Annotated in this window: 104 protein-coding genes (1 of these 104 only partly in view); 52 read left to right on the top strand and 52 right to left on the bottom strand. The window is 61.6% G+C overall.

Annotated features, from left to right (window positions below; translation table 11 throughout):
- Together NAT23_RS08400 and gpmI are read right to left on the bottom strand one after the other, a co-directional pair.
- Positions 1-598, bottom strand: the 5' portion of a protein-coding gene (locus NAT23_RS08400; RefSeq protein ID WP_251927371.1) for a murein hydrolase activator EnvC family protein. Its footprint begins 527 nt before the window's first position; 598 of the gene's 1,125 nt are visible here — the first part of the coding sequence; it begins with the start codon at positions 596-598; its stop codon lies beyond the left edge, outside the window.
- A gap of 93 nt (positions 599-691) precedes the next feature.
- Positions 692-2,245 (bottom strand): 2,3-bisphosphoglycerate-independent phosphoglycerate mutase, encoded by a 1,554-nt coding sequence (gpmI, locus tag NAT23_RS08395; RefSeq protein ID WP_251927368.1) that lies wholly within the window; start codon positions 2,243-2,245, stop codon positions 692-694.
- Between the two features lie 180 nt (positions 2,246-2,425).
- Here gpmI and NAT23_RS08390 point away from each other — a divergent pair, with 180 nt between their 5' ends.
- From NAT23_RS08390 to NAT23_RS08345, 10 genes are all read left to right on the top strand, one after another.
- Positions 2,426-2,848 carry a rhodanese-like domain-containing protein gene (locus tag NAT23_RS08390; protein ID WP_251593374.1) on the top strand — a complete coding sequence of 141 codons (423 nt, stop codon included), beginning with the start codon at positions 2,426-2,428 and terminating at the stop codon, positions 2,846-2,848.
- 46 nt (positions 2,849-2,894) lie between these two features.
- A complete protein-coding gene (secB, locus tag NAT23_RS08385; RefSeq protein WP_251593372.1) occupies positions 2,895-3,362 on the top strand; it encodes a protein-export chaperone SecB in 468 nt (155 codons plus the stop codon).
- Between the two features lie 2 nt (positions 3,363-3,364).
- Complete coding sequence (locus tag NAT23_RS08380; protein WP_251927365.1) at positions 3,365-4,096, top strand: 16S rRNA (uracil(1498)-N(3))-methyltransferase; 732 nt, start codon at positions 3,365-3,367, stop codon at positions 4,094-4,096.
- A 158-nt stretch (positions 4,097-4,254) separates the two neighbouring features.
- The gene (gshB, locus tag NAT23_RS08375; protein WP_251927360.1) at positions 4,255-5,217 is read left to right on the top strand and encodes a glutathione synthase; all 963 of its coding nucleotides are present in this window, start codon (positions 4,255-4,257) and stop codon (positions 5,215-5,217) included.
- 93 nt (positions 5,218-5,310) lie between these two features.
- Positions 5,311-5,868, top strand: a complete 558-nt coding sequence (locus NAT23_RS08370; protein WP_251927357.1) for a YqgE/AlgH family protein — start codon at positions 5,311-5,313, stop codon at positions 5,866-5,868.
- 33 nt (positions 5,869-5,901) lie between these two features.
- Positions 5,902-6,360 carry a Holliday junction resolvase RuvX gene (ruvX, locus tag NAT23_RS08365; RefSeq protein ID WP_251927346.1) on the top strand — a complete coding sequence of 153 codons (459 nt, stop codon included), beginning with the start codon at positions 5,902-5,904 and terminating at the stop codon, positions 6,358-6,360.
- Positions 6,357-6,854, top strand: a complete 498-nt coding sequence (gene pyrR, locus NAT23_RS08360; RefSeq protein ID WP_251927344.1) for a bifunctional pyr operon transcriptional regulator/uracil phosphoribosyltransferase PyrR — start codon at positions 6,357-6,359, stop codon at positions 6,852-6,854. Before ruvX ends, pyrR begins: the two co-directional genes overlap by 4 nt.
- Position 6,855: 1 nt before the next feature.
- Complete coding sequence (locus tag NAT23_RS08355) at positions 6,856-7,848, top strand: aspartate carbamoyltransferase catalytic subunit (protein WP_251593362.1); 993 nt, start codon at positions 6,856-6,858, stop codon at positions 7,846-7,848.
- A gap of 162 nt (positions 7,849-8,010) precedes the next feature.
- Positions 8,011-8,862, top strand: a complete 852-nt coding sequence (locus tag NAT23_RS08350) for an SDR family oxidoreductase (protein WP_251927341.1) — start codon at positions 8,011-8,013, stop codon at positions 8,860-8,862.
- 562 nt (positions 8,863-9,424) lie between these two features.
- A complete protein-coding gene (locus tag NAT23_RS08345) occupies positions 9,425-10,804 on the top strand; it encodes a dihydroorotase (protein WP_251927338.1) in 1,380 nt (459 codons plus the stop codon).
- Position 10,805: 1 nt separating this feature from the next.
- Here the strand turns inward: NAT23_RS08345 and NAT23_RS08340 are convergent, their stop codons facing one another.
- Entirely contained in the window at positions 10,806-11,690 is an 885-nt protein-coding gene (locus NAT23_RS08340; protein WP_251927335.1) for an NAD(P)-dependent oxidoreductase, read from the bottom strand.
- Between the two features lie 291 nt (positions 11,691-11,981).
- Between NAT23_RS08340 and NAT23_RS08335 the strand changes: the two genes are divergently transcribed.
- Positions 11,982-13,562, top strand: a complete 1,581-nt coding sequence (locus NAT23_RS08335; protein ID WP_251927332.1) for a sodium:solute symporter family protein — start codon at positions 11,982-11,984, stop codon at positions 13,560-13,562.
- Positions 13,563-13,726: 164 nt separating this feature from the next.
- Positions 13,727-14,923: a 23S rRNA pseudouridine(2604) synthase RluF gene (rluF, locus tag NAT23_RS08330; RefSeq protein WP_251927329.1), complete on the top strand. Its 1,197-nt coding sequence runs from the start codon at positions 13,727-13,729 to the stop codon at positions 14,921-14,923.
- 102 nt (positions 14,924-15,025) lie between these two features.
- Here rluF and NAT23_RS08325 read toward each other — a convergent pair whose 3' ends face one another.
- Positions 15,026-15,925: a nuclease-related domain-containing protein gene (locus tag NAT23_RS08325; RefSeq protein ID WP_251927326.1), complete on the bottom strand. Its 900-nt coding sequence runs from the start codon at positions 15,923-15,925 to the stop codon at positions 15,026-15,028.
- 153 nt (positions 15,926-16,078) lie between these two features.
- Between NAT23_RS08325 and NAT23_RS08320 the strand changes: the two genes are divergently transcribed.
- A complete protein-coding gene (locus NAT23_RS08320; protein WP_251927323.1) occupies positions 16,079-16,918 on the top strand; it encodes an NAD-dependent protein deacetylase in 840 nt (279 codons plus the stop codon).
- Between the two features lie 8 nt (positions 16,919-16,926).
- Here NAT23_RS08320 and NAT23_RS08315 read toward each other — a convergent pair whose 3' ends face one another.
- A complete protein-coding gene (locus tag NAT23_RS08315; RefSeq protein ID WP_251927320.1) occupies positions 16,927-19,224 on the bottom strand; it encodes a glycoside hydrolase family 3 C-terminal domain-containing protein in 2,298 nt (765 codons plus the stop codon).
- Positions 19,225-19,274: 50 nt separating this feature from the next.
- Entirely contained in the window at positions 19,275-20,597 is a 1,323-nt protein-coding gene (locus NAT23_RS08310; RefSeq protein ID WP_251927319.1) for an MFS transporter, read from the bottom strand.
- A 150-nt stretch (positions 20,598-20,747) separates the two neighbouring features.
- Here NAT23_RS08310 and NAT23_RS08305 point away from each other — a divergent pair, with 150 nt between their 5' ends.
- A complete protein-coding gene (locus tag NAT23_RS08305; protein WP_251593350.1) occupies positions 20,748-21,752 on the top strand; it encodes a LacI family DNA-binding transcriptional regulator in 1,005 nt (334 codons plus the stop codon).
- Here the strand turns inward: NAT23_RS08305 and NAT23_RS08300 are convergent.
- On the bottom strand, positions 21,749-22,168 hold the full coding sequence (locus NAT23_RS08300) for a YbaY family lipoprotein (protein ID WP_251927317.1): 420 nt from the start codon (positions 22,166-22,168) through the stop codon (positions 21,749-21,751). The genes NAT23_RS08305 and NAT23_RS08300 overlap by 4 nt on opposite strands.
- 10 nt (positions 22,169-22,178) lie before the next feature.
- Positions 22,179-22,535, bottom strand: coding sequence for a translation initiation factor (locus NAT23_RS08295; protein WP_251927314.1), 357 nt, complete (start codon positions 22,533-22,535; stop codon positions 22,179-22,181).
- A 231-nt stretch (positions 22,536-22,766) separates the two neighbouring features.
- Here NAT23_RS08295 and NAT23_RS08290 point away from each other — a divergent pair, with 231 nt between their 5' ends.
- Complete coding sequence (locus NAT23_RS08290) at positions 22,767-23,435, top strand: hypothetical protein (RefSeq protein ID WP_251927311.1); 669 nt, start codon at positions 22,767-22,769, stop codon at positions 23,433-23,435.
- A 104-nt stretch (positions 23,436-23,539) separates the two neighbouring features.
- Here the strand turns inward: NAT23_RS08290 and NAT23_RS08285 are convergent, their stop codons facing one another.
- Positions 23,540-24,403 (bottom strand): isocitrate lyase/PEP mutase family protein, encoded by an 864-nt coding sequence (locus NAT23_RS08285; protein ID WP_251593346.1) that lies wholly within the window; start codon positions 24,401-24,403, stop codon positions 23,540-23,542.
- A gap of 223 nt (positions 24,404-24,626) precedes the next feature.
- Here NAT23_RS08285 and NAT23_RS08280 point away from each other — a divergent pair, with 223 nt between their 5' ends.
- A complete protein-coding gene (locus NAT23_RS08280; protein WP_251927308.1) occupies positions 24,627-25,748 on the top strand; it encodes a Gfo/Idh/MocA family protein in 1,122 nt (373 codons plus the stop codon).
- Between the two features lie 97 nt (positions 25,749-25,845).
- Here the strand turns inward: NAT23_RS08280 and NAT23_RS08275 are convergent, their stop codons facing one another.
- Both NAT23_RS08275 and NAT23_RS08270 read right to left on the bottom strand, forming a co-directional pair.
- Positions 25,846-26,697, bottom strand: coding sequence for a DMT family transporter (locus NAT23_RS08275; RefSeq protein ID WP_251593344.1), 852 nt, complete (start codon positions 26,695-26,697; stop codon positions 25,846-25,848).
- A gap of 116 nt (positions 26,698-26,813) precedes the next feature.
- Positions 26,814-28,457, bottom strand: coding sequence for a ribonuclease J (locus tag NAT23_RS08270; protein WP_251927305.1), 1,644 nt, complete (start codon positions 28,455-28,457; stop codon positions 26,814-26,816).
- A 451-nt stretch (positions 28,458-28,908) separates the two neighbouring features.
- Between NAT23_RS08270 and NAT23_RS08265 the strand changes: the two genes are divergently transcribed.
- From NAT23_RS08265 to NAT23_RS08255, 3 genes are read left to right on the top strand one after another with little or no spacing between them, the layout of a single operon-like run.
- On the top strand, positions 28,909-29,820 hold the full coding sequence (locus tag NAT23_RS08265; RefSeq protein ID WP_251927300.1) for a substrate-binding domain-containing protein: 912 nt from the start codon (positions 28,909-28,911) through the stop codon (positions 29,818-29,820).
- 56 nt (positions 29,821-29,876) lie between these two features.
- A complete protein-coding gene (locus tag NAT23_RS08260) occupies positions 29,877-31,412 on the top strand; it encodes a sugar ABC transporter ATP-binding protein (protein WP_251927297.1) in 1,536 nt (511 codons plus the stop codon).
- 23 nt (positions 31,413-31,435) lie between these two features.
- On the top strand, positions 31,436-32,473 hold the full coding sequence (locus NAT23_RS08255) for an ABC transporter permease (RefSeq protein WP_251927294.1): 1,038 nt from the start codon (positions 31,436-31,438) through the stop codon (positions 32,471-32,473).
- Between the two features lie 68 nt (positions 32,474-32,541).
- On the opposite strand, the gene NAT23_RS08250 is transcribed toward NAT23_RS08255, so the two are convergent.
- Entirely contained in the window at positions 32,542-33,762 is a 1,221-nt protein-coding gene (locus NAT23_RS08250) for an MFS transporter (RefSeq protein ID WP_251927291.1), read from the bottom strand.
- Positions 33,763-33,854: 92 nt separating this feature from the next.
- The gene (locus tag NAT23_RS08245) at positions 33,855-34,751 is read right to left on the bottom strand and encodes an EamA family transporter (protein WP_251927288.1); all 897 of its coding nucleotides are present in this window, start codon (positions 34,749-34,751) and stop codon (positions 33,855-33,857) included.
- Between the two features lie 91 nt (positions 34,752-34,842).
- On the opposite strand from NAT23_RS08245, the gene NAT23_RS08240 reads away from it, so the two are divergent.
- The 4 genes from NAT23_RS08240 to NAT23_RS08225 all read left to right on the top strand — a co-directional run bounded on the left by NAT23_RS08240 (position 34,843) and on the right by NAT23_RS08225 (position 37,549).
- Positions 34,843-35,355, top strand: coding sequence for a MarR family winged helix-turn-helix transcriptional regulator (locus NAT23_RS08240; RefSeq protein ID WP_251927286.1), 513 nt, complete (start codon positions 34,843-34,845; stop codon positions 35,353-35,355).
- Positions 35,356-35,434: 79 nt separating this feature from the next.
- A complete protein-coding gene (locus NAT23_RS08235; RefSeq protein WP_251927283.1) occupies positions 35,435-35,872 on the top strand; it encodes a MarR family winged helix-turn-helix transcriptional regulator in 438 nt (145 codons plus the stop codon).
- Complete coding sequence (locus tag NAT23_RS08230) at positions 35,869-36,642, top strand: siderophore-interacting protein (RefSeq protein ID WP_251927280.1); 774 nt, start codon at positions 35,869-35,871, stop codon at positions 36,640-36,642. The genes NAT23_RS08235 and NAT23_RS08230 overlap by 4 nt, the downstream gene beginning before the upstream one ends.
- A 145-nt stretch (positions 36,643-36,787) precedes the next feature.
- Positions 36,788-37,549, top strand: a complete 762-nt coding sequence (locus tag NAT23_RS08225; RefSeq protein WP_251927277.1) for an adenine nucleotide alpha hydrolase family protein — start codon at positions 36,788-36,790, stop codon at positions 37,547-37,549.
- A gap of 133 nt (positions 37,550-37,682) precedes the next feature.
- Here NAT23_RS08225 and NAT23_RS08220 read toward each other — a convergent pair whose 3' ends face one another.
- A complete protein-coding gene (locus NAT23_RS08220) occupies positions 37,683-38,360 on the bottom strand; it encodes a nucleoside/nucleotide kinase family protein (protein WP_251927274.1) in 678 nt (225 codons plus the stop codon).
- A 37-nt stretch (positions 38,361-38,397) separates the two neighbouring features.
- On the bottom strand, positions 38,398-39,231 hold the full coding sequence (ppsR, locus tag NAT23_RS08215; RefSeq protein WP_251927272.1) for a posphoenolpyruvate synthetase regulatory kinase/phosphorylase PpsR: 834 nt from the start codon (positions 39,229-39,231) through the stop codon (positions 38,398-38,400).
- Between the two features lie 213 nt (positions 39,232-39,444).
- On the opposite strand from ppsR, the gene ppsA reads away from it, so the two are divergent.
- Positions 39,445-41,817, top strand: coding sequence for a phosphoenolpyruvate synthase (ppsA, locus tag NAT23_RS08210; RefSeq protein ID WP_251927269.1), 2,373 nt, complete (start codon positions 39,445-39,447; stop codon positions 41,815-41,817).
- A 140-nt stretch (positions 41,818-41,957) separates the two neighbouring features.
- On the opposite strand, the gene purU is transcribed toward ppsA, so the two are convergent.
- Positions 41,958-42,833 carry a formyltetrahydrofolate deformylase gene (gene purU, locus NAT23_RS08205; protein ID WP_251927266.1) on the bottom strand — a complete coding sequence of 292 codons (876 nt, stop codon included), beginning with the start codon at positions 42,831-42,833 and terminating at the stop codon, positions 41,958-41,960.
- Positions 42,834-42,988: 155 nt separating this feature from the next.
- Here purU and NAT23_RS14760 point away from each other — a divergent pair, with 155 nt between their 5' ends.
- The 3 genes from NAT23_RS14760 to NAT23_RS08190 all read left to right on the top strand — a co-directional run bounded on the left by NAT23_RS14760 (position 42,989) and on the right by NAT23_RS08190 (position 45,388).
- Positions 42,989-43,831, top strand: a complete 843-nt coding sequence (locus tag NAT23_RS14760; RefSeq protein ID WP_286009984.1) for a M23 family metallopeptidase — start codon at positions 42,989-42,991, stop codon at positions 43,829-43,831.
- Positions 43,832-43,834: 3 nt separating this feature from the next.
- Complete coding sequence (locus tag NAT23_RS08195; RefSeq protein ID WP_251927264.1) at positions 43,835-44,668, top strand: helix-turn-helix transcriptional regulator; 834 nt, start codon at positions 43,835-43,837, stop codon at positions 44,666-44,668.
- A gap of 126 nt (positions 44,669-44,794) precedes the next feature.
- Positions 44,795-45,388 carry a LysE family translocator gene (locus NAT23_RS08190; protein ID WP_251927261.1) on the top strand — a complete coding sequence of 198 codons (594 nt, stop codon included), beginning with the start codon at positions 44,795-44,797 and terminating at the stop codon, positions 45,386-45,388.
- A gap of 54 nt (positions 45,389-45,442) precedes the next feature.
- Here the strand turns inward: NAT23_RS08190 and NAT23_RS08185 are convergent, their stop codons facing one another.
- The 3 genes from NAT23_RS08185 to NAT23_RS08175 form a co-directional block, all read right to left on the bottom strand.
- Positions 45,443-45,895, bottom strand: coding sequence for a universal stress protein (locus NAT23_RS08185; RefSeq protein ID WP_251927259.1), 453 nt, complete (start codon positions 45,893-45,895; stop codon positions 45,443-45,445).
- A 97-nt stretch (positions 45,896-45,992) separates the two neighbouring features.
- Positions 45,993-46,511 (bottom strand): carboxypeptidase-like regulatory domain-containing protein, encoded by a 519-nt coding sequence (locus tag NAT23_RS08180; protein WP_251927256.1) that lies wholly within the window; start codon positions 46,509-46,511, stop codon positions 45,993-45,995.
- A 79-nt stretch (positions 46,512-46,590) separates the two neighbouring features.
- A complete protein-coding gene (locus tag NAT23_RS08175) occupies positions 46,591-47,598 on the bottom strand; it encodes a DNA topoisomerase IB (RefSeq protein WP_251927253.1) in 1,008 nt (335 codons plus the stop codon).
- Positions 47,599-47,818: 220 nt separating this feature from the next.
- Between NAT23_RS08175 and NAT23_RS08170 the strand changes: the two genes are divergently transcribed.
- From NAT23_RS08170 to NAT23_RS08160, 3 genes are read left to right on the top strand one after another with little or no spacing between them, the layout of a single operon-like run.
- Positions 47,819-48,931: a hypothetical protein gene (locus tag NAT23_RS08170; RefSeq protein ID WP_251927250.1), complete on the top strand. Its 1,113-nt coding sequence runs from the start codon at positions 47,819-47,821 to the stop codon at positions 48,929-48,931.
- An 8-nt stretch (positions 48,932-48,939) separates the two neighbouring features.
- The gene (locus NAT23_RS08165) at positions 48,940-49,365 is read left to right on the top strand and encodes a hypothetical protein (RefSeq protein WP_251927248.1); all 426 of its coding nucleotides are present in this window, start codon (positions 48,940-48,942) and stop codon (positions 49,363-49,365) included.
- Complete coding sequence (locus NAT23_RS08160) at positions 49,362-50,921, top strand: sensor domain-containing diguanylate cyclase (protein ID WP_251927245.1); 1,560 nt, start codon at positions 49,362-49,364, stop codon at positions 50,919-50,921. The genes NAT23_RS08165 and NAT23_RS08160 overlap by 4 nt, the downstream gene beginning before the upstream one ends.
- 49 nt (positions 50,922-50,970) lie before the next feature.
- Here the strand turns inward: NAT23_RS08160 and NAT23_RS08155 are convergent, their stop codons facing one another.
- The 8 genes from NAT23_RS08155 to NAT23_RS08120 all read right to left on the bottom strand — a co-directional run bounded on the left by NAT23_RS08155 (position 50,971) and on the right by NAT23_RS08120 (position 57,900).
- The gene (locus tag NAT23_RS08155) at positions 50,971-51,312 is read right to left on the bottom strand and encodes an AzlD domain-containing protein (protein WP_251927234.1); all 342 of its coding nucleotides are present in this window, start codon (positions 51,310-51,312) and stop codon (positions 50,971-50,973) included.
- Positions 51,309-52,010, bottom strand: a complete 702-nt coding sequence (locus tag NAT23_RS08150; RefSeq protein ID WP_251927231.1) for an AzlC family ABC transporter permease — start codon at positions 52,008-52,010, stop codon at positions 51,309-51,311. The genes NAT23_RS08155 and NAT23_RS08150 overlap by 4 nt, the downstream gene beginning before the upstream one ends.
- Entirely contained in the window at positions 52,007-52,531 is a 525-nt protein-coding gene (locus NAT23_RS08145) for a helix-turn-helix domain-containing protein (RefSeq protein ID WP_251927229.1), read from the bottom strand. The genes NAT23_RS08150 and NAT23_RS08145 overlap by 4 nt, the downstream gene beginning before the upstream one ends.
- Before the next feature lie 220 nt (positions 52,532-52,751).
- A complete protein-coding gene (locus NAT23_RS08140; RefSeq protein WP_251927226.1) occupies positions 52,752-53,033 on the bottom strand; it encodes a hypothetical protein in 282 nt (93 codons plus the stop codon).
- 205 nt (positions 53,034-53,238) lie between these two features.
- Positions 53,239-55,833 (bottom strand): TRAP transporter permease, encoded by a 2,595-nt coding sequence (locus tag NAT23_RS08135; RefSeq protein WP_251927223.1) that lies wholly within the window; start codon positions 55,831-55,833, stop codon positions 53,239-53,241.
- Positions 55,834-55,935: 102 nt separating this feature from the next.
- A complete protein-coding gene (locus NAT23_RS08130; RefSeq protein WP_433962198.1) occupies positions 55,936-56,919 on the bottom strand; it encodes a TAXI family TRAP transporter solute-binding subunit in 984 nt (327 codons plus the stop codon).
- Positions 56,920-57,150: 231 nt separating this feature from the next.
- Positions 57,151-57,324 (bottom strand): hypothetical protein, encoded by a 174-nt coding sequence (locus NAT23_RS08125; RefSeq protein WP_251927220.1) that lies wholly within the window; start codon positions 57,322-57,324, stop codon positions 57,151-57,153.
- Between the two features lie 396 nt (positions 57,325-57,720).
- Entirely contained in the window at positions 57,721-57,900 is a 180-nt protein-coding gene (locus NAT23_RS08120) for a hypothetical protein (RefSeq protein ID WP_251927215.1), read from the bottom strand.
- Positions 57,901-58,027: 127 nt separating this feature from the next.
- Here NAT23_RS08120 and NAT23_RS08115 point away from each other — a divergent pair, with 127 nt between their 5' ends.
- Entirely contained in the window at positions 58,028-58,606 is a 579-nt protein-coding gene (locus tag NAT23_RS08115) for a DNA-3-methyladenine glycosylase I (RefSeq protein WP_251927213.1), read from the top strand.
- 128 nt (positions 58,607-58,734) lie between these two features.
- On the opposite strand, the gene NAT23_RS08110 is transcribed toward NAT23_RS08115, so the two are convergent.
- The gene (locus NAT23_RS08110; RefSeq protein ID WP_251927210.1) at positions 58,735-59,349 is read right to left on the bottom strand and encodes a cyclodeaminase/cyclohydrolase family protein; all 615 of its coding nucleotides are present in this window, start codon (positions 59,347-59,349) and stop codon (positions 58,735-58,737) included.
- A gap of 307 nt (positions 59,350-59,656) precedes the next feature.
- Between NAT23_RS08110 and NAT23_RS08105 the strand changes: the two genes are divergently transcribed.
- From NAT23_RS08105 to NAT23_RS08085, 5 genes are all read left to right on the top strand, one after another.
- Entirely contained in the window at positions 59,657-60,622 is a 966-nt protein-coding gene (locus NAT23_RS08105) for an alpha/beta hydrolase (protein WP_251927207.1), read from the top strand.
- 149 nt (positions 60,623-60,771) lie between these two features.
- Positions 60,772-61,794 (top strand): alpha/beta fold hydrolase, encoded by a 1,023-nt coding sequence (locus NAT23_RS08100; RefSeq protein ID WP_251927204.1) that lies wholly within the window; start codon positions 60,772-60,774, stop codon positions 61,792-61,794.
- Positions 61,795-61,981: 187 nt separating this feature from the next.
- Positions 61,982-63,223 carry a pyridoxal-phosphate-dependent aminotransferase family protein gene (locus NAT23_RS08095; RefSeq protein WP_251593304.1) on the top strand — a complete coding sequence of 414 codons (1,242 nt, stop codon included), beginning with the start codon at positions 61,982-61,984 and terminating at the stop codon, positions 63,221-63,223.
- The gene (locus NAT23_RS08090) at positions 63,216-64,433 is read left to right on the top strand and encodes an allantoate amidohydrolase (protein ID WP_251927201.1); all 1,218 of its coding nucleotides are present in this window, start codon (positions 63,216-63,218) and stop codon (positions 64,431-64,433) included. Before NAT23_RS08095 ends, NAT23_RS08090 begins: the two co-directional genes overlap by 8 nt.
- Positions 64,430-65,269 carry a MurR/RpiR family transcriptional regulator gene (locus NAT23_RS08085; RefSeq protein ID WP_251927198.1) on the top strand — a complete coding sequence of 280 codons (840 nt, stop codon included), beginning with the start codon at positions 64,430-64,432 and terminating at the stop codon, positions 65,267-65,269. Before NAT23_RS08090 ends, NAT23_RS08085 begins: the two co-directional genes overlap by 4 nt.
- 78 nt (positions 65,270-65,347) lie before the next feature.
- On the opposite strand, the gene puuE is transcribed toward NAT23_RS08085, so the two are convergent.
- Genes puuE through NAT23_RS08070 form a run of 3 tightly spaced genes read right to left on the bottom strand, consistent with a single transcriptional unit; the run spans position 65,348 to position 67,760 of the window.
- The gene (puuE, locus tag NAT23_RS08080) at positions 65,348-66,289 is read right to left on the bottom strand and encodes an allantoinase PuuE (protein ID WP_251593300.1); all 942 of its coding nucleotides are present in this window, start codon (positions 66,287-66,289) and stop codon (positions 65,348-65,350) included.
- The gene (locus NAT23_RS08075; RefSeq protein WP_251927195.1) at positions 66,286-67,041 is read right to left on the bottom strand and encodes an aspartate/glutamate racemase family protein; all 756 of its coding nucleotides are present in this window, start codon (positions 67,039-67,041) and stop codon (positions 66,286-66,288) included. Before NAT23_RS08075 ends, puuE begins: the two co-directional genes overlap by 4 nt.
- On the bottom strand, positions 67,038-67,760 hold the full coding sequence (locus tag NAT23_RS08070) for a GntR family transcriptional regulator (RefSeq protein ID WP_251927192.1): 723 nt from the start codon (positions 67,758-67,760) through the stop codon (positions 67,038-67,040). Before NAT23_RS08070 ends, NAT23_RS08075 begins: the two co-directional genes overlap by 4 nt.
- Before the next feature lie 419 nt (positions 67,761-68,179).
- Between NAT23_RS08070 and NAT23_RS08065 the strand changes: the two genes are divergently transcribed.
- Positions 68,180-69,640 carry an NCS1 family nucleobase:cation symporter-1 gene (locus tag NAT23_RS08065; protein ID WP_251927188.1) on the top strand — a complete coding sequence of 487 codons (1,461 nt, stop codon included), beginning with the start codon at positions 68,180-68,182 and terminating at the stop codon, positions 69,638-69,640.
- 95 nt (positions 69,641-69,735) lie between these two features.
- Here NAT23_RS08065 and NAT23_RS08060 read toward each other — a convergent pair whose 3' ends face one another.
- A complete protein-coding gene (locus NAT23_RS08060) occupies positions 69,736-71,202 on the bottom strand; it encodes a hypothetical protein (protein WP_251927186.1) in 1,467 nt (488 codons plus the stop codon).
- A 395-nt stretch (positions 71,203-71,597) separates the two neighbouring features.
- On the opposite strand from NAT23_RS08060, the gene hemB reads away from it, so the two are divergent.
- Entirely contained in the window at positions 71,598-72,572 is a 975-nt protein-coding gene (gene hemB, locus NAT23_RS08055) for a porphobilinogen synthase (RefSeq protein ID WP_251927182.1), read from the top strand.
- 88 nt (positions 72,573-72,660) lie between these two features.
- Here hemB and NAT23_RS08050 read toward each other — a convergent pair whose 3' ends face one another.
- Positions 72,661-73,935: an MFS transporter gene (locus NAT23_RS08050; RefSeq protein WP_251927180.1), complete on the bottom strand. Its 1,275-nt coding sequence runs from the start codon at positions 73,933-73,935 to the stop codon at positions 72,661-72,663.
- A 452-nt stretch (positions 73,936-74,387) separates the two neighbouring features.
- On the opposite strand from NAT23_RS08050, the gene NAT23_RS08045 reads away from it, so the two are divergent.
- The 7 genes from NAT23_RS08045 (at position 74,388) to NAT23_RS08015 (ending at position 81,590) form a co-directional block, all read left to right on the top strand.
- Positions 74,388-76,043: a methyl-accepting chemotaxis protein gene (locus NAT23_RS08045; protein WP_251927177.1), complete on the top strand. Its 1,656-nt coding sequence runs from the start codon at positions 74,388-74,390 to the stop codon at positions 76,041-76,043.
- A 176-nt stretch (positions 76,044-76,219) separates the two neighbouring features.
- The gene (locus NAT23_RS08040) at positions 76,220-76,438 is read left to right on the top strand and encodes a DUF2835 family protein (protein WP_251927174.1); all 219 of its coding nucleotides are present in this window, start codon (positions 76,220-76,222) and stop codon (positions 76,436-76,438) included.
- A 36-nt stretch (positions 76,439-76,474) separates the two neighbouring features.
- Positions 76,475-76,927: a hypothetical protein gene (locus tag NAT23_RS08035; protein ID WP_251927171.1), complete on the top strand. Its 453-nt coding sequence runs from the start codon at positions 76,475-76,477 to the stop codon at positions 76,925-76,927.
- Between the two features lie 142 nt (positions 76,928-77,069).
- Positions 77,070-79,268: an OsmC domain/YcaO domain-containing protein gene (locus NAT23_RS08030; RefSeq protein WP_251927168.1), complete on the top strand. Its 2,199-nt coding sequence runs from the start codon at positions 77,070-77,072 to the stop codon at positions 79,266-79,268.
- Between the two features lie 279 nt (positions 79,269-79,547).
- Positions 79,548-80,084: a hypothetical protein gene (locus tag NAT23_RS08025; RefSeq protein ID WP_251927165.1), complete on the top strand. Its 537-nt coding sequence runs from the start codon at positions 79,548-79,550 to the stop codon at positions 80,082-80,084.
- Positions 80,085-80,294: 210 nt separating this feature from the next.
- Positions 80,295-80,630: a hypothetical protein gene (locus NAT23_RS08020; RefSeq protein ID WP_251927162.1), complete on the top strand. Its 336-nt coding sequence runs from the start codon at positions 80,295-80,297 to the stop codon at positions 80,628-80,630.
- Between the two features lie 306 nt (positions 80,631-80,936).
- Complete coding sequence (locus NAT23_RS08015) at positions 80,937-81,590, top strand: DUF1826 domain-containing protein (protein WP_251927159.1); 654 nt, start codon at positions 80,937-80,939, stop codon at positions 81,588-81,590.
- 10 nt (positions 81,591-81,600) lie between these two features.
- Here the strand turns inward: NAT23_RS08015 and NAT23_RS08010 are convergent, their stop codons facing one another.
- The 4 genes from NAT23_RS08010 to zigA form a co-directional block, all read right to left on the bottom strand.
- On the bottom strand, positions 81,601-82,041 hold the full coding sequence (locus tag NAT23_RS08010) for a DUF2007 domain-containing protein (RefSeq protein ID WP_251927156.1): 441 nt from the start codon (positions 82,039-82,041) through the stop codon (positions 81,601-81,603).
- A 59-nt stretch (positions 82,042-82,100) separates the two neighbouring features.
- Complete coding sequence (locus NAT23_RS08005; RefSeq protein WP_251927153.1) at positions 82,101-83,321, bottom strand: MFS transporter; 1,221 nt, start codon at positions 83,319-83,321, stop codon at positions 82,101-82,103.
- Positions 83,322-83,424: 103 nt separating this feature from the next.
- Positions 83,425-84,360, bottom strand: coding sequence for a GTP cyclohydrolase FolE2 (folE2, locus tag NAT23_RS08000; protein WP_251927151.1), 936 nt, complete (start codon positions 84,358-84,360; stop codon positions 83,425-83,427).
- Positions 84,353-85,585 (bottom strand): zinc metallochaperone GTPase ZigA, encoded by a 1,233-nt coding sequence (zigA, locus tag NAT23_RS07995; RefSeq protein WP_251927586.1) that lies wholly within the window; start codon positions 85,583-85,585, stop codon positions 84,353-84,355. The genes folE2 and zigA overlap by 8 nt, the downstream gene beginning before the upstream one ends.
- Before the next feature lie 265 nt (positions 85,586-85,850).
- Between zigA and NAT23_RS07990 the strand changes: the two genes are divergently transcribed.
- Complete coding sequence (locus NAT23_RS07990; protein ID WP_251927149.1) at positions 85,851-86,984, top strand: alkene reductase; 1,134 nt, start codon at positions 85,851-85,853, stop codon at positions 86,982-86,984.
- 100 nt (positions 86,985-87,084) lie between these two features.
- On the opposite strand, the gene bglX is transcribed toward NAT23_RS07990, so the two are convergent.
- The gene (gene bglX / locus NAT23_RS07985) at positions 87,085-89,313 is read right to left on the bottom strand and encodes a beta-glucosidase BglX (RefSeq protein WP_251927147.1); all 2,229 of its coding nucleotides are present in this window, start codon (positions 89,311-89,313) and stop codon (positions 87,085-87,087) included.
- Between the two features lie 287 nt (positions 89,314-89,600).
- Here bglX and NAT23_RS07980 point away from each other — a divergent pair, with 287 nt between their 5' ends.
- The gene (locus NAT23_RS07980; protein ID WP_251927145.1) at positions 89,601-92,231 is read left to right on the top strand and encodes an ExeM/NucH family extracellular endonuclease; all 2,631 of its coding nucleotides are present in this window, start codon (positions 89,601-89,603) and stop codon (positions 92,229-92,231) included.
- Between the two features lie 255 nt (positions 92,232-92,486).
- Here the strand turns inward: NAT23_RS07980 and NAT23_RS07975 are convergent, their stop codons facing one another.
- Entirely contained in the window at positions 92,487-94,184 is a 1,698-nt protein-coding gene (locus tag NAT23_RS07975; RefSeq protein WP_251927142.1) for an alkaline phosphatase, read from the bottom strand.
- Positions 94,185-94,451: 267 nt separating this feature from the next.
- On the opposite strand from NAT23_RS07975, the gene NAT23_RS07970 reads away from it, so the two are divergent.
- Entirely contained in the window at positions 94,452-95,900 is a 1,449-nt protein-coding gene (locus NAT23_RS07970) for an esterase-like activity of phytase family protein (protein WP_251927138.1), read from the top strand.
- Between the two features lie 79 nt (positions 95,901-95,979).
- Here NAT23_RS07970 and NAT23_RS07965 read toward each other — a convergent pair whose 3' ends face one another.
- Positions 95,980-98,442 carry a 5'/3'-nucleotidase SurE gene (locus NAT23_RS07965; RefSeq protein ID WP_251927136.1) on the bottom strand — a complete coding sequence of 821 codons (2,463 nt, stop codon included), beginning with the start codon at positions 98,440-98,442 and terminating at the stop codon, positions 95,980-95,982.
- 262 nt (positions 98,443-98,704) lie between these two features.
- Here NAT23_RS07965 and NAT23_RS07960 point away from each other — a divergent pair, with 262 nt between their 5' ends.
- Entirely contained in the window at positions 98,705-100,102 is a 1,398-nt protein-coding gene (locus tag NAT23_RS07960) for an NAD(P)/FAD-dependent oxidoreductase (RefSeq protein WP_251927132.1), read from the top strand.
- 108 nt (positions 100,103-100,210) lie between these two features.
- Here NAT23_RS07960 and NAT23_RS07955 read toward each other — a convergent pair whose 3' ends face one another.
- The 6 genes from NAT23_RS07955 to NAT23_RS07930 all read right to left on the bottom strand — a co-directional run bounded on the left by NAT23_RS07955 (position 100,211) and on the right by NAT23_RS07930 (position 106,628).
- A complete protein-coding gene (locus tag NAT23_RS07955; RefSeq protein ID WP_251593234.1) occupies positions 100,211-100,966 on the bottom strand; it encodes an ABC transporter ATP-binding protein in 756 nt (251 codons plus the stop codon).
- Positions 100,960-102,042 (bottom strand): FecCD family ABC transporter permease, encoded by a 1,083-nt coding sequence (locus NAT23_RS07950; RefSeq protein ID WP_251927130.1) that lies wholly within the window; start codon positions 102,040-102,042, stop codon positions 100,960-100,962. Before NAT23_RS07950 ends, NAT23_RS07955 begins: the two co-directional genes overlap by 7 nt.
- Positions 102,039-103,169, bottom strand: a complete 1,131-nt coding sequence (locus tag NAT23_RS07945; RefSeq protein ID WP_251927128.1) for an ABC transporter substrate-binding protein — start codon at positions 103,167-103,169, stop codon at positions 102,039-102,041. The genes NAT23_RS07950 and NAT23_RS07945 overlap by 4 nt, the downstream gene beginning before the upstream one ends.
- Before the next feature lie 236 nt (positions 103,170-103,405).
- Positions 103,406-104,053, bottom strand: a complete 648-nt coding sequence (locus NAT23_RS07940) for a tellurite resistance TerB family protein (protein ID WP_251927126.1) — start codon at positions 104,051-104,053, stop codon at positions 103,406-103,408.
- A gap of 89 nt (positions 104,054-104,142) precedes the next feature.
- Positions 104,143-105,498: an MFS transporter gene (locus NAT23_RS07935; RefSeq protein ID WP_251927124.1), complete on the bottom strand. Its 1,356-nt coding sequence runs from the start codon at positions 105,496-105,498 to the stop codon at positions 104,143-104,145.
- Positions 105,499-105,644: 146 nt separating this feature from the next.
- Positions 105,645-106,628: an aldo/keto reductase gene (locus tag NAT23_RS07930; protein ID WP_251927122.1), complete on the bottom strand. Its 984-nt coding sequence runs from the start codon at positions 106,626-106,628 to the stop codon at positions 105,645-105,647.
- Positions 106,629-106,739: 111 nt separating this feature from the next.
- Here NAT23_RS07930 and NAT23_RS07925 point away from each other — a divergent pair, with 111 nt between their 5' ends.
- Positions 106,740-107,663 carry a LysR family transcriptional regulator gene (locus tag NAT23_RS07925; protein ID WP_251927120.1) on the top strand — a complete coding sequence of 308 codons (924 nt, stop codon included), beginning with the start codon at positions 106,740-106,742 and terminating at the stop codon, positions 107,661-107,663.
- A gap of 24 nt (positions 107,664-107,687) precedes the next feature.
- Here the strand turns inward: NAT23_RS07925 and NAT23_RS07920 are convergent, their stop codons facing one another.
- A complete protein-coding gene (locus tag NAT23_RS07920) occupies positions 107,688-108,452 on the bottom strand; it encodes a TraX family protein (RefSeq protein WP_251927118.1) in 765 nt (254 codons plus the stop codon).
- A gap of 278 nt (positions 108,453-108,730) precedes the next feature.
- Complete coding sequence (locus tag NAT23_RS07915) at positions 108,731-108,889, bottom strand: hypothetical protein (RefSeq protein ID WP_251593221.1); 159 nt, start codon at positions 108,887-108,889, stop codon at positions 108,731-108,733.
- A gap of 319 nt (positions 108,890-109,208) precedes the next feature.
- Between NAT23_RS07915 and NAT23_RS07910 the strand changes: the two genes are divergently transcribed.
- Complete coding sequence (locus NAT23_RS07910; RefSeq protein ID WP_251927115.1) at positions 109,209-109,727, top strand: cupin; 519 nt, start codon at positions 109,209-109,211, stop codon at positions 109,725-109,727.
- Between the two features lie 109 nt (positions 109,728-109,836).
- Here the strand turns inward: NAT23_RS07910 and NAT23_RS07905 are convergent, their stop codons facing one another.
- From NAT23_RS07905 to NAT23_RS07895, 3 genes are all read right to left on the bottom strand, one after another.
- The gene (locus tag NAT23_RS07905) at positions 109,837-110,784 is read right to left on the bottom strand and encodes a DUF3618 domain-containing protein (protein WP_251927112.1); all 948 of its coding nucleotides are present in this window, start codon (positions 110,782-110,784) and stop codon (positions 109,837-109,839) included.
- Positions 110,781-111,266, bottom strand: coding sequence for a phage holin family protein (locus tag NAT23_RS07900; protein WP_251927109.1), 486 nt, complete (start codon positions 111,264-111,266; stop codon positions 110,781-110,783). Before NAT23_RS07900 ends, NAT23_RS07905 begins: the two co-directional genes overlap by 4 nt.
- Before the next feature lie 69 nt (positions 111,267-111,335).
- Positions 111,336-111,779, bottom strand: a complete 444-nt coding sequence (locus NAT23_RS07895) for a hypothetical protein (RefSeq protein WP_251927106.1) — start codon at positions 111,777-111,779, stop codon at positions 111,336-111,338.
- Positions 111,780-112,075: 296 nt separating this feature from the next.
- Between NAT23_RS07895 and NAT23_RS07890 the strand changes: the two genes are divergently transcribed.
- Positions 112,076-113,686: an inorganic phosphate transporter gene (locus NAT23_RS07890; RefSeq protein WP_251927103.1), complete on the top strand. Its 1,611-nt coding sequence runs from the start codon at positions 112,076-112,078 to the stop codon at positions 113,684-113,686.
- 65 nt (positions 113,687-113,751) lie between these two features.
- Here the strand turns inward: NAT23_RS07890 and NAT23_RS07885 are convergent, their stop codons facing one another.
- Positions 113,752-114,120: a hypothetical protein gene (locus NAT23_RS07885; protein WP_251927100.1), complete on the bottom strand. Its 369-nt coding sequence runs from the start codon at positions 114,118-114,120 to the stop codon at positions 113,752-113,754.
- Between the last annotated feature and the right edge of the window lie 46 nt (positions 114,121-114,166).

The raw sequence follows: 114,166 nt of genomic DNA, 5'->3' as shown, positions 1-114,166 counted from the left end.
CGAGCGAGGCCAGTCGTTGCCTTTGCGAGCTGTAGGTCGCATTGAGGCGCTCGAGGGCGCTTGCGCGCGTGCTGCGCTGGGCCGTCAGCCGATCACGTTGCTGGGTCAGGGCCGCGAGATTCTGTTCGAGTTCGCTCTGTTGCTGCTTAAGTGCCCGAGTGTTGTTGGCCAGATCCTGGTTCAGCTGCGCAAGCGCGTCCAGGCGCTCGCGGCGGGCCTTGTTCAGCACGTTCAGGTAATGCTGAAAACGGGCGATGCGGGTCGGGTCACCCTGGTCGAGCAGGAGCTTGATCTGCGGGTCCTGGCCCAGCCGATAAAGTCCGGCCATCTGTTTGGCCAGGGCCGCCTGTTGGTCGGCACGGTCTTGTTCGAGTGTGGTCTTGCGCTCATTGAGCGCGTCAAGCGAGTGCTTGATGTCCTGCTGCTGATTGATGAGCGTATCGATCTTGCGATGGGTCGTTGAAAGCTTAACTTCCGCTGACTTGAGGGCAGATCTGGCCTCGCGCCGGGCGCTTGACGTGTCGTCGAGCTCGGAGCGCGTGGTTTGAATCGTCTGGTTGATGCGCTCAAGGTCCGCTTTCGAGACCTCCTCACCCAAAGCTCCCGGTATGAAACCGGGAGCCAGAGTCAGAAAGCACCCCAGGCATAGGGCCTTTCGCGCGTGATTGAAAAATGCACGCATGAGCTTGAATCAGTCCGGGGTCACCAGGGAGCGGCCGGTCATTTCGGACGGCGCCTCTTCACCGAGCAGCGTCAGAAGTGTCGGTGAAATATCGCAGAGGCTGCCATCGTCGCGGATGGTGTCTGCGCGCTCGCCGACGTAGATCAGCGGCACCAAAAACGTGGTGTGCGAGGTGTGCGGGTTGCCGGAGTTCGGGTCGACCATCATTTCACAGTTGCCGTGATCGGCGGTGACCAGACATTCGCCGCCGACCTCGTGCATGGCCTCGATCACGCGGCCAAGACAGGTGTCGACGGTCTCGACGGCCTTGACGGCGGCATTGAAGTCGCCGGTGTGGCCGACCATGTCGCCGTTGGCGTAGTTGCAGATGATCAGGTCAAAACGCTTGTCGCGGATCGCCTCGACGAGCTTGTCGGTAATGCCTTCGGCGCTCATTTCAGGCTTCTGGTCGTAGGTCTTAACGTCGCGTGGCGACGGCACCAGAATGCGTTCCTCACCCTCGAACTCGTTTTCCTCGCCGCCGGAGAAGAAAAAGGTGACGTGCGGGTACTTTTCGGTCTCGGCGATACGCAGCTGCTTGAGCCCGCGCGCGGCGGCGACTTCACCCAGTGTGTTCTTGAGATCGCTTGGCGGGAAGGCAATCGGTGCTTTGATGTCTTCGGCGTACTGGGTCATGGTCACGAAATTGACCTTGGGCGGTGTGCGCTCGAAGCCGTCGAACGACTCGCTCAGAAATGCGCGGCTCAGTTCGCGGGCGCGGTCTGAGCGGAAGTTGGCGAACAGCACCGTATCGCCATCATTGATGGTGATCGGCGCGCCCTCGGGCTGAATGCTGGTGGCCTCGACGAATTCGTCGGTCTCACCACGCTCATAGGCTGCATTCAAGGCATCCATCGCGCTCTTTGCCGTATGTCGGCCCTTGCCGTCGGCAACGACGCGGTAGGCGTCCTCGACCCGCTCCCAGCGGTTGTCTCGGTCCATGGCGTAGAACCGGCCGACTACCGAGGCGATCTGGCCGGTGCCAAGCTCGGTCAATGCCTTGTCGATCCGCTCGATCGAGTCGCCTGCGCTTTTCGGGGCAGTGTCACGACCGTCGGTGAATGCGTGCAGGTAGACCGACTTGGCGCCGCGGCTTTCGGCCAGTTTCAAAAGCGCAAGCACGTGGTCTTCATGGCTGTGCACGCCGCCCGGTGACAGAAGGCCCATGACGTGTACGGCCTTGCTGGCCTCGACCGCCTTGTCGATGGCGTCGGTCAGTACATCATTACGCTCGAGCTCACCGTCTTCGACGGCCTTGGTGATGCGCGTCAGTTCCTGATAGACGACGCGGCCGGCGCCCAGGTTCATGTGACCAACCTCGGAGTTGCCCATCTGCCCTTCAGGCAGTCCGACGAACCCGCCATCGGTGTGAATCAGCGTATGCGGATAGCGGGATTTCAGGTCATCCATGACCGGCGTGTTCGCGCTGTAGACGGCATTGTTTTCCGTAGCGTCGTTTTGACCGACGCCATCGAGAATGATCAACGCCACGGGACGTGGACGGGATGTCGCTTCCTTCGTCATGAAATCGCCTCAATTAGCTGGTTCGCGTAAGGTGCACTTTCAGGCATCATACCCCACGCCCACTACCACGTCAGCCGGACGTCAGACGGCGGCTTGTGTATACTGGGCGCGCTTTTTTCCGGAGGGCGGCGCGCGCGATCACGCCCTCCAGAGTCAGGATCTCCCAAGAGTGTAGGCCCAATGTTCGATCAATTTTTAGAGTTTGCCCAAAATCACCTCGTGCTGGTCAGCATCTTCGTGGTGCTGCTGCTGGCGTGGCTGGCCTTTGAAACCAAGCGCAACGCCGAAGGCGGTGTGACTTCCGGTGAAGCCACACGCATGATCAACCGCGATGAAGCCGTCGTGGTCGATATTCGCGAGCCCAAGGAATACAAGGCCGGCCACATTGCCGGTGCTGTCAATATCCCGGCCGGCAAGCTCGAAAAGCGCATGAACGAGCTTGAAAAACACAAGGACACGCCGGTGATCGTCGTGTGCAAGTCAGGCCAGACCGCAGGTCAGTCCATGACGACGCTCAAGGCCGCCGGTTTCTCGAAGGCCGCCAAGCTCAAGGGCGGCATGGCGCAGTGGCAGGCAGACGAACTGCCGGTCGTGCGTCGATAACCCATAACCGCATCGAGCGACTCGATTCATTTTCAAGGGGTATGTGATGTCAGAACAAAACGCCACCGAGCAGGGCCAGGACGACATTCAGTTCGCGCTTCAGCGCATCTACGTCAAGGACATCTCGTTCGAGGCGCCCAACTCGCCCTCGGTCTTCCAGCAGCAGTTCCAGCCGCGGGTCAAGCTGGATGTGGACAACGGCTACACCGCGGTCGGCGACGGCGTCTATGAAGTGACCGTCAAGATCACCGCCCAGGTCTACAACGGTGCGGAAGAAACCACGGCGTTTCTGGCGGAAGTCGAGCAGGCAGGGCTTTTCACCATTTCCGGTCTGCCGGACGCTCAGCTCGATCACACCCTGAACGCGTTCTGCCCGAACGTTTTGTTCCCTTATGCCCGTGAATGCATCGATAGCCTTGTCAATCGTGGCAGCTTCCCGGCGCTGATGCTGGCCCCGGTCAACTTCGATGCCATGTACGCTCAGAAACAACAGGCCGCCCAGGCGACCAACTGAGCATGAGCACCCGGCTTTATGTAGATCAGGCGCTGCCCCTCGGGCAGCGTCTTTCGTTACCGGAAGGGCCTGCGCGTCACCTGGCGACCGTATTGCGGGCGCGGGTCGATGAGTCGGTCCGGCTGTTTGACGGCCACGGCCGTGAGGTGGAGGCCAGGGTGACGGCCATCACCCGCAAGCAGGTCGAGGTCGAGATCGAACGTGAGTGCTCACCCATGCCAGAATCCCCGCTTGAAGTGCATCTTGGCCAGGCAATCTCCAAGGGTGATCGCATGGATTATGCGATTCAGAAGGCGGTCGAACTCGGTGTGAGTGAGATCACGCCGCTTTATACCGAGCGCGGCGATGTACGGCTCAAGGGGGAGCGGGCGGCCAAGAAGCTGGCCCACTGGCGAGGTGTGGCACTCAGTGCCTGCGAGCAGTGCGGGCGGGCACGCGTACCGACGCTTCACGAGCCGTGTGCACTCGAGGACTGGCTTTCGGCGCGCGAGGAGCCGCTGCGGCTGGTGCTCCACCCCGGCAAGCCTGGCTGGCAGGACCTGCCTGAGCCGCCTGAGGCGGTCTCGGTACTGATCGGCCCTGAGGGGGGCCTTGGCGAGGCGGAAGTCGAACGCGCTGGCCATCATGGCTTTCAGCCGCTGGGGCTTGGGCCCCGCGTGCTTCGAACCGAAACCGCGCCCGTGGTTGCGCTGACGCTTTTGCAGGCGCGCTACGGAGACCTGTATACATCCTGAATCGGTCGGCTCATTCAACGAGCTGCGACCTTTCTGCGACGGTGTTTGCACCGATCGGTCATGGTATCGCGTCAGACCATGTCGCATACTACGAGCATCAAGAGAAACGGGCCTGCGCCCGTTTTTTGCATGAATCGACAGGATATCGAGACCGCTCCATGGCTGAACGTGCATTGAATATCGGCATCGTGATGGATCCGATCGCTGACATCGCCTACAAGAAAGACACTTCCCTTGCCCTGCTCTGGGCGGCCCGCAAGCGTGGCTGGAACCTCTACTACATGGAGCAGAAACACCTGTTTCTGAACCAGGGCGTGGCCATGGCCACCATGGCGCCGCTCGACGTGTTCGAGGACGCTAACCACTGGTTCGAACTTGGCGAGTTCGAAGCGCGCCCCCTAGCCGAGCTTGATGTGGTTCTGATGCGAAAGGACCCGCCGGTCGACCACGAGTTCATCAACGCAACGCACCTGCTTGGCTTTGCCGAGCGCGAGGGCGTATTGGTGGTCAACCCGACTCAGGCGCTTTTGACCTGCAACGAAAAGCTCTTCGCTCAGCAGTTTACGCAGTGCCTGGTGCCGACCGTGGTGGCCTGTGAGGATCACGTGCTGCGCGCATTTCACGCAGAACAGGGCGACACCATCTTCAAGCCGCTGGATGGCATGGGCGGCTCGGGAATTTTCCACGTCGGCCCCGAAGGGCGCAATCTGGGCGCAGTGATCGAGCAGCTGACCCTTCGCGGCCAGCGCCAGATCATGGCTCAGCGCTACATCCCGGAAATTTCCCAGGGCGATACCCGCATCCTGCTGGTGGACGGCGAGCCGGTGCCCTATGGGCTTGCACGCATTCCAAGCGCGGGTGAAGTGCGAGGCAATCTGGCGGCCGGTGGCCGGGGGGTTGCCCGCGAACTGACCGACCGTGACTACTGGCTGGTCGAGCAGGTCAAACCCGTCATCAAGTCGCTTGGCCTGATGTTTGTCGGGCTCGATGTCATCGGTGATTACATCACTGAAATCAACGTCACCAGCCCGACCTGCGTGCGGGAAATCGATGCCCAGAAAGGCACCGACATTCCAGCGCTTCTGATGGACGCCATCGAGCGCCGCCTCCAGCAGGCCTGAGCACATCCCGAATCAAGTGTTACACTGCTACGCATTCATTTACAGACGGCCGCTTCCTGGCGGCCGTCGCTGCGAACGATGTACGGGAGGCTCATGAACGGCTTGCAAGATCACTTTTTGCTGGCAATGCCTCACCTCGATGATGGCCACTTTGCCGGTACGATCAGCTACCTCTGCGACCACGACGACAAGGGCACGCTGGGTCTGATCATCAACCAACCGCTCGCGCTGACCCTCGCTGGGCTGCTCGAGCAGCTTGAGATCGATGGGTCCCATTCCCGTCACAAGGATGAAACGGTGCTCTATGGCGGCCCGGTCCACAAGGACCGAGGCTTTATTCTCCATCGCGGTCAGGCCGCCGATTGGGATTCGAGCCTGCAGGTCACGCCAGACATCGCACTTACCACCTCGATGGACATTCTTCACGCCCTGGCCGACAACCACGGCCCGGACGAGATGCTGATCTGTCTTGGCTGTGCGGGCTGGGAGTCCGATCAACTGGCCAAGGAGCTCAAGGACAACACCTGGCTCACGGTCGAGGCGACGGCTGAAATTCTCTTTAATACCCCGCCCGAGGCGCGTCTGGACAGTGCTGCGCGCCATCTGGGCGTTGACCTGCATCTTTTGTCGCGTGAGGCCGGCCATGGCTGATCCGATGCGACATGCGGCCGGGCGTTGTCGGCCATGAGCGCCGGGCAGCGGCTGGTACTCGCGTTCGATTTCGGCTCACGGCGCATCGGCGTGGCGGTCGGGCAGGAAATGCTTGGCACCACCACGGCGCTCGAGCCCCTGACGGCGCGTGACGGTATTCCAGACTGGAACGTGGTCACGCGTCTGATCGAGGAGTGGCAGCCGGATCTGTTCGTGGTGGGTCTGCCGCTCAATATGGATGACAGCGAGTCGGAAATGAGCCTCAGGGCGCGAAAGTTCGCCAAGCGGCTTTACGGTCGCTACGGCAAGCCGTTTGAAATGGTCGATGAGCGCGGCACGACCCGCGAGGCCAAGGCCATTGCCCACGAGCGTGGACACAAGGGCAATTACCGCGAGCACGGCGTGGATGGGCTGGCGGCCCAGCTGATTCTGGCCGGTTTTTTCCAGCGCGACGACGTGATCGGCGCACTGCTTTCGGAGATCGAACGATGACCCTACCTTCCGTACCGGCGCTCCTGGACCGTTTGGCGGCCGCCACCCGCGCTCACCTTGATGAGGCGCCAACGCCCCCGACTCTGGTTGGTCTTCATACCGGAGGTGTCTGGGTCGCTCAGGCGCTGGCCGAGCGGCTCGGGCTCGATGGGCCGATCGGCACGCTGGACATCGGTTTCTGGCGCGATGATTTCGACCGTCAGGGCCTGCCGGCTACGCGTCGAAGTACGGAGCTGCCGTTTGAGATCGAGGGCGCTCACGTGCTCTTGATCGATGATGTCGTGATGTCTGGACGGACCATTCGAGCGGCCATGAACGAGCTCTTCGATTTCGGGCGGCCTGAGCGCATCACGCTTGCCGCACTGATTGACCTGCCCGGACGCGAGCTTCCGATTCAGCCCGATCTGGTCGGCGAGCGGTTGACCCTGCCAATGGGGCAGCGGGTCAAGCTCAACGGCCCCGACCCTTTGTCCCTTTCGCTCAAGGAGTCCTGACATGCAGATTCTTCCGCCGGCCACCCCCGAGGACGTGCAGCTCACCCGCGATGGGCGCCTGCGCCATTTCCTCGACATCAAGGGGCTTTCAAAGTCGCTTCTGACCGAGATTCTCGATACGGCCGACAACTTTCGCGGCATCGGTGACGCTCAGGTCAAGAAGGTGCCGCTTTTGCGTGGGCGCACGGTGGTCAATCTGTTTTTCGAAAACTCGACCCGCACACGGGCCACGTTTGAGCTGGCGGCCAAGCGCCTCTCGGCAGATGTTCTGAACCTCGACATCAGCGCCTCCTCCGCGTCCAAGGGCGAAACCCTGCGCGACACCCTGTTCAATCTGGAGGCGATGCAGGCCGATGCCTTTGTTGTGCGCCACAGCGACTCGGGGGCAGCGCACTTTATTGCAAGCCAAGTCACACCGAACGTTGCGATCATCAACGCAGGCGATGGCCGCCACGCGCACCCGACCCAGGCGATGCTCGACATGCTGACGATCCGGCGCCACAAGGGCGCGTTCGAAGCACTCAAGGTCGCCATTGTCGGAGACATTCTCCATTCGCGGGTCGCGCGCTCCCAGATTCACGCGCTCAAAACGCTTGGCGCCGGTGAAGTGCGAGTGGTTGCGCCGAATACACTGCTTCCGACCGACATCGAGTCCATGGGCGCACGGGTCTTTACCGACCTCAAAAAGGGCCTTGAGGACGTCGATGTGGTGATCATGCTGCGCCTTCAAAAAGAGCGTATGGATGGGGCACTGCTGCCCTCTGAAAGCGAGTATTACCGCTACTACGGCCTGACCCGCGAGACGCTTTCCTACGCGCACCCAGAGGCCGTCGTCATGCATCCGGGGCCGATCAACCGCGGCGTCGAAATCGAATCGAGTGTGGCCGATGGCCCGCGTTCGCTGATTCTCGATCAGGTCACCAACGGCATCGCGGTGCGCATGGCGGTGATGTCGATGGCGGTCAGCGGACAGACCCAGCAAAACGCCGCCTGAGCCGAACCCCCCTTTTCCATCCTCCCTTTCGAACACTCCCTTTAATCATGATCGGCGTCGCCTTCAGGCGGCGCCGATCGGTCTCCTTGCATGCGCGGCGTGAGTGTCTACGGTCACATAAGGGAATACGCCCTTATCCGCTGCGCAAAAGGAGTTTGCCGCATGTCCGATCAACACTTTCCCGAGCAGGATCAGTCTCAACCCGGGCACGAGCACAAGATGACGCCGGAACCCGAGTACATTCGAGACGACTACGAAGGCTCAAAAAAGCTCAAGGGCAAGAAGGCTCTGATTACCGGCGGCGACAGTGGCATTGGCCGCGCGGTGGCCGTGCACTTTGCCCGTGAAGGCGCTGACGTCGCGATCTCGTATCTCTGTGAAGACGCCGACGCCGAAGAGACCCGCAAACTGGTCGAGGCCGAAGGACGCCAGTTCGTGGCGTTTAAAGGGGATCTTGGTGAGGCAGCGTTCTGTCATTCGCTGGTCGAGGAAAGCGTCAAGGCCCTCGGCGGGTTAAACGTTCTGGTCAATAACGCGGCCGAGCAGCACGATGTCGAGGGGTTGGAGGCGCTGTCGGAAGAGCAGATTCGCCGCACCTTCGATACCAACATTCTGAGCCAGTTTTATGTCGTCAAGGCGGCTCTGGCGCATCTGGGGGACGGTGACAGCATCATTTCCTCCTCGTCGATCAACGCCTTCAAGGGCAACGATACCCTGATCGATTACTCCACCACCAAGGGCGCCATTCAGGCGTTCATGCGCTCGATGGCAATCAATCTGGTGGGGCGTGGCATTCGCTTCAATGCGGTTGCCCCTGGCCCGGTGTGGACGCCGTTGATCCCGGCAACCATGGATGAGGAGAAAGTGGCGCAGTTCGGCGGTCAGGTGCCGATGAACCGCGCCGGACAACCCTCAGAAATGGGGCCGGCCTACGTCTACCTCGCCTGTAAGGACAGCAGCTACATGACCGGTCAAACCCTTCATTTGAATGGCGGGGTCGTGGTCAATACCTGATCGCTCCCGCCTTCCTGCGTCACTGAAAGCGCGCCTTCGAGCGCGCTTTTTTTCGGTTGACTCCCCTTGAGGATGTGTCACCGTTAATGCTTTTTTCTCTGAATTTTTTCGATTTTAAGCCATTTTTCCGTCCATATTTGTTTATTGAGAGCGTTACGGGCGCCAGGCGTCATGTTGAATCGTTGCTTGCGTATGTGCCTTGGATAGCCTGTGCGACGTGGGTGATACGTGCGCCGTATTGGGGTTTGTACGGCATCGCCTGCATGGGGGGCTTTTAATCGCGGCTTTCTGCGTTTGAAGGGCGCGGCTGCAGATGTATGTGTGAAAGCGCTCAAAGCAGCGGGGCGATTTAATGGCCGCACTGACGCAAAATTCATTTAATTAGAAGCGTCTCACGTTATTTCTGCTGCCAGTATTTTCTCGATTTAGCACGTTTAGTTAATTAGCTTGGTATCTATATTTCTGTGATACGGTTTTATGTAATAAGTTACGTAATAAGATCGAACGTATTACGCCGCCCGTCTTCATGCGTCTTTCCCATGCGGTAAAAGGCGGGCAGGACATGCGTTTTTTACCCCTGACAAAGGGCGCTATACTCTGGCGCGACGCTCATTTCCCGAACGAGGCCTTCATGTCGCGCATCCCGTTTACTGCTGCTGAACTTGCCGAACGCTATACCCTGCATGGGGCGCATGTACTGGATACGGCGCAAGGGCTCAATGGGGTCTACGACGTGCACGTGGAGCGCGGGCGCATCAAGGCGCTTGGCAAGGCACCGGTGGGGTTTACACCGGAGCAGAGCTGGTCACTGGAAGGGTGTCTGATAACGCCTGGCCTGATCGATCTTGGGCCGCATCTGCGTGAGCCGGGGCCGAGCTACAAGGGCTCGCTTGCCTCGGAGGCTCGTGCAGGGCTTTCGGGGGGCTATACCACGCTGTGCCCGAGGCCGGACACCGCCCCTATTCTCGATAACGCGCCGCAGATTCAAACGCTACTTACCAAGGCCCGAGCGCTCGAGGGGCCACACATTCTGCCGCTCGGGGCGCTGACCAAGGGGCTTGAGGGTGAGCTTCTTTCCAACATGGCCGGCCTCAAGGCCGCCGGATGTGCGGCATTGACCAACGGTCGCGCGCCAATTACGGACACCCGGGTCGCGCTTCGCTGTCTTGATTACGCCGCGACCTTTGATATTCCCGTGCACATTCAACCAGAAGACGCCGCGCTCGCAGCCGGTGGCTGCGCGCACGATGGCGCGGTGGCAGCTCGGCTCGGACTCAGTGGTATCCCCGCGGCGGCCGAGACCATCGCGCTTGCCCAGTGGCTGGTGTTGGTCGAGCAGACCGGCGTTCGCGCGCACTTTTCAAGGCTCTCCACGGCCAAGGGCGTTGAGGCCGTCGCGGCGGCCAAGGCGCGGGGGCTTCCGGTTACGGCAGACGTCAGCATCATGCATCTGCACTGGACGGATCAATTGCTGGAAGGGTTTGACAGCCGCTTTCATTTTCAGCCGCCTTTGCGGAGCGCACACGACCGCGACGCGCTCCGAGCGGGGGTCGAGTCTGGGGTGATTGACGCCATCGTGAGCGACCACCTGCCCCATGAAGCGGCAGCTAAACTGGCACCGTTTGCCGAATCACAGCCCGGCATTACCAGCCTCGAAACCTGCTGGAGCATGGGGATGGCGCTGGTCGAGGAGGGGGTCTTGTCGCTTGAGCGACTGATCGACAGCCTGACCGCAGGTCCCGCCCGGGTGCTGGGGTGTGCAGCCGGCACGCTTGAGGCGGAGTGCGCGGCGGATATTGCCATTTTTGATCGTATTCATCGCTGGACGCCAACCGAAGGCGCGTGGCAATCGGTTGGCATCAACACGCCGCTTGCCGGCGTGTCGATGAACGGGCGTTGCGTGGCGACCATTGTGGAAGGAAAGCTTCGCCACGTGCTGTAACTCAGCCGCGTTTCAGGGTGTCCATGTAGGCGTAGATGCTTGCGATGTCATCCTTGGCGTGGCCCTGACCATCAGCCTCGCGCCAGAACGCCTCGATGCCTTGAAGGCCGGGCATCGGGGTGGTGTCCGCCGCTTCAAGGGCCAGTCGCGCATCCTTGAGCCCCCACTCAAGCGCCATCTGCGCCTCGAAATCTTCACTCTTGATCATGTCCAGCTTGGCCTTGACGTAGGGCGCGGCCAGCGGCCCGCCGTCGAGCACGGACCAGAAATCGTCGGTCGAAAATCCAAGCGTTTTTGCAAGCTGCGCGCTCTCGGCGATGCCTTGCATCATTTCGATCAGCCAGGCGTTAACCACCAGTTTCATCCGCGCCCCGGCGCCGGCCTCGCCAAGCCAGCGAGCCCCCTTCGAGATGGCCTCGAACACCGCATCGATGTGCGGGGCCCGTTCGCGTTCACCGCTTGCAAGCACCAGTACCTGGGCGTTTTCGGCCGGTGCCTTGGTGCCGGAAACAGGTGCGTCGATGACTACGACATCGGGCCGCTGCGTGGCGATGGCCTGCACCAGATCGTCGGTCGGCTCGACGCCGAGCGTACCCATCTGTAGGAACGTGGCGTCCTTTTGCATGGCCTCAAGCGCGCCCTGGTCGAACATCACCTCTCGGGTCGTGTCGATGTCGGGCAGCATGGTGAGCACCACGTCAGCGCCGCGTACGGCGTCTGCGGGAGTATCACAAAGCGTAGCGCCCTGTTGTTCGAGGTCCTCGCCTCTAGCGCGTGTGCGGTTCCAGAGCCGGAGCGTGAACTCGTTTTTCAAGAGATTCGCGGCAAAGGCATGGCCCATGGCGCCAAGTCCGAGGACGGCAACGGTGATGTGGGAATGTGACATGTAAGCCTCTTGTCGATGGATCTAAACGGTGTGCCTATCGAGCCTAGCGTAAGCGCTCGCTACAGGCTTTGCCACGGCATTGCCCGGATGATGGCGCGCTGGCCTTGCTTTGGGTTTCTACTAATTTAGGGGGTGTTTTCGAACCCCTTTTTCGACCGCCAACTATAGTAAACAGGGTCATGTGAACCGGGACGTTTGAACAGCGTCATCGGCTAGCGCACTCGAGACGAGCCGGTACCAAGAGGCGCGATGCACATAACAACAACCGCGCGGTGATGGACAGGGGGCAGCATGAGTCATTTCACGATCTGGGACACGCTGGTGCTGGTGGCCTACATCGCTCTGACTGCGGCAGTCGGGGCCTGGGTAGGCCGTAAGCAGGGATCGACCGAAGATTACTTTCTGGGCGGCCGCAAGCTCCCCTGGTGGGCAGTAGGGCTCTCGGTGATGGCGACCCAGGCCAGTGCCATTACCTTCATCGGTGCGCCGGGCTGGGGGTATGAGGGCGGGCTCGAGCGGCTGATCACGTTTGTGAACGCCCCGCTTGCGATCGGGTTTCTGATCGCGTTTCTGGTGCCGATGTTTTATCGAAGCGGCGTCTACACCGTCTATGAATTTCTCGAGCGTCGGTTCGATGTACGGGCCCGTGTATTGGCGGCGTGTCTGTTCCTGCTGGCCCGTGGGCTTGCCACCGGCATCGTACTCTACGCCCCGGCGCTGGTGCTGTCGGTGGTAACCGGTTGGCCAGTCAACTGGACCATTCTCCTGATGGCGGTCATCGCGGTCAGCTACACGGTACTTGGCGGTATCAGCGCCGTCATCTGGACCGATGTGATGCAGATGCTGGTGCTGTGGCTCGGGGCTGGCCTCAGTATGGTCGTGATGCTCGATGCCCTGCCCGGCGGCTGGAGCGAGGTGATCAGTGTCGCCCGCGATAACGACATGCTGCACCCGATCAACCTCGACACGGCGCCATCGGCCACCTATAGCCTGTGGGCTGGTGTCGTGGGTGGGTTCTTCCTGCACGTGGCGTATTTCGGCGCCGATCAAAGCCAGATTCAGCGCGTGCTCACAAGCCGCTCCGAACATGAGAGCAAACGCTCACTCATTCTCGGCGGTTTTCTGTTGGTGCCGCAGATGATGCTGTTTCTGTTCATCGGCATCATGCTCTACGCGTTCTACGCCCACACAGGCGCCCCGAATGTCGATAACCCCAATGAGCTGTTTCCCCGGTTCGTGGTCACCGAGTTGCCGCCGGGCATTTCCGGGCTGGTGGTGGCCGGTGTATTCGCCGCGGCGATGTCGAGTCTCGACTCGGCGCTCAACTCACTCTCGGCGGTCTCGGTCAGAGACATCTACCAGCGCTTCATCAAGAAAGACGCCTCCAGCGCGCACTACCTCGCGGCCTCGCGTTGGGCCACGGTGCTCTGGGGCGTGTTTGCCACCTGCTTTGCGTTCTTTGCAGACAACCTGGGGCCGGTGATCGAGGCGGTCAACAAGGTGGGTTCGTACTTCAACGGCGTGCTGCTCGGGGCGTTCTGGCTGGCGATCCTGAGCCGCCGCGTCAATGCCTCCGGGGCGTTTTTCGGACTGGTGATCGGGGTGGTGGTGGTCTGGAGTCTAACGAGCGTCGTCGAGATGTCCTGGCTTTACTACAACCTCGTCGGCGTGGTCGTGGTGGTTGTGGCCGGGCACCTTGTCAGCCGCTGCACCGGCGGGCGCCCGTCGGTGTCACAGATTAAGGGGCTGACGTTTGCCCGCCGCCCCGAGAAGGACGCCGCCACGACACCCTCGGTACGCGGCTGGATCATCGCCCTGATCCTCTATTTCTTCGGCTGGATCGTGTTTCTATTCTGGCTGCAGTCGCTGTGAGCCGATGACGTCACGCTGTCGGTAAAAGATCAGCAGAGTATGTCGCATGTCGGGCATGCGCAGTCGTTGAATGCGTCACGTTTTTTCGCCCTGAACGCTAACGTTCCGGGGGCGGTTTGCGACATACTTTGCGCACTTTGGGACGTTTTACGGTGTTTGACGCTATGTCATTTCGACAATCCACCCGCATCAACAAATACATCAGCGAGAGCGGCATGTGCTCCCGGCGAGAGGCGGACCGCTTCGTCGAACAGGGCAATGTCTGGATCAACGGACGTCGGGCGACGACCGGCGATCAGGTTGCGCCGGGGGATCGGGTCAAGGTTAATGGCCAGGAGATCGAGCCGACGGAAGACGATGATTTCGTGCTGATTGCATTGAACAAGCCGCCCGGCATCGTCAGTACCACCGACTCAAGCGAAAAGGCCAATATCGTCGACTTCGTTGGCCATGGCGCGCGAATCTTCCCGATCGGACGGCTGGACAAGGACTCCGAGGGGCTGATCTTTCTCACCAGCAACGGCGATTTGGTCAACAAGATCCTTCGGGCGGGCAACAACCACGAAAAAGAGTATCGCGTGACGGTGGATAAACCGATCACCGAGCGCTTCATCGACGGTATGCAGCAGGGCGTACCGATTCTCGGCCAGGTGACCAAGCGCTGCCGGGTAGAGAAAGTATCGGCCAACGTATTCGACATTACTCTGGTGCAGGGGCTGAATCGCCAGATTCGTCGCATGTGTGAGTATTTCGGGTACGAGGTCACTCGGCTCGTGCGTAACCGCATCATGAACGTGTCGCTCAAGGGGCTGGCGCTGGGGGATTGGCGAGACCTCACGCCGAAGGAAATCGACGGCATTGTCGCGCAGACCCAGCAGTCCGAGAAGGTCGCGGACAAGGGCCGCTCAGCCCATGGCAAACCCGCGTCCAAAACGGGTGCAAAGAGCCATGACCACGCCTCTGGCAAGCGCTCGGCCGCGAGCCGATCCGCGGGCGGCGCGAAGAGCAAGACGAGCGGCAAGGGCGGGGCCGCTGGCCGTCATACCGCAAAATCGGGCGCGCAGGGCTCGGCCAAACCGCCGGGGAAAGGCGGCTCAGCCACCAAGAACAAACCCGCCACGAAAGGTAAGCCGTCGGCGAGCGGAAAAGCGGGCCCTAAGGGCACTTCGAACGCGACGAAGGGAACTTCCGCCACCAAGAGCAAACCGGCAGGGCGACACGCCGCGAAACAGGGCGGTGCCGGGTCCGGCAAGGCAGGCGCACCCGCCAGGAAATCAGGCCCGCTCAAGGCGCGTGGCAGCGGCAAGTCGCGTCCTGCCAGTGGCGGCGGCCGCTCAGGGCAGGGACGAACGAAACGCTGAGATTCGTGACGTGGATGACCGGGCGGGCATCACCTACCGTTCATCGCCGATGAGCCATGGCCTGGTCGACACCGTGCTTCATGTATGCCTCGAGGGCGCCGATCACTTCGAGGGAAAGTGCACGTTACCGGCCGTCCAACGGGTCAACAGGGTATGCAGCGCCTTGTGCTGAGTCTCGCTTAGACGGTGCTTGGTGGCACCCAAATCGCCGAGCACGTCGAGCAGCTGGTGGCCGCCGAGCACGCGCACATCGGGGCCTGCCTGTCCGCCCTGAACATGCCAGGCCGGCAGTGCCACGACGCCGGTCACGCCAATGGGTTCGCCAAGGCTGACCTCGAGCTGCTGTGAAAGCCAGCGGCACATCGAGCGTGCCTCGCGGATCGGTTGGTGCTCACGCATGTGGGGGAAATGAAGCTGTTCCTTTTCAACCACGACCGGCTGACCGAGGTCGATATGAGGTGGGCGTGTCCGTGCCTTGGTCACGACGCTGTACACGCCGGCAGGCGTCAGAACGACCGCGCTGATGCTGCCTTGAGGTGTGGGCAGGTTATTGAAGACGGCAAATCCGCCATCGCCCTTGCCATCGAGCGGGCGCAGAATATCGGCCACTGACAGCTCACAGGCAAGCCCCAGTTTGAGGCGATGTATGCGCTGATAGGTCGCGAGAATCATCCCGCCGAGCACGAACACGATCAAGGTGCTCACGAACCCGTAGATCGCCCATTCGAGCCAGTTCTGGCGGTCGGTAATCACCATGCGGCCCATGCCGAACACGATCGGCGTCAGTGCGACCAGCGGGCCGAGTGAGGCCTCCAGATACAGCCGGATCAAGGCGTCATCGAGCCGTTTTCTAAGACTCTGGCCCGGTTCGTTCAGCGCCCGCCCGTTGATCGGTGAAAAAAAGCGGTGATAGAACAGATGCCGCAGGCTGAACACCACCACCATCGTGGCCAGCATCGGGGCGATGAACATCAGCGGTAGAAGGAAATCCAACCCGTACATGGCGGGCTCCTGAGCGTAGCGAAATCAACGAAATGGGCGCGTGAATCGCCAGACACTACACTACCCGTACTGACCGTGAAAATGCTGCATTGGCGGCAGACTGCCAGCTCGGGCCTCGAGTTCGGGCGATTATAACTACCGTGATACAGCGACATGAGTGAGACTGCAATGGATGACTCGATCAACGCGCTACGGGCCCACCTCGAGCGCCATGGCCCGATGTGTGTACTCACTGGCGCGGGCGTCAGCACCGAAAGCGGCATTCCCGATTATCGCGACGGCGAAGGGCAGTGGAAACGGCCCCCGCCGATGTCCCATCAGGCCTTCATGAAAAGCGAAAGTGCACGAAAACGTTACTGGGCACGGAGCCTGGTGGGGTTTTCAGCGCTGGGCACGGCCCAGCCGGGGATGGCGCACGAGGCGCTTGCGCGCCTTGAACGTGAGGGGCTTGTCCAGGGCATCATTACCCAAAATGTGGATCGCCTTCATCAAAAGGCCGGGAGCCGCAACGTCATCGACCTTCATGGACGGGCGGATGTGGTGCGCTGCATGGCGTGTCGGTGGCTTCTCAAGCGCACGGTCTATCACGAATGGCTTGCCAATAGAAACCCGAGCTGGACTGCGCTCAAGGCTGAGGTTGCCCCCGATGGCGACGCCGACCTCGATGCGGACGATTTTTCCGACGTTGATATTCCGCCGTGCCCGCGCTGTGGCCACGCCATCATGAAACCCGATGTGGTCTATTTCGGCGATAACGTGCCGCGAGATCGGCTGGCCCGCGCGATGTCGTGGCTGGATACCTCGGGCGGGCTGTGGGTGATTGGCTCATCACTTATGGTGTTTTCGGGCTTCCGCTTCGCCCGGCAGGCGCATCGCGCCGGAAAGCCGGTGCTGTGTCTGAATCGAGGCCATACCCGCGCCGATGATCTGTTCACCCTGAAGGTCGAAGCCCCCATCGGCAAGACCATGGCCGCCCTGGCGGGCGGCGCATGAGGAGCCGATCAAGCACCATCTGACGGGCGGCTCTGCTCCAGGCGTTGAAGCAGCCGCTCGAGCTGAGCCTCATCGAACGCCCCCTGGGTAAAGGACACCAGCGCTCGAAGCGGCAGGTAGCGCATCATGGCCTCGATCATGTCGTCGCTGTGATCGTCGCTCGGGTCGTCGGCAAAGCCTGTCAGAAGCGGGTTTTGCGCGGCCAGCGGCGCAAGCGCGTCGTGAAGGATACGTTGGGCGGCCTCAATGCCTGAAAGATCACCGACCAGGGTATTGCGATCAAGCGCGGGCCAGCGTGGCGCATCACCGCTCACATACAGTTCCTGCGTCAGACGCAGGTCGGCCGAGGACGCCCCGAGGCTGATAGAGAAGCTGCCGGTCGGCACCCGCCAGTCATTTGTGTCGACGTCGAAGTAGGCAAAGTCACGTCGAGCGAGAGTAAACCTCAGCGTGGCTGATTCGCCCGCCTCGAGGTGTACCTTCTCAAAGCCGCGAAGCGCCTTGGGCGCCACAGGCACCGCGTGCGTGTGATCGCTCACATACAGCTGAACGATTTCCTTGCCGGCGCGCTGGCCGCTGTTGGTGACGCGCACCGTGACGTCGAGGGTGTCATCGGCGCTTATGCGTGCCTCTGAAAGCGTCAGATCCTGATAGGTGAACGTGGTGTAGCTCAGGCCGTGGCCAAAGGGAAAGAGCGGCGCCACGTTTTTGGCATCGAAGAAGCGATAGCCGACAAAAATCCCCTCAGCGTACTCGACGACATCGCCGGTGCCGGGAAAGTGCAGGTAGCAGGGGGTGTCTTCAAGCCGGTGCGGAAAAGTCTCGGCGAGCTTGCCGCAGGGCGAGACCTCGCCGAACAGCAGATCGGCCACTGCCGCGCCCACGGCCTGTCCGCCCAGATAGGCTTCGAGCACCGCAGAGACTTTTGAAAGCCAGGGCATTGCCACCGGCGAGCCATTGGCGAGCACCACAACGGTATTGGGTTGAACCGCGTGTACGGCATCGATCAGCGCGCGCTGATTGGCCGGGATGTCCAAGTGCGTTCGGTCATAGCCTTCCGATTCATACCGCTCAGGCAACCCGAGAAACAGCACCGCGACATCGGCGCGCTGCGCGTGGGCCACTGCGTCCTCCAAAAGCGCCTGATCGGTGTCGTCGCGGTCGATCTCAAAGCCCTTGGCGTATTGCACCTTGTGGCCCGTCGCGTTCAATGCCTCAAGCGGTGTTTCAACGCGGTACGGGTTGACGTGCGAGCTGCCGCCGCCCTGAAAGCGCGGGCGTTCGGCAAATTCGCCGATGACGGCCACGCGCTGATTCGTACTCAGCGGAAGCGCTCCGTCATTTTTGAGCAGCACCATGGACTCTCGCGCGACGTGTCGCGCCAGCTGATGGTGCTCGTCCAGATCGACGTCTGTGTCGGTGCGGTCTTGCGTGTGCGCCCGCTCGATGAAGGCGAGCAGGCGCTCGACCGCCTGATCCAGCACGCCCTCACTCAGCGCGCCCGACTCGACCGCGTTCACAATCTGGCGGGTGCGGGTGTCGCCACTGGTCGGCATTTCGAGCTCAAGCCCGGCCTCGAGGCCCGCCACGCGGTCATTCACGGCGGCCCAATCCGAGACCACGATGCCGTCGAAGCCCCACTCCTTTCGAAGAATCTGGGTCAAAAGGCGCGAATGTTCGCTGCAGTAGGGGCCGTTCATTCGGTTGTAGGCGCACATCACGGTCCAGGGCTTGGCCACCTTGACCGCCTCTTCGAAGCTTGCGAGATAAATCTCGCGCAGCGTGCGCTCATCGATGCGGGCATCGACCGACATCCGGCGATGCTCCTGGTTGTTGGCGGCGAAATGCTTGAGCGAGGCGCCGACCCCCTTCGACTGAACGCCCTGAATGTGCGCGCTTGCAAGCCGGGAAGAGAGTACCGGGTCTTCGGAGAAATACTCGAAGTTGCGACCGCACAGCGGTGAGCGCTTGATGTTGGTGCCCGGCCCGAGCACGACGCTTACGTTCTCGCTCTGGGCCTCGTCCCCGAGGGCTTCACCGATCCGGGTCAGAAGCGCCGTATCCCAGGAGCTTGCAAGCCCGGCCGCGGTCGGAAAGCAGGTTGCGGGGAGGCTTGCAAGGAGGCCTGCGTGGTCGGCGCCCGGGCCATCGGGCTGTTTGCGAAGCCCATGTGGGCCATCAGAGAGCATGATGGCAGGCACGTCGAGACGCTCGATGGGCCGGGTGTTCCAGAAGTCCTGCCCCGAGCACAGGGCGGCCTTCTCCTCGAGGGTCATCTCGGCAAGTGTGTCGGCAATCGAACGCATGAAAGCTCCTTTTTAAAACAGGGGGAGCCGACGAACCCGTCGGCCCAGGATCAGTTGGATGTCGGTTTTTGTTGGCGAATGGTGGTCATGGCGGCGTCGCTTAGCGGGTAGATCACCATTAAAAGCGCCACGCCCAGCGCACCGAGCGCCGGCAACAGGCTCATCATGGATTTGATCAGGGTCAGCACCGTCTCGCTTTGGGCCGCGTTCGGCACGTAGCCGAACGCGCTGAACAGCGTGCCGGTCAACAGCCCGCCCACGCTCATGCCGAACTTGTGGCTGAAGGTGACGGCGCTGGTCGAGGCGCCGGTAGCGCGGCGGCCCGAGCGGTATTCAACGAAGTCGGCAATGTCGCCGACCATCGCCCACATGGTGGCCGCGACGATGCCCGCCAACAGCTTGATCAGCATGAACACCAGGAAATACACCGGAGCGGCCATGTCGGCGGCAACGAAAAACGCGCACAGCACGGTCGCGTAGGCCAGGTTGGCCCAGATCATGACCTGGCGCTTGCAGAACCGGCTCAACACATACTGGTTGAGCAGCACCCCGCCGATCAGCGCCATATAGCCGCAGGCGAGAAACAGCGACACGCCGTCTTCATCGCCGAGGTAATACTTGAAGAAGTAGATCGCCACCGAGTCCGGCATCAGCATCAGGGTAAAGATCAACGTGCAGATCGCGAACATCAGCCAGAAGGGTTTGGCCCGGGCAACGTCCTTGAAACTGGTTATGGGGCTTCCGGCGCTGTCGCCCTCGGTGTGGCGCTCGCGCACGCCCTTGAACGTCATCAGCAGCACAAGGCAGGTAATGGCGCCGTAAAGCGCGAACACCAGTGAAAACCCGAGCGCGTCGTCGCCATCACCGAGCGTCTTGACCATCGGGAGCGTCGTGTAGCTTATGACGACAAACGCCACGTAGGAGCAGATGACGCGGACGTTGCTCAGATCCCGACGCTCCTGATTGTCGGTCGTCATCGACACCGGCAGCGCCGAATAGGGAATGTTGGCCAGCGTATAGAACCCCATGAGGGCGATGTAGGTCGCGAAGGCGTAGACCACCTTGGCGGTGCCGGTCAGCTCCGGCGTGGTGAATGTCAGCGCAAGCAAAATGCCAAGCGGCAGCGAAAACCATAAAAGATAGGGCCTGAGCCGGCCGAAACGCGTGCGGGTTCGATCGCTCAGAACCCCGACGACCGGATCCGTCACCGCATCCCAAAGCCTTGCCACCAGAAACAGCGTGCCCACCAGCGCCGGGTCGATGCCGAATACGTCGGTGTAGAAATACATCAGATAAAGCGCCACCGACGCCCAGGTGAAGGCAAACGCGAAATCCCCGATGCCAAAGCTTAGTTTTTCTTTTCTGCCGAGCATGGATCACTCCGATTGGGAATGTAACTAGTTACATATGTAACTGGTTTCATGCTAGTGACGCCGTTGTGGGTTCGGTATTGATCTTTTGTCGATAGCGCCTAAAGTCGATCCTCTTCATACTTCGCCCGAGGCAGGAATATAAGGAAAACCATGGCCAACATTCGTGACGTGGCAAAAAAGGCGGGCGTATCGGTGGCGACCGTGTCGCGTGTGATGGCGGGCAACGTGCCGGTAAGCGAGCAGACGCGAAAGCGCGTCCAGAAGGCGATGAAGGCGCTCGATTACGCGCCGAACGCCTTTGCGCGCTCGCTGGCCTTCAATCGCTCGTTCAACGTGGGGCTTGTGATTTCCCATCTGGCCGCGCCGTTTCTGGGGCGGTTGATGACCACGGTGGAATCGACGCTCAGGGCCTCGAACATGTCGCTGATCGTGGCCTCGGGCCAGAGCGACGCCGAGCAGGAGCAGTCCGCGATCCGATTTCTATTGGACAAGCGCTGCGACGGCTTGATCGTTCATGCCGATGGCATGAGCGACGCCGCACTCACTGAACTGGCCGGTCGCGTGCCGCTGGTGGTGCTCAATCGCCACGTCGAGGCGATCGCCGCGCAGTGCGTGGTGGCCGACAACCACCTTGGGGAGTATCTCGCCACCCGGCATTTGATCGAGTTGGGGCATCGGCGCATCGCCTGCCTGACCGGGGCGCTGTTCAAGCAGGATGCGCGGCATCGTCTGGCAGGCTTTCGATGCGCCATGGCCGAGGCCGGACTCGAGGTGCCGGCCGGCCGGGTCATCGAGGGCGATTTCACCGAGCCCAGTGGTGCCGCCGGCGTTCGGACGCTTCATGAGCAGGGCGCTGGCTTCACGGGGCTTGTGGTCGGCAATGACGAAATGGCCATCAGCGCCATGGGTCAGCTTCGGGCACTTGGCTACGCGCTGCCGACCGACGTCTCCGTGGTCGGCTACGACGATGAGCTCTACGCGCGCCACATGGTGCCAAGCCTTACGACCGTGCACGCACCGGTCGAGGCGATGGCCGAGTGTGCGGTCAGGCTCATGACCTCATTGATCGACGGGGAGAGCGTCCTGAGCCCGCCCGAACGATTCACCCCGCAACTGATCGAGCGTGATTCCGCCTGTCCGCCGCGCATGGTCTAGGGCGCTGGAGCGCTCAGGGAGACATCGGCCTGGCGGGTCGGTGCACCTTGAGTGAGGACCGGCACCGGTTTGGGCGTCTCAAGAAGCGTTTTACCGTTTGCGCTCAACCGCGCCTCGAGCGTGTAGCGATGGGCGTCATCCAGCGCCGAGCGGTCTACCTGCAGCGCGAAGGGTGTGGGCGATTGCTCGACCTCGTTGGCCGTTGTCTCGGCGATCAGGCCGTGGTCACGGTCTGCGTCGCTCACACGAACCGTCAGGGTCGCGCCCTTCGGTATCTCGTAGTTTTTTGGATAGCTCGCCCTGCCGGTGAGCGGTTCAAACGCAGGGCCCCCAAGGCCAAGCAGGCTGCAGCCGGAGAGGCTCATAAGCGTCAGTGCCGCCAGGGCGGCGGTCTTTAGAGTAGGCATTCGGTGCATCAACAATCTCCTAGCCGCCGGCCAGCTTGACCGTGAACCCGCGTTTTTCAAGTTCGGTTTTGAGCACATCCCGGTGATCGCCCTGAATCTCGATCATCCCGTCATCCTTGAGCGTACCGCCGCTGCCGCAGCGCTTCTTGAGGGCCTGGGCCAAGGGCTTGAGCTCGGCCATCGTCAACGGCACCCCTGAAACAGTGGTCACGCCCTTGCCCTTGCGCCCGGACGTTTCACGCCTGAGCCGAACGATGCCGTCGAGGCCCGCCAGTCGCGCGTCATCGGCGGCGGCCGGGTCGTCGTCGGCCTTTCGCTGATCGCCGCCATCGGTTGAATACACCAGCGAGCTGAGTTGGTCCTTGAGTGATCCCATGCTGTTCTCCTTGCAAGGCAATCCGGCGAGCATACCAAACCGGGGCAAATAAACGAAAAGCACGCATTTTGGGGTGTTTTAGGGCGCTTTACACGCGGCGAACCCACGTACAGTAAGCGTATTAAAAAGCTAACCCTTTCGAGGGCTAAAAAGAATTAGTCTTGATTGGTGTATATGGGTAGCTGTGAGTACCAAAAAAACCGAAAACTCATCGTTCAAGGGACTTAACTCATGCGTCTTGTGACTTCTCTCGCGCTGGCGGGCGCACTTGCGGTTGCCTCATCCTCGGCCATGGCCGCTCAAGACCACTGGTCGCTTGGCGCCCAGGCGGGCACCACTGGTCTCGGCGGCAGCGTCAGCTGGCGATTCAGCGATTATTTCGCCCTGACGGCCGGTTACAGTGGCTACACCTATGACGATCTCGATCGCACTGTGGATGACGTCGACTACAAAGGCGACATCGACAGCGACATCTACAGCCTCAAGCTGGACTACTTCCCCTGGGCGGGTGGCTTCTTCCTCTCGGGCGGTCTGGTTCGTCCTGACGTGAAGCTCAATGCAACCGGTACGCCGAGCAATGTCGATTTGTCGAACTACGGCCTGCCGGATGATGCTGCGTATCTGGATGGCAAGGCGGAGCTGTCCGATGGCGTGCAGCCGTATCTGGGCCTTGGCTGGCGCACCAGCAACCGCGAAGGACTTGGGTTCTACGCTGAAGCTGGCGCGTTCTGGATCGACCCGACTGTAGATCTCGAGGCCAAGGGCAGTGCGGTCAACAATCAGGCAGCGCAAACAGCACTTCAGCCCTACGTCGATCAGGAAGAAGAGGAAGTGAAGGACGAGTTGAACAAGTACAACGTTTATCCGGTGGCCGTCATCGGCATCGAGTACACGTTCTAAGACGCGGTAGCTCGACCGGATTCACACCGAAAAAAGCGCCCTGCATTAGCAGGGCGCTTTTTTTATGAACGGTACTTTTATAGGCGGCAGCGCGCGTCAGGCGCTCACTCGTTGACGTCCATGTACTTGCGCGCCCATTCCCGGTTTTCCTCAAGGGTGGAGTAGCGCGTCGAGAGTTCCGAGGCGTTCAGGGTGCCCTCGGCGATGCCGCGCTGCTCGCGAAGGCAGTCGTAGGTCGCCTTGATCGCGGCAAAATACGCCGCGTGGCCGTTGACGATGACCCGTACGCCGTTGGCGGCTAGACGTGCAGGGTCGCGAAGTTCGGGGTTGTCGTAGGCCACCAGCATCAAGGGCACCTGAACGTGGGCACTGATCGCTTCCAAGTGCTCGAAATCTCGAATGCCCACGATGCAGATACCGTCGGCGCCGGCCGCCTGATAGGCCGTGGCGCGCGCAATAGTGTCTTCGGTTGAAAGCTGGCCTGCGTTGGTGCGGGCGAAAATCGCCATGGCCGGATCGATCCGGGCGTCAAGCGCCGCCTCGATCTTGCCAACCGCCTCTTCCACCGGAATAAGGTCGGTGGACTTGCGGCCATATTTCGCCGGCAACAGCGTATCTTCGATGGTCAAGGCCGCCACGCCTGCGCGTTCGAGCTCGGTGACCGTGCGCATCACGTTCAGCGCATTGCCATAGCCGTGATCGGCGTCGGCAATGATCGGGAGGCGCGCCACCCGCCCAATGCGTGTGGCCTGCTCGGTGAACTCACTTAAGGTGATCAGCGCGAAATCCGGCGCCGCCAGTACCTGAAGTGAAGCCACAGAGCCGCCCAGGATACCGACTTCGAAGCCCAGATCCGCCGCGATGCGTGCCGACATCGGGTCGAACGTTGATGCGGTGTAGTAGCAGCGCTCGCTTTCGAGCAGTGCGCGAAAGTCGTTACGCAGATCGTGTTGGGAGGGGGTAGCCATGCAGCGCTCCTGAGTGAGTCGTTAGACGAAAGTCGAGTATAGCCGATGTGCGGCCATTCGAGCAGTGCTCATGCCAGCCCGGCATATACGATGCTTGAGCGCGGGCCTGTACTTGGCTGGTCTGTACCTGACTGGCCTGTGCTTGATTGGGTTGTCTGACAAGGTCGGCGGGAATGAACTAGGGTGTAGCTACACCTTGAATGCCTATCATCACGGAGGATGCATGAGCTCAAACGCAAAGACCCCGACCGAGACGGTCCGCTACGCGGTCGTCGGCGGCGGTGAGATTTCCCAGACCGCCTTCATGCCCGGCATCAGTGCGACGTCCAATTCCAAGTTGGTCGCGCTGGTCACGGGAGACCCCAAGAAAGCCGAGGCGCTCGGTGAGCGCTACGGCATCAAGAGCTACACCTACGACGACTACGACCAGCTGCTGGCCTCGGGCGAGGTCGATGCGGTCTATGTGGCCACCCCCAACTTCCGCCACCGTGAGCACACGGTTCCGGCGCTTGAGGCCGGTATCCACGTGCTGCTCGAAAAGCCGATGGCCATAAGCGTCGAAGAGTGTGAGGCGATGATCAAGGCCGCCGAAAAAAGCGGCGCCAAACTGATGGTCGCCTATCGGCTCCATCACGAGCCGGGCACGGTCGAAATGATTACCCGGCTCCAGCAGGGTGAGCTTGGCCGGCTCCATTCGTTCACCTCGCATTTCTCGCAGGATCTGAACGAGCAGAACCACCGGGCCACCAACGGCTACTGGGCCGGCGTCGTGCCGGATCAGGGCACCTACCAGATCAACGCCGTGCGCCACCTGTTCGGTGCCGAGCCGGTCGCGGTACGTGCCGCGGGCCGGAAGCACCCTGAGCGCGAATATAATTTCGACGACACCGTCTCGATCACGCTCGAGTTCGAAGGCGGCCAGCTGGCCACTTTCCTGGTGTCCTGTTCCGCCGCGGGCATCGACCGTTTCACCCTGGTGGCCGAGAAAGGCACCATCGACTGTGACCCGAGTTTCGTGTTCGGCCCCGACGTCTCGATCAAGAGCGTCTGGACCGATACCGACGGCAACACCCAGACACTGGACCCCGGTGCGGTCGAGCAGTTTGGTGGCCAGACCGAGTACTTCTCGAACTGCATTCTGACGGGTAAGGATCCGGAGGCCGATGGTGAAGAAGGCCGCCGCGACCTTCGCATTCTGGAAGCGATCGAGCGTGCGCTCGAGACCGGCGAGCGCGTCACGCTCGAGCCACTCGAGTATCGATCGCGCATCACGACCGATCAGATCTATCGGCTGACGCCGGTTGAGCCGCCGGAGCCGATCAGCGTGCAGAGCATCAGCGGCTAAGCCCTGCATCAAAACACGCGGGTGTGACCCGATCTGAAAATAAAAAGAGCGCCCTTGGGCGCTCTTTTTTTGTGGGTCGTGCGTGATCGATGGAAGGTTATCTTCGCCTTCGAAAGCGCACCGTGATCAGCGCGATGCCGGCAATGATCATGCTGCCACCTGCGATCTTGTAGATGCCCAGATGATCGCCCAGCAGCAAAATGCCGAACAGCACGGCAAAGACCGGCGTCAGCAGTGACAGCGGAATCACCTTTCGCACTTCGTACTGACGCAGCAGCCAGTACCAGGCGCTGTAGGCCAGAATCGAGGACATGATCGCGCTGTAGAACGCCGCGAGCCAGCCGCGCCAGCTCGCGTTGGCGATGGCTTCGAACTGATGAGACTCGGTTAGAAACGAGGCGAGGGACACCAGGGGCACCGCGAACAGCGCCATCCAGCCTGCCATGGCAATGGGCGGGATGGTTGGGCCGACCTTGACGATCATGTTCGAGACCGCCCAGCCCATGGCGCTGGTCACCAAAAGCCCGAGCGCCAGTGGGCCAGGCATCGACGGCCCGCCTGCGAGCACCACCACACCTGCAAACGACAGGGCAAGGCCTGCAATTCGCCGGGCGTTGAGGCGTTCTTTCAAGAAGATGGCAGCCAGAATGGTCGCAAACGGGGTGCCAAGCTGCACCAGGATGGCGCCGGTGCCGACCTCGGCGTAGGTCAGGCCGATGAACAGTAACCCGAAGTGCATCAGCCCGAAGGTGAAGGCCAGAAGCGCCACCCACTTTAACTGCTGGCGATTGAGTCGGGTAAAAGGCACCACCAGCACGGCCACGATCAAAAAGCGCAGCGCGGTCAGCGCCAGTGGCGGCACTTCGGTCACCCCCAGTTTGATCACGATGTTGTTGAACGCCCAGACGATGACCACGCCTATGGCGAGCAGGGTGTGTCGAAATGGCACAAAGAGTCCTTATGACAAATAAGCGTTTAGGACCTTAGTATAAAGCCTGTACCGACGTATTGTGCAGTGCAAAATCGCTGTCGTGCGGTATCGATTACCCACTTGGCCCTCGGAAGCTAGGCGTTCTGCGCATCGATCAGTTGAAGCTCCAGCACCGGCTTGACGTTGGTGCGTTCATGGACATCGGCCACCAGGTGGGCGTAGAGGTCTCGCCGGAGCCGCTTGAGCGATGTGGCCGGAAGGGCCTCGAGCACCGCATCGATGGTGTCGATGAAGGCCTCTTCGTCCAGCAGCAGGTGGCCGTCGATGTCGATGATGGCCGGCCCCTGACGCCACCAGTGGCCGCTGTCGTCCGGTGTGACCACCAAGGCCAGGGAGAGCGTCGGCGCCTGACCCCGGCTCGAGCGGCGCCGGCCCGAATTCTGGAAATGAAGCTGTGGCGTAAGCTCGATGTGTTCGGTGCGCTCGGCCTTGGCGCCACGAAGTTCGATCACGTCTCCGTTTAAGGGCGCAAAGGGGGTCGCGATGTTGAGCCGGGTGGCCAGGGCCTGGTGCGCCTGCTGATGCGCTGGCTCGCCGTGTACCGGCAAAAGCGTGCGCGGTCTCAGCCAGCCATAGAACGTGGCCAGTTCTTCCTGTGCCGGATGGCCGGAGGCGTGAATGCTCGAGGCGTTGGTTTCATCGACTATGTCGGCGCCCTGGCGCTTGAGCCCCTCTTTCAGACGCTGAATGAAGACCTCGTTACCTGGAATGGCGCGGGCAGAAAAGATCACGGTGTCACCGGGCGTCAGATCCAGTTCGCGGTGGCTGCCCTGGGCCATCTTCGAAAGCGCCGAACGGGGTTCGCCCTGACTGCCGGTCGCAATGATCAGCACTTCTTCGGGCGGAAGATAGCCGATGTCCGAGGTGGGAATGCGGCTTGGAAAGTCATCCAGATAACCGAGCTGAATGCCGATGCGCACCATGCGCTCCAGTGATCGCCCAAGAAGGCCGATGCGGCGGCCGGTGTGCTGTGCGATGTCGCCCAGCGCCTTGATGCGGGCCAGGTTGCTTGAAAAACAACTCACCACCACGCGGCCGGAACACTTTGCCACGCAGGCCTCGAGCGAATCCGAGGCGGCCTGTTCGCTGCGCGAAAATCCTTCGACATCCGCACAAGTCGAATCGCCGATCACCACATCGACCGGGGCCAGCGCCTTGAACGTGACCGGATCGACCGTCGGCCCGACCACCGGCGCCGGGTCGAGCTTCCAGTCGCCGGTATGCATCACGCGGCCGGCCGGCGTATGGATCAATAGCGAACAACTTTCTGGGATCGAATGCGTAACCGGCAGGAACCGAACCGTGAAGGGCCCGTGTTCTATGGCATCCCCCGGTGTGATGATATTGAGCGCATCGGTTGCCAGGCCGTGCTCGTTGAACTTGGCCTTGATCAGCGCGCAGGCAAGTGGCGTTGCGTAGATTGGGCAGCCCCATTTCGGCCACAGCCAGGCTACCGCCCCGATGTGATCCTCGTGAGCGTGGGTGATCAACAATGCACTCGGAACCCACCTCCGCGCCACGAGGTGGTCTACATCCGGCACTTGAAGGGGCTGAGAGGGTAGATCCTGACGGATCATCATGCCGCAATCCACCGCCACCCAATGGCCTTCGAACCCATACATCGACAGGTTCATGCCGATTTCTCCGCAACCACCGAGCGGATGAAACGTCAGCGGTGGCTTTGGGCGTGTACGAACCTGAATGCGAGAGGGCGGCATAGTTGACCTTGGCCTTTAAAAAAGTGGTTTCACTATACGATAGCGTTCAAGCCCCCGCCAAACACCCAAGCCGATGCGTCACTGTAATATGCTTTTAAGACATGAACGACGTTTTGGAATTTTTATTCCCTTTTTGAGGCGATGTTGTTGAACTTAAGTACAAGTCCAGGTTGTTTTCCTTGTTTGTTAAGTGATTTAAAAAAATGCTTAATTCATTCTTTATTTCAATTATTACAGATGCTTATGCAAGTTTTTAGTCCAAAAGTCTCATAGATTAAAGGATTATCTAATGTAGTGGACGTCCTGAAAATATATGCTTCTCGATGGCATATATCATAGCGTGCGACTAAAACCTCATGGTTATCGTGACTCGACTTCTTAATTATGGAATTTATGTTCCATCGCCTCCGGCGGAACGTGCTTCATAAAATAAGACTAGAGGGCATAACCGATGAAGAAATGGCTCGTAGGGATTGCACTGGCTGCCACCTGCACATCTTCGGCGTGGGCGGCAACGATCGGTGTTTCTGTCGCGTGGTTCGATGACAACTGGCTGACCAGTATGCGTAACGCCATGCAGCAAGAAGCCAATAAAGAAGGTAATGACATCCAGTTTCTCGACGCTCAGGGCGATATCGGCCGCCAGCTGAGCCAAGTTCAGAGTCTGGCCTCTCAAAACGTGGATGCCATCATCATCAACCCCGTCGATACCGCAGCGACCATGATGATGACAAAGGTAGCGGTCAATAACGGAATCCCGCTCGTCTACGTCAACCGCAAGCCCGAAGGCAAGGATCTTGAAAGCGATAAGGTCGTCTTTGTCGGTTCAGACAATTACGTCGCCGGAAAGCTTCAGATGGAAGAACTTGCCAAGCTGATCGGTGAAAAGGGCAACGTTGCCATCATGATGGGTGAGCTGTCCTCCAGCGCTACTTATGAGCGTACCCGCGGCGTCACCGATGTGGCCAAACAGTACCCGAACATCAAGATAGTCGACAAACAGGCGGCCGATTACAAGCGCACCGAAGCGATCGATTTGATGAACAACTGGATCGTCGGTGGCAAGAAAATCGACGCCGTGGCGGCTAACAACGACGAGATGGCCTTGGGTGCGATGATTGCAATGAAGCAATCCGGCATGAAGCCCAGTGACATCGCCGTGGCTGGCATCGATGCAACGCGCGATGCCCTCGACTCGCTGGAACGTGGTGAGATGTCGGTGACGGTCTTCCAGGACGCGAAAGGTCAGGGCGCGGGCTCGGTTAAGGCGGCCAACGCTCTGATCGAAGGTAAGAACGTGGATAAAATCACTATGATCCCGTTCAAGCTTGTCACCAAGAATAACCTCGAGCAGTACCAATAAGCAGCGGTTACAGCCTGCGCCCTCGGGCGCAGGCGCGAACTGGAAGGAGCGGAGTCATGAGCGCTGAAAATACCCCATCCGATACCAACGAGTATTTGCTCGAAGTCGTCAATGCGCGCAAGACCTTTCCTGGCGTCGTGGCACTCGATGGTGTGCAGCTGAAGATTCGTCCAGGAACCGTTCACGCCCTCATGGGAGAAAACGGGGCGGGCAAATCGACGCTGATGAAAATCATCGCCGGTGTCTACATTCCCGATGAAGGTGAAGTACGACTACGTGGCAAACCATTAACCCTTACTGGGCCGCTTGATGCGCTCGAGGCTGGAATCGCCATGATCCATCAGGAGCTCAACCTGATGCCGTTCATGACTATTGCCGAAAATATCTGGATTCGCAGAGAACCACTCAATGCGTTCGGGCTGGTTGATCATAGGGCACTTCACGATAAGACCCAGGCCCTGTTCGAGCGTCTTGGCATCACCATGGATCCCGACATGGAAGTACGCCATCTGACCATCGCCGGTCGTCAGATGGTTGAAATCGCCAAGGCGGTTTCCTACGAATCCGACGTCTTGATCATGGACGAACCAACCTCGGCACTCACCGATCGTGAAGTCGAGCACCTGTTTCGAATCATCAATGATCTAAGAGCCCAAGGAAAAGGCATCGTCTACATCACCCATAAGATGGATGAAGTATTTACCGTTGCCGATGATATTTCGGTCTTCCGTGATGGCCAGTTTATCCATTGTGCCAAGGCTTCGGACATGACCAGCGACGAAATCATCAAGCTGATGGTCGGCCGTGAAGTTACTCAAATGTTTCCCAAAGAAACCGTGCCGATCGGCGACGTGGTTCTGTCTGTCAGGAACCTGAGTCTGGAAGGCGTCTTCACCGATGTAAGTTTCGACGTTCGAGCCGGTGAAATCGTTGGTCTGGCTGGGCTTGTCGGGTCCGGGCGTACCAACGTTGCCGAAACGCTTTTTGGAGTGACCCCGGCCACCAGCGGCGAGATCAAAGTCAACGGAACCTCCGTTGCAATCACGTCTCCTCATCAGGCCATGGTCAACGGCATGGCGCTTTTGACGGAAGATCGTAAAGAAACCGGTCTGTTTCTTGACTTATCGGTGCTCGAGAACATGGAAATCGCCGTGCTACGAGACGGCTACACTCGCAGTGGCTTCGTCAGTCAAGGCGTGCTCGATGATCAATGCGAAAGCATGAAATCGCTTTTGAAGGTCAAGACCCCGAACCTTGATGAACGCATCGGAAATCTTTCTGGCGGGAATCAGCAAAAGGTGTTGATCGGACGCTGGCTCTTAACCAAGCCAAAAATTCTGATTCTGGATGAGCCGACCCGTGGGATTGATGTGGGGGCCAAGGCTGAAATTCACCGTATGGTGACCAAGCTGGCAAGCGAAGGCGTCGCCGTCATCATGATTTCCTCCGAACTGCCTGAGGTTATGGGCATGAGTGACCGGATTCTAGTCATGCATGGGGGGCGGGTAACGGGCGTCGTGCCTCGCGAGGAGGCCTCACAAGTACGCATCATGGAACTGGCGTCATCACCTATGGGTGCGGACGCGGCCTGACGTAGCTAAAGAAGGATATGTTCATGTCGACTGCAACAGACACGACAAAAGCAGTGGAAGAAACAACGGGCAAGAAACGTAAAAAGAAGGTGCCGACCGAAGTAAGCATTCTGTTGGTTCTGGTCGGTATCTCGCTGTTGTTCGAGGCCCTTGGCTGGATTGTGCGCGGGGATTCGTTCCTACTCAACCCTCAGCGCCTTTTGATCATGATTCTTCAGATGTCGATTATCGGCATAATCGCCATCGGAGTCACACAGGTCATCATTACCGGCGGGATCGATCTGTCGTCGGGCTCGGTACTGGCACTTGCGGCCATGGTCACGGCCAGTTTCGCTCAGTCGTCTGACTACATGCGGGCAGTCTATCCGGCGCTGACCGATCTTCCATGGATCATACCGCTGGCGGCCGGGCTATTGGTCGGTGCCTTGGCCGGGTTAATCAACGGTTCTCTGATCTCGTTGACGATGATCCCGCCGTTCATTGCAACGCTTGGCATGATGGTCAGTGCACGTGGTTTAGCGCGCGCCTATACCGACGGCCAGCCGGTCAGTATGCTGACGCCTGATTTCATGTGGCTCGGTTCAGGCGCCAATCCGGTCATCATCTTCTTAGCCGTTGCCGCGATCTTTCATATTGCGCTCAAGTACACCCGCTACGGTAAATACACCTACGCCATCGGTGCTAACCCACAGGCAGCGCGCGTATCGGGCATCAACGTTCGCAGACACCTGATCGTTGTCTACGCCATTGCTGGCCTTCTAGCCGGGCTTGGTGGCGCCATTGCCGCCTCACGAGCCGGTACGGGTCAGGCAGGCATGGGCTTGATGTATGAGCTTGACGCCATCGCTGCCGCCGTCATTGGGGGCACCAGTCTGGCCGGTGGAGTTGGCCGCGTGACTGGCACGGTGATCGGAGCCTTGATTCTCGGTGTCATGCTCAGCGGGTTCACCTTCCTTGGCGTCGACGCCTATTACCAGGACATCGTCAAAGGTGTGATCATCGTGGCAGCGGTCATTGCCGACCAGTACCGTCAGCGAAAACGCAGTAAAGCCAAGACGTAGTCTCCTCTGTAACAGTCATTGTGCTTTCAAAGCGCCCGATAAGTCGGGCGCTTTTTTGGTTACGGCTACTAAGAGTCCGGTGCGAACGGCTGTACCGAGGCCCGGGCGCGTCGCCGACGCGAGTTGGCGTACAGCCCGGCACACAGAATCAGTCCCAAAGTGCTACTGAGTGCGGCGGCCAAAAAGATTGCTGAATACCCTGCAATGCCTGCAATGATACCCGCAGCCGGCCCGGTCACGCCAACGGCGGCGTCCAGAAAGACTGAGTACGCCCCCAGCGCTGCGCTTCGGTTGCTGGCGGAAATCTTGGCGACCGCTACCACCCCGAGCGCCGGGTAGATCAACGACACGCCAAGGCCTGTGAGCGTTGTACCGATCAGCGCCGTATTCGACGAGTCGGCCAACCACAGCATGGAAAGCCCCGCCAGCTCGACCATGAAACAGACCAGCGTGACCCGGTAGCCGCCAAATCGAGTGATGGTGTTGGCAAACAGAAGTCGCGCCAGGATAAAAGCCGTTCCGAACGCGCTCAGCCCGAGCGCGGCGTTTGACCAACCCTTGTCGGCGTAATAAAGCGTGATGAAGGTGGCGATTACCCCGTAGCCAATGGCGCTGAGTGCAAGCGTCAGCCCATACGGAGCGACCACTCGAAACACACGCCGAAAGGGTGCGCGCTCACCGCTGACGATAGGCGAGGCCGGGCGTTTGAGCGAGGTCACAAGGGCGGTCAGCGCCACAAGCACGATCACGATACCCATCGAGGCAACGCCCTGAACGCCTGCAATAAAGGCCCCGAGCGGGGCGCCAAGCGCGAGCGCGCCGTAGCCTGCAATGCCGTTCCAGGAGATGACCTTGCTCATCAACGGGGCGGGCATCAGCCCGATCCCCCAGCTCAGGGTGCCGGTGCCGATCATGCCCTGTGATATGCCAAGAAGGACCCGGCTGATGATCAGGCACGCCAGCGCGGGCCCCGGCGGCGACTCGAAAAGTGCCGCAAGCGCAATGAAGGCACCGCTGACCGCGCAGCCCACTAAGCCGCTTAAAACGATGCGCTTGGCGCCCAGCAGATCGGCCAGTCGGCCGGAGAACGGCCGGGTCATGAGCGTCACCAGAAACTGAAGGCTGATGACGGCCCCTACCGTGATCGATGCGTAACCGAGCCGGTCGTGAATCCAGGGTGGCAGCACGGTCAGGGTCATGCCGATGCAGAGCATGCTGACAAACGTAGAGCTGACAATGGCGATGATGCGAAGATTTTGCGTAAGCGAGGTGTCTGAGTCAGAAGGCATGGTTGGGCGATGTCGCGGCGTTGAAGCAATTGGAAATGGCCATTCACGATACGCCGCTTGGTGTCGGGGAGATAGTCCTGTCCATCGTGTACTCAGTGGCCGGGTGTGCGGGTCATGTGTTGTTTAATACGCCTTCGGCGACCGATGAGCCCCGGTGTTTGAAGCAGTACCACGCAGAATAGCGTAAGCACCATGCCTGAAAGCGCCGAGGGCGATAGCGCCTGGCCGAGCACGCCCCAGCCCAGAGCCGTTGCCGTGATCGGACTTAAAAGACCAAGCGCCACGACCGCGACACTTGGTAGACGGTGAACGCCTCGAAACCATAGTAGATACGCCACCAGCGCACCGCCGAAGGTCAGGTAGGCGTAGCCTGCCCATGCGCTCGGCGTTGGCCACGGCATTGGCCATTCGGCCCAGCCGGCAAACGGCAGCAGCATGAGGCCGCCAAGCGTGAGTTGCCATCCCGTCAACGTGCCGGTCGAGAGCGGAAGCTGCCAGCGCCGGGTCAGCCAGACCCCGGTCGCCATCGACGCCGTACCGGCGAAGGCGGCGGCAAGGCCGAGCGGGTCCGGCAGGCCCTCGGTCATCCCTATCATCAAGGTCATTCCAATCAGCGCAAGCGCCGCCAGAAAGAGCAGATGCCGTGGTGGCAAGCGGCGCAGGGTCAGACTGTTGAGCCCGAGAATGATCAAGGGTTGGAGCGCTCCGACGATCGCGGCCAGGCCGCCGGGCAAGCGGTAGGCGGCCACGAACAACAGCGCCTGAAAGACCCCGATGTTCAACGCGCCCAGAAGCACGAGCTGCAAAAATCTCGGAGGCCACCCATCTCGAATATGCCACAGCAAAAGAATAAGCCCCGCCGGAAGTGTTCGGATCAGCGCCGCCGTGAACGGTGCGTTCTCGGGCAGGTATTGAGTGGTGACCAGATAGGTCGACCCCCAGAGCATTGGGGCGAGGGCCGTGGTGGCTGTTAGAAACAGTGCGTTCATGGCAGTTACCTTGACTTCAAGATAAATAAACGATGACGCCGATATATCTTGATGTCAAGATAATTGCTTGAATCCCTTTTGGAGAGCATTCATGACGCCCAATCCCCCTGACCCGGTCGATGCCGTACTCGATCAGTGGCGCCACGAGTATCCGGCGCTTGCCGTCGAAGCGATGGGCACCATCGGCCGCTTGAAACGAAGTTCGGCCCTGATCCAGACGGCGCTGGATCAGGTCTTCGATGAGTTCGAACTGGCGAGTTGGGAGTTCGATGTACTGGCGACGTTGAGACGCTCCGGCCCACCGTTCTGCCTGGCACCGACCGCGCTTTTCTCATCATTGATGATCACGTCCGGCACCATGACCAACCGGCTCAAGCGTCTGGAATCCCGAGCCCTGATCGAGCGTGTGGCCAATGAGCATGACGCTCGCAGTAGTCTGGTGCAGTTGACCGAGGCGGGCCGAGCAGTGATCGAGCGTGCGCTGTTTCCGCACGTTGCCAACGAAGAGCGATTGTTGTCTCAACTGTCTGACGAGGAGCGGGCGGCCCTTGATCACGGCCTTCGAGCGCTTTTGCGTGTGCTGGAACAATCACCTCGCGGCTGACGCGACTCGATCACATGGTTGACAATGTCATCTTTTTTGACACTATTGATTGTCATTATCAACGAGTTCGGGTGGGTCAATGTCATCGTTCAGCGACACGCTTCATCTGTTTTTTCATGCCTACAAGCGTGCGCTTCGTCGGGCGTACCGCGATGAAGGTCTGACGCTTTCGGTCTCGCATCTGAAAACGCTCAAGGGCATTCATTACCTGCCACACAGTACGGTGCAGAGCCTTGCCGAGGCGTCCCGGCGTGACAAGGCGCAGATTACACGGCTGATCGGTCAGCTGCTGGAGGCGGGCCTGGTCGAAAAATGGTCCCACCCAAGCGATGGGCGCAGCCATCAGCTGGGACTGACCACGGCCGGTGAGGCGATGATCGAGCGCATCCGTCGCGCCGAGGCCTGCGCCGCCGCGCGAATGATGGATGGCCTGAGTGACGATGATGCCCGCACATTCCTGCGTCTGGCCGAGGCCATGACCACCAATCTGGATTACACCCTTGGAGCCTCTTCATGACCGACCGTAAAAAACCGGCCCCCCGAACGCTTGAGCTGCTCGACCGGGTTCGGCTCACGCCCAATATGCTGCGTCTGACGCTTGGCGGTGAGGGCATGGCCGAGTTTCCCGAAACGGATCAGTCCGGGGGCTATGTGAAGCTTATGATCGAGCAGGGCAATGAGCGGCCGACGGCGGTGCGTACCTACACCGTCAGGGCTCAGCGGCCAGAGGCGATCGACGTCGATGTGGTATTGCACAAGGATCACGGCCCGGCCTCGCACTGGGCAGTTACGGCTGAGCTTGGCGCGCGGTTGAGCGTGGGTGGGCCGGGGCCGAAAAAGACGGTCGATACCGAGGCGGACTGGTGTTTGCTGGCGGCCGACATGACCGCGCTTCCGGCGCTTGCGGTGAATCTTGAAACCATGCCCGAGACCATGACCGGGGCGGCCTTCATCGAGGTCACCAGTCGCGACGACATTCAGACGCTTGAAGCGCCTGCGGGCATCGAGCTTCACTGGGTCGTGAACCCGACCCCCGGCGTGGAGGCCGAGGCGAGCCCGCTGGTCGAGGCCGTCACCGCCTGGCCCTGGCCCGAGACGGGGCGCGGTTTTGTGTGGGGGGCGTGCGAGTTTTCCTCGATGCGGGCGCTTCGCCACTACGTCAAACAGGTGCGCGGGCTCGATCGGCGTCAGCTCTACATCTCGAGCTATTGGAAAAACGGCCTGGCCGAAGATGGCCACAAGGTCGTCAAGCAGGACGACGCGGAGCAGGACGCGCGGTCGGTCTAAGGCCTGACCGGGTGACAGCGGTGCCTTGGGCCACGAATTCCACTTTGGGCGAAGGCACGCCAAAATGCGCGAAACGGCCTAATGAGTCGATGATCAAGTGGCGTAGCGTCAGCCGCCTTATGATCATCGGCCTGTGGAGCCTTGCATGCGTACCTCAATAGATGTGCTTTGGACCGGCGGCTGGGACTCGACCTATCGCGTTCTCTCGGCGGCGCTTGTCGAAGGCAAGACCGTGGTGCCGCACTACATTGTTGATCTGGGGCGTGCGTCGAGTCTGCGCGAGCTTCAGGCTATCTCCGAGGTGCGCGTTGCGCTTTCAAATATCGATCCGGATGCGGCCGAGCGCATCGAGCCGCTTCGTATCACGCCTGTCAGCGAGATTCCGGCCAACCCTGAACTGAGCGCGGCGTACCATCGGCTGACTCGGCAGGCGCATCTGGGTAGCCAGTACGATTGGCTGGCCCGGTACGCCGAGAATGAGCGCATCGAGCACCTGGAGCTCAGTGTGCATGTCGATGACAAGGCCTACCGCTTTCTGGAGGGCAAGGTCGTGACCACCGACGAGGGCATCTGGACGTTCGATCCTCGCATCGATACGGATGAGGCGATCTTCCGGTTCTTCGATTTCCCGCTTTTGAACATCTCCAAGACACAGATGAAGGCCGAGGCCGAGCGCCATGGGTTTATCGATGCGCTCGAAAAGGCCTGGTTCTGCTTTACGCCGATGGATCGCGCCCCCTGTGGGCTGTGCAACCCGTGCCGGTACGCCATCGAAGAGGGCATGAGCTATCGCCTGCCGCCGAACGCTATGCGTCGTCACCGCACTCGGCATCTTCGCCGTGCCGCTCGGGCACCGATCACCTTGTCTCGCCGCGCCTTTCGCGCACTCGCCTCTCGAGGCGCGTGACGCGGATGGCGTGGTTACGAGTAATGCCTGAAATGACGGGCAATGCCTGAGATGACGGGCAGTGCCTAAAAAACGGCCCGCTTTGCGGGCCGTTTTTGTTGGACGTGCTCGAGTGGTGTCATTCGGTATGCGCTCATGCAAAGCGCAGTCTCGGCCCGTCGAAGACGAGCGTGCGGTGGGCGCGTGTGCGGGTAGCCTCGATGCGCTCGGCGTTGGGGCGGTCGGTAGTGGCGACCCAGTCCCGTGCCTCGGTCTCGGTGCGGCCAAAGCGCATGTGGCGCTCGACCAGCCACGTTTCCCGAAGCGGCGTGGGTACGTCGACATACCAGACTTCATCGAGCTGCGCTGCGACCTGTGGCCACGGCGTGTCCTCCAGCAGCAGATAATTGCCCTCGGTAATCACCAGCGGGCACTCAGGCGTTACTACAAGACTTGCGGCAATGGGTTCTTCGATCTCGCGGTAGAACGCCGGGGCGTAGATAACTTCGTCCGTGGTCTTGCGTATGCGCGTTAGAAGGTCGCGGTAGCCGGTGGCGTCGAAGGTGTCCGGGGCGCCCTTTCGATCGCTGCGACCGAGCCGGGCAAGTTCCCGGTTCGAGAGGTGGTAGCCGTCCATCGGTACGCACTGGGCCTGGGCGCTGCCCAGCGCGGTGATCAGCGCTTCGGTCAATGTTGATTTGCCGGCGCCGGGCGCGCCGACGATGCCCAGAAGCGTTCGTCCGGGCCTGTCGGCCAGCGCGCGGGCCGCGTCGAGCACGGCGGGGTCGACCGTGACGTTCTGGGTGTCGTTTTCGGAGTGTTTACCGATCATGCACTATCTCTATGGCAGGCGTTGTGTGTGTGTTCGCTCAACGCGGGCTGAACCGGCGCTGCAGGCCGGTCTCGTTCATCATGCGCGTCGAGATTTCCTCGATCGAGAAGCGCGTGGTGTCGATGAACGGGATACCGTGGCGGCGATAGAGTGCCTCGGCCTGCTCGACTTCGCGCATGCACTGATCCATCGAGCAGTAGCGGCTGTCGGGACGGCGTTCGGTGCGAATCGCGGTTAGCCGTCGAATGTCGATCGTCAATCCGAACAGCTTGTGGCGATGCTTCATCAGCGAGGCCGGCAGCGACAGGCTGCCGTTGTCGTCGAGGTCGTCATCGGTCAACGGGTAATTGGCCGCGCGAATGCCGAACTGAAGGGCCAGGTAAAGCGAGGTGGGTGTCTTGCCGCACCGTGAGACGCCGACCAGGATGATGTCGGCTTCCTCGTATTGATAGGTGCGTGCACCGTCGTCGTTGTCGAGGGCGAAATTGACGGCCTCGATTCGATGCATGTAGACGTCATCCTGACCGATGGCGTGGGTGCGGCCGACGGTATAGGTCGAGTGCGTTTCCAGTTCGTCCTCAAGCGGCGCCAGAAAGGTCGAAAAAATATCGATCTGGAAGGCGGAGGCCTTGGCGACGATATTGCGCACGGTCTGATCGACGATGGTGTCGATCACGATCGGTTGAACACCGTCGCGCTCGGCAGTTGATTCAATCAGTTCCACCAGCGCATGCGCTTTTTCCAGCGTGTCGATGTAGGGCTTGGTGATCTGGTTGAACTCGATATTTTCGAACTGGGACAACAAGCTACGGCCAAGTGTCTCGGCGGTGATGCCTGTGCCGTCTGAAATGAAAAAGGCGGTGCGCGTCATGAGGTACGTCCGTGTGAGTCGATCCGTCATTGTTGACCGAGAGCGTACGCTCGGCAACCGCTATAGGCACGGCCGAGTCAGGCCGGCACATGTTGTAAAAAAACTCCAGCGTGTACGCCTTAAAATATCTGGCGAAGCCGGAGTCCGCCTGTTAGCTTCTGGCCCCACTGTTTGGCGCAAATTGCGTGTCGAAACGACTATCAGGAGAGAACCTTGGAAGCGTTCATCATCACTTTCGATCAACTTGGCATGGATGATGTCGATCGCGTTGGCGGCAAGAACGCCTCGCTCGGCGAGATGATCTCGAACCTGGCGGATGCCGGCGTTACCGTGCCGGGCGGCTTTGCCACCACCTCGCACGCCTATCGTGAATTCTTGAAGCACGAAGGCCTGAACGATCGCATCAATGCCGAGCTCGACGAACTCGATGTCGACGATACCGAGATGCTCGCACGTGTCGGTGAAAAGGTTCGCCAGTGGGTGATCGACACGCCGCTGCCGCCTGCGTTCGAGGCCGCACTCGCCGATGCCTACCAGACGCTTCAGGCGCGCTACCCCAATCTCAAGGTCGCCGTGCGTTCCTCCGCCACCGCCGAGGATCTGCCGGACGCCTCCTTTGCAGGCCAACAGGAAACCTTCCTGAACATCGACGGGTTCGACAACGTCAAACGCGCCGTGCATGAAGTGTTTGCGTCCCTGTTCAACGACCGTGCGATTTCCTACCGCGTGCACCGCGGCTACCCGCACGAAAACGTCGCACTTTCCGCAGGCGTCCAGAAGATGGTGCGCTCTGAAACTGCGGCCAGCGGCGTCATGTTTACGCTTGACACCGAATCCGGTTACCGCGATGCGGTATTCGTGACCGGCGCCTGGGGTCTGGGTGAAACCGTGGTACAGGGTGCGGTCAACCCCGATGAGTTCTACGTGCACAAGCAGACGCTTGCCGCGAACCGCCCGGCGGTTCTGCGTCGCACGCTCGGCTCCAAGCGCATCAAGATGGTCTACACCGACACCGCCTCTGCCGGCCGCTCGGTTGAAACGGTCGACGTCGCTGAAGAAGACCGTCAGCGCTTCTGCCTGAACGATGACGAAGTGATGGAGCTTGCCCGTCAGGCCGTGACCATCGAAAACCACTACGGCCGCCCGATGGACATCGAGTGGGCCCGTGATGGCGACGACAATCACCTCTACATCGTACAGGCGCGTCCGGAAACCGTGGTCTCGAACCAGGAAGCCGGCACGCTCGAGCGCTTCACACTGAAGGAAACCGGCCCGCTGCTGGTCGACGGCCGTGCCATCGGTCAGCGTATCGGTCAGGGCCGTGCGCGTCTGGTCGAGTCACCGGAGGACATGCACAAGGTCGAATCCGGCGATGTGCTGGTCACTGACATGACCGACCCGGACTGGGAACCGATCATGAAGCGCGCGTCGGCGATCGTCACCAACCGGGGCGGGCGTACCTGTCACGCGGCAATCATCGCTCGTGAGCTGGGCATTCCGGCCGTGGTCGGCTGTGGTGATGCCACGGAACTTCTCAAGGACGGCGACGAAGTCACCGTATCCTGCGCCGAAGGCGACACCGGCCACGTCTACGCGGGGCTTTTGGAGTTTGAAAACCGCTCGACCAGCGTCGATCAGATGCCGGAAATTCCGTTCAAGATCATGATGAACGTGGGTAACCCCGACCGCGCGTTTGCGTTCTCCGGCCTGCCCAACGAAGGCGTCGGTCTGGCGCGACTCGAGTTCATCATCAACCGCATGATCGGCGTGCACCCGCGCGCCCTGATGGACTACGACACGCTGTCCGACGACCTGCGTCAGGTTATCGACCTGCGCACCGCCGGCTACGACGACCCGGTCAGCTTCTACGTCGACAAGCTTGCCGAGGGCATCTCGACGCTTGCAGCCTCGTTCTACCCGAAACGGGTCATCGTGCGGCTGTCGGACTTCAAGTCCAACGAGTACGAAAACCTGATCGGCGGTAAGCTCTACGAGCCGAGCGAAGAAAACCCGATGCTTGGTTTCCGGGGCGCTTCACGCTATCTGTCCGATGATTTCCGGTCGTGCTTCGAACTCGAGTGCAAGGCGCTCAAGCGCGTGCGCGACGAGATGGGCCTCGACAACATCCAGGTGATGGTGCCGTTCGTCCGCACGCCGGAAGAAGGTCGTGGCGTGGTCGAGCTGATGGAGGCCAATGGCCTCAAGCGCGGCGAGAACGGGCTCAAGGTCATCATGATGTGCGAGCTGCCGACCAACGCACTGCGTGCCGACGAGTTCCTGGAGCACTTCGATGGCTTCTCCATCGGCTCCAACGACATGACCCAGCTCACGCTTGGTCTCGACCGCGACTCCGGCATCATCGCCCAGCACTTCGATGAGCGTGACCCGGCGGTCAAGAAACTGCTGTCGATGGCGATTCAGGCCTGTAAGGCGCAGGGCAAGTACGTCGGAATCTGCGGCCAAGGCCCGTCGGACCACCCGGAATTCGCCAAGTGGCTAATGGACGAGGGCATCGACTCCGTCTCGCTGAACCCGGATGCGGTACTGGAAACCTGGTTCATGCTGGCCGGCGAAACCATCGCCTGAGTGCAGTGCCAGACACGTCGCGGCCAGGCCGCGACGTCCAAAAAAAGGCGCCCCTTTGGGCGCCTTTTTTCATGGTCGAGTGTTTTATGATCGAGTGTTTCATAATCGAGAGTTTCATGGCGGGATGACAAGCGGACAGGTCAGTGGAAAATGACCGTCTTGTTGTCGGCCAGAAAAATCCGGTGCTCGAGGAAATAACGCACGGCGCGCGACAGCGCCACGGTTTCCGTGGCCCGGCCGACCGAGGCCAGCTCCTGGGCGCGGTAGGTGTGATCGACCCGCTGGACTTCCTGTTCGATGATCGGTCCTTCGTCCAGGTCGGCGGTCACGAAGTGGGCGGTGGCACCGATCAGCTTTACGCCGCGCTCGAACGCCTGATGGTAGGGGCGTGCGCCCTTGAATCCCGGCAAAAACGAGTGATGAATGTTGATCGCACGGCCTTCGAGCTTGCGGCACATGTCGTCTGAGAGAATCTGCATGTAGCGAGCCAGCACGACCAGCTCGGTGCCGGTGTCCTCGATCAGCTCGAAAAGCTCCTGTTCTCGCTGGGCCTTGGTGTCGGGCGTGATCGGCTTGTACACGAAGCGGATGCCTTCACGCTCGGCCATCGGACGCAGGTCGAGGTGGTTGGAGACGATGGCGGTGATTTCCATCGGCAGTTCGCCCTTGCGATGGCGATAAAGCAGATCGGTCAGGCAGTGGTCGAACTTGCTGACCATGATCATGACCTTGGGCGGCTTGGCCGCGTCATGGATCTGCCATTCCATCGAGAAGTCGCTTGCGACCTGACTAAACTCCTGCTGCATTCGTTCGACGTTTTCGGCAGGATCGCCCTTGGCGTCGTTATTGAAGCGAAAACGGGCGCGAAGGAAGAAGCGGCCGATGGCTTCGTCGTCGAACTGGGCCAGCTCGCTGATGTAGCACTCATGGGTACTCAGAAACGAGGTGACGGCGGCAACAATGCCGGAGGCCGCCGGGCAGGCGACCGTCATGATGTAATGGGTCGGGGTATCCATAAGGGTATCCGTGACGACTGCGGCGCCAGGCGCCGTGATTCGAAAGCGAGGCGAGAAGACGCGCGCTGCGCGACGCCTCGGCGGTTGGCGAGGATTATAACGCGCTCGCCACGTTTAACAGCAGTTTTTGTAACAAGACCATGAGGATAAGATACATGACCCTATCACGCCGGCCTTTGCTGATCGTAGCGCTCTTGGCACTTACCGCGCTGGTGTTTGGGCGCGTGCCCTCGGTGGCCGCCGCCGACATCGTCTTTCCAGAGGCCGTGCCGCAAGGGGCGATGGTGATCGGCAAGGTGCCCCCCGAAAGCCGTGTGCGCATTGCCGGGCGCCAGGTGCACGTGACCGATTACGGCACGGTGGTGTTCGGCGTGGGCCGCGACGCATCCGCACCCGAGCAGATCGAGATCACACGGCCCGATGGCACGGTAACGCACGCAAGCGTCGGGGTGACGCCGCGAGACTGGCCGATTTCAAGGGTTGATGGCGTGCCTTCAAAGACCGTGTCGCCGCCGAAAAAACTTGCCGAGCGAATTGCCCGCGAGCAGCAGCGCGTCAGTGCAGCGCGCACGCGAAACGACGACCGTATCGGCTTTACCGAACGGTTTATTCAGCCGGTCGAGGGGCGCATCAGTGGGCGATTCGGGCGTCAGCGCATCTATAATGGTACCCCCGGGGCACCGCATTCAGGCATGGACATTGCCGCGCCCGAGGGGGCGCCGATCAAGGCCCCGGCCAGTGGCGTCATTACCTTCGCCGACCCCAATCTCTATCTGACCGGCGGCACCGTGCTGCTCGATCACGGCTTCGGCATCAGTTCCAACTTCCTGCATCTGTCCCGGTTGAACGTCGCTGTCGGCGATCACGTCAAGCAGGGCCAGATCATCGGCCGGGTCGGCTCGACCGGCCGCGCCACGGGCCCGCACCTGCACTGGGGCATGAGCTGGTTCTCGACCCGCATCGACCCACAGTTGGTGTTGGAACGGCGAGGGCAGTGACGCATGACTGAGGCGCGCGTTCGAAATCGCCTGCACGCCATCGAGGGCCTGCCAGGCATCGAGCTGCTGGCGGCGGATTTCAGCGGCGAGCCCTTCGGCCGGCACAGCCACGATGCCTTCGCGCTCGGTGCCATCCATGCAGGCGTGGGCGGCTACCACTGCCGCGGGGCGCGCCACGCCCTGGCGCGGCAGACGCTGTCGCTGATGAACCCGGACGAGCCCCACAACGGCTACGCCCTGAGCAAGCGGCTGCGTTACACCATGCTTTACGTCTCGGAAACCGCACTCGGTGAGCAGCTCGGTCACCGCGGTATGACCGGCTTTCGGGCGTTGAATGCCTGCGACCCGGGTGGTCAGATCGAGCGCGGCCTTACCCGGCTTCTGACCCGCGTCTGCCACGCTGGCCATTCGGGCTGGCAGTTAGCGTTCCAGGCCGAGCTGATCGATGTGTTGAGCCAGGCCTTTGTCGTACATGGCGGTGCGCGGTTGCCTTCGTCGATGCGAGATGTCACGACTGCCCAGCGCGTGCGTGCTCACCTCCAGGATGAGGCCCGGCGACTCGTGGACGGCGAACCGGTGACGGTGTCACTCTCACGCCTTGCCGAACGCTTTGATATGCACCCCAACGCGCTGCTTCGCACGTTCCGCCGCGAGTACGGCCTGACGCCCTACGCCTATTGGCTTCAGCGTCGCATCGAACATTCCCGGTCGTTACTGGGCGGGCGCGTGTCCGCAGCCGATGTGGCGGTGCGGCTTGGCTTCCACGATCAACCGCACTTCATTCGAACCTTTCGCCACGTGCTCGGCGTCACTCCGGGCCAATACATCAGGCATTGAGCGCCTCGCGCTCGAACGCCAACGCCACGACCTGTTCATTTCCCGATTCGGTTTATTTCCTACAATCCAGGCGCGGTGCGCTCAGGCGATCCTTGGTACGTCTTGATCGAACAGGGGAGCGCGATAATGACTCAGGGATGGAGCGAGGTGGTGGGTATGGCGTTCGTGGCGTCAGGGGCCCCGGGGCCTGTGAATCTGGTGGCGGCCATGGCCGGCAGTCGTGTGGGGTGGCGTGCGGTGGCCGGGTACGCCCTCGGCGCGGCGAGCGGGTTTGTCGCGCTTCTATGGGCGGCGTATCTGGGGCTGTCGGCCCTGGTGCTTCACTGGCCGTGGATTCAGACGATGATGATGGGCGCTGCCTGTGTCTACGTGCTCTGGCTTGCCCTTCAGCTTCTACGGGCCGACCCGCGCTCGGGGGCGGCTGACGCTCATGCCCCCTCTCTGCGCGAGGGCGCCCTCACCCAATGGCTCAACCCCAAGGCGTGGGCGGTGGCGCTGTCACTGGTGGCACTGTTCTCGACCCCCGAAGGCACTGAGGGCCTTTCGATGCTGTCACTGAGCGGAATTTACTTGGTGGTCTGTCTGAGCTGTGTACTGCTTTGGGCGCGGCTTGGCAGCGCTTTGATGTCACATCCGAGATGGGCGGGCTGGTTCAATCGACTCATGGCAATCGCGCTGATGCTGATGCTTTTTTGGCTGCTGCGGGAGGCGTTTAAATGAGACGGTGCGGGCGCACCGTCGGACATGATGCGCCCGCATCCGGGTATATAACGTTCAGTGGTTGGTGTCGGGCAGGTGGACGGTGATGACCGAGCACGGGGCAAGGTGGCTAACCTTATGTGAGACGCTTCCGATCATCAGCCCTTTGAGATCCGAGAGCCCGCGGCTTCCCATCACGATGGCATCGACCTTGCGCTCGCGTGCCTCGTCGAGAATAGCGGCCACCGGCGGCCCATTACGCATGATCGCGTGAACCTGACGATCACCCAGCTTGGCTTTTTGAAGGCTTTCGCGAATCACTTCGTCGGCCTGGGCCTTGGCCTTTTCCGTGCTGTAATCCAGTGGGGCTGCACCAACACCTGCACCCAGAGTATCGTTGGCAAGCGGTGGTTCTGGAATGTTGAGCACGAACAGCTCGGTGTCGTCATCCAGCATCTGAGAGGCGATGATCAATGCTTGAACGGCGTGTTCTGAGCCGTCGAGCGGAACCAAAAGAGATCGATACATGTCATCCTCCTTGCACTGAACAGGCGGTAGGATTTCCGCCCATTCAGTGTAAAACAAAATGCGGATGCGCGGCGCACGGTGCGGTAGTCTGCCGCGGTCAGCGCGTCAGCTTCACCGTCTTGGTTTGCCCGACGCCGAGGCGCACCTGCTTGAGGATGTACGGGCTCATGCTGCCATCGGGCAGACGCACCACGCCGCCGACATAGAACACACCGGAGGGTAGGCCGGTGAATGTGAAGTGGCCCTCACTGTCGGTGGTGGCGGTGTGGGTATAGGCCCGTGCCCGAGGGTCTGCCGGCTCGATGCGCTTGCCGGCAAGGGCTGCGTCGGCGGCCTCGGCTGAATACCGCGTGGCCGGGGCCAGCGAGACGCGCTGGTCGCGCCCGATGACCTTGAGACCCTCGTTTTGGTAGAAAAGTTGCCCCTTGAGTGTGGCGGTACCGCTCTTCTCGAGCTGGGCGTACTCCTCGGGCGAGAAGGCGACGGTTCGCTTGACCTGATTGGCGCTGCTTCCGGCTGCCTGGTCATCGCCATCCGGCAGGATGCCGCTTTCGGAAAGCGTCTGACAGCCGGTCAGAATCAACGCGAGCAACGACGTCGCAATCAACGCACGCATGGGCAGGGCTCCTTGGTCAAAAATGAAAATCAGTGGCTCATGATGCCTTGGCCGGTGACGCGTTTCCACCGGCCAAGGCTCAGGGGGTGCTGGTCTCGCGTGTGACCCGGCTTTTGAGCATTTCGAGCACGGCGCGCTCATCGGGGCCGGTCAGGGCGTCCTGCTCGAGCTCGACGTCGACCAACTGTCTGAAATGGCTGAGCGTGCGTCCGTCGAGGTAGCTTTCGAGAATGCGTGGATCGATGTAGCTTGCCCGCGCGATGCTTGGCGTATTGCCGAGGCGCTCGGCCACCCGCTTGACCGCTTCCACCACGTTTTTCTGACTGGCATTTTCATTATCCCCGATGCCCAGCTCATCCAGCGCCAGCGCCGCAAGTGATGTGCCTGCCCAGGTTCTGAAGTCCTTGGCGCTGAATTCATCGCCCATCACATCGTGGATGTAGTCATTAAGGTCCTGGCTGTCGACGCGAACCTTCTGACTGTCATCGTCGTAGTACTTGAAGATCTCATAGCCTGGAATGTCATCGAGCTCACTGACCACCTGCGAGAGCCGCTCATCCTCGACCACGCGGTGCTGCTGCTGGCCGCTTTTGCCCTTGTAATCGAAGATTAGCTCGTCGCCTTCGATGGTCAGGTGCTTCGAGCGCATGGTGGTCAGGCCATAGCTCTGGTTTTCATCGCGATAGCGTTCGCTGCCGGGGCGAAAGTAGGCGGCGTCGATCAGGCGGACCATACAGGCAAGCACCTTTTCCCGCGGCATGCCCTCAAGGATCAGGTGCTGCCCGGTCGTGCGGCGCATGGGCTCGAGCCGCTCGGCAAAGCGAATCATGCGGTCGAACTTGTGCGCCTCTTGCTGCTCGCGCCATTCGGGGTTGTAGACGTACTGCTTGCGGCCTGCGCTGTCGCGCCCGGAGGCCAACACCTTGGCGTGCTCGTCGAGGGTGATTTCGACCTCTTTCCAGGCGGGGGGAATGGCGAGCCGCTTGATCCATCCACGCCATTTCGTGTCGGTGAAGGTCTTGCCTTGTGCGGTTTTGTAGGTGAAGCCGCGTCCATGCGGCTGACGATAGACCGTGTTCGGTGCCACGTGATGCTCCTTATCTCAGTGCTTTCTCAAGCGTAGACGCTCGCCGTGAAAGCGCTCATTGACCGCTCGATATCAAGAACCCGGCGCCCGGGCCGACATTTCAAACGTACAGGTGTGATTTTGGTCAGTGCCTGTCTTATTCCAAAAAACGGGCAATGCTATGCGATCGTATGTGATCCTCGTGGTGTCGAGTCTGTTATGGGCAGTGTCAGCAGGGGCGATGGCTCATGGCTTGATCGCCGAAGACCACGTGCGCGTGCGCGGGTTTGCAACCGTCGCCGCGCTTCACAGCGTCGGTGGCAAGGGCGATCTGGTGCGAAACGTCGATCAGCCCAAAGGGGGGGATAACCCCGTAAGCGTTCGCGCCGATAGTCTTCTCGGTCTTCAGCTCGACTACGAACTGACAGATGATTTCAATGCCACGGTGCAGGGGCTAAGCCGCTACCACAGCAGCGGTGATTTCAGCCCCGAGGTCATGCTTGCGTTCTTGAAGTACACGCCGCGCCATGAGCTGAATATCCGTCTGGGCCGGATTGGCTGGGACGCCTACGCCTTTTCCGAAACCCGCTTCGTCGGCTACAGCTACCCCTGGATTCGACCGCCCGTCGAGGTCTTTGGTCTGCTGCAACTGCCCTTTATCGAAGGGGCGGATGTGACCTACCGACACCCGGTCGGGCGCGGTGTGCTGAGCGCAACCGCGTTCGCGGGCCGAAGCGGCAGTGAAAAGCTCTACTTCACCGACGATACCTCGGCGCGCATCGAGCGCGGGCGTGCCGGCGGTGGCCATCTGGATTACCGCACACAGGACTGGTTCATGCGTTTGGGCTATACCCGGCTTCGCATGGACCCCGATTATCACTACAGCAACCCCAATAAATTCTCGCTCCAGGAGCTGCGTGCGTTTTCGCAGCAAGGCGTCGATTTTTCTGACCTGTACGGCATTTCCGATATCGAATTTGTCTCACTGGCGCTCGACTGGACGCCAGCGCGCTGGCAGATCAATGCGATGGTCAACCGAACCAGTCTTGCCGGTAAGGGCGGTCACATCGACAGCGGCCTGGTCTCGGCCGGCTATCGCATCGAGCGGTTCATGCCCTATGTGGTGGTCTCCTACATCGACGCCAACCCGGAGCAGGATCTTAGTGGCAATAATTTCTGGCAGCGCACGATCGGTGTCGGTACGCGCTTTGATGTCGCGACCAACGCCGCGCTCAAACTGCAGGTCGATCACGTGACGGTCGATGGGGCCGCGCCGTTCTGGCGAGGGCGCGGTGACGATTACAGCCGACAGGAACGCGTCATGCTCGGCCTTGGACTGGACATTGTGTTCTAGGAGCGCTCATGAGGTGGTTACGCACGCTGTTGATTGCCCTGTTATTGACGCTCACGCCCGCGCTTGCAAGCGCGAATCTGGTGGTGGTGGTCAGTGCCGACAGCCAGGTTCAGTCGTTGAGCTACGACGACGTGGTCAACATCTTCATGGGTCGGCTATCCACCCTGCCGGGCGGGGAGCCGGTCGTGCCGGTGGATTACATGCCGCTTCGAGCGTCTTTCTACAAGGCGCTGGTCAACCGCGAGCTTGCCGACATCAACGCCTGGTGGGCGCGCCTGGTGTTTTCAGGGCGTGGCTCGCCGCCACGCAAGAGCGAGGGCTTTGATGAAACGATCGAGCTGATCTCCCACAATCCGGGCGTGCTCGGGTATCTGGACAAGAGCAGTGTCGATCCGCGTGTTCGCGTGGTGTATGAGTTTGGAGGCCGCTCATGACGCCGCTTCGGACACTGCTTCGGGTGCTGCGTACACGCATTACCGCCCGGGCGACCATTACCGTGGTCGGCGTGGTTGGCGTGCTGGGCGTGCTCTTTCTTGGCGCAGCGCTTGGCATACAAAGCCGGGATGAGGCGAAGCGCCAGGGGCAGCGCCTTGAAGAGCTGATGTCGACCGTCGAGCGCGCCACCCAGATTGCCTGTTTCATCAACGATACCCAGCTTGCCCAGGAAGTTGTGGAAGGGCTTCTTGGAAACCGCATCGTCAGGGACGTGCGTATTATTGCCTCGGACACCACGGTGCTCGCCGCCGGGGGGGCCGGAGGGCAGGGGGGCGATACGGCGGTAAGTCGCGATATAAAATCGCCCTTCGACGCATCCAAGTCGATCTGTCGTATTTTCATGGTGCCCGACCAGACCCAGATCGACCATCTGGTCGCCGATGCGTCCCGGTTTCTGAGTGCTGCGCTGGTGCTGCAGCTGTTGGGCATCGGCCTCTGCGTGATTCTGGTGACGGTCAAGTTCGTGACCCGCCCGATCGCAGGGTTGTCTCGAAAGCTTGGTGAGCTCGAGGCCGAAACCGGTCAGAAGCTGGATGTGCCCCGAGGCAACCACCACGACGAGATCGGGCGACTCGTGCTCAGCGTCAACGCCATGATCGATCGGTTGATGCAAAGCCTCACCGAAGAGCGCCGCCTTCGACAGCTTCACGCCATGGAAGAGCGTCGCTACAGCCTGTTGTTCGATAACGTCGAGGCCGGCATTTTCGAGATTGACCATCAGGGGCGGCTGGTGTCGGCCAACGCCGCCTTTCAACGTCTTTTTGAACTTGAAAGCATCGACCGGGGCCAGCAGGTACCGATGCTTTCCGAGCGCGTTCGGGGGCTGGCGGTTCCAGTACCTATGAACTCGAACCCGCGAACCCAGCTTGAACTGCACCTATCTGCTCGGGGCGCGGATGAGCGCTGGGTCGCGATCAGTCTCAGCTGGCTCAAGGAGGATCACCTGCAAGGGGTGGTGCACGACATCACCGCGCGAAAACGCGCCGCCGAGCAGGCCGAGGAACTGGCCACCACCGACCCTCTCACCGGATACGGCAACCGGCTTGGCTTTGAGCGTGAGTTAAGCGCTGCAAGTGACAGTGGCTCGGAACGGGCAATCCTGTTGGTCGATTTCGACCACTTTAAACAGATCAACGACACCTACGGCCATCACGTTGGCGATGAGGCGCTGATCGAGATGGCCAGACGCCTTCATCGATTGCTGGGTGCCGGAGATTATCTGGCACGGCTTGGTGGCGATGAGTTCGTGATGCTGCTTTCAAGCCGCACCCACCGCGACGCGCTGGATGCCATGCTGGTCTCGCTGCGCAAGGCGTGTGAAACACCGGTGCTCACGATCGAAAACACCCACGTCTACATGGGGGTCAGTGTCGGCATTGCCGTACTTGGCCGCGACGCTTGTGAGGGCAGCCGGGCGCTCCAGCTTGCGGACAAGGCGATGTACGCCGCCAAACGCGCGGGCCGAAACACCTGGCGCTACTATGACGACACCTGACCCACGGTGTGATGAATCCTGAACGAAACCCGACCCGGTGCCCGGCGGGTCAGCCCATCATCAGAACATGGGTGAGTGCGAACGCGGCCACGCCTGCCATGATGGGCCAGCCCAGCCCGCGCACCCAGGCCCAGCACATGAGGGTGGCGGCAAGCCCCAGGGCGGTCGGCACCAGGTGCGCGGCGTCGAGGGAGGCGGGCACCAATGACGTGCCAAGAAGCCCCGCGATCAACAGTGGCCCCAGCCGCACCAGCCAAATCGGCGGCGTGGCGCCCGCCGGGTCGGCGCTTGAGTCGCGGCGTCGCTGCATCCACAGAAGCGGCAACGCGCGCATGGCCCAGGTGCCGAGCGCCGTGACCACGATGGCGCCCAGAAGCGTCGATGTCATCATGCCGCCCCCTTCCAATCACACAAAATGAACATCGCTGCCCCGACCAACGCCGCCAGTACGATGCCGGCGTTGGGCCAGCCCATGAGTGCAAACACGGCGCCGGCCACGACACTTGCGACCACCGCCAGACGCCAGGCGGTGCTCTGCATGCGCGGCAGCAGAAGCGTTACGAACAGTGCCGGCAGTGCAAAGGGCAGAATCTCCCCGATCATGGGCAGCTTCTGAGTCAGCCAGTGGCCGCCGAGAGCACCGATCAGCGTGCCGCTGACCCAGCTTGCCCACGCCGTGATCAATGCACCCGCAAGCCAGCCAAGGCGATCGGCCGGGGGGTGTTGCCCGAGTCGGGCGCTTGCCAGTGCAAAGGCCTCATCGGTCAAAAGGTGTCCCAGTCCGATCAGCCAGGGGCTTTTCGGCAGGTAATGGGCAATGGCCGGGCCATAGACCAGGTGGCGCAGATTGACCGACAGCGCCAGCAAGGCAGCGAACCAAGGCGATGCACCGCTGCCGATCAAGCCGATCATCAAAAACTGCGCGGCGCCCGAGTACACCAGTACCGAGATTGTGGCGGCAAGCCAGGGCGAGAGCCCCGCCTGGCCTGCAATCACGCCAAAGGCGATCGCGACCGGAACATAGCCTGCAACGATCGGTGTGGCCTGCATCAGCCCACGCGTGAGTGGATGAGAGGTGGGCGCTGTCATGTCGAAGCCCTTGGTACGTAGTGGATCTCGACCAGCGCCTCGCTTTCGACCCGCGCTCGATAGTGATGGGCTTGACCGGCATCGAAGGCGTGAGTGCCACCGGCCGCAAGCGAGACCGGTGCGTTAAGCGGCCCGGTTACCAGTGCACCATTGATCACAGTGACCCGCTCTCGCGTGCCCGCCGGGTGCGGTTCGGACGTTCGGATGGCGCCGGCTGGCAGGCGCATCAGATAAAGATCCATCGGGGCATCGGTGGTGTTCTGAGCGATCAGTTGCACTTCGATACCCTGCTCGATCAGTGTTCCGATTACAGGCGCCACCAGCGTGCCGAACGGCAGGTCCAGTGCGCGCGCAAGCCGCCAGAGCGTATCAAGCGTTGGGTTGGCCTGGCCGCGCTCGATGCGCGATAGATTGGACTTGGCAAGACCGGCAGCCTCTGCAAGCCCCGACAACGAATACCCCTTTTTGCCTCGAAGCTCACTCAACCAGGCGCCGAGGGCGACTGTGTCGGTTGTGTTCATTCAGTCTGTTCCATATATGGGACGAACGCGGCAGTGTTCGTTATATGGAACGATCTGTCAATGGTGGATGCTGACCGCACGACTTCGGTACGGACAAAAAAAAGCCTCGGAAGATCCGGGGCGTTCTGCGGGCAGCTGTGGTGCTCATCAATCGAGCGCAGGCTTGCCAATCGATGGAAAACTTATCGACCGATAAAGAACCTCTCAGTCGATCAAGAGCTTACCAATCGGCGCGATGACCGACGTTCGGAACGTCGCTGCCTTGACCGTCAAAGTGGGTCTTCTGGACGTGGGCATTCATGTAGCTGCGGGCCTGCGCCATGCTGACACTGCCGCCGTGGGAATCCACTGGCTGGGCGATATGCGTGACCGTACTGGTAGGTGCAGCCAGCGGTTCGCTGTAAATGTCCTTGGAAGTCTCGGTCAAAACACTTGCATTGGCGGCCAGCGGAGCAAGGGCAACAGCGGCGGTCAGGGCGGCGAGAGTGTGACGTAGTTTCATGGGTGTCTCCTTCAGAGGCGGTGATCGTGTTCGTCTGAGGAGTAATTTACTTAGGTTGCTAACGTATTTCTAATTGGTGTTTAGCATGCTAATGATTAACGCAAGCTATAAGACCAAAGTATAATCCGGGGCGCTGCCTGTATAAAAAAAGCCGGGAGGCTGCGCGGTGAGCGCAGCTTCCCGGCCGTCACGAGGTTTCAAGCACTCAGGCTGCCGTTGGCTCCGAGGTCTTGCGCCTCCGGCCACGCTGAAGCAGCACGATCAAGGCGAGCACGATCATCGCCGGCGCCCATAGCCACTCCTTGGCGAAGCGGTCAGCCGGCAGTCGAACGGCGGTGATGGTCTGATCGAGATCGAAGCCCAGTTCCTTGGCCTCGCTCCCCCAGGTGACCATGTCCACCATGGTCTTGCCGTCAGCCTCATGCAGCATCAGGCCAAGGTTATCGAGCTTGTCCTGCGCGGTCTCCCCGTCCACCGGCGGTACCTCGACCACAAAGTGCGTGGCGTTGCCGTAGTCATCGAGCCCATCAATGGCGACACGCACGCTTTCTCCGGCATCGGCGCGCTCCAGCGCCTGGCCAAGCTGGGCCGGCGGCAGGTCGTTCCATGGCGAGACGATCATGTCCTGCCAGTAGCCCGGGCGGAACAGCGTGAACGCAACCAAAAGCAGCAGCACCGTTTCGTACCAGCGGCTCTTGGTCACGAACCAGCCTTGCGTGGCGGCGGCAAAGATCAGCATGGCAAGCGTTGCCACCACGAAGATCAAAATGCCGTGCCACAGATCGACGTTGATCAGCAAAAGGTCGGTGTTGAAGATGAACAGAAACGGCAGCGCCGCTGTGCGAAGGCTGTACCAGAAGGCCTGGAACCCGGTCTTGATCGGGTCTGCCCCCGATATGGCGGCGGCAGCGAAGGAGGCCAGCCCCACCGGCGGTGTTACATCGGCCATGATGCCGAAATAGAACACGAACAGGTGAACCGCGATCAGCGGGACCAAAAGCCCCTGTTGCTGACCGAGCTGCACGATAACCGGGGCCAGCAGCGCCGACACCACGATGTAGTTGGCGGTGGTTGGAAGGCCCATGCCGAGAATCAGGCTCAGCACGGCGGTCAGCAGAAGCATCAGCATCAGGCTGCCCATCGAGAGCTGTTCGACCAGGTCGGCCAGTACCAGTCCGACGCCGGTTTGCGAGACCGCCCCGACGATAATGCCGGCGGTGGCGGTCGCGATGCCGATACCGACCATGTTGCGTGCGCCGTCGATCATGCCCATCCAGACATCATGTACGCCGGCCCTGGCGGCCTGGCCGAGCTGGCCACGCCCACGGAACACGGCATCGATGGGGCGCTGGGTCACCATGATCAGAATCATCATGACAGTTGCCCAGAACGCGGACAGCCCCGGCGACAGGCGCTCGACCATCAGACACCACACCAGCACCACCACCGGCAGCAGGAAGTGAAGGCCGACCATCACGGTGGGCTTGGTCTGTGGCAGCTCGCTGATGTCGCTGTCGGGGTGGTCGTGCTCAAGTTCGGGATAGTTCGAACCAAGTTTTAAAAGCCCCACATAGACAAGCGCCAGGAGAATCGCGACGACCCAGGGCGTTGCGGAACCCAGCAGCGGCTTGAGCCAGCCAAGGCCGTAATAGACCGCGACCGAAAGCCCCATGATGCCGATGAGACCCGTCAGAAAACCGAGGATCTTCTGAACCCAGGGCTTGGGTGGATTGGCGCTTTTTAGCCCGCTCATGCCGGCTTTCATGGCTTCCAGATGGACGATATAGAGCAGGGCAATGTAGGAAATAACCGCCGGTAGAAACGCATGCTTGATAACGTCGACGTAGGGAATACCGACGTACTCGACCATCAAAAAGGCAGCCGCGCCCATGACCGGCGGCATGATCTGGCCGTTGACGGACGAGCCGACCTCGACCGCACCGGCCTTGACCGGACTGAAGCCGACCTTTTTCATCATCGGGATCGTGAAGGTGCCGGTGGTGACGGTGTTGGCGATTGAGGAGCCGGAAATCAGGCCGGTCAGCCCCGAGGCAACGACCGCCGCCTTCGCGGGGCCGCCGCGATAGTGGCCGAGCATCGAGAACGCGACCTTGATGAAGTAGTTGCCTGCGCCGGCCTTTTCGAGCAACGCGCCAAACAGTACGAACAGGAACACGAAGCTGGTTGAGACGCCGAGCGCGATGCCGAATACGCCCTGACTTGTAAGCCACTGGTGATTGATCAGTGCCTCGAAGCTGACGCCTCGGTGGGCCAGCATGCCCGGCATGTAGGGGCCTGCCAGTGAGTAGCCCAGAAACACCAGGGCAACGATCATCAGCGGTGGTCCGAGCGCGCGGCGCGTCCCCTCGAGCAGAAGCACAAGCCCCGCGATGCCCACCACGACGTCCTGAGTGATCGGGTTACCGGGGCGCGTTGCCAGTTGATCGTAGAAAATATAGAGATACATCGCCGCGAACGCGGCCACCAGCGCCATGGCCCAGTCCGGCAGCGGAACGCGATCCTTCGGCGAGCGCTTGAGCGCCGGATAGGAAAGAAACGCGAGCACAAGCGCAAACGCGAGGTGGATCGAACGGGCTTCGGTCGCGCCGAATACGCCAAAGCCAAGCATGTACGGCAAGGGCGAGGCAATCCAGAGCTGAAAGGCCGACCAGCAGAAGGCCAGCAGCAAAATCAGCCTCGATGGCCAGCCGGTAAGCTGGCGACCGCCAGTGTCTGCGCTGGCGGCCATCTGACGTGCGCGTTCGGCGGCGTCGTCTGAATGGGTATCAGAATGTGTCATGGGCGCTTTCCTTACTAGAACCGCACGGCGTGTGCCGGGCAGCAACGCAACGCCCCCGGCGGGCCGGGGGCGTCATGAGCGTACTCGAGTAGTGTTACCTGATCAGTCTTCGGTTGACCAACCCTTTTCCTGATAGTAGCGCTTGGCGCCCTCATGCAGCGGTGCGGAAAGCCCTTCGCTGATCATGGTTTTTTCGTCGAGGTTGGCAAAGGCCGGGTGCAGTTTCTTGAAGCGATCAAAGTTTTCAAACACGGCCTTGGTCGCGGCGTAAACGGTATCGGCATCGACCTTGGACGAGCTTACAAGCGTTGCGCCCACACCGAAGACCGTCACGTCCTCCGGGTTACCCTTGTACATGCCGCCGGGCACGGTATAGAAGCTGTAGTAAGGATGCTCTTCAACCAGTTTCTTGATGGTTGAATCGTCCATCGGCACCAGTTTGACATCGGTCGTGGTCGCTGCTTCCTGAATGGAGCCGTTCGGGTGACCGGCAACGAACAGGAAGGCATCGATGTTGTTGTCGGCAAGGGCGGAGGCCTGTTCGGCGCTGTCCAGCTCGGAGGCGAGGGCGAAATCGCCTCGTTTCCAGCCCTTGGCTTCCATGATCATGTCCATGGTGGCGCGGTTGCCCGACCCCGGGTTGCCGATGTTGACGCGTTTGCCTTTCAGGTCATCGAGGCTATCGATGCCGGAATCGGCGCGGGCGACCAGTGTCGCCGGCTCGCCATGCAGGGCGAATACGCTTCGTAGATCCTGATGGGCCTCACCCTTGAACTGGGCTTCGCCATTGTAGGCGTTGTATTGAACGTCGGACTGGGCCACGCCCATGTCCAGGTCGCCGTTTTCGATGCCGTTGACGTTGGCGACGGAAGCGCCGGTAGACGGCGCGTTACATTTGTAACCGCTGTCACCCTGGTTGACGAAACGACAGATCGACTGTCCGACCACGTAGTACACGCCGGTCTGGCCACCGGTACCGATGGTCATGAACTTGTCGGCGGCCTGGGCCGGTGCGGAAGTGAGCGCGAGCGTACCAAGCGCGAAGGTGGCCGCGGAGAACAGCGCCTTCATGGAGTGACGTTTCAACATGAGGATCCCTCAGGTAAGTAGCCCCGAACTGCATGTGCATCCGAACAGGTGGGTCGAACGCGGGGGCCGATTTGTGTTGGTGTTGTGTGAACCAACCTAATCTTATGCGCGCGTCATTGCAAAACGACCAATGCGTAACTTTAAGTTTTGATTAAGTAATTGGCTAAGTGATTCGCATGGCTAAAAAAAAGCCCGCGCCGGGCGAGCTTTTAAGGGGTGCGCCAGGGGTCAGCACATGTTGCTGTCGCTTTTAGTGTCGTCTCCACCGAACAGCTCGCTGAACCAGGAGCCGCCGCCGCTGCCCCCGCTGAACCAGCCTTCCCACCATTGATCGCCGCCGGCGTAGGCCGCGCTGCTTGTGGTCATGATGACTGCAAAACCCAGTGCGGTGATGATTTTCATGCGTTACATACTCTGTCTGATGATAGATGTAGTACTGCGCGCGCGTCGCAGTCTGTGTTAATTCAGTAACGCGATGCTGAATTAATTAACACTCTGTTTCTGTGCCGGATGAGGTGAATCTTCTAAAGGCGCATCAGATGTTTCAGGTCAGAGTAGGAGGGGGCAAAACGCGCTCCGAGACAGCGAGCACCGTCGCGGAGTGTGACTGCAAGGGCATCGGTACGTGTCGAAACAAGGAGCGCGGGGTAGATACACGGGGCGAGGCAGAGATAAAAGAGAAGGAAGGCGGAGAAGACTGAAGAGGTGCAAGAGGCGAAAGAGAAAGGCTGCCGAGTCGGACGGGCATAAAAAACGCCCGCGCAGGGCGGGCGTCAAAGGCAATTTACATCAAGGCGTTCAGCAGGAGTCACCACCATGACCCCATCCACCATGAACACCACGATCATGAGGGTGCTTATCGAACCCGAATCCCCAGCCTTGGCCGTGATCGTTGCCCCAGCCACCGCCTGCATAGGCAGCGCCGCCAGCCACGACCGCTATAGTAACCACCAGGGTAGAAACAAGTTTGATGAACATTGCTGTACGCTCTCTGTAAGTAAATGTCGCGTTAGGTAATCGACCGTTACATCATGCCGTGTCTCGCGGCGTGCCGCTGTGCCGAGCAGCGCATTTTTATACCGCCTTGCACTTCATGGAGCCCATCATGACGACTGACCCCTGCCCGCGTTGCCGTTGGCCCGGCACCGACCCGCAGATGATCGACTACCACGACACCGAGTGGGGAGTGCCGGTGTTCGACAGTCGGGCGCTGTGGGAAAAGCTGATGCTTGATGGCTTTCAGGCGGGCCTTTCCTGGCGGACCATTCTCCACAAGCGCGCCGCGTTTCAGGCGGCGTTCGAGGGGTTCGAGCCGAGGCGCGTGGCGGCGTTTACGGATGAAGATGTCGAGCGCCTGCTCGGCAATGCAGGCATTGTTCGCTCTCGGGTCAAGATCGAGGCGGTCATCCATAACGCCCGGGCGTATCTTGCGATGGAAGACAACGGCGAGCCGTTCGGCCCTTTTGTATGGCAGTTCGTTCAGGGCCAGCCGGTGCAGGCCGGGCAGACCCCGGTCCCGGCCGAGACCGAAACCTCACGCAGGCTCTCAAAGGCGCTCAAGGCGCGCGGTTTCAAGTTTGCAGGCCCCGTTATTGTCTACGCCTGGATGCAGGCGGTGGGCATGATCAACGATCATGTTCACGACTGCTTTCGCCTCCTCGAGGTCGCGGCGCTTTCCAAGTGACCTGCGAACCGTGCCTGTTCCTGTTCTTACGCTTTGTTCTTGCGCTTGTTCGTGAATCGGGCACCGAGAGCCTGTATCCGGCGCCGGCCCAGCGTCGACGCCGGGCCTGGGCCATGAGCGGAGCAGAGTCAGTCCGACGCAGCTGCCGTGATGGTTGCAAGCAACGCATCGGCGCGATGGGCCAAGCCATCACGAGCGTGCAGCGCCCGGTCACGTTCGATGTCGCTTCCGAGCTGCTCGGCATTGGCGCTCACGTTGAGCAGCACGCCGTGCAGCGCAGCGTGAATCAGCCGGGCACCGGCCACGGCGTCACTTAGAAACTGCGCCTCGATGTGATCGCTGGCCTGATGCGCCAGCGCCAGTGCCGCGTCACACAGTCGCGCGGTTTTCAATGGCACCTCGACGGCGTTTTTGGCCGCCTCGTGGAGGGCGTCCTGGCGCCCGGCATCGTTTTCGCCACCGCCCGCGGCGGCCATGAAGGCTTCAAAGGCGGCAATGTCCTCATCAGCCAATGGCGCGAGACGCGTCTTGAGCGACTCTCCTTCCTCGATCAGCGCCTGGCGCGTCGCGCTGGTGTCGTGCTGCTGGCTTAGATTAAGCCCCTTGAGCACCAGCGCCAGGCCCAGATCGGCGCTGACCACTGCCGTGGCGCCGCAGCCCGGCATCGGCGCCCGGGCCACAGTGTCGCGAAAATCGCTCAGTCGATGCTGCCAGAGATCGCCGCCCTGTTTTGTCATGGTCATGCCACTCCCAAGGATGGTGTGTTCTGCCCGGCCGGGCAGGCGCTTCAAGCATAGTGGTCATTGCGGTGACTCGTGTGTTATTCACCGGCGCGCTGGCGGTACATCACCCATGCCTTCATCCGCCGGGGCATGTCTGGTGAGTGCCAGTACCGGCCTATCCTGACTCGGTGGCTTTCGCCACCCCGAGGGTCGGCACTTTCCCAAGCCGTATCGGTTGATTGTCGAGTAGGGTGCGTAGGGCGTCTACGGCTATGCTGAATGCTTACGAGACTTATCCATTCATGATGTGAGATCGCAGGCTGATAGGATGCGTCTACTGGCTGTATGTTTTCTGATCAGCGTTATCGTTGCTCGAGTACTTTGGCCCATGAACCTAATGGCGGATGACACCGGATTGAACTTCGAGGCGCTGTCGCGTGATCGCATCAGTGCGTCCGAACTGCCTGACCTTGAGCATTACAAGGCGCGCGATGGTCGTTCCCTGGGGTATCGGTACTACCCGAGTGCCTCGCGGACCGTGCTGGTTCTTGTTCATGGGTCGGGCACCGAAAGCCGGTATCTGGCGCCGTTTGCCCGATCTATCGCGTCCTCCGGCAGAGCCGCCGTTTACACGCCGGACCTTCGAGGGCATGGCCCGGCGCCTTATCGTCGCGGTGATGTCGACTACATCGAACAGCCAGGCGATGACCTCCTGGATCTGATTGCTCATATTCGAGCACGCGACGAGCGCATCGAACGCGTGGTGCTGGGCGGCCATTCATCCGGCGCCGGGCTGGTGGTGCGCCTTGCTGAACGCCAGGACACGACGCCAGTCGACGGGTATCTATTGCTTGCGCCCTATCTAGGCCACGACGCGCCGACCACACGTAAAAATTCGGGAGGCTGGGCCAGGCCGAACCTTTTCAAGATACTGCCTCTGGTATTTCTCAACCGGTTCGGTATCACGGCCTTTAACAGTGCCCGAGTGCTCGAGTTCACCATGCCGGCGGCCTACCGTGACGGCTCGGAGACGCTGTCCTATTCCTTTCGCATGATGGCCGGACTCAACCCCACCGATTTCAAGGCGGGCCTCAAGGCGATGACGGTGCCCCTGTTGCTTCTTGTGGGCTCAAACGATGAGGCACTTTTTGCCGACCGGTTCGATGGCGTCATCAGGCCGCTGTCGCCGAACATGACTCTGGGCATCGTTGAAGGTGCCTCTCATCTGGGGATCGTTTCGGACGTGGACGCCGCGCGCGCCACACGCCAATGGCTTTTGAGACTTGCGCCTTGAGCCGGTACGCACGACACGTTCTTTCCGGCCGACCGACCGACCGCACGCCAGGTCCCGCGCCCCTGTAAGCTCGGCTTCAGCCCCGCCGTGGCTCGGGGGATGCCGCTGAACCACACTGAACGCTTCGTTCAACGCCTTGGAGGTTCGTCGTGTTCGCTTCCCGCTCTTCCCTTAAATGGGCTGGCCCTCTTGCCCTGACCGCGCTGTTCTCACCGATGACGCTTGCCGCCGATGAGTCGATTCCCGCTCGAAGCGGTGATCTATCTGAGTACGCCTACCCCTATCCGGCCAGGACGTTCGACTTCGAAAGTCAGCGCACGCCGGTCGAGATGGCCTATATGGACGTAAGCCCCGAATCGCCTTCCGGCAAGGTGGCGCTGCTGCTGCACGGCAAGAACTTCTGCGCAAGCTACTGGGCGCCCGTGATCGAGCACCTGACCGATCAGGTCTACCGTGTGATCGCCCCGGACCAGATCGGGTTTTGCAAGTCGAGCAAGCCCGAGGGCTATCAGTACAGCCTGGCGCAACTCGCCCACAACACCCATGCGCTGCTTGAAACGCTCGACGTCGATGATGTGACGCTGGTTGGCCACTCCATGGGCGGCATGCTCTCGATGCGCTACGCCCTGATGTACCCGGATACCCTCGAGCGCATGATCCTGATCAACCCGATCGGGCTTGAAGACTGGACGGCCAAGGGCGTGCCCTATCAGCCGCTCGATACGTGGTACGACTTCACCCAAAAGACCGACTTCGAGCGCATCAAGGCCTACCAGAAGAAAAACTACTTTGGCGGGCAGTGGAACGACGCGTTCGCGACCCAGGCGCGGTTGCAGGCCGGCATGTACAAGGGGCCGGATCGCGATTCGGTGGCCTGGGCCTCGGCAAAAACCTACGACATGCTGATGACCCAGCCGGTGGTGGATGAGCTGCCACGCATCGAGGTGCCGACCACGCTGATCATCGGTCAGGCCGATACCACCGCCGTCGGCAAGAACTTCGCCCCGGAGGCGGTTAAAAAGACGCTCGGTGACTATCCCACCCTCGGCCGGCAGGCCGCCGAGGCCATCCCTGATGCGACGCTGATTCCGCTCGAGGGGCTTGGCCACCTCCCGCAGACTCAGGCCCCCGAGACCTTCTACCCGGCCTTTGATCGGGCGTTGACCGAGTAACGCGTCGCGCACCCCAGGTGACGTGCTCTTTATCAGCCACTTATCAGCCACGCCCCTTGAGCCGGCGTGGCTGATGCACGATGACACCCCGGCAACGGGCCTTGAAAAATCGATCGATCATGACTCGCAATGAAACTATAGTTTCTTGTAGGATGTTAATGAAACAATCGTAACGAGGTCGTCCGTCATGTCCCATGAGTCCTTCAATCCCCCTACACGTCTTCTGATGGGCCCTGGCCCGATCAACGCTGACCCGCGTGTGCTGCGCGCGATGTCCGCCCAGCTGATCGGACAGTACGACCCGGCGATGACCGCCTGCATGAACGAGACCCAGGCGCTCTACCGTGAGGTCTTTCGCACGCAAAACGACGCCACGCTCCTGATCGACGGCACCTCGCGCGCCGGCATCGAGGCCGTGCTGGTCTCACTGATCGAGCCGGGCGACCGGGTGCTGGTGCCGGTGTTCGGCCGCTTCGGTCATCTTCTTCGCGAAATTGCCGAGCGCGCCGGGGCCGAGGTGCACATCATCGAGGTCGAATGGGGGGAGGTCTTCACGCCGGAGCAGGTCGAGACCGCGCTTCGTGACGTGCGCCCGAAAGTGCTGGCGATGGTGCAGGGCGATACCTCCACCACCATGTGTCAGCCGCTCGAGGCCATCGGCCAGATCTGCCGTGACCATGACGTGCTGTTCTACACCGACGCCACCGCATCATTGGCCGGCAATACCCTGGACACCGACGCCTGGCAGCTCGACGCCGTCACCGCCGGCCTTCAAAAGTGCCTGGCAGGCCCGTCCGGCAGCGCCCCGACGACGCTTTCGCCGCGGGCGGTAGAGTGCATTCGGGCGCGTGCGCACGTCGAAGCCGGTCTGGTCGGCAATGGCTATGACGGCGGCCGGGGCGAGCGTATTCGCTCCAACTATTTCGACCTCGGCATGATCCTCGATTACTGGGGCGAGGCGCGGCTCAATCACCACACCGAAGCCACCAGCATGCTCTACGGTGCTCGCGAATGTGCCCGGCTTCTGGTCAATGAAGGCATGGAGCAGGCCGTGGCCCGCCACGCGCTTCACGGCGGCGCACTGACCGAGGGCCTCAAGGCCATGGGGCTTGCGCTCTTTGGCGATCAGGCGCACCGCATGAACAACGTGGTCGGCATCTACATCCCTGACGGCGTGGAAGGGGAAGTGCTCCGACGCACCCTGCTTGAGGACTACGCCATCGAAATCGGCACCTCCTTTGGCCCGCTGCACGGGAAAATCTGGCGCATCGGCACCATGGGCTACAACGCCCGCCGCGACACTGTCATGACCACGCTCGCCGCCCTTGAACAGGTGCTGCGCCAGGCCGGGGTCAACATGACCGCCGGCAGCGGCGCCGGCGCAGCGCGTGAGTTCTACCAGCAGAACCCGGAGCGTACCCATGCATAACGGTGAGGCCATTGTTGCGGCCTGCCATGAGCTCGCCGCCATTTCATCAGACACCGGTCAGCTCACGCGCTGTTATCTGACGCCCGAGCACGCCCGCGCCAATGCGCTTTTGGCCGAGTGGATGGTTGAGGCCGGCATGACGACCTGGCAGGACGCCGCCGGCAACCAGTGGGGCCGGTTTGAAGGGCGCGACCCGGCGCTGCCGGCGCTGGTGCTCGGCTCGCACTCCGATAGCGTCATCAACGCGGGCCACTTCGACGGCCCGCTTGGCGTGCTGCTCGCCATCGCCGTGGTCGCACGTCTGAACGCCTCCGGTGAGCGGCCGGCGCGGTCGGTCGAGGTCGTGGCGTTCGCCGATGAAGAAGGCACCCGCTTTGGCACGGCGCTTCTTGGCAGCCGCGCGGTTGCCGGCACCTGGGACCCGGCCTGGTGGGACATCATCGGCCGCGACGGGCTCACGCTTCGCCAGGCGTTTTTCGACTTCGGGCTTGACCCCGCGCGCATCGGTGAGGCCGCCCGGACGCCGTCAAGCATTGCCGGCTATCTGGAAGCCCACATCGAGCAGGGGCCGGTGCTTGAAGCCGAGCGTCGCTCGCTTGGGGTGGTCACCGCGATTGCCGGCGCCCGACGGTTTCAGATTTCCATCGGCGGTGAGGCCGGCCACGCCGGCACCACGCCGCTGGAGCTTCGCCGTGACGCACTTGCCGGTGCGGCCGAGGCGATCGTTGCCATCGAAACACTTGCCCGCGCCGCCGGGATCGTGGCCACGGTCGGCTCGCTCGAGACGTACCCCGGTGCGGTCAACGTCATCCCGGGTGAGGTACGCATGAGCCTCGATATTCGCGCCGAGCGCGATGAGGACCGTGACCGCACGCTCGAGGCGATTCAGGAAAGCTGTGGCCGCATCGGTGAATCCCGCGGTCTCGCCTGGCGCTGGCATGAAACCCACGCGGCGCCGGCGGTGGCCTGTGCCCCGCGCCTGATCGAGTCACTGTCGGAGGCCATCGGCACCGACGACGGCCCGGTGCGTCATCTGACCAGCGGTGCCGGCCATGACGGTATGGCGATGGCCCACGTGTGCGACATCGGCATGCTGTTCGTGCGCTGTTACAAGGGCATCAGCCACCACCCGGACGAATCCGTTCAGGCCCGCGATGTGAGCGATGCACTCGAGGCGATGACGTCGGCGGTCACGAGGCTTGCCGGATGACCCAGCACCTCGGCGAGCGGCTTCGGCTGCAGTTCGAGCAGTTGACGCCCAACGAGCAGAAGGTGGCGGGGTTTATCCTCGATCACTTCGAGGACATCGCGGTCTACAGCGCGTCCGAGCTTGCGAGCCTTTCTGGCGTGTCCAAGGCAACCGTCAGCCGGCTGTTTCGAAGGCTCGGGTTCGAAAGCTTTAGCGAAGTGCGCGAGCACATGCGCACGCTTCGCTACAACGGCGTGCCGCTGGTGACCGATTCCGGAGCGCTTGGCAGTGGGCTGGAGCGGTTTCAGCGCCACTTCGAGCGCGAGCGTGACAACCTCCATCAGATGCTGGCCGCCATTGACGCCGAGACCTTCGATGCGGTGATTGCCGCGCTCGACCGCGCCCCCGAGGTGCTGGTGATCGGCTACCGCAACGGCTACCCGGCGGCGCTTCATCTGCGTCAGCAGTTGATGCAGGTGCGCCCCGGCGTGCGGCTGGCCCCGCAGCCCGGGCAGTCGCTCGGTGAGGAGCTGATCGATGTGCGTCCCGGCACGGTCGCTATCGTGATGGGCTTTCGCCGGCGCGCGCACGGCTTTCAGGCGCTGCTCAAGGAACTCGGTGCGGTGGAGGTCGAAACGCTTCTGATCGGTGACCCGAGCCTTGCGGCGTCCCACGTGTCCTCCACCTGGCGGCTCGAGTGCCCGCTGGACAGCGTCTCCGCGTTCGACAGCTACACCCCGGTGATGAGTCTGATCAATCTGTTGGCCAACGCACTTCTGCACGCGCGCCTGAAGGACGGCCGCGCCCGGATCGAGACGATAAGTGGTGCCTACGATCGGCTGAACGAACTGGACTGACCAGGCGGAAACAACGCGCATTAAAAAGGCGGCCAGGAGGCCGCCTTTTTTGTGTCATCGACTGCGTGCCGGACGTCGTCAGCGTTTGGCGGGCGCGTGATGCTCGTGCCAGTGGCGGGCGATGTCCACGCGGCGGGTGACCCAGACCCGGTCATGGGCCTCGATGTGATCGAGAAAGCGCTGGAGCGCCCGAAAGCGGCCGGGCCGGCCGATCAGACGGCAGTGCAGGCCAATTGAAAGCATCTTCGGTGCCTCGGCGCCTTCCTCATAGAGCACATCGAAGGCGTCCTTCAGGTAATTGAAGAACGGGTCGCCGTAGTTGAAGCCACCGGGCGAGGCGAAGCGCATGTCGTTGGTGTCGAGCGTATAGGGCACGATCAGGTGGTCACGGGTTTCGCCGTCGGCGTTGTCGACCTGCGTCCAGAACGGCAGATCGTCACCGTAGTAGTCGGAGTCGTAGAGGAAGTGCTCGTGCTCACCCACAAGCGCCCGGGTATTGGGGCTGTCGCGGCCGGTGTACCAGCCAAGCGGCAGCTCGCCGGTGAGTTCCCGGTGCAGATCGAGCGCCTGCGCCATCATGGTGCGCTCGCGTTCGACGCTCATGTCCTGATAGTGAATCCAGCGCAGGGCGTGGCAGGCGATCTCATGGCCGGCGTCCTGAAACGCGCTGACCACCTCCGGGTAACGCGCCATCGCCATGCCCACGCCGAACACCGTCAGCGGCAGGTTGCGGCGCTCGAACTCACGAAGAATGCGCCAGACGCCGGCTCGCGAGCCATATTCGTAGAGCGATTCCAGGCTCATGTGGCGGTCAGGATAGGGCGCCGCGCCGATGATGTCGGAAAGAAACGTCTCGCTGTGGGCATCGCCGTGCAGCACGTTGTTCTCGCCGCCTTCCTCGTAGTTGAGTACGAACTGCACCGCGACTCGGGCGCCGCCCGGCCATTTCGGGTCCGGCGGGGTGGCGCCGTAGCCGCGCAGGTCACGGGGGTAATTCTCGAGGTGAAGATCGTGGCTCATGAGTGGCTCCCGCTCAGGTGTTCGAAGGCGCCGCGAATGGGCTTGGCGATGGGCGTGGCGCGGTCGTTGTGCTTGGAGACCGGGTAGCCGGTGGCGCTGACGGCTTCCAGCAGGGCAACCCCTGCGGTCACGCCATCGATGACCGGTACGCCGAGCGCCTCACCCAGCCGTTCGGCCAGCTCGCTCATGCCGGCGCAGCCGAGCAGGATGGCGTCACTGTCATCGGCTTGAAGCGCGTCGCGGCAGGCGGCCAGAAGCGTTTCATAGACGCTGTCGTCGTCGGACTCGAACGCCGCCACCGGCAGCTCGCAGGCATGCAGGCCAGCGCACTGCTCGCGCTTGCCGTACTCGTGCAAGAGCCGCTCGGCAATCGGCAGGGTGCGGGCAAGCGTGGTCACGATCGAGAAGCGCCGCGCGACCATGGTCGCCACCTGCATGCCGGCCTCGGCAACGCCCATCACGGGCACGGAGGCCACCTCACGGGCAGCCGCCAGGCCCGGGTCGCCGAAGCAGGCAATCAGATAGCCGTCGACGCGGGTGTAGCTGCGCTCGGTTTCGACAACATGCTCCAGCATTCCGGGCACGGCGATGGCCTCATCAAAGTGGCCTTCAAGCCCGGCCGGGCCGTGACGCGAGGTCAGCATAAGAATCTCACCGCGGGCGACGCGCCGAGCGCTGGCAGCGACGCCCTCGCTCATGGCGGTGCTGGTGTTGGGGTTGATGACGCAGATGGTCGGAGTGGTCGAGGTCATGAGGCGCTTTGCTCTCTGTGGTGGCCAAAAAGGTGTTCGAAATCGGGCAGTGCATCGCCGCTGGCGGTGAAATCGAGGCTTGCCTCGATCCGGGTCAGGTGCGCGCTCATCCAGCGCTGTACCGGGGCAAGTGCGCCGTCGCGGAGCAGTTCGATCAGCTCGATGTGCTCGCAGGGGCAGCCGGCCCGGGCGCGGCCGTAGACCGCGATGATCAGCGACGTTCTGGAAATCAGCTGTGACAGCGCTTCTGACAGTGACGGGCTGTCGGCGATCGCGACCAGCCGGCTGTGAAATTCGGCCGACAGTCGAATGGCGTGCTCGCGCTCGGCGCGGGTCTCGCGCTCGTGGATCGCCTCGAGCGCCTTGAGATCCGCCGGGGTAATCCGGGGAAGCACCTCTGCCAGCAGCGCGCCCTCCATGAGCCGGCGCGCCCGGAACACGTCACGGGCCTCACTGGGCGTGGGGCTTGTGATCTGGGCGCCCCGGTTCGGGCGCAGCGTCACCAGCTGTTCGAGCGCCAGCCGCTGCAGTACGCGGCGCACCGTGGTGCGGCTCACTCCGAAGGCATGTGACAGGGCATCTTCCGGCAGGCGGGCGCCGGGGGAGAGCCGATGCTCGACAATGGCCTCCCACAATGCCTGATAGATCGCCTCATCACTGCGAGCGCCTCGGTCACTGACCTGGCCGGCGAGCAAATGAAACTGACGGGTATCGTTCATGGAAATCCTGAGGTCGCGGTCTCGATGATTGTATACAAGCATTTTCCATGCCAGCGCGCCAACACCCCTTAACGCAAGGCGACCATCGGCCAATAGCGCTCTCGGCAGTGGCTGATTGATGCTGTCGCTGTATACGAAATGGCGCTTTTATGGTGCACAACGCTTGGTTCGAGCACGGTTATGGTGCACACCGGATACCCGGTGGGGCCATGGCTTTCTCCATGCCCGGCGCCTGGCAGAAGTGATGCATCATCATGGCACCCCCTGCCATGCGGGGTTTAGCGCCCGGGAGGCTCTTTTTTTACGCCAGTGCGCCAAATTGGCACGAAGATTGTATACGAACTAGGACAGAGACCAATGGCCATCCGGCCAACGCAGGGCTGCCGGTGGCAGCGTAACGAGCCTTCATGGAGCCGCGCATGAACACGAACAAGACTGAAGGGCAAATGCCTGCCGCGCCTGACCCGCATCTTCACAACGAGGATCTGGCGCCCGCCAAGCAGGATTGGAACGCCTATAACATCTTTGCTTTCTGGATGGCCGATATTCACAGCGTCGGCGGCTATGTGCTGGCGGCGAGCCTGTTCGGCCTCGGTCTGATGGGCTGGCAGGTATTGATTTCACTGTTGGTCGGCATTCTGGTCGTGCAGGTCTTTGCCAATGCCGTGGCCCGTCCCAGCCAGCGCACCGGCGTGCCGTTTCCGGTCATCTGCCGAATGGCCTTCGGTACGAAGGGCGCCAACGTACCGGCGGTCATTCGCGGCTTGATCGCGGTGGTGTGGTACGGCATTCAGACCTGGCTTGCCTCCAACGCGCTTTTGCTGGTGCTGCTGCGCTGGTTTCCGGGGCTTGAGTCCTTGGCGGGCACGAGCTTTCTGGGGCTGTCGGCGCTGGGCTGGTTCTGCTTCGCGCTGATGTGGGTGCTTCAAGCGCTGGTGTTCTGGCGCGGCATGGACACCATCCGCCGCTTCAACGACTGGGCAGGCCCCTTGGTGTATGCGGTCATGTTCGCGCTTGCCGGCTGGATTGTCTGGCGCGCCGGGCCTGAAAACATCAGCCTGTCGCTCTCCAACGAGACCCTTAGCGGTGGCGAGGCGCTGTGGCAGATGGTGGTGGCCGCGGTACTGGTCGCGGGCTATTTCGCAGGCCCGACGCTCAACTTCGGTGACTTCTCGCGCTACTGCGCCACTGAAAAGTCTGTTCGTCGCGGTAACTTCTGGGGCCTTCCGGTCAACTTCCTGATGTTTTCGATCATCACGGTGGTCGTGGTGTCCGGTACGCCGCAGGTGTTCGGTGAAATGCTGACTGACCCGATTGAAACCGTGGCCCGCATCGACAGCGCCACCGCCGCCGTACTGGGTGTGTTCGCCTTTGTTGCCGCCACCATCGGCATCAATATCGTTGCCAACTTCGTCGCGCCGGCGTTTGATTTCTCCCACGTCGCGCCCGAGAAGATCAGCTGGCGCATGGGCGGCATGATCGCGGCGGTCGGCTCGATCTTTCTGACGCCCTGGAACCTGTTCAACAACCCCGAGCTGATCCACTACACCGTGGGTGTGCTGGCAGCGCTGATCGGCCCGCTCTACGGCATCATTCTGGTCGACTTCTACAAGGTGCGCCGCCAGAAGATCGACCTCAACGCGCTGTTTTCTTCCAAGGCCGGCAGCGCCTACCACTACAAGGGTGGGGTCAATCCGGTCGCGCTTCGCTCGCTTTTGATGGGTGGGCTGGTGAGCATTCCGGTCAGCCTGGCCCCGCTTGGCGACATCAGTAGCTTTGCGGTGTTCCTTGGCGGAGGCATCGCTGCACTGGCACACGGCTGGCAGTCCGGGCTCTGGCGCCGGGGCACCGCCCGCAAGCCGGTCACGTCGCGCCCCTGAGACTGCATGTCCGATAAAAAAAGCCCCGGAGGATACATCCTCCGGGGCTTTTTGCGTTTTGGGGTCATTTTGCGTCGGGCGCTATCGACAAGGGCTCAGTCGTTGTCTCTGCGCTGGTTCGCATCAGGGCGAAGCCCCTTGTTCGTGCCATGGTCAGCCCGCTCACGATGGGCCTGATTCTGCTCGGTTTCGTCGGTTTCGTCGGTTTCGTCGGTTTCGTCGGTTTTATCGTCGTGTTTATCGTCGGACTTGGACTCGTGTTTGGACGTGTCTTCGTGATTGTCCTCCCGGTCCGCCTGATCACGTTCCGCCTGGCCGTCGTCGTCCTCGGGGTCATCCGGGTCTTCGTAATTATCGTTGTCGCTTTGATTATCGTCGTTGTTGCCGTCGCGCTGCTCTTGAAGGCGCTTCTGGCGCAGTTGCTGGCGATAGCCGTAGGTTGCACTTCGAACCGTTTCATCGCTTTCAAGGCCTGAGCCCAGTGCGCCACCAACGGTTGCAAGCGACGTGGCAAGCCAGCCGAGCGCGCCGAATTCGAGCGTGCCGATGGCGTGACCGAGTGTCTGGCCCATGACCGCCGACGGCACGAACAGGTACGCCGTGATGAAAAACAGCAGCATCAAGAACAGATAATAGAAAAGCACCCCGATCCCGAGCGTACTGAAAGTCGCGAGGTTGTAGAGCTTGGCGTTGGAAAACGCATCCCGATGGCGTATCGGCTCCCAAAGGCCGTGGTCGACGACGATCCAGAGCACCATCGCGATCATCGACAGCAGCATCAGCGTTAGAAAGCGCCACGGTTCGTAGCTGTCGGCCAGGCGCCACATCGAGGGAAAGATCATGCCGTAGGCGCCGGTTGCGAACGCCGCCGCACCGACGCGGCGAAAGGCCGGGAAAATCGTCCAGGGCCGGTTGGCCCGCACCATCCCACCGACCAGCTTGAAATAGCCTGTGAACTTGAACCGGGCCACGAAACGCACATCGAGGTCGGCGTCTTCTTCGGAAAGATCCAGCCGAGCATATGGCGCCACCCACTCAGACAGCCGCCGCTTTACCAGCCGCCGGGCCGCGCCTTTCTGCCAGCGCCGCGTCTTGCCGTGGTAGTCACAAAAGGCGTCCCGGCCTTCCTTCGTGCTGCCGAAATGAAGCTCGCTGACAAGCTGGGTGATCGCCTCTTCCACCCGTTTCGCCATGGGCGAGGCCCCAAGCGCCGGCTGGGACAGAATCCCGATGCCGCGTGAGTGGCTGGCACTGGCGGCCAGTGGTTTGCCTCCATGGAAAAGCGGCAGGTCGGTGATGCACACCACGTAGGTCCAGCCGTGCTCCTGCTTGAAGCGCTCGGCCTCGTCCATGATGTCATTGGCGTCTTCGTCGGTGCCGACCATCGGGTCGGTGAGGGTCTCGACGTGCCAGTCCTTGTCGCTTGCGACCTGAGTCGACAGCCGCTCGGTCAGGCGGTCGCGAATCTTTTCGACGATGCGTGCCGGAAGCTCCGGGGCGGGCAGGAGCCCGAGTGTCCAGCCGCTGTTGGTTGTGTGAGTGGAGGAGTGGTTAGAGGTCATCGAGTGGTTGGTCGTCCCTGATACTGCGCATGATTATCATGATGCTTTGGTAGTTAAGCGTAGCCTGCCCTGCGCCTTGAAAAACGCGTATCGACAAAAACGCCGCGCGGTGGCGCGGCGTTGCGGGGGGATTGCAAGAAAGCGTCGGGCGGGGTGCCTTGAGTGGGGCCATTGTAGGCAGGCACCGGAACACGCGATATAACCTGAGTGAATACCTGTTTTTCGATCAGTGTTTTTTTATCATCACGGCGCAATGTAGGCGTTATCGAGCGAACTTAAGCGATAGAACCACACTATGCCGCTGTTTCCCTGACCTCACTTGCCCGCAGCGCTATACTCAGGCCCGACGCTTTTTCATGACCCGCAATGCTTCTCATGACCCGCAAGGAGGTCTCATGCCGGCCCAGTTTCCGCAGGCCCGTCTTCGTCGTTTGCGCTCGAGCGACGCCCTTCGCAACATCGTTCGCGAAACATCCCTCAGCGCGGAGCATCTGGTGTATCCGATCTTCGTCGAGGAAGAGACCGATGAGTACACCCCCATTGAAGGCATGCCGGGCCAGTACCGCGTGCCCGAAAGCAAGCTCGGTGAGGAAGCTCGCCGCCTGAGCGCGCTGGGGCTCAAGAGCATCATGCCGTTCGGGATTTCCCACAACAAGGATGAGACCGGCAGCGACGCGCTCCGGGAAGACGGCATGGTGGCGCGCATGGTGCGCACCATCAAGGAAGCCGCGCCGGAGCTGGTGGTGATTCCGGACATCTGCTTCTGCGAATACACAAGCCACGGCCACTGCGGCATCCTGAAGGGCAACACCGTCGACAACGACCGCACCATTAAGAACCTAGGCATCCAGGCGGTGCAGGCGGCGAAAGCCGGCGCCGACATCATCGCGCCGTCGTCTGCGCAGGATGGCCAGGTCGCGGCGATCCGCACTGCACTCGATGAAGCGGGCTTCACCGACATCCCCATCATGGCCTACTCGACCAAGCTCGCCTCGGCGCTTTACGGCCCGTTCCGCGAAGCCGCCGGCACCGAGCTGAAAGGCGATCGCAAGACCTACCAGATGGACCCGATGAACCGCCGCGAAGCGCTCAGAGAATCACTGGCCGATGAGGCGGAAGGCGCGGATTTTCTGATGGTGAAGCCGGCGCTGGCGTACTTGGACATCATGGCCGACATTCGCCGCAACAGCCTGCTGCCGCTGGTGGCCTATCAGGTCAGCGGTGAGTACGCGATGATCAAGTTCGCCGCGGCGCAGGGCGTGATCGATGAATCCGCCGTGATACGCGAAACCCTCGGCTCCATGCGCCGCGCCGGCGCCGATCTGATCATGACCTACTTCGCCCCGCAGCTTCTGGAAGAAGGGCTGTAAGCACGTAGAGGCGTTCGCCGCTCATGAAAACGCCGCGCAAATGCGCGGCGTTTTTGTGTCTGGCTGTGGTGGCGTAACTGCTTTGCACTTACGCGGCGGGTTTGGAGCGAAGGTGGGAAAGCGCTGGCAGACGAAAGAGTATGAGTAGTGCGACAGCGCTTGCCAACGGAAAGCTCGCCAGCACCCACCAGGGCAGCCCGGCCTCGGGCGCAGGTGACAGCGCGCTATCGAGCAGATCCCCCGCGAGCGCGTTACCAAGCAGCACCGCAATGCCGCCTGCCGAGGCCAGCGCCCCGTAATACACCCCAAGCGGTTTATCGCCGGCAAAGCCCGGAATCAGATCCATCGCCACCGGCCGCACGATCATCTGGGCAACAGCGATGGCGCTGACCATCACCGCCGCCGGCCACAGCTTGAGCCAGCCCTCTGCCGGCGCGTGCGGCGCCGCCCACGCCACCGCGGAAAAGCCCACAGCGTACACCACAAACCCCAGCGGCAGGCTGATGGCCGGGCCGACGTGGCGCGCGAGCCGGTTGATCGGCAGTTGAAGGGTAATGACCAGGGCGGAGACCAGCATGAACATCATCGCAAGCGCGCCTTCATTGGCGCCGACCCGCTCGAGCTCCACCGGCATCGCCAGATAAAGCTGGTTGTAGCTCAAAAGCGCGGTGCTGTAGATCACGATGAACGCCAGAAACTGCGGGTTGTGGAGCACGTGCCACCACGAGGCCTGCGCCTCCCCGGTCTGGGTAGTTGTGGCGCCTGCCGGCAGCGCCCGGCCAAGCACAAAGAACATGACCACGAACACCAGCGCACCTGCCAGCGACACCAGCTGGAAGCTTACATCCAGCAAAAGCGCCCCGAGCACCGGCCCCATCACCGCGCCGCATTCCCCCCAGATCGCGAGCCGGGCAAACAAGGTCGAGCGGGACTGACCGCCTCTGGCCTCGCTTTCGCTGCCGGCTAGCGCCAAAAGCGCCGACACTGCCGGTGAAAACAGCGCGCTTCCGGCCCCGGTCAGGCACGCGCCGATCACGATCATGGAAAGTGATTCGGAAAAGCCCAGCATCAAAAAGCCGGCGGTTCGAATCAGACAGCCCAGCAAAATGATGCGCCGCGGCCCGAGCGCGTCCGAGAGCGCCCCGCCGAACACGAACAGCCCCTGCTGGGAAAAGGTACGAATGCCCAGCACCATGCCGACCAGCGCGCCCGCCATCGCGAGGTTATCGCGCAGGTGAATCGCCAGAAACGGCAGCACCATGTAGAACCCGGCGTTGAAGATCAGCTGGCTTGCCAACAAAAGCCGCGGGTTGACCGTCGGCGCGGACGAGGGCGGGCCGGAGGCGGCCGAGGAAGACGTCACATCACGCTCCAGAGCAGAAAAATGGATCAAGGCATTGGCCGCAGAGACAGGCCGCGGCGGACTATATCAAAAAGCCGCCTGAAGGCGATGCAGGGCAGGCCGCTTCTACTGACAGGTCGAACATAAGCTTCAACCAAGCGGGGCGCACCCATTGAACTTAAGTCCTGCCAGTTGTGGCCGTATTTAGAAATAGCGATACGCAAACTTGGTATAAAGGTTTGTTTTATTAGGTCTTTATAAAAAGTCTTGCTTATGTGTTTGGCGACATAACACCGACAGGCGAGGGCGCACCCGCCCACATACAACGCCTGCACTCCGATCGTCGTTTCCTCTTGAAACGCCGAGGGCCACCCCAGCGCGGCACTATCTGCCCCTGCCCTGTACGTACGTATCACCGCTCATCTACCCCTGAGTCGGCGCATCTACGCGAACCGAGTCGCTTTGGAGGCACCATGAAGCTTAAGAATCTATCCATCAGCAAACAGATCGGGCTGGGTTTTCTGGTCGCGGTCCTGTTTTTAGGGCTCAGCGGCCTCATGAACTCAATGAGCCTGCGCGCGGCCAACGACAACATGGAGTCGATGTACCGTGACCGCATCGTGCCCCTCAAGGAACTCAAGATCATCGCGGATGCCTACGCCGTCGATGTGGTTGATGCCGTCAACAAGGCCAACGCCGGACTGATGAGCGCCGAAGAGGCCTTGAGTGCCGTAAGAAGTGCCCGAGGCGTGATCGAAAGCCAATGGGACACCTACATGCAGACAACGCTCACGGCGCAGGAAGCGGCCAAGGCAAGTGAGGCCGAAGCGCGGTTCGTGGAGGCCAACCGAGCGCTCGACGCCCTGGAAGCGACCTTGGCCGGTCTCTCGGGTCAGGTCGAAGGCCAGCTCAACGCAGTGGATGGAGCGCTGTACGCCTCGATCGATCCGATCAGCAACGTCATCGGTGAGTTGATCGACATTCAGCTCATCGCGGCGCAGGACGTAATGGCGCGCAGCACCGCCCAGTTCGAGCACGCCATGCTCATCACGCTGGTGCTCGGCATTCTCGCCATCGTGATCTCGGTCGTGGTGGGCGTGATCATTACACGTGGCATTACCCGGCCGCTCGGCCAGGCCGTTGAGCAGGCAAAAGCGGTGGCAAGTGGCGATCTCACCACCACCGTCGAGCCACGTTCCACCAACGAACTCGGCCAGCTTCTGCGCGCCCAGCAAGAGATGGTGGACGGCCTTGCCGGCGTGGTCACTAACGTGCGCCGCAACGCCGAAAGCGTGGCCGCAGCAAGCGTTCAGATCGCGCAGGGTAATGATGATTTGAGCCAGCGCACCATGATGCAGTCCTCCGCGCTCGAGGAGACATCAGCCTCGATGGAAGAAATGGGGTCGAGTGCCACCCAGAACGCCGACAACACCGAAACCGCAAGCCAGCTCACCGTCAACGCCAGCAAGACCGCGCGTCAGGGCGGTGACGTGGTGAGCGAGGTCGTCGTGACCATGCAGGAGATCAACGAAAGCAGCACTCAGATTAACGACATCGTCGCCGTGATCGAAGGCATCGCCTTCCAGACCAACATTCTGGCGCTGAACGCCTCGGTGGAAGCCGCTCGTGCCGGTGAGCAGGGCCGCGGTTTTGCGGTGGTGGCAAGCGAGGTGCGTGAGCTCGCCCAGCGAAGCTCAAACGCCGCCAAGGAGATCAAGGCCCTGATTGAGGTGAGCGTCGAGCGGGTCGGCAAGGGCACAAACCTTGTGGACGACGCCGGCCGCACCATGGGCGAAATCGTCACCTCCATTCAGCGCGTGAGCGACATTGTCGGCGAAATCAGCGGCGCCAGCCGCGAGCAAAGCTCGGCGATAGGGCAGGTCAGCCAGGCCATCACCCAGCTTGACCACACCACCCAGCAAAACGCCGCCCTGGTCGAGGAATCCGCCGCCGCTGCCGCAAGCCTTCGAAGTCAGGCCGATGAGCTCGTCGCTGCGGTCGCGCAGTTCAGGCTCAGCGCGCACGACTACACCAGCGAACGCGCCGCGCCATCAAGCCCTGCCGGAAGTAATGCGGTAAGGCCGTCTACATCGCGTGCCAGCGCCCGACCGGCCCCGGCCCACGCCTGACGGTGCTAGGGTTTAGCCAAGGGAGCGATCACTGATCGCTCCCTTTTTTTGTGGGGTGCTCAAGTGGACTACCCACGGCCTTCATCCATGGTCGAATGGCCGATAAATGCGCTCGCTCTAAAGTAGACCCCGCCCGTGCCGATAACGCCCGGATCATCACGTTACGAGGCGCCGCCATGCCCTACGTCGATATTTCCCTCTCGCTCACGCTCGACCAGTGCCGCCGCTACTACGCCGGCCACGCCGACTGGATCGACGCTCGCAGCCTCGATGGCCGCCGCGTGCGGTTTCCCGCGCGGGCACTGCATCGGATCGTCGGACCGAATGGCGTACATGGAGTGTATCGGTTGGTGTTTGATGAGGCGGGGCGGTTCGAGACGCTCTTAATAAAGTAGTTAAATATGATTATTTATTAAAATAAGGTATTTCAGATGGTTAAGATTTATCGAGGGTTTGGTTGTCATATACCCGAAGGCGTAAATAAGAATATTTTTTTAGAAAGGCCTAGGGTGCCTGTAGATACATCAACCAATATTCATGCCTATGCAGATGAATGGTTTTATGAGAAGTTTGGTATTGAAGCAAGATCTAGAACAATAATTTGCTCTACAGATATTAAACAAGCAAAAAGCTATGTGAGAAGCGGAGGGATATTAGCAAATATTGTTCCTTTAGGTGATCCCGTCATTATATACAGTAGCGATGTTCAAGACTTTTTAGATGTAACGTGCTCAATTGAAGGTGGTGTTATTTCGCGCGAATCGGTCTTTTCTAGTTTAAATAAAAAATTCTATAAATCAGTTTCTAACTATAGAGATATTGATCCTAATTTTAAGGGGGAGGTTTTGGTTTATTGTAAAGAATTTGAAGTTTTTTTCGTTTGAGATTTTTATATCAAATATCTGCTAGCTGTAATGTTAGTTAAAAATTATGTTATCGATATCCCCAAGACATCCCCCCCTCAAATCCGGATAATGGCGGGCAATTCGCCCCGAGCGACACCCGTCACCAACCCGGTTCTACCTCATGGAAATCAAGGTCAACTACCTCGACAACCTCCGACAGGAGGCGAAGTTCGATGACTTCACCGTCATCACCGACCAGCCGATTCGCTACAAGGGCGATGGCTCCGCGCCCGGCCCGTTCGATTACTTTCTTGCTTCCTCCGCCCTGTGCGCGGCGTACTTCGTGCGCGTGTACTGCAACGCTCGCGAGATTCCAACCGAGAACATCCGGCTCTCCCAGAACAACATCGTTGATCCGGAAAACCGCTACAACCAGATTTTCCGCATTCAGGTCGAGCTGCCGGACGACATTTCCGAGAAGGACCGCACCGGCATTCTGCGCTCCATCGAGCGCTGCTCGGTCAAGCGGGTGATTCAAAATAACCCCGAGTTCCAGATCGAGGTGGTCGAGAACATCGACGAGGATGCCCAAGCGCTGCTGATGAGCGGTTCTGTCGATAACGAAGGGGAGAGCGCCAGCACCTGGATCGAGGGCAAGGATCTGCCGCTGGAGCAGACCATCGCCAACATGACCGGCATTCTCGAGCGCCTCGGCATGAAGATCGAGATTGCCTCGTGGCGCAACATCGTGCCGAACGTGTGGTCGCTCCACATCCGCGATGCGGCGTCCCCCATGTGCTTCACCAACGGCAAGGGCTCGACCAAGGAAGCCGCGCTGTGCTCGGCGCTGGGGGAGTTCATCGAGCGCCTCTCCTGCAACTTCTTCTATAACGACCAGTTCTTCGGCCCCGAGATCGCGGGCAGCGACTTCGTTCACTACCCGAGCGAACGCTGGTTCCAGCCGGGCCAGGATGACGCACTGCCGGAAGGGATTCTGGACGATCACTGCCTCGAGCTTTTCAACCCGGAGGGTGAACTCAAAGCCTCGCACCTGATCGACACCAACTCAGGGCGCGCGGATCGCGGCATCGTCGCGCTGCCGTTCACCCGCCACTCCGATGGCGAGACGGTCTGGTTCCCCTCGAATCTGATCGAGAACCTGTATCTGAGTAACGGCATGAGCGCGGGCAATACGCGCGCGGAAGCGCAGGTGCAGTGCCTTTCCGAAATCTTCGAGCGGGCGGTGAAGCGTCAGATCATCGAGCAGGAAATCGCCCTGCCGGACGTACCCGATGAGGTTATCGCGCGCTACCCCGGCATCAAGGCCGGCATCGACGCACTCGAAGCCCAGGGCTTCCCGGTGCTGGTGAAGGATGCATCGCTTGGCGGGCGCTATCCGGTCGCGTGCGTGACGCTGATGAACCCGCGCACCGGTGGTGTGTTTGCCTCCTTCGGAGCCCATCCGAGCCTTCAGGTCGCGATCGAGCGCAGCCTGACCGAGCTTCTACAGGGCCGCAGCTTCGAAGGCATGGATGACCTGCCCCAGCCGACCTTCAACTCTCAGGCGGTGGCGGAGCCGAACAACTTCGTCGAGCACTTCATCGACTCCTCCGGCGTGGTCTCCTGGCGTTTCTTCAGCGCCCGCGCCGATGTGGAGTTCTGCGACTGGGATTTCTCCGGTGAGACCCGTGACGAGGCCGAGCGGCTGTTCGGCATTCTCGCGGAAGACGGCCTTGAGGCGTACATCACCCACCATGAGGACCTCGGCGCGCCGGTGTGCCGAATTCTGGTGCCGGGCTATTCCGAGGTGTACCCGGTGGACGATCTGGTGTGGGACAACACCAACATGGCGCTCACCTACCGCGAAGACATCCTGAACCTGCACGCGCTCGAGGAAGACCAGCTCGCGGACCTGCTCCAGCGGCTGGAGGAAAGCGAACTCGACGAGCAGATGAAGATCGTCACGCTGATCGGCATCGAGTTCGACGACAACAGCGTCTGGTCCGAACTGACGATTGCCGAGCTGAAGCTCCTCATTAGCCTCGACCTCGGCCAGTACGAGGATGCGCTGGACCGCACCCAGATGTTCCTGCAGTTCAACGACAACACCCGCGACCGTGGCCTCTTTTATCAAGCGCTCACTGCGGTACTCGAGATCTTGCTGGATGACGAGCTCGAGTTCGAGGACTATCACCGAAACCTCGTGCGCATGTTCGGCGAGGAAAAAATCAACGCCGCCGTCGGCTCCATCAACGGCGACGTGCGCTTTTACGGCCTCACCGAGACCAATATGAACCTCGAGGGCATCGACCGGCACCAGCGCCTGATTACCAGCTATCAGAAATTGCATGCGTGGCGGGCGGCAAAGGCTGGAAGCTGATTAGCGCGGTATCTAGTTATGCATAACGCCCACTTTCGAGTGGGCGTTTTTGTTTTGGATAACATAAGAGAGACGAGCCGTATCCCACTGGAGAGATCCGTTGGCCTGTCTTTGTCAGCATAGGTAAACACAGCACATAAGAATTATTCAAAATACTCTCAATCTATTTAAGTGATTGCCGATAATAGAGAGTTCGACGTTAGGGTTTGGTACCACGTGGCTGCGCCATGTGGTATGTGCTGATCAACGGCCCTTCTGGCAATTTAAAGGCGTTTAAAAATGGAATTCCAAAAAATTTTAGTTGCGACTGTGATCGCTATTTGTAGCTTTTCCGCTCAAGCTAAAAACGAGTATTCAACTATCCCTGCCATGCCGGTAGAAGAAATAACACAAAAAATAATTTCGGTAGCGACTCAATACGCTGACTCCATTTCCTGCGGTGATACGCAAATTCAGCCCAAAGAAATCGCTGCTCTAACGCCATGGAAGGACGATACTGACCGCTTTGAAGCGAAGTATGCTGTTATCTGGCATAACGATATAGGCTGCTGGGGTGGGGCAGGCAGCTCATCTACTAATATCTCGATAGTAAAGATTGGGGCCGGTAACTCTTTTTATGTAGACCCTGAATCATCAAGCCCGGTAGTAGGTTTCGATCCTGGTGCTAGATTTATTGAGCGTATTGTAGGGAGCACTAAAGACTCCATTGTATTAGAAGCACTCTTTCACGCTGATTACGACTCGAATAATTTTCCAAGCACTAAAAGAAAAGTAACAGTCAAGGTGGACGATAAGGGCAATTGGTTTCGCGATTAGCCAGTTACTTGGAGTTTACTGTTTGAACTCGAGTTCTGCATGATTTTATATTTATGCCGTAGAGACTCAGCGTTATACTATTAATAATGGTTGAATATGAGAAATAAAAAAAAGCCTCTTTACCGAAAGGTAAATACTAAGACGCATAGCGTTCATCATCTCCATGGAGATGATTTTAGAAACACACGACGTAGGAAATCTGCCTTTGGAATGCGCAAAGGCATCCAGCGTGGACTCGATTACACTCCGCTTTTCAGGTTTTTGTTGGCCAAAGTTGGTTGTCCATGGAATGAGGTACATAGTGAAGCAGTCTCTCGGTTGGATAAAAAAGACCCTATTCATTGGCTGGTTGCCATGGATTACGAATCAGCCGAAGAGGTAATTCGCGTTGGTGAAAGCTCGTACTTCAGTGGCCTGTACGTAGACGAGAAAAGAATTCTGCGGATAGTTAACCCTGATATTGATGAAAATACACTGGAACCTCTTTGCAAATGCTGCACTCACACTTTCAACGGCATTCCTTTCACTCAAAAATACGATGAATGATTCGAGTCTTGCCTACTGTAATGAGCTCCGTTAGGCGGAATGAGCTAAGCGCCCCATAGGTAAAGTGTTGCATGCAAATAACCTACTGATCTGACGCCTTCCCCAGCCGTCAGCCCAACTCTTGCCTCGCCGTATGCCCGTCATCGATTGGCATAAACATTCCGGGAACATCGGGCTGCTTTACTACCGCGTGGTCATTCATCCTTTTTCTCTCTCAAGAACTACCAACCCCATCCCGAAAAGGCGTATTTTTTTCGCCCAAAAATATGTTATATCATAACAATAAAGCCATTGAGGGAGCCGACCATGACCGCCGCACTCGCCACACCGCTTGCCGAACACACCCACTGGGCCATCGACCGGGAGGTTTCGGTGCTGCCGCGCATCTTCGAGCCTGATATCACCTTGGCCGTGATGCAGCGCACGCTCTCGCCCGAGGTGATCGAGGGCGCCCGCGCCCAGGAGGAGGCGCGTTTTGCGCTGTCGTTTTCGTGGCGGGGCAACCCGGAAGGCGAGGCGCTCGAGGCGGATTTGCGCAAGGCGCTGCACGCGCCTGAGATAAGCGCTGCACTGATTGCGGATGTGGTGATGCTGGCACAGGCGGTGGCGTGCCTGTTCGAAACCGAAGAGGTCGGGGTGCGTCTTCGACGCCTCGATGAGGCGATGTGCCCGCGCTTTCACTGTGACCGGCTGCCGGTGCGGCTGGTGAGCACCTACCTCGGCCCGGGCAGCGAGTGGCTGCCGGATGACGCGGTCAACCGAGACGGCCTCGGGGCGCCGTCCGCCACCAAACCTGACATCATGCGGGTGCCGGAAGCGCTCAATACCTTAAGCGCAGGGGATGTGGCGCTGATGAAGGGCACCGGCTGGGTCGGCAGTGAAGACCGTGCGCTGGTGCACCGAAGCCCGAACGTCGCGCCCGGGCAGTCGCGGCTGGTGCTGACCATCGATCCGGCCTGATCACCGGGCCTTACTCGTCGTCTGTACGGCTGCCTTTTTCACATTCGGTGTGTTCAGGGTCACCGTTTTTACGGCCACGGCGCGTGCCGGGCAGCGGAAACACCACCCCGGTGCTCGCCCAGCACGCCACCGCAAGCGCCCGCCAGCCTCGGCTTTGGAGGGCGCTGGTCGTTTGGGGTTGAGAGGGTTCCGCTTCCTGCGGGGTTGTGGTGTCCTCGGCCTCGAGCCGGTCGGCCTGGTAATCCGCTAGCACCGCGCGGGCAAGCTCGAGGTCCTCCGGCGCGACCTGCACCTTGATGCCGCCCAGCGCCGTCTCCCACATCCACTGCATCGTGATCAGGTGCTCATCGGCGATGAACGCGTTTAGATGGCGCGATTCGAGCAGCCCCTTGAACAGATACGCCTCATAGGGGTAGCTGAACCGGGCAACGGTCACGGGGTGGGTCGCCATGGGGCGTCTCCTGCGCTTGGGCCATCACTCACTGTAACGGCGCGGGTGAGCCGCGCCCATTACCCTTTGTGGGAGGGGGCGTTAGTGCCGTCCTGGCGCCGCACCGCGCCGGATACCGCAAGCCCGAGTACGAGCACGACAAACACCACCATCAGCGCGCGATCAAGCCCTGCGTGCTCACCGATGAACCCAAGAAGCGGCGGGCCTGCAAGAAAGGCGATGTAGCCCATGATGGCGGTGGCCGCGACCTGAGCGTCGCCGTTGTCGCCTTCGCCGGCGGCCGACATGCTGAGCGGAAAGCCCACCGAAGTGCCGATGCCCCACAGCACCACCGCCGCGATTGCGACGCCGCTGTGCTCGGTCAGGGTGATGAGGGCAACACCTGTCAGCGCCAGAATGATACAGAGCCGAAAGAGCGTGTGTCGGGGCAGCCAACGCATGAGGGCGTTGCCGGAAAAGCGCCCGAGCGTCATGGTCAGTGCGAACAGCATGAACCCGAGTGAGCCGAGCGCCGGGGTGACGCCGTGCACGTCCACCAACAGTAGCGGCAGCCAGTCGTTGGCCGCGCCGTCGGAAAGCGCCACCGCCAACACGATGGTGCCAAGCATCAGTACCCGCGGGTTGCGCCACACCGAGGCGTTTACCGCTTTAGGCGCGTTTTCCGAGGTCGTGGGCGTCTCCTCGGACGCCGGGGCGGATTTGCCGGTCTCTCGCGGCAGGCCGCGAATGGCCCACCAGAACCCGGGAAGCGTCGCAAGCGTCAGCCCCATGAGGTGATACTCGGTCGGCACCCGCCACGCCGTGAACGCGATCCCCACCAGCGCCCCGAGCACGGTGCCGAGGCTGAAGCAGCCGTGCAGCGTCTGCATCAGCGCCCGCCCACTGAGCCGCTCCACCGCCGCGCCTTCGATGTTGATCGCGACCTCGGCAAGCCCCATCCCCGCGCCAAAAAGCGCAAGGCCGCCCGTTGCGAGAATGGCCTGCCCACTGCTGACGCCGAGACTGACCACCGCCATGCCCGCCGCCATCAGCGCAATGTTGACCCCGAGCACGCCGCGGGTGCCGAAGCGCCGCACCCAGGCACCGGCGCTCAACACGCCCACCATCGCGCCAATGGCCAGGCCGAACAGCACCAGGCCCATTTCATCGGTTGAGGCATTAAGCCGGTCGCGGATGTCAGGGGTACGAGTGATCCAGGTGGCGGCAAGCGTGCCCGGCAGCAGAAACAGGGCGTAGAGCGCGGTGATGCGGCGCGAATGCGACAAGGGCGGCGATGACATGGCAGGCGGTAACCGAAAAAAGCGTGTCGATAAAAAAAGCGGCGAGCCGACAGGGGTCGGTCGCCGCAACAATAGCACGCCTTTTTGCAATGCGGGCCGGGGGCTAGAGCGAGCCCGGCCAGTGCCACTGCGCGGTCGCCACGGCGTCGTGGGCGTGCAGGCTTTCCATGTGGGTAATGTCCACCTGGAAGCCGCTGACGCCGGGCTGGGTGATCAGGGTGTCGTAAAGGCGCCGGGCGGCGTCTTCACAAAACATGAGGTTCTGGCCGTTGGCGAGTGCGAATGCCTGTTCATCGACGCGCTTGACCGCGGTTTGAAGCGCGGTGCCAAGCGCGGCCTCGGTGCGCTCGATGACCTCACGCCAGGGCAGCTGCGTTTGCTCGGGGTCAAGGCGAAGGCGCAGATGTGCGCGGCTTCGCTGGCTGTGGGGCGTGGCGACGATGCCGTCTTCGCCCCCGAGCCAGGCACGCACGGCCTCGAACGTGAGGTTGGGTTCAGATTCACAGCCGAACTCCTCGTCGAACCGGCGCTGAATGAGCTGGCGCGCGAGCGCCGCCGAGCACGGGCAGGTGGAGGAGTACCCGATCTCGAGCTCGAGCTGGGCCTCGAATCCTTTGGGCGAGCGCCGCGTCTTGAGCGTGAGCGGGTAGCCCTTCCAGCCGCTGTGATCGCTGACAAGCGCCGGGCGCTTGAGAAGCGGGGTGCCGGTGAGATCAAGATACGCGGTGTCGGAAAGCCCCTCGTGGCTTTCAAGAAAGCCCTCGAGCGTTTCCTTGAGCCGGGCAAGCGTGAGCGGCCGCCGGGTGAGGGCGTCGAGCCCGAGGTAGAGCCTCGACATGTGAATGCCGCGGGCGTTTGCATCATCGAGGCTGACGCCTGCGTCGACGCGCACGTCGAAGGCGGTGTCGTCGAGCACCACCGGCAGCTCGATCCCGGCCATGCCGACCCGGCTCAGAGCACCGGTCAGCCGGGACGGCCCGCGCGTCACGTCAGACAGCGTGTCGAGTGTTGATGCGTTCGGGAAAGCGAGATCAGTCATGCCAGGCCTCGAAGGGGTCGGGGAGGGTTTTCCAATGCTCGGCCCCCTGAAGCAGGGTGGCCTCATCGAGCAGGCAGTCGTCGAGTGCCTGACGCATGCGCGCCTTGTCCATGTTCTGGCCGATGAACACCAGTTCCTGGCGCATGTCGCCGAAGGGCTCTTCCCATTTTTCCAAAATCGCGTCTCGCCACTCGGGGTCGGCCGGCCAGTCGCTGTCCGGCACGGCCTTCCAGAACATTCCGGCGAACCCGTAGTGGGCGATGCCGCCGGCCTGGCTCCATTGGGCGGCAAAGCGCGGGCGGCTTGCGAGCCAGAAAAAGCCCTTCGAGCGTAAAAGCCCCTGGCCGAACCAGTCGCTGTGCATGAGCGCATGAAAGCGCTCGGGGTGGAACGGGCGGCGGGCCAGATAGCTGAAGCTCGAGATGCCGTACTCCTCGGTCTCCGGCACGTGCTCGCCGCGCATCTCCTTGAGCCAGCCGGGGGCGGCGCTTGCGCGTTCGAAATTGAAGCGATGCGTGTCGAGCACGCGGTCGAGCTCGATGTTGCCGCGAGTGATCGGAACGATGTCGGCCTCGGGGTTGAGGCGCGAAAGCACGGCGGTCAGCTCCTTGAGCGTCTCGGGCTCGATCAGGTCGGTCTTGCTGATCACCAGCACGTCACAGAATTCGATCTGATCGACCAGAAGGTCGGAGACGCTTCGCTCGTCGTCCTCACCTGCGGTCTCGCCCACCTCGGAAAGTGCCTCGGCCGCCCGGTACTGCGCCAGAAAATTGACGCCATCGACCACGGTCACCAGCGTATCGAGCCGGGCCACGTCGGCAAGGGTCTGGCCGTCTTCATCTTCGAACGTGAAGGTTTCCGCCACCGGCAGCGGTTCGGAAATGCCGGTGGATTCAATCACCAGATAATCGAAGCGGCCCTCGCGGGCGAGCCGGTTGACCTCGAGCAGCAGGTCTTCGCGCAGGGTGCAGCAGATGCAGCCGTTGCTCATCTCGACCAGCCGCTCCTGGCTGCGGTTGAGCGCCACCTCGCCGGTTGCGCCATCGACCGGGCCGTCATGATCGCGCACCAGCGCCGCGTCGATGTTGACCTCGCTCATGTCGTTGACGATCACCGCCACCCGTCGGCCGTCACGGTTGGCCAGAATGTGATTGAGCAGGGTGGTTTTTCCGGCGCCGAGAAATCCGGACAGCACGGTTACGGGCAGAGGGGCGGTCGCCGGCAAAGAGGTGGCCGTTGAACGAGCGCCGACCGTTGAACTAGGACTGCGCGTGGAAAGCGGGGCGGTCATGGCGAACTCCGAGGTCGCATCGCTGAAATCGGGAAGGATGTTAAATGTTATATCATAACAAATCAACCGCGTATCCATCGGGTAGGCGATCACGATAATGCATGGGGCGTATTAGGATCTGGCTATTTGTTAGCAGTCTAATGGTATGTCTACACTGGGGTCAGTTCACTTTACGACCTTAGTTTCAAGGAGTTTCGCGATGGCTTCTCTGTTCGACCGTTTTGATCTGGCGGGGACTCAACTCGATAACCGCATCGTCATGGCGCCGATGACCCGCTCCCGCGCGACCGGCGACGTGCCGGACGAGATGGGCGCGCTCTACTATCGCCAGCGCGCAGGCGCAGGGCTGATCATTTCCGAAGGCACGCCCATTTCCCGGCAGGGCACCGGCTACCTCTATAACCCGGGCATCTTCGGCCCGGACCAGATCGCCGGCTGGAAGAAAGCCACTCAGGCCGTGCACGAGCGCGGAGGGGTGTTCTTCGCCCAGATCTGGCACGTGGGCCGGGTGTCGCACACCTCGGTTCAGCTCGCCGGCCAGTCACCGGTGGGCCCGAGCGACAAGCAGGGCGGCATGGCGTTTGGCTACACCGAGGACGGCGTGCCGGACATGCTGGATGCCAGCACGCCGCGCCGGCTCGAGACGTGGGAAGTGCGCGAGATCGCGCGTGATTTTGCCCAGGCCGCGGTCAATTCCCGCGAGGCCGGATTCGATGGCGTCGAGATTCACGGCGCCAACGGCTACCTCTTCGAGCAGTTCTTGAACCCGCACGTCAACGACCGTGACGACGTCTACGGCGGGTCGCGGGAAAACCGCTGCCGGCTTTTGATCGAGGTGGTCGATGAGGTCAGCAAGCTGATCGGCGCGCATCGGGTCGGCGTTCGGCTCTCACCGCATGGCACGCTGTTCGATATGCCGGAGTACGACGACAACGGCGAGACCTACCTGCATCTGGCGCGGGAGTTCAACACGCGCGGGCTGGCCTACGTCCACCTGCACGACCAGGGCGGACAGGGCATGCCACCGATGCCGCGCGAGTACCTGCGTCAGTTCCGTGACACGTACCAAGGCACGCTGCTACTGGCGGGCAACCTCGACCAGGCCGAGGCTCAGCGTCTGGTGGATGAGGGCACCATCGATCTGCCGGTGTTCGGGCGGTTGTTCATCTCGAACCCGGATCTGGTCGAGCGGATGAAACACGGCCTGCCGCTGGCGGATTACGACACCACCACCTTCTACGGCGGTGATGCGCGCGGCTACATCGATTACCCCACCCACGCCGAAGAGCAGGCTCGCAAGGCCCGCGAGGCGTTGATCGAACAGAAGGGGTGATCGAGAAGCAGAAAGGGGAATCGAGAAAACACGCTGATCGCTTTTTAAAAATCGACAAAAAACGCCCCGCATCGCGGGGCGTTTTTTGTACGTTACCGCATCACGCGCAGTGGGGCGTCACATGAAACTCGAGGGGTTTTCCCTCGGCCGAGTCGCCGCCGATCTGAACGTGAAAGCGCCCCGGTTCTTGCACGTGCTCAAATGCCGCGTTCAAAAAGCCGCGCATTTCGGGGGTGATGTGAAAGCGTACGTGCGCGCATTCACCCGGGGCCAGCTCGAGGCGTCGGAAGTCCTTAAGCTCACGTACCGGGCGCACCACGCTTGCGCTGACGTCTTGAAGATAAAGCTGCACTACCTCGGTGCCCTGGCACTCGCCGGTATTGGTGACGGAAAGGCTGACCTCAAGGGTGTCGTTCAGCCCGATCTCCGAGCACGACGCCTTAAGCGCGCTGTACTCGAAGGTGGTGTAGGAGAGCCCGAACCCGAACGGGTAGAGCGGGTCGTTGGGGCTGTCCAGGTACTTGGAGGCGTACTTGGGATCGACCCCCTTGGGGCGGCCGGTATTGAACGCGTTGTAGTAGACCGGGATCTGGCCGACGTGTCTTGGAAAGCTCATCGGCAGCTTGCCGGCCGGCGTCACGTCGCCGAATAGCACGTCCGCCACGGCGTTGCCGGCTTCCGTGCCCGGCCACCACGCCTCCAAAATGGCCGGCGCCATGCCATCAAGCTCGGTAAGCGTCAGCGGCCGGCCGTTGAAGAGCACCGTGGCCACCGGCGTATCGCCGGCGGCTTCCAGTACCCGGCGGGCAAGCTCGAGCTGCATGCCGGGCAGGCCGATGTCGGTGCGGCTCGCGGCCTCATCGGCGTACGCCTCATCCTCACCCAGCGCAAGTATTACGGCGTCGGCCTGACGCACCAGCTCGAGCGCCTCCTCGATGCCGGAGGTGTCGGTATCACCGATCCGATTGGATACGCCGTCCGCGCACATGATTGTTGCGTCGTTGCCAAGGCGCTGGGCGATGCCGTCTCGAAGCGTCACCGTGTCGTCGTGATCGCCGTTGCCATGCCAGGAGCCGATCAGGCGCGGGGTGTTCCCGAGTGGGCCGATCAGCGCAACCTGCTGGTGCCGGTCCGACAGCGGCAGCACATTGCCCTCGTTCTTCAAAAGCACCATCGATTCCGTCGCCTGCTCGCGGGCGGCGCGGCGGTGGGCGTCACTCAGCAAACACTCGGCTTCGCGCTCATCATCAGCGTAGCGGTACGGGTCCTCGAACAGCCCAAGCGCGGCCTTGAGCCATAGAATCCGCCGCACCGCCTCGTCGATGCGCGCCTCCTCGACGGCGCCGCAGCGCACGAGTTCCTCGAGTGTCTTGATGAAATACCCGGACTGCATGTCCATGTCGACGCCGGCGTTGACCGCCTTGCGGGACGCCTCCGAGGCGTCCTCGGCGACGCCGTGGCGCTCGAGTTCCATGATGGCGGTGTAGTCGGTCACCACCATGCCCTTGAAATCCCATTCGCGGCGCAGGATCTGATCGAGCAGCAGCGGATGGCAGGTCGCCGGAATGGCGTTAAGCGTGTTGAACGCCGTCATGACGCTGGCGCAGCCTTCCTCGAGCGCGGCCAGAAAGGGCGGCAGGTAGATCGAGCGCAGGCGCCACTCGGACATATCGACGGTGTTGTACTCGCGCCCGGCCTCCACCGCGCCGTAGGCGGCGTAGTGCTTGACGCAGGCGGCGAGCGTGTCGGTCGCGCCGGGGTCACGCCCCTGAATGCCGCGCACCTGAGCCCGCGCGATCTGTGACGTCAGATGGGTGTCTTCGCCGGCGCCTTCCATCACTCGGCCCCAGCGCGGGTCGCGGGCGACGTCCACCATCGGCGCGAAGGTCCAGTGCACGCCGGACGCGGCGCCTTCCCGTGCCATGACGCGGGTGGCGCGCTCGATGCCCTCCAGGTGCCAGCTGGCGGCCTGCGCGAGCGGAATCGGAAAGATTGTTTTAAAGCCGTGGATGATGTCGTAGCCAAAGAGCAACGGAATGCCGAGCCGCGAATGCGACACCGCCTGCTTTTGGAGTTCACGCGTGAACTCGACCCCGAAGGCGTTGAACACCGAGCCGACCCGGCCTTGCCGTACGTCGTCCTCGATGTCGGTATTGGCCGGGGCGCCTGTGGTGTCGCGGCTGCCGGCGACCTGATTCATCTGGCCGATCTTTTCCTCGAGCGTCATCTGCGCCAGCAGCGTCTCGACCGTTTCATCAAGTGCGCGGCTTTGCGCCGTGTCGAGCCCAAAGGGCTGACCTACCGTCTGTTTCGTGCCTTGTGCGGACATCGTTGCCTCCGTCAGTACGACTGTATACATACGCTTTTCGAGCGATACAGACGCCTTTCGCACGGAATGCAGCCTGTCGCGCGTCGGGCGATTTTATCGGTATGCTCGATATTAGGGACCACGCACATCGCCCACCGTTCAACTCGCCCACCGTTCAACCCAACACGGCGGACAGGCAGTCTCACGGCGGTCACGGCCCTGCAACACGGCCTTGTCAGACTCCGCTACGCAGGGCGCCGCGTGCGCACATCCGATACCAATACGTATAAAATTCCCGGAGATCACCCATGTTGTCACTGTCCCCGTTTGCCCGCCCCTGGAGCCTTTCCGAGGACTCGTTCTGGACCGGTACCCCCCAGGGCTTTCTGTCCGGCACGTTTGCCCCGGTCATTGACCGGCTGATCGAGCGCTTTTCTCAGTGGCGCGACGACGTCGCAGCGCAGGTCGATACCGCACTCGATGCCCTGAAACAGCGATTCAACTACGGTGAGGGGGACGCAGACGACGCCGATACGCCGGCAGAGGAAACACCCGGCGCCCCCGATTCAGACGGAGACAGCACCATGAGTGGCGGGTTACTCATTACCGAATACGTCGAAGGCAGCGGCTACACCAAGGCGCTCGAGCTCACCAACACCGGCGCGCAGGCGCTGTCGCTTGCCGACTTCACCCTCTCGCTCTATTCGAACGGGGCGAGCACCCCGACCAACACCCAGCCGCTTGGCGAGTTCGGCACGCTCGCCGCCGGTGACTCGCTGGTGCTTTCAAGCGCTCAGGCAGGCGATGAACTGCTGGCGTTGAGCGATGGCACCAGCAGCGTGATCAACTTCAACGGCAACGATGCCCTCGTGCTCGAAGGCCCGGGCGGCGAGGTGCTGGATACCCTCGGCACCGTGGGAAGCGACGCCGAATTTGGCGCAGACATAACGCTTCGACGCGACCCGAGCATCACCACCGGCAGCGCCGAGTTCGATCCTGAACAGTGGCAGCCGGCGCCGGCCAATGCGCTTGATGATCTGGGTACGTTCTCAGGCGTCGAGGCGCCGGAGGACGACGGCTCTGGCGGCGACACCGGCGGCTCGGACAGCGGTAACAGTGACAGCGGCGACAATGGCGCCGAGGGCGGCTCGGGCGAGCCCATCGAGGGCATCACCCGCATCTCGACCGTGCAGGGTGAGGGCATGTCGAGCGATCTGGTCGGCCGCGAGGTCACCGTCGATGCCATCGTTACTCTCGACAGCCAGAACGGCATGAGCGGGTTCTTCATTCAGGAGCAGGACGCCGATCGCGACGACAACCCGGCCACCTCCGAGGGGCTGTTCATCTACGCGCCCGACGCCGCCGAGGTGGCGGTGGGGGACCGGGTGCAGGTCACCGGCACGGTCGAGCAGTACGAGGGCCGCACCGAACTGAGCGACATCACCGGCCTCGAGGTGCTGGCGCGAGACCAGGACCTGCCTGACATCACCGAGCTGACGCTTCCGATTGCGGACAAGAACACGCTGGCCGCGTTCGAGGGCATGCGCGTGGCGGTCTCGGCAGACGACGAAGCGCCGCTGACCGTGACCGACACCTACGAACTTGGCCGCTATGGCACCGTCACGCTTGCCTCCGGCGGGCGGCTCGAGCAGTACACCGAAACCCATACGCCGGATCAGGCCGGCTACCAGCAGTGGCTTGATGAAGTGGAGCAGCGCTCCATCGTGCTCGATGACGCCAGCAACGCCCAGAACCCCGAGACCGTTCTGTTCGGGCGCGACGGCGCGCCGCTGTCGGCGGAAAACACCCTGCGCGGCGGCGACACCCTTGAGACCGCCACCGGCGTGCTCGATTTCAACCAGCAGCAGTGGCGGGTGCAGAGCACCGAGGGTCAGGACTTTCAGGCCACCAACGCCCGCACCGACGCCCCGGACACAAGCGCGTTAGGCGATGCCTCGCTCAAGGTGGCCTCGTTCAACGTGCTCAACTACTTCACCACCCTCGATGAAGGCGGCGCCACCGTCACCACCCCGGCCGGCACCGAGCATGACCCGCGCGGGGCCGACAGCGCCCTGGAGCTTGCCCGCCAGCAGGCCAAGCTGGTCGAGGCAATCAACGCAACCGACGCCGACGTGGTCGGGCTGATGGAGCTTGAAAACGACGGCTACGCCGACGACAGCTCGATTGCAACGTTAGTCGACGCCCTCAACGCCGACGCCCCGGGCGCCAACTGGGCCTACATCACCCCGCGCGATGACGAAGGCGCCGTGGTCGCGCCCGGAAGCGACGCCATCGCGGTGGGCATGATCTACAAGACCGACGCCGTGACGCCCGAGGGCGAGGCCGCGGTCAACACCGACGGCGTGTTCGACGCCGGCAACCGGGCGCCGCTTCTTCAAAGCTTCACCGAAACCGCAAGCGGCGAGACCTTTTCGGTGGTGGTCAACCACTTCAAGTCCAAGGGCAGCGTGATCGACGGGCAGGACGCCATCGGTGACGGTCAGGGCAACAACAACCCGATCCGGGTCGAGGCCGCCGAGCAGCTCGCCGAGTGGCTCGCGACCGACCCTACCGGCAGCGGCGACAGCGACACCCTGATCATCGGCGATCTCAACAGCTACGCGATGGAAGACCCGATCACCGCGCTCGAAAGCGCCGGTTTCAGCCTGCTCGATGACGACTATTCCTACAGCTACGACGGCCAGTGGGGCTCACTTGACCATGCGCTGGCAAGCCAGACGCTCGCCGACCAGGTCACCGGCACCACCACTTGGCACATCAACGCAGATGAGCCCTACGCGCTCGACTACAACACCGAGTACAAGTCCGACGCGCAGCAATCCGCGCTTTACAGCGACGCGGCGTATCGCGCCTCCGATCACGACCCGGTCATTGTCGGGCTGAACCTCGGCGGTCAGGACGCGCCGCTTCTGGAGTGATGGCGCGTATTCTGAACGGCCTGTTTGATTCAGGACACTGATCAGAAAACCGGCCTGAACGTCGGTCTGAAAACCGGTCTTAAAAACGGTCTTAAAAAAAGGGGGCGCCCATGGGCGCCCCTTCATCGTTGTCGATGGATCGTTTTTGTTGTCGCTCTCTCGTTTGTTCTTTTTTCGCGTTTGTTCTTGTTCTCGCGTGTGTTCTTTTTCTTGTGTTTCGTCGTTTGTCGAGATGGGTCGAGGTAACGACCGCGCTCAGGCGATGGCGAGCGAGGCGGACGTGTCAAAGAGATCCAGCCCGGCAAGCTCGGCCATGCTCGAGACGTCCGGCATCGGCTGAGACTGGGGCGTTGCCGCCTCGGCCTCGGCAGCGCCTGACAGGGAAAGCCCCATGGCGTCGGCGAGGGCGTGGCTGACCTCGGTGTTATCAAGCAGCCCCTCGAAGCGACCCGCGCCGGGGCCGTCGGCGTAGAGCGGCACATCGACGGCGGTGTGGTTGCCCGAGTTGTAGCTGACGCCGCCGCGCTCGTTGAGCGTGGTGGTCAGCGCCTCGAGCGCGGCGTCCTCGCTTTCGGCGCCCATGATGCCTGCCATTTCCTCATCAGAGAGCGTCACGCTGTCGCCGGTCATCTCGGAAACGGTCGACTGGAGAATGTCCTCGGCGCGCGCCTCGCCAGCGTCCTCGATGCGGGCGTTGGCGGTGTCGAGCATCTGCTCATAGGTGCCGGTGAAGTTCTGATAGATCGAGGCGTCGCGTTCGTCGGTTGGCGTGTTGACCATGCCGCCGGTTTCATGGTCCGGCGCGATCACGATCAGGGTGTCGGGGTTGGCCTCGGAAAACGCCTGCGCCTCTTTCACCGCGTCCTCGAACGCGGCCGAATCGTTCATGGCCCAGCCGGCGTCGTTGGCGTGGCCGGCCCAGTCGATCTGGCTGCCTTCGACCATCAGGAAGAAACCGTCGTCGTCTTTTGAAAGCGTCTCGAGCGCCGTGTCGGTCATCTCGGCAAGCGTTGGCTGGTTGCTGCCGCTTTCGCCGTAGCTGGTGTCGAGGGCGTCCTCGGCAAAAAGACCCAGCAGGCGGTCGCCGCTGGCGCCGTCCAGGTCATCTGCGTCGGTGAGCAGTTCATAGCCCTGATCCTCGGCCTGGGTCAAAAGATCGCGCACGCCGTCGCCGCCGTCGTCCTCGGCGGTGAAATAGCGCGCGCCGCCGCCCAGAATCACGTCGAGCTGGTCGTTGTCGATGAACTGCTCGGCGATCAGGTGCTGGTCGTTGCGATCAGCAACGTTGGCCCCGAACACCGCAGGCGTTGCGTGAGTGACCGTGGAGGTCGAGACCACGCCGGTGGCCTTGCCTGCGGCCTCGGCGATGTCGACCAGTGTGGTCAGGTCGGTGCCGTCCGGGGCTTTCGAGATCATGCCGTTGTCGGTTTTCTGGCCGGTGGCAAAGGCGGTGCCGGCGGCGGCGGAATCGGTGACCGGCGAGTTGGCCGATTCGGTGCTGATCGCGCCGGTCAGCATGTCGGCGGATTCCCACGCCGGCACTTCCTCACCGCCCTTGAACGCCCGGAAGCTTTCGGCGTAGGCAGGGCCGAACCCGTCCGGCACCATCAGGATCACGTTCTGGGCAAGGCCCTCGTCACCCGCGGTGGGTGCCTCATCCGCCGGGGAGTCAGGAGTGTCTGGTGTGGCCGGCAGCTCGGCCATGCCAGGCATGAAGCCCTGGAGGGCGTCGTCGAGCTGGGCCATCGCCTGATCGAGCGCCTGGGTCATGAGCTGGTGGGCGTCGTCAATCATTGGCGAGGCATCAAAGGGCTGGGGCGCCATCGTGAAGGAGGATGCGCTCTGGAATGTGGTCGTGGTCTGGAAGGGGGCCATGCCTTGAAACGGGCCCATGTCGGGGAGCGAGGTCATGTCGAACCCGACATCCTGTGAGGCTTTGGTGTAACCGAACATGCAACATCTCCATACGTCAGCAAAAGGGCGTGAAGGCGGCTGTCCGACCCGGCCGGCAGCCGCCCTCATGGTCAGGGCGCGGTGATGACGATTTGGCGCAAGTGCGGTTAAGGGATGATGTCTGAGTAGGCCGAAATTGTTATTTCTCGTAATGCTCTGCGGTATTGCCAATTGCATCGCTGTCCGCGTTCGGACATACCCCCGTCATGCAGGGGGTATAGCGTCTAGGCGCGGTTTTTCTTCCTTGCGTCGAACACGGAGTCTTTCATGGCCTACCTCACCCCCTTCGACGGCGCCCTGCGCGCTGCGCCCTACAACGCCTTATTCGATCACGTTGAGCCGTTCGCGCCGCCTTTCGGGGCAATTACGGCGCCCCACCACCGACTGACCGACGCCGGCCCGGCCCTGCCCGATACGGACGCCCCACGCGTTCAGGACGTCGAATTTCTCGGGATGACCAACTTCGACAGCGGAATGCAGTTCGAGGGCACCACGGTCGGCGGGTTGTCAGGGCTGACCTATCTGCCCGCGAGCGACAGCTATCTGGCGATTTCCGACGACCGCAGCGAGCTCAACGAGGCCCGATTCTACGCACTGCGTGTGGATCTGGGCGATGGCCACCTCGATGACGGCGACGTGCGCTTCACCGACGTCACCACGCTCAGGCAGAACGGCGGTGCGCCGTTTGCCGAGGGCACCATCGACCCCGAGGCGATTGACGTGAGTGATGACGGGACGCTCTACATTTCCTCCGAAGGTGATGCGCGTCAGGGGCTGGCGCCCTCGGTCGGCCACTACGGCCGGGACGGTCAGCAGATCGGCGCCCTCGAGCTTCCCCAGGCGCTGATGCCGGACGGCGAGGAAACGGCCGGCATTCGCAACAATCTGGCGCTTGAAAGCGTCACGCTGACGCCCGACCACACGCGCCTTTTTACCGCGACCGAGAACGCGCTGGTTCAGGACGGCCCCGCGGCAAGCGCCAACACGGGAAGCCCTGCGCGCCTGCTCGAGTTTGAGCTCGGCGAGGACGGCGCCCAGCACGCCTATGTGTACCCGACCGAACCGATACCCGAGCGGCCTGCAAGTGACGATGGTTTTTCGACCAATGGGCTGGTGGAGCTGCTGGCGCTGGATGACGACCATCTGCTCGCGCTCGAGCGCGGGTTCGCCGAGGGCGTGGGCAATACCATTCGCCTTTATGAGATCGACACCGAGCGCGCGACCGACATTCAGGGCCTCGACGCACTGCCGGAAGCCGGCACTGCCGTGCGTCCGGTCGATAAGACGCTGGTGGCCGATCTGGGGGCGTTCGGGTTCGAGCCGGACAACGTCGAGGGCATGGCGTTCGGCCCGATGCTCGAGGACGGGCGTCAGAGCCTGATTCTGGTGTCTGATGACAACTTCAGCGACACCCAGAGCACCCAGTTCATCGCGCTGGGGCTCGATGTGGCCCCGGAGGCGCCCACGATCCCGAGCATGCCGACGTTCGATTTGAGCGCCTTCGATGCGGCCATCGGGCGCACACTCGATCTGGCCGGGGACGCACTTGCACCGCTGTTTGCCACGGCCTTTGGGGCTGAAAGTACGGCGGTGTTCGACGGTATCGAGGCGAGTGCATCGACGCTCTCCGGCGCGTTTGATTTTTCAGCGGCGGGCCTGGAGCCGCTCGGGCTGGCCCCGGCAGGCGCCGAGGCATTCGATCTCTGGGGAATGTAGGCGTCCATAAAATGTAGGTGCCCATAAAAGGAAAGCCCGGCCAGCGCCGGGCTTTTTTCAAACGTGACGCTCGGGCGGTTTAGCCGAACAGGGCGTCGGTCTGGCCACTCATGAGGTCGTTGATGCCGGCCAGCAGCGCGTCCGGGTTGGCGGCCGGATTCTGATAGGAAAGCTGGCTTGCCTCGCTTTGTAGGCCAAACGCCAGGCCGGTATCGGTTGGAGTAACGCCGCCCTGTGTGCTCTGCTGGCCAAGGTTGACCCAGTCCTCGGGCGCCTGGAACGGCACGTTGGATGCCTGGTTCATGGCGGTGAGCAGCGACTCGGCGCCGTCGAACACGCCTGAGAGCAGGCCGTCGAGATCATACGCCTCCGAGGCGCCCGTGCCGTGAAGCTCCGCGGTCTCGAGTGCAGTGTCATCGAACGCAAGCGTTGCAATGTTGTTGAGCATGTCGGTGTCGTTGTTCAGGCGATCGGTGACCAGCACCGTGTCGCCGTCGAGGTCGATGCGGTAGTCATCGCGCGCGCCGTCGAAGACGACGGTGTTATTGCCTTCGCCGCCGTCAATGTCGTCGTTGCCGGCGCTTGCAAGAATGATGTCGTCGCCGGCACCGCCGGTGATCCAGTCGTTGCCGAGGCCGCCGGTCAGGGTGTCGCCGTCGTCATCGCCGTGTCGCACCAGACTCGGCGCGCCGTACTGGATGCCGAGCAGGTCGGCCATCAGCGCGGTCACGTCGTCGTCGGCCTGATAGCTGCCGTCGATGGGTGTGATGGTGATGTCGCCGTCATTGAAGTGGGTGCCCTCGGAGTAGGGGGCGTCGGTGTTGACCGCCTCGCCCAGAGTGAATGCGTAGTCGCCGCTGCCGGTGTCGGTGACGCCCAGTTCGCCGTTGTTGGCCTGATCCATCAGCGTGAAGGCAATGTTGTCCAGATCGGCATCGACCGGCACGTTGACGTTGAGGTCAAGCCCTTCCGGCAGCACCTCGACGCCGTTGCCGGTGGTGGTCGACTGCAGATCGCCGATCAGCTCGACCAGAAAATCGGCGCTGGTGGCGTAGAGGCCGCCCGGCACCTGGCCGGTCTCATCGGTGCCGGCGGACATTGCAATGGCGGGCACGTCGTAGTTGAACACCGAGGCAACGGCTGCGGACAGCGTGCCGGAGGCGTTTGCCTGTAGGCCGACGTTGGCGCCCTGGTTGATGCCTGACACCACCAGATCCGGCTTGTCCATGCCCTGGAGCAGGGCGTCCATGCCGGTGTAGACCGTGGTGCTGGGCGTGGCGTCGACGTGGTAGCCTGCCTCGAATTCGGTGACCTCGAAGCTTCCAAGCGTCAGCGAGCTGCCAACGCCGCTTTGCTGCTCGGTGGGGGCGACCACGGTCACGGTGTAGCCCGCGTCCAGCAGCGCATCGCGCGCCGCTTCAAGCCCTTCGGCCTGATAGCCGTCGTCATTGACCAGCATGACGTTGAGCCCGGCGTGGTCAGATGCGGTCTCGCCATCGCCGAGCAGGTCGCCGAGGCGGGCTTCCAGCGCACTGCGGGCCTGCTCATTGGCGCTCCAGTTGCCGTCGATGGCGGAGACGGTCACCTTGTTTTCAAGAAACTGATCGCCCTCGGCGGTCGCGCTGCCGCTGCCTTGCTGGTCGATGCCGGAAGAGCCATAGCTGCCGTCGTCGTTTTCGACGATGGGGTATTCGGTGCTCGACTTGCGGGTAATCTCGGTGAGCGCCACGCCGTCGACTTCGCCCGCGGGGGCGTTGACCGAAAGCCCGGTGCCGTCCGGCAGCAGCGGCTCACCCTCCTTCTGGGCGTTTTGGAGCTTATCGAGCAGCTTCAGGGTGTACTCGGCGGCGTTGTCGAAGCCGCTGTCACCGGCCTGCTTGGTGTCGGCCGAGACCGCGATGGCCGGCAGGCCGTTTTGAAGGGCCTGAACCGCGGCGCCGACGGTGCCGGAGATATTTTCGCTGGTGCCGATGTTTTCGCCGGAGTTGGTGCCGGAAATCGCCAGATCGAAGTGCTGGTCGGCCAGCAGGCTATCGAGTGCGGTCTCGACCGCAACCTTTGGGCGGCCATCGACCCAGTAGTTGCCGGCGTCATCGAACGTGCCGACGCCGATGGTCGAGGTCAGTGCCTCGACTCCGCCAAGCGAGCTGCCCTGGGCGCTTTGGTTGTCCTTGGGCGCAACGATGGTCACGTTATGACCGGCCTCGGTCAGCGCCTCGTACATCGACTGAATGCCGGGGGCGTCGAAGCCGTCGTCGTTGGTCAAAAGGATATCGAGCGGCGCGTTGGCGTCTGCGGCATCGCTTTGGGGCGCTGTCGGTGTCTCGGCGCTAAGGTGCGCCTTCAGGTCGGTCAGGCTGCCTTGAACGAAGGACTGGGTATGGCCGTACTGCACCCCGGGGGCGCTGAAGGTGCTGGTGGTATTGCCCCAGCTCAGGCTGACCGGCTGAAAGCTCAAACCGTCAAACGGCGTTTGGGTTAAGGGAGACAGAGCGGTGGATCCGAAGGGCGCGGTCGTTTGGCCAAATGCGTGCGTGAACATGGAAGTTCCCCGAGTCATTGTCTGATTATGGTGGCGCGGGCCGGGCCCGCGTGCTCGGGTAGACTGCCTCGCTTAAATGACACTTAGGACACGGTTTGATGACGAGGCCGTGATCGCATGTAACCAAATATCGAATGGCGTCTGACGATTAGAGAAGACGCTTGATGCCCGCCTCAGATGACGGCTTCCTGTATACGTTCTTCCGCCACTGAGGAAGGGCGTTGCTGTAAGCTATAAAGGTTCACCCGCTGGAGTCGTTTCGATGTCCCACCCCTGTTACTGGCACGACAGCCTGCCTGCGCCGCCGGTGCGTTACCCGAGCCTGTCGAGCGATCTTGACGCTGATGTGGCGATTGTTGGCGCCGGCTTCACCGGGCTCTGGTCGGCGTACTACCTCAACCAGCTCGCGCCGTCGCTCAAGATCGTGGTGCTCGAGGCCGAGCGGCTCGGGTTCGGCGCGTCCGGGCGCAACGGCGGGTGGCTTTTAGGCAGCATGGCGGGGCTCGACCGCTACATCGATCATTGGCCCGAGCATCAGCGCCGAGGGGTGTGCGATCTGCTGTGCCACAACGTCGATGACATCGGCTCGGTGCTGGCCCGCGAGGGGATCGACGCCGACTACCACAAGGGCGGGGCGGTATACGTGGCGGCGCGTTACAAGGCGCAGGAGCGGGTGCAGCGGGAGTACCTCGAGCACCTTCATCACATCGGCTTTCGTGAGGCGGACTGCAAGTGGCTCTCGCCCGAGGCAATGGACCGCATCGCTCGCTTTCGCGACCAGCGCGGCGGCATTCTCCAACGTCAGGTGGCGACCTTTCATCCGATGAAGCTGCTGCAGGGGCTGGCCGCACGGCTTGCCGAGCGCGGGATCGAGATCGTCGAGCAAAGCCCGGTGGAGGCGATCGAGCCCGGCATCGTTCGAACGGCCATGGGCCGCGTCCGCGCGCGCCACATCATCGCCGCTACCGAGGGCTATACCCGCCACCTTGGCCTCAAGCGTCGCATTCTGCCGATCGAGAGCATGCTGATCGCCACCGAGCCGCTCGATGAGGCGCAGTGGGGGGAGATCGGCCTCAACGCGCGCCACGCCTTCGGCGATGCCAGTCGACTGGTGACCTACGGCCAGCGAAGCCGTGACAATCGGCTCATCTTCGGCGCCCAGGGCTATTACCACTTCGGCGGGCCGCCCCGTCAGTCGTTCGAGATTACCGACCGCCACATGAGAATGCGACAGGGGCTTTTGAAGGCGCTGTTTCCGGGGCTTGGCGATGTGCGCGTGACCCACGGCTGGGGCGGTACGCTCGGGCTTTCGCGTCATTTTCGCCCGCACGTGATTCGAGACGCCGCAACCGGCATTGCCACCGCCGGCGGTTACGCCGGTGAAGGCGCGGCGATGGCGCACATCATGGGTCAGACACTTGCCGAGCTGATCACCGAGCAGGGCAGCAAACGCACCGCCATGCCGTGGGTACACGCCAATGCTCGCCACGAAGACATTTTGAAGCGCTGGGAGATAGAGCCATTTCGGTGGCTGTCGGCGCAGGCCGTGGCGGCAAGCTACGGGCTCGAGGAGTCTCTGATGCAGCGCGATATGAACGTGCCGGGGCTGAGCCCGGCGCTCAACGCGGTCAACAACGCCGTCTCACGGATGGTGGAGTAGGGCGCGGGGCTTGCAAGGCCGAGCGGGAGATTGCTCGGCCATGAGGGGGTGGTGCGTGTCCTGGTAGGTCGTGTCGTTAGTAGGTCGGGGCGCTAGTAGGTCGTGTCATTAGTAGATCGGGGCGTTCAGAACGACCTGAGGCCGGTTGAGCGAGTTGAGCTCGACGTGGCCATCGACCCGATAAACCTCTCGGAGCAGGTGCTGATCGATGGTGTCGTTGCAGCTGCCGAAGCGGTGCATGCGCCCGTTGGCGATCACCAAGGCGTGGTCGCAGTAACCGAGCGCGTGGTTGAGATCGTGCAGTGCGATCATCACGATCATCTGACGCTCGTCGGCCAGCGAGCGCACCAGCCCCAGCACTTCCATCTGACGATGCAGGTCGAGCGCCGAGGTCGGCTCATCCATCAATAGAATGTGCGGGCGACGAATCAGGCTCTGGGCAATGCCCACGAGCTGACGCTGGCCGCCACTGAGTTCACTTAGATAGCGCGAGGCCAGCTCGGTAATGCGAAGCGCGGCCAAAAGCGAATCGATGTCTCTGAGTTCCTCTTCCGAGACCTTGAGCGAGCGCCCCTGCTTTGCGGCGAGCACCACCGATTCGAACACGGTCAGCACGGCGGTGGCGTTGGTGTCCTGCGGCAGGTAGGCCAGTGCCTGTTCGCCGCTCGGTACGCCCTCGATGTGCACCTCACCCGGGCCTGAGGCCATGCCGGCGATTCGGCGAAACAGGCTCGACTTGCCGGCGGCGTTGGGGCCGATTACGGCGGTCATGGTGCCGGCGGTAATGGTCGGCGTGGTGACGTCGGCCAGTACCTGTTTGCGGCCGTAGCGCGTACCCACCCCCTCGAGCGTGAGGCTTACCATGAGTTACGTCTCCGGCTTGAAAAGATCAGTGAGAAGAAAAACGGTACGCCGACCAGCGCGGTCGCGACCCCGATCGGCAGGATGGCGCCGGGGATCAGGAGCTTGCTGAGCACCGAAGTGGCCGAGAGCAACAGCGCCCCGCACAGAATCGATGCCGGCATGAAAAAGCGTTGATCTTCCCCGACCAGCATGCGGGCAATATGAGGTCCGACGAGCCCGATAAACCCGATGCTGCCGACGAACGACACCGGAATGGCGGCAAGCAGACTGACCAGAATCAGAGTGGTCAGGCGCAGGCGTTTCACGTTGACGCCAAGGCTTTCGGCCTTGGCGTCACCCAGGCGCAGGGCGGTCAGCGACCAGGCCTGTCGAATGAACAGGGGCACGGTCGCGGCCAGCACGGCCGCCGTGACCGCCACCTTGGTCCAGGTCGCCTTGACCAGGCTCCCCATGGTCCAGAACACCACCGCCGACAGCGCCTGCTCGCTTGCCAGATACTGGAGCAGCGCCTGAAGGGCGTTGAAGGTGAACACCAGCGCGATGCCGAGCAGCACGATGGTTTCGACCGTCACGCCGCGCATGCGGCTGAAGAAATAGATCACGCCGGCGGCAAGCATCGCCATCACGAACGCATTGAGCGGAATCACAAACGCGGACACGAACGGCACCAGCGCCACGCCGAACACCAGCGCAAGCGCAGCGCCAAAGCCGGCCGCCGCCGAAATGCCGAGGGTGAAGGGGCTTGCCAGCGGGTTGGCCAGAATCGTTTGCATCTGGGCGCCCGCAACCGACAGCGACGCCCCGACGGTCAAGGCCATCAGTGCCACCGGCATGCGAATCTCCCAAAGGATCACACGCATCTTGGTGTCTGCGTTCTCCGGGGAGAACAGCGTGGCAATGACATCGGTCACCGGGTAGTTATAGGGCCCGGTGGCCAGGTCGACGGCGAACGAAATCAGAACGGCCACGGCAAGCCCGACCAGAATCAGCACGCGCCGGCCGACGCTTGCGCGGTAATCCTGGCTGGCTGACGCGATGGGGGAGACGTCCTTCACAGCGACCCCTTCAGCACTCATTGGGTTTCGTTGTCCGTGGTGGACAGGAAGTAGCCCGGCGCGTAGTCGATCGGCAGGAAGCGCTCGTGCAGCTCACGCATGGTGGCACTGGGGTCGATGTCCTTGAACAGTTCCGGATGAATCCACTTGGCGATCTGCTCGATGGCCGCGAACTGATAGGGGCTGTTGTAGAACTGGTGCCAGATGGCGTGCGTATGGCCTTCCGTCACGGCGTCGGCCTGGGCAAGCGCCGGGCGCTTCAGCAGGCTTTCAAGACGGCTCAGCGCTTCGGTCTGGTCGCTGTTGGGGCCCATGGGGATCCACTGGCCGCCCGGCATGTAACCGCTCCACTCACCGCCGGTCGCGATGTACTGCGACGGGTTGGAGGCGATGATCTGTTCGGGGTTCAGCGTGCCGAAGGTGCCCGGAATGATGTCCCCTGCGATGTTGTGGCCGCCGGCAAGCTCGACCATTTCACCGAAGTTGGCGTTGCCGAAGGACATGCAGCACTCTTCGGTGTAGCCGGCCGCGCGCTCGATGAAGACGTCAGGGCGCTTGGGCGAGGCGTCCTCGATGCGCTGCGTCACGGTGTCCAGGTGCTTCTGGCGGAAGTCGAGAAACGCCTGGGCGTTTTTCTGCTCGCCGGTAAGCTCGCCCAAAATCTTCATGCTGGGTTCGGTGTTGACCATCGGATGAGCGCGAAAGTCGACGTAGACGACCGGAATGCCGACCGCGGCAAGTTTCTTGTCAAGGCCCGAGTCCTCGGTGGCCTGTTGGGCCTCGATGTTCATCACGACCACGTCGGGGTCGAGAGTGACGGCCTGCTCGATGTCGAAGGTGCCTTCCTTGAAGCCGCCGAAGGTCGGGATCTTGGTGATGTCGGGGTAGCGTTTCTTGTAGAGCGCCCAGGAGCCCGGGTCGGCCTTTTCAAGGTCGTCGCGCCAGCCCACCACACGCTTGAACGGGTTGTCCTGGTCAAGCATCGCAAGGGCGTAGGTCATGCGACCTTCGCCCAGAATCAGACGCTCGACAGGGGCATTGACGGTAACGTCACGACCTGCGACATCGTGAATAACGACTTTTTCACCGGCAAACGCGCTTGTTGCGCTTACCCACACCAGCAGTGCCGTGACAATTCGACGAACCATGAAACCCGCTTCCTAAATAGTGGTATTGAAAAAGGCCTGTTTTTGGACAGGTTATTATTTGCGACATTGTTTCACTTGTAAATCCGTCTTTTTTATATCGTTGGCGTATAATTTACCGGGAAAATGCGGCCATATGAGTCGATAACGCTCGAAGTATTGAAGGGTTCATTTGGCGTGATCTTGGACAACAACGCCGCCCAAGCGGCGGCGTCGAAGTGTTCGGTCGGGTGGGGCGATCAGTCGGCACGCGCCTCGCGTTCGAGCGTCTGGCATACCGCCTCATCGAGCGACAGCGCTGTGCGTAGCTGATCGAGCCAGGCCCGCTCCATGGCATTTTGTTCATCGACGATGGCAACGCTTGCCAGATAGACCTCGCGGGCGGCCTGGGGGGAGTCGACATCCTGCGCCAGCGCATCGGCATCGAGGGGGGCCGACATCTGCTGTTCAACCCAGGCGTGCAGCTCATCGTCGGCGCCGAGGGCATCGATCTGCTCGGTCAGGGCGGCGCGCTCCTCGGCGTCGATATGACCATCGGCGCGGGCCGCCGCGATCATCGCTTTCAGGATCACCCGACTCCGGCGCTCCTGCTCGGTCTCAGAAAGTTGCTCGAGCGGTTGTCCTTCGCGTTCGGTACTGGCTGTATCGCCTGAGCTCTGGTGTGCCTGCCACGCCTTCCAGGCCAGTGCCCCAAGCCCCGCAAGCGCGCCGTACTTGAGGCCCTTGCCCGCCATGCTGCGCCCGCGCTTGCTGCCGACCAGCATGCCAAGCGCACCGCTTCCCACCAGTGACGAGACATCAAACCCGCTCTTCTTGACGGCGCTTGAGGAGGCCGTGTGCTTGGTGGCCTGTTTCATCAACTGCGAAAGAATTTTCTGTGCGTTCATAAGGGCTCCTGACGATTGAGCGAGGGTATGCATCCACCATAGATCATGGGGCGGCGTCCACATTGGCTGGGGCTTAAGTCACGTCGGGTTTAAGTCATGCCGGACCCGTGCCCATGCGTGCTCACCCCAGAGGACGCGGAGGGGGTGGCGTCCGGCGTCTCGGTGTCCATTGGCGCGTCGTCGGCGTGGGCCGCTTCAGCGTGCTCGGCGGCCCAGGCGCCGGCCGCTTCGACCGCAACCGGCGAGGCGGTTGGCACCACGCCGATGTAGCTTTCGCCCTCGCCCGGATGGTGATGCGCTGCCTCGGATGCGCGAACGAACAGCATCGCGTACAGGGCGTAGGCGGCGATGGCGAGAAACGTCACGCCGAGCACTGGCCAGAACGCGAACGGGCCGAACGATTCCATCGCCCAGCCGGTGACCAGCGGCCCTGCAATGGCGCCGAGTCCAAAGGTGAACACCAGCCCGCCGGAGGCCGCCGGCATGTCTTCAGGGGCCAGCGAATCGTTGGTGTAGGCCAGAAAGAGCGCGTACAGCGGTGTGGTCACGCCGCCTGCCAAAAAGGCCGCGCCCATCAAAAACCAGAGCGCGCCGCCGACGAACCAGGCAAGGGTGCAGGCAAGCGCCCCCAGGCACGCCGCGCCAAAGATCAGCGTACGGCGATCCATACGGTCGGACATCCAGCCGATCGGGTATTGAAGCACCAGGGCGCCGGCAAACAGCATGGCGACAAACAGCGCGATTTGCGCGGCGCTCAGGCCGACCTGGGTGCCGAAGACCGCACCCATGCCGGCCTGGGTCGCGTAGATGCTGCCCAGGAGGAAAATGCCGAGCGTGCCGAGCGGAGAGCCGGCAAAAAGCATTTTGAGTGACATGGGGGGCGCGACGTTGGCAACCGGTACGGGTGAGACGGACAAAAGAATCGGCGCAAACGAGATCGACACCAGAATCGAGGCGCCGATGAACAGGGCCGAGGTGGCAGCATCACCAAGCGATAAAAGCCCCTGCGCGCCGATGATGCCGAGCGTCTGGGCGATCATGTAAGCCGAGAGGATTTTGCCGCGGGTCTCGTTGGTGGCGGCGTCGTTCAGCCAGCTTTCGGCCACCACATAGATGCCGGACATGCAGAAGCCGAGCAGCACGCGCAGTAACGTCCAGGCCCAGGGGTCAGCCAGCAGCGGAAAGGAGATCAATCCGGCCGATACGAAGCTTCCAAGTGCTGCAAACACCCGCACGTGACCGACTCGTCGAATCAGCAGGGGCGTGAAGCGGGCACCGGACAGAAACCCCGCGAAATAACCCGAGGTCACCACCGCAAGCTCTGTCGAGGAGAAACCCTCAATGCCACCGCGCAGGCCGATCAGCGTGAAATGCATGCCGTTGCCGAGCATGATGAGTACGATCCCGAGCAGCAGTGCCCAGACCTGAGTCAACGTCTTGATCATTGAATGTCCTTTTGGCGGTGGCGCTTAAGCATTTACAGATTTTCTGAATCTGACGCAAATGAACGATCCACTCAATGGTCTTGCGCCGGGGTGCCCCCAAAGGATGCGTCGATACACGCGCTGTTGGCCCCAGACGAGCCCGCGCGTCAGGCGTTGACGCCTTTCATGCCTTCCTCCGTGTAGCGTGCCCCGTCGATTCGACACTCGCCCAGCGCGTATTCGAGGGCATCGCGCTCTGCGTGAGTGAGGTGTATGTCGGTCGCGGCGGCGTTGTCATCGAGATAGCGGGTCTGTCGCGTGCCTGGAATCGGTACGATGTCCGGCCCCTGAGCCAGAAGCCAGGCGAGCGCGAGCTGTGCGGGCGTGCAGCTCTTGCGGCGGGCGTGCTCGATCACGACCTCGGCCAAACGGCGGTTGGTCTCGAGCGCCTGTTCCGAAAAGCGCGGTAGATTCGCCCTGAAATCATCGGCGTCGAAGGCGTCGCGGCGTTGAAAACGCCCGGTCAGAAAGCCGCGCCCAAGCGGTGAATACGGCACGAACCCGACCCCGAGCGCCCGGCAGGTCGGCAGAATGTCGGCCTCGACCTCGCGGCTCCAGAGCGAGTATTCGGTCTGTACCGCCGTGACCGGGTGAACCGCGTGAGCGCGACGAAGGGTCTCGGCGCTGACTTCGCACAACCCGATGCGGGCGATCTTGCCCTCTGCCACCAGCCCGGCCAGTGCCTCCATGGTGGTTTCGATCGGGGTATCGGGCGCAACGCGGTGCACGTAGTAAAGATCGATCTGCTCGATGCCAAGCCGCTTGAGCGAGTCTTCACACGCGGTGCGGAGATAGGCGGGGCTGTTGTTCAGGCGCCGCGCGTACTCGCCCGGATTGCGCACGATGCCGAACTTGGTCGCGACCTTGACCCTTCCTGAGTGAGCGCGCAGAAACTGCCCGATCAGACGCTCGTTATGATGCGGGCCGTACATGTCGGCGGTGTCGAAAAAGTCGATGCCCTGCTCGATGGCGCGGGCCAGCACCCGCCGCGATTCGTTATCATCGCGTGCGCCGTAGAATTCGCTCATCCCCATGCAGCCAAGGCCGATGGCCGAGACCGTGAAGCCCTTTCCCAATGTGCGCGTATGCATGTCGTGTCTCCGTGATGGTCGGTACGCGGCGTAAGGTGACATACTCGGGTATATAAAAAACTGGAGAAAACTCGAATCATGCTTTCCGAAAACGGAAAACGTTCATCGTCTATGGGGAGCCCGCCGGCGCTGGTCTGGGACGATGTGCGCGTCTTTTTAATGATCGCGCGGCAAGGCACGCTAAGTGCGGCGGCTAACGCCATGGGACTTGGGGTAGCAACACTCACGCGCCGGCTCGACCGGCTTGAGGCAGCGCTTGGAGTGGCGCTGTTTTTGCGTCAGCAGAGTGGGTATACGCTCGCGGCCGAAGGGCACGCGCTTCTGGCGCGGGCTGAGACCATGGAAGACGCCGCCCTGTCGTTTGACGCGTTTCGCGATACCAACGCGCCGCTGTCAGGCGTGGTGCGCGTGGCCACGGCCGAGAACATCGCGCATGAGTGCATTCTGCCGCACCTGCCTGCCTTTCATGCGCGTTACCCGAACCTGTGCGTCGAGCTGCTCACGGACGTGTCGTCGGTGAGTGTGCACCGTCACGAGGCGGATCTGGCCATTCGCATGGTGCGACCGGCGCGGGGCAACGTGCGCTTCAGACGGCTCGCAACGCTTGGGTACGGGCTTTATGCCAGCGCCGAGTACGTTGCCCGGCATTCGATCGATCTACGCGGTGCAACGACCGATGCGCTGTCGAGCGGGGTGCTCGGATGCATCGGATGGTCGGCGGCCTACGCGCACCTGCCCGCGGCGCAGTGGATGGAGCGGGCGCTTGGGGGGCAAGCGCCGGTGCTTATGACGACCTCGGTCGCAACACAGATCACCGCCGCCAGAGCGCATCTGGGGTGTGTGGTTGTGCCCCATTTTCTGGCGCGTGACGCTGGGCTTGTGGGGGTGATGCGTGAGCTTGGCATCGATCAGTCGATCTACCTGGTCATTCAGTCAGATCTGGCCCAGTCACCGCGCACACGGGTGCTGGCGGATTTTCTGGGCGAGTGTGTGACCGCGCATGACGCCCGGCTGAGCGGGGCGGCGTTTTTCTGAACCGCGCCCGCAGGGAGCGCTCGTCTAGGTGAGCGCCTCGAGTAAAAGCACAAGGCCAAAAAGCACCCACAGGTGCGCCGGGTAGAAGCTTCGCCACAGCCAGGGCGGCAGACGGGCCCAGCGGGCAAGCACCGGTACACCGTGCCCTGCGCGGGCGGCCACGATCAGAAGCGCCAGTGTGGCGAGCATCGCCGAGGCCGTGCTGAGTGGCGCCTCATTGAGCCGCATCGTAAGCCACACGGCAGCAAGGCCCATTAAAAGGCCTTCGAGCCGGCGGGCCTGGGCCAAAAACGAGTACGCGCCCATGAGGGCGGGAATGAGCAGAACCCCATCAAGGCCGTATTCGATGTGCGCGTCGAGCGCATAGCCAAGTGTCAGGCCGATGAGCCCAAGCGTTGCGGCGAGCGTCCGAGCGCGCAGGTTAAGGTCTGGCGTTACGAGCTGCTTCCCGGCCCAGCCGACCATCAGCCCGAGCGTAAGCGTTGTGCACACGTTGAGGCGCACGATGCCGCCGGTATCGATCAGGAGCATGAACGGCACCTGCGCGAGCAGCGCCAGACACAGAAGGCGCGCCATGTAGCGCAGCGGACGTGTGGTATCGAACAGGGCGTGCCAGGCGATCATGCCGGCAAACAGGGGAAAGGCGAGCCGACCGAGTGTCTCCATCAGCCAGAGCGCGGCGTCATGGCCTGAGGGGGCCAGGATGAAGCGCGCGAGGTGATCGAGCGTCATCGTAAGCAGGGCGAGCCACTTGGCCCAGTCCGTCCAGTGCGAGGCAGGGGCGATCATTCATGCTCCGGGTAAGGTCGTGGCGGGTCATGAGGCGAACCGCGCCCGGAAACGGGAGCGTTTGGATATGCTGTCGTCAAGAACCGTCGTCAACAGTCGCCGTTAAGAGCCGTCGTCAAGAACAGGGGCGTAAGGGCCCGGGGTGGCGATGTTGAACGCGCGAATTGGCGCAGGCCGTGAGTTACGTCATTACAGGTGCCGGCTCAAGAGGCGGCGAGGGGCGGGAGGGTACTTCAGTGCAGCCACCGGGCTCCGGAAGAGCCCGGTAACACGGACAGTCAGCAGCTGAAGCTGGGCTCGTAAGAGACGCCTTGCTCGAAAAACTGATTGTGACCGGCGGACGGAATCTGATCATTGCTGAACGCACCTGCGTAAGCGCCGGCACTAACAACGACAGCAACTGCCAGAGTGATGGTGATTGTGAATGCGGATCTCATGAACGAACTCCCTCAAACATTATTTTGATCTGATCTAAAGCCGAAACGGCATAGATATTTTTATTCATATGTAAGTGATTGGCTGTGCCAGATGGCGCAGCGGTCATGTTTATGCGCCTAAAGTTGTATCGTCGAGTTCGGTGAGAACGCGAAGGTGTTCCTTCAGGATCAAAACGGGCCAATAGTCGCACAAGATAGGGCGTGTGGCATGCCTATTTTTCAAGGTTTCAGGGCCTTGATGCCTGTGGCGAGCATCGTTTGGGGCGCGCGCCCTGAAAGGACATTCAAATAGTGAGATACATGCAACGGAGACTGACCCATGCCTCCTTTCCCGGATACGTTTCTGCTCGATGAAGACCTGCGCCATGGCGTACCTAACTCATCCCTTCCGGTGCTTCACTATCGCCGGGCCTTTGACCCCGGAGTACCTTCGCTGGCTCCTCACATCGAGCGCTACTTCAAGGCCAACGGCTGGCTGCCGGCCTGGCGCTATGGGCTTTATCCGTTTGATCATTTTCATACCACGGCCCATGAGGCGCTCGGGGTGTATCAAGGCTGGGCGCTGGCCCGCCTTGGCGGCCCTGCCGGGCGCGAGGTAATGCTTGATACCGGCGATGTGCTGGTGCTTCCGGCGGGCGTCAGCCATGCCTGTGTCCGCTCAGGCGAGGCGTTTTCAATGGTGGGCGCCTATCCGCCGGGCCACGATTGGATGGTAGAACGCCCCGACCCGGCGGCGCTTTCCGAAGCGCTCGAGCGCAGAAGCGCTGTGGCCCTGCCGGAGTGCGCGCCGGTCGGTGGGGCGCTCTGTGATCTATGGGACATTACGACGCGTGGCTGATGCTTTGGTGGGTTGAAAACATCCGCGGCATTAAAAAAAACGCCGTCATGTATGACGGCGTTTCGTTTCACGTTCGGGGCGGTAAATGCGGTCTCCCCGAAAGGAAGCGTTAGTTGAACGAGCCGGTGCCCGACGGCGGGGTAGACCCGGGCGTCGAGGCAGACGAGGACGTTCGCTCGGCATCACGTGATGCCTGATCATGGCCGTCGTCACTGCTCGTATGTTCCTCGGCCTTGGCCTTTGCCTTGTCGCTTGCACGCTCAAGCTGCTCGGAGCCGGCCTCTGTGGCCTTGTCGACCACCTGGTCGCGCGCATCGCCCATCGCCTTCTGCTCGGTGCGAGTGCTCGGTATCAGGCTACCCAAAAGGGCACCGGCAGCAAGTCCGAGGGCGCCCGCGCAGACGGGGTTTTCCTCGGCGAGGTTACTCAGCCAGTTGCCAGTATCGCGCGCTTTGCTGGAGGCATTGTGAAGCTGCTCCCCGGCGCTGTCCTTCAGGCGGCCCATGTGGTCGCTCGCCCCGTGTCTTGCGTCATTTGCCTTGTCACCTGCACTGCCAAGGGCGCTGCTGGCGCGGTCACGAAGGCTTTGCCCATCCTGGTTGGAGTGTGGCTCGGCGGTGTCCGGGCCGAACGCGTAGGCACCCGGCGCGCCATCGCCGACGCGCTGGCTGGGCGCTGAATCGTACTCGTGCGTCTGGGGCGGTGTCGCGGCGGCGTTGTGGCGGGCCTGAGCCTGACGCTTGTCGTCGAAATGGTTGGGCACGCTGCCTGATTTCGAGCTGTTGCTCGAATAGATCAACCAGCCGATGCCGAGTCCGATCATGGCGGTAGGCACCGGGTTTTCCTTGATCGAACGGCTGAGGTTCGAAAAGTATTCCTTGGCCGAATCGCTTTTCACGTAGTCCATGGCGGTGTTCATCATGCTGTCTGATGAAAATCGGGCCTGGAAATCGCTCAGCGTTTCATCGAGGTGCGAACGTGTGCTTTTGATATCCGCTTCGATCTCTTCCGGAGACCGAGTGTCCTGCTGGTCGTTGGGCTGCTCGTTAGTGCTCATTGGGTGCGCTCCTTGCTTTGACCACGTCCTGTGTGTTCCTTGACCATCTCCTGGTCACGCTGAAGGTTATCGATCGTGCGATCGGGTGCCATGGCCTGCTTGCTCAGCGCCGTGCGCGCCTTCTTGAGCATGCTGGCCCCGATGATCACCACGACGCCTCCCACGATCAGTGCAGACAGCCACGGCGTCATTTCGGGGGGGAGCACACGGTTGAGACCGAAAACAGCGGCGGCCAGCAGGACCAGAAAACCGGCCTGAAGTACGGCACCGGCCACCACCATGGAGGCGATGGCGTTGCCGGCCTTTGAGACGTTTTGTCGAATCTCGGCCTTGCCCAGTGCGATTTCGTTGCTGACCAGTTTGGTCACATCGTTGAGCAAGGACGACAGCATGCCGACCATGCCCTGAGGCTCGTCGGTGCGGTTTGACGTCTGATCGGGTCGATCGGACGCCTGATTGGCGGTGGTTCTGTTATCACTCATGATCACACACTCCCTGTTGATCAAGTTGGTCAAAAAACGCCCATGGCCTGCCATGGCGCATGGGGCGTCTTAGTTCTGGTTGTTCGAGCTTTTCAGAAACCGCGACAGCAAAAAGCCGCCGGCGACCATGCCACCGATGAAAAGTGCCGGCTCGCGCTTGGAAAAGTCCTGAACCTGCCGGACCAGAGACTGGCTGTCCTTGTCGCGGAGGGTGTCGGCCAGCGAATCGGCGCGCGCGCTCAGACGGAAGGTGTAATCCGCCATCGTGATCTGGTTCTGTTCCTTGAACTGAGACCCCATGCTGCGCACGGCTTCGGAGAAATTGTCGATCTGATCGGCAACGTAGGCTTTCTGCTCATCGGCGCGTTTGTAGGCCTCATCGCGGGCCTGGCTTGCTGCGTCACGGGCCTTTTGTCGGGCCTGTTCGCGGTTGGCCTGCGCCTTGTCCTGCTCAGAACCTGAAATAACGTGGCCCTGTTGCTCGTCAGTGAACCGCTGATTGGTGTCGTCCATGATGTCTACCTTCCTGATAACATTATGAAATCGCCTGTTTAAGCCGTTTGAAACGAGCCCACCTAAGTGAGCGCATCCTTGGGGCTACTATTGAACCTAGTTCACGAATCCCAGCTGCACAGAAAAGATTTGTAGCGATCGTGCGGAGTTAATGTAGGTATTTGCGCCGAAGTTGCACTTTAGTGGAATCATCGTTTTGTCATCCCCCGCCCCTAGAATGCGCCCATCGACCGCCGCCAAGGCGCGTGGGCGTTACTCATGACTGATCCACATGACCGATCCAGGGAGGGGCATGAATGAGCGAGGAATCCACAAAGACGTCAGGGCGTGCCACGGCGCAGACACTCAGGCAGTCGCCCAGATTGAGCCTGTTCTTTCTTGGGCTGCTGCTCGCGTTTACCGGCTACTTCATGATGTGGGGCGCGGGCTACATTCAGGCCCACCACACCCTGCTTTTTATCGTGACGACGCTTTTTGGCGTGTTCATGGCGTTCAACATCGGTGGCAATGACGTCGCAAACTCGTTTGGTACCAGCGTCGGCGCCGGCACGCTCAGCGTGCATCAGGCACTGATCGTTGCGGCGATCTTCGAGGTCAGCGGCGCGGTAATCGCAGGCGGCGACGTGACCTCAACCATTCGCGGGGGCATCGTCGAGCTGGATGGGCTCTCGGTTACGCCGATGGAGTTCGTCTTCATCATGATGTCGGCGCTGATCGCCGCGGCGCTCTGGCTTCTGTTTGCCTCGCGCAAGGGGTATCCGGTCTCCACCACCCACTCCATCGTCGGCGCCATCATCGGTGGCTCGGTCACACTTGGGCTTGTTAAACACGGCGGCAGCTCGGCGCTTTCACTGGTGCAGTGGTCGGAGGTGGGGAAGATTGCCTTTTCCTGGGTGCTGTCGCCGGCGCTCGGTGGGGCGGTGGCGTATGGGCTTTTTTCACTGATCAAGCGCCATATTCTGGCCTACAACGACCAGGTCGAGGCGCGTCTCGATGAGATTCGCGAGGAAAAGCGCGCGCATAAGCAGCGCCATCGCGAGGCGTTCGAGCGGCTGAGCGAGCTGCAGCAGATGGCCTATACCCAAGCGCTTGCCCGCGACATGCAGGCAATCGGCGATCAGGACTTTCGCGCCGAAGACCTTGAGTCGGAGTACTACCGCACCCTCTACGCCATCGATCAAAAGCGTGATGACGTCGAGGCCCACCGGGCGCTTGAAACCTGGGTGCCGGCGATTGCCGCGCTTGGCTCGATCATTCTGACCGCCATGCTCTTGTTCAAGGGGTTCAAGAACCTCTCGCTCGGGCTTGATTCGCTCGGGAGCTATCTGATCATGGGCATGGTCGGGGCGGTGGTGTGGATGGCGAGCTTCATCTTTGCCAAGACCCTGAAGCGTGAGGCGCTCGGACGCTCGACCTTTTTGATGTTCAGCTGGATGCAGGTGTTCACCGCTGCAGGCTTTGCCTTCAGTCATGGCTCCAACGACATCGCCAACGCCATCGGCCCGTTTGCCGCCGTGCTTGATGTGCTGCGTACCGGGGCCATCGGCGAGGAGGCAAGCATCCCGCCGCTTGCGATGCTGACCTTTGGCGTGGCCCTGGTCGCCGGGCTCTGGTTCATCGGGCGGGAGGTGATCCAGACCGTTGGTCATAACCTGACCAAGATGCACCCGGCCTCGGGCTTTTCGGCAGAGCTTGCCGCGGCGACCGTGGTGATGCTGGCCACCACACTCGGGCTTCCGGTCTCAAGCACCCATATCCTGATTGGTGCGGTGCTCGGCATCGGGCTGGTCAATCGTCAGACCAACTGGGCGCTGATGCGCCCGATCGCGCTTGCCTGGATCATCACGCTCCCGGCGGCAGCGGTGCTGGCCGCCGTGGCGTTCATGGCGCTGAGTGCGGTCTTTTAAGATACTGCTCTGCCGGGCTTCCGGGCCGTAACGCCCGGAAGCCACCTCTGATGCGGTTTAATAAGTCAGCCGCCGAGGCCACCCTGTCCGCCATCGCCGCCATCGCCGCCATCGCCGCCATCGCCGCCATCGCCGCCATCGCCGCCATCGCCGCCATCGCCGCCGTTCCCACCCGGTCCGCCATTGCCACCATCGCCGCCGGCACCCCCGTTGCCGCCGCGTCCGCCCTTGGCCCCATCGGCGCCGTCCTTGCCGGCTCGCCCCGGTAGACCGTGACCGCCGTGGCCGCCGTCCGGGCAGGCGGCGGTGCCGTGCTTGCCATTCTGGCCCGGCTCACCATCGAGGTGATGGCACTCATTCGGTGCGGCGTTGGCGGTCGCTGCCGTGCTCGCCAAAAGGGCCAGGATCAAGATCGTATTCTTGCTCCGGTTCATGATGGCTCTCCTGAACGGGGGATTCATCGAGTGCCGTCGAAGGGTC

The sequence above is a fragment of the Larsenimonas salina genome, from assembly GCF_023736155.1.
Lineage (GTDB): Bacteria > Pseudomonadota > Gammaproteobacteria > Pseudomonadales > Halomonadaceae > Larsenimonas > Larsenimonas salina.
The sequence above is the reverse complement of the archived record's forward strand: the minus strand, read 5'-3'. Positions and strand labels throughout refer to the sequence as shown.

Coding starts and splice junctions, on each gene's coding strand:
- NAT23_RS08335 (WP_251927332.1), top strand. CDS start 11,982: ATGAGTCATTTCACGATCTGGGACACGCTGGTGCTGGTGGCCTACATC.
- NAT23_RS08320 (WP_251927323.1), top strand. CDS start 16,079: ATGAGTGAGACTGCAATGGATGACTCGATCAACGCGCTACGGGCCCAC.
- NAT23_RS08085 (WP_251927198.1), top strand. CDS start 64,430: ATGACCCAGCACCTCGGCGAGCGGCTTCGGCTGCAGTTCGAGCAGTTG.
- purU (WP_251927266.1), bottom strand. CDS start 42,833: ATGGATACCCCGACCCATTACATCATGACGGTCGCCTGCCCGGCGGCC.
- NAT23_RS08060 (WP_251927186.1), bottom strand. CDS start 71,202: ATGACCTCTAACCACTCCTCCACTCACACAACCAACAGCGGCTGGACA.
- NAT23_RS08075 (WP_251927195.1), bottom strand. CDS start 67,041: ATGACCTCGACCACTCCGACCATCTGCGTCATCAACCCCAACACCAGC.
- NAT23_RS07900 (WP_251927109.1), bottom strand. CDS start 111,266: ATGAGTGATAACAGAACCACCGCCAATCAGGCGTCCGATCGACCCGAT.
- NAT23_RS08155 (WP_251927234.1), bottom strand. CDS start 51,312: ATGATGACATCGACGCTTCTGGGCGCCATCGTGGTCACGGCGCTCGGC.
- NAT23_RS07935 (WP_251927124.1), bottom strand. CDS start 105,498: ATGATCAAGACGTTGACTCAGGTCTGGGCACTGCTGCTCGGGATCGTA.
- ruvX (WP_251927346.1), top strand. CDS start 5,902: ATGAGCGCCGGGCAGCGGCTGGTACTCGCGTTCGATTTCGGCTCACGG.
- NAT23_RS08190 (WP_251927261.1), top strand. CDS start 44,795: ATGACTCAGGGATGGAGCGAGGTGGTGGGTATGGCGTTCGTGGCGTCA.
- NAT23_RS08040 (WP_251927174.1), top strand. CDS start 76,220: ATGCCCTACGTCGATATTTCCCTCTCGCTCACGCTCGACCAGTGCCGC.
- NAT23_RS08240 (WP_251927286.1), top strand. CDS start 34,843: ATGACGCCCAATCCCCCTGACCCGGTCGATGCCGTACTCGATCAGTGG.
- NAT23_RS08070 (WP_251927192.1), bottom strand. CDS start 67,760: ATGAACGATACCCGTCAGTTTCATTTGCTCGCCGGCCAGGTCAGTGAC.
- NAT23_RS08125 (WP_251927220.1), bottom strand. CDS start 57,324: ATGAAAATCATCACCGCACTGGGTTTTGCAGTCATCATGACCACAAGC.
- NAT23_RS07895 (WP_251927106.1), bottom strand. CDS start 111,779: ATGGACGACACCAATCAGCGGTTCACTGACGAGCAACAGGGCCACGTT.
- NAT23_RS08290 (WP_251927311.1), top strand. CDS start 22,767: ATGCGTCTTGTGACTTCTCTCGCGCTGGCGGGCGCACTTGCGGTTGCC.
- NAT23_RS08250 (WP_251927291.1), bottom strand. CDS start 33,762: ATGCCTTCTGACTCAGACACCTCGCTTACGCAAAATCTTCGCATCATC.
- NAT23_RS08280 (WP_251927308.1), top strand. CDS start 24,627: ATGAGCTCAAACGCAAAGACCCCGACCGAGACGGTCCGCTACGCGGTC.
- NAT23_RS07915 (WP_251593221.1), bottom strand. CDS start 108,889: ATGAGATCCGCATTCACAATCACCATCACTCTGGCAGTTGCTGTCGTT.
- NAT23_RS07950 (WP_251927130.1), bottom strand. CDS start 102,042: ATGAGTGCTGAAGGGGTCGCTGTGAAGGACGTCTCCCCCATCGCGTCA.
- NAT23_RS08245 (WP_251927288.1), bottom strand. CDS start 34,751: ATGAACGCACTGTTTCTAACAGCCACCACGGCCCTCGCCCCAATGCTC.
- NAT23_RS07960 (WP_251927132.1), top strand. CDS start 98,705: ATGTCCCACCCCTGTTACTGGCACGACAGCCTGCCTGCGCCGCCGGTG.
- NAT23_RS07910 (WP_251927115.1), top strand. CDS start 109,209: ATGCCTCCTTTCCCGGATACGTTTCTGCTCGATGAAGACCTGCGCCAT.
- NAT23_RS08390 (WP_251593374.1), top strand. CDS start 2,426: ATGTTCGATCAATTTTTAGAGTTTGCCCAAAATCACCTCGTGCTGGTC.
- NAT23_RS08005 (WP_251927153.1), bottom strand. CDS start 83,321: ATGTCATCGCCGCCCTTGTCGCATTCGCGCCGCATCACCGCGCTCTAC.
- NAT23_RS08025 (WP_251927165.1), top strand. CDS start 79,548: ATGGAATTCCAAAAAATTTTAGTTGCGACTGTGATCGCTATTTGTAGC.
- NAT23_RS08030 (WP_251927168.1), top strand. CDS start 77,070: ATGGAAATCAAGGTCAACTACCTCGACAACCTCCGACAGGAGGCGAAG.
- NAT23_RS07890 (WP_251927103.1), top strand. CDS start 112,076: ATGAGCGAGGAATCCACAAAGACGTCAGGGCGTGCCACGGCGCAGACA.
- NAT23_RS07930 (WP_251927122.1), bottom strand. CDS start 106,628: ATGCATACGCGCACATTGGGAAAGGGCTTCACGGTCTCGGCCATCGGC.
- NAT23_RS08315 (WP_251927320.1), bottom strand. CDS start 19,224: ATGCGTTCGATTGCCGACACACTTGCCGAGATGACCCTCGAGGAGAAG.
- NAT23_RS07885 (WP_251927100.1), bottom strand. CDS start 114,120: ATGAACCGGAGCAAGAATACGATCTTGATCCTGGCCCTTTTGGCGAGC.
- NAT23_RS08285 (WP_251593346.1), bottom strand. CDS start 24,403: ATGGCTACCCCCTCCCAACACGATCTGCGTAACGACTTTCGCGCACTG.
- NAT23_RS08260 (WP_251927297.1), top strand. CDS start 29,877: ATGAGCGCTGAAAATACCCCATCCGATACCAACGAGTATTTGCTCGAA.
- NAT23_RS08065 (WP_251927188.1), top strand. CDS start 68,180: ATGAACACGAACAAGACTGAAGGGCAAATGCCTGCCGCGCCTGACCCG.
- NAT23_RS08340 (WP_251927335.1), bottom strand. CDS start 11,690: ATGTCACATTCCCACATCACCGTTGCCGTCCTCGGACTTGGCGCCATG.
- NAT23_RS08305 (WP_251593350.1), top strand. CDS start 20,748: ATGGCCAACATTCGTGACGTGGCAAAAAAGGCGGGCGTATCGGTGGCG.
- NAT23_RS08265 (WP_251927300.1), top strand. CDS start 28,909: ATGAAGAAATGGCTCGTAGGGATTGCACTGGCTGCCACCTGCACATCT.
- gpmI (WP_251927368.1), bottom strand. CDS start 2,245: ATGACGAAGGAAGCGACATCCCGTCCACGTCCCGTGGCGTTGATCATT.
- NAT23_RS07925 (WP_251927120.1), top strand. CDS start 106,740: ATGGGGAGCCCGCCGGCGCTGGTCTGGGACGATGTGCGCGTCTTTTTA.
- NAT23_RS08350 (WP_251927341.1), top strand. CDS start 8,011: ATGTCCGATCAACACTTTCCCGAGCAGGATCAGTCTCAACCCGGGCAC.
- NAT23_RS08185 (WP_251927259.1), bottom strand. CDS start 45,895: ATGTATCGATCTCTTTTGGTTCCGCTCGACGGCTCAGAACACGCCGTT.
- secB (WP_251593372.1), top strand. CDS start 2,895: ATGTCAGAACAAAACGCCACCGAGCAGGGCCAGGACGACATTCAGTTC.
- NAT23_RS08180 (WP_251927256.1), bottom strand. CDS start 46,511: ATGCGTGCGTTGATTGCGACGTCGTTGCTCGCGTTGATTCTGACCGGC.
- NAT23_RS07905 (WP_251927112.1), bottom strand. CDS start 110,784: ATGAGCACTAACGAGCAGCCCAACGACCAGCAGGACACTCGGTCTCCG.
- NAT23_RS08255 (WP_251927294.1), top strand. CDS start 31,436: ATGTCGACTGCAACAGACACGACAAAAGCAGTGGAAGAAACAACGGGC.
- NAT23_RS08020 (WP_251927162.1), top strand. CDS start 80,295: ATGCGCAAAGGCATCCAGCGTGGACTCGATTACACTCCGCTTTTCAGG.
- puuE (WP_251593300.1), bottom strand. CDS start 66,289: ATGAGCCACGATCTTCACCTCGAGAATTACCCCCGTGACCTGCGCGGC.
- NAT23_RS07920 (WP_251927118.1), bottom strand. CDS start 108,452: ATGATCGCCCCTGCCTCGCACTGGACGGACTGGGCCAAGTGGCTCGCC.
- NAT23_RS07990 (WP_251927149.1), top strand. CDS start 85,851: ATGGCTTCTCTGTTCGACCGTTTTGATCTGGCGGGGACTCAACTCGAT.
- NAT23_RS08355 (WP_251593362.1), top strand. CDS start 6,856: ATGCAGATTCTTCCGCCGGCCACCCCCGAGGACGTGCAGCTCACCCGC.
- pyrR (WP_251927344.1), top strand. CDS start 6,357: ATGACCCTACCTTCCGTACCGGCGCTCCTGGACCGTTTGGCGGCCGCC.
- NAT23_RS08010 (WP_251927156.1), bottom strand. CDS start 82,041: ATGGCGACCCACCCCGTGACCGTTGCCCGGTTCAGCTACCCCTATGAG.
- NAT23_RS08035 (WP_251927171.1), top strand. CDS start 76,475: ATGGTTAAGATTTATCGAGGGTTTGGTTGTCATATACCCGAAGGCGTA.
- NAT23_RS08165 (WP_251927248.1), top strand. CDS start 48,940: ATGAGGTGGTTACGCACGCTGTTGATTGCCCTGTTATTGACGCTCACG.
- NAT23_RS08115 (WP_251927213.1), top strand. CDS start 58,028: ATGACGACTGACCCCTGCCCGCGTTGCCGTTGGCCCGGCACCGACCCG.
- NAT23_RS08120 (WP_251927215.1), bottom strand. CDS start 57,900: ATGTTCATCAAACTTGTTTCTACCCTGGTGGTTACTATAGCGGTCGTG.
- NAT23_RS08150 (WP_251927231.1), bottom strand. CDS start 52,010: ATGACAGCGCCCACCTCTCATCCACTCACGCGTGGGCTGATGCAGGCC.
- NAT23_RS08220 (WP_251927274.1), bottom strand. CDS start 38,360: ATGATCGGTAAACACTCCGAAAACGACACCCAGAACGTCACGGTCGAC.
- ppsR (WP_251927272.1), bottom strand. CDS start 39,231: ATGACGCGCACCGCCTTTTTCATTTCAGACGGCACAGGCATCACCGCC.
- NAT23_RS07980 (WP_251927145.1), top strand. CDS start 89,601: ATGTTGTCACTGTCCCCGTTTGCCCGCCCCTGGAGCCTTTCCGAGGAC.
- NAT23_RS08345 (WP_251927338.1), top strand. CDS start 9,425: ATGCGTTTTTTACCCCTGACAAAGGGCGCTATACTCTGGCGCGACGCT.
- NAT23_RS08045 (WP_251927177.1), top strand. CDS start 74,388: ATGAAGCTTAAGAATCTATCCATCAGCAAACAGATCGGGCTGGGTTTT.
- NAT23_RS08370 (WP_251927357.1), top strand. CDS start 5,311: ATGAACGGCTTGCAAGATCACTTTTTGCTGGCAATGCCTCACCTCGAT.
- NAT23_RS07970 (WP_251927138.1), top strand. CDS start 94,452: ATGGCCTACCTCACCCCCTTCGACGGCGCCCTGCGCGCTGCGCCCTAC.
- NAT23_RS08090 (WP_251927201.1), top strand. CDS start 63,216: ATGCATAACGGTGAGGCCATTGTTGCGGCCTGCCATGAGCTCGCCGCC.
- gshB (WP_251927360.1), top strand. CDS start 4,255: ATGGCTGAACGTGCATTGAATATCGGCATCGTGATGGATCCGATCGCT.
- NAT23_RS08225 (WP_251927277.1), top strand. CDS start 36,788: ATGCGTACCTCAATAGATGTGCTTTGGACCGGCGGCTGGGACTCGACC.
- NAT23_RS07945 (WP_251927128.1), bottom strand. CDS start 103,169: ATGGTTCGTCGAATTGTCACGGCACTGCTGGTGTGGGTAAGCGCAACA.
- rluF (WP_251927329.1), top strand. CDS start 13,727: ATGTCATTTCGACAATCCACCCGCATCAACAAATACATCAGCGAGAGC.
- NAT23_RS08095 (WP_251593304.1), top strand. CDS start 61,982: ATGTCCCATGAGTCCTTCAATCCCCCTACACGTCTTCTGATGGGCCCT.
- NAT23_RS08105 (WP_251927207.1), top strand. CDS start 59,657: ATGCGTCTACTGGCTGTATGTTTTCTGATCAGCGTTATCGTTGCTCGA.
- NAT23_RS08235 (WP_251927283.1), top strand. CDS start 35,435: ATGTCATCGTTCAGCGACACGCTTCATCTGTTTTTTCATGCCTACAAG.
- NAT23_RS08195 (WP_251927264.1), top strand. CDS start 43,835: ATGACTGAGGCGCGCGTTCGAAATCGCCTGCACGCCATCGAGGGCCTG.
- NAT23_RS07965 (WP_251927136.1), bottom strand. CDS start 98,442: ATGTTCACGCACGCATTTGGCCAAACGACCGCGCCCTTCGGATCCACC.
- NAT23_RS14760 (WP_286009984.1), top strand. CDS start 42,989: ATGACCCTATCACGCCGGCCTTTGCTGATCGTAGCGCTCTTGGCACTT.
- NAT23_RS08140 (WP_251927226.1), bottom strand. CDS start 53,033: ATGAAACTACGTCACACTCTCGCCGCCCTGACCGCCGCTGTTGCCCTT.
- NAT23_RS08015 (WP_251927159.1), top strand. CDS start 80,937: ATGACCGCCGCACTCGCCACACCGCTTGCCGAACACACCCACTGGGCC.
- NAT23_RS08230 (WP_251927280.1), top strand. CDS start 35,869: ATGACCGACCGTAAAAAACCGGCCCCCCGAACGCTTGAGCTGCTCGAC.
- NAT23_RS08110 (WP_251927210.1), bottom strand. CDS start 59,349: ATGACCATGACAAAACAGGGCGGCGATCTCTGGCAGCATCGACTGAGC.
- folE2 (WP_251927151.1), bottom strand. CDS start 84,360: ATGACTGATCTCGCTTTCCCGAACGCATCAACACTCGACACGCTGTCT.
- NAT23_RS07975 (WP_251927142.1), bottom strand. CDS start 94,184: ATGTTCGGTTACACCAAAGCCTCACAGGATGTCGGGTTCGACATGACC.
- NAT23_RS08300 (WP_251927317.1), bottom strand. CDS start 22,168: ATGCACCGAATGCCTACTCTAAAGACCGCCGCCCTGGCGGCACTGACG.
- hemB (WP_251927182.1), top strand. CDS start 71,598: ATGCCGGCCCAGTTTCCGCAGGCCCGTCTTCGTCGTTTGCGCTCGAGC.
- NAT23_RS08325 (WP_251927326.1), bottom strand. CDS start 15,925: ATGTACGGGTTGGATTTCCTTCTACCGCTGATGTTCATCGCCCCGATG.
- NAT23_RS08295 (WP_251927314.1), bottom strand. CDS start 22,535: ATGGGATCACTCAAGGACCAACTCAGCTCGCTGGTGTATTCAACCGAT.
- NAT23_RS08170 (WP_251927250.1), top strand. CDS start 47,819: ATGGCTCATGGCTTGATCGCCGAAGACCACGTGCGCGTGCGCGGGTTT.
- NAT23_RS07940 (WP_251927126.1), bottom strand. CDS start 104,053: ATGAACGCACAGAAAATTCTTTCGCAGTTGATGAAACAGGCCACCAAG.
- bglX (WP_251927147.1), bottom strand. CDS start 89,313: ATGTCCGCACAAGGCACGAAACAGACGGTAGGTCAGCCCTTTGGGCTC.
- NAT23_RS08270 (WP_251927305.1), bottom strand. CDS start 28,457: ATGCCGCCCTCTCGCATTCAGGTTCGTACACGCCCAAAGCCACCGCTG.
- NAT23_RS08160 (WP_251927245.1), top strand. CDS start 49,362: ATGACGCCGCTTCGGACACTGCTTCGGGTGCTGCGTACACGCATTACC.
- NAT23_RS08145 (WP_251927229.1), bottom strand. CDS start 52,531: ATGAACACAACCGACACAGTCGCCCTCGGCGCCTGGTTGAGTGAGCTT.
- NAT23_RS08380 (WP_251927365.1), top strand. CDS start 3,365: ATGAGCACCCGGCTTTATGTAGATCAGGCGCTGCCCCTCGGGCAGCGT.
- NAT23_RS08310 (WP_251927319.1), bottom strand. CDS start 20,597: ATGCTCGGCAGAAAAGAAAAACTAAGCTTTGGCATCGGGGATTTCGCG.
- NAT23_RS08135 (WP_251927223.1), bottom strand. CDS start 55,833: ATGACACATTCTGATACCCATTCAGACGACGCCGCCGAACGCGCACGT.
- NAT23_RS07955 (WP_251593234.1), bottom strand. CDS start 100,966: ATGGTAAGCCTCACGCTCGAGGGGGTGGGTACGCGCTACGGCCGCAAA.